General features: G+C 69.0%; 106 protein-coding genes, 1 tRNA gene and 1 pseudogene (1 of these 108 running past the window's edge). 57 read left to right on the forward strand and 51 right to left on the reverse strand.

Translation table 11 applies throughout. The annotated features are described in order from the left end of the window. Positions 1-245: 245 nt before the first annotated feature. The 4 genes from IT184_13170 to IT184_13185 all read left to right on the forward strand — a co-directional run bounded on the left by IT184_13170 (position 246) and on the right by IT184_13185 (position 3,749). Positions 246-617, forward strand: a complete 372-nt coding sequence (locus IT184_13170) for a hypothetical protein (protein ID MCC7009752.1) — start codon at positions 246-248, stop codon at positions 615-617. A gap of 123 nt (positions 618-740) precedes the next feature. Then, positions 741-1,040 (forward strand): YbaB/EbfC family nucleoid-associated protein, encoded by a 300-nt coding sequence (locus tag IT184_13175; protein MCC7009753.1) that lies wholly within the window; start codon positions 741-743, stop codon positions 1,038-1,040. After that, entirely contained in the window at positions 1,040-1,636 is a 597-nt protein-coding gene (gene recR, locus IT184_13180; GenBank protein ID MCC7009754.1) for a recombination protein RecR, read from the forward strand. Before IT184_13175 ends, recR begins: the two co-directional genes overlap by 1 nt. A gap of 244 nt (positions 1,637-1,880) precedes the next feature. Continuing rightward, a complete protein-coding gene (locus IT184_13185; GenBank protein ID MCC7009755.1) occupies positions 1,881-3,749 on the forward strand; it encodes an EAL domain-containing protein in 1,869 nt (622 codons plus the stop codon). A gap of 78 nt (positions 3,750-3,827) precedes the next feature. On the opposite strand, the gene IT184_13190 is transcribed toward IT184_13185, so the two are convergent. Then, positions 3,828-4,814 carry a flippase-like domain-containing protein gene (locus IT184_13190; GenBank protein ID MCC7009756.1) on the reverse strand — a complete coding sequence of 329 codons (987 nt, stop codon included), beginning with the start codon at positions 4,812-4,814 and terminating at the stop codon, positions 3,828-3,830. Positions 4,815-4,856: 42 nt separating this feature from the next. Here IT184_13190 and IT184_13195 point away from each other — a divergent pair, with 42 nt between their 5' ends. The 5 genes from IT184_13195 to IT184_13215 all read left to right on the forward strand — a co-directional run bounded on the left by IT184_13195 (position 4,857) and on the right by IT184_13215 (position 8,709). Next, the gene (locus IT184_13195) at positions 4,857-5,492 is read left to right on the forward strand and encodes a DUF4203 domain-containing protein (GenBank protein ID MCC7009757.1); all 636 of its coding nucleotides are present in this window, start codon (positions 4,857-4,859) and stop codon (positions 5,490-5,492) included. A gap of 33 nt (positions 5,493-5,525) precedes the next feature. Further along, on the forward strand, positions 5,526-5,969 hold the full coding sequence (locus IT184_13200) for an OsmC family peroxiredoxin (GenBank protein MCC7009758.1): 444 nt from the start codon (positions 5,526-5,528) through the stop codon (positions 5,967-5,969). A gap of 435 nt (positions 5,970-6,404) precedes the next feature. Further along, positions 6,405-6,803: a hypothetical protein gene (locus IT184_13205; GenBank protein MCC7009759.1), complete on the forward strand. Its 399-nt coding sequence runs from the start codon at positions 6,405-6,407 to the stop codon at positions 6,801-6,803. 315 nt (positions 6,804-7,118) lie between these two features. After that, positions 7,119-8,387: a DEAD/DEAH box helicase gene (locus tag IT184_13210; protein MCC7009760.1), complete on the forward strand. Its 1,269-nt coding sequence runs from the start codon at positions 7,119-7,121 to the stop codon at positions 8,385-8,387. Between the two features lie 247 nt (positions 8,388-8,634). Continuing rightward, positions 8,635-8,709: transfer RNA gene (locus IT184_13215), tRNA-Asn, on the forward strand. 38 nt (positions 8,710-8,747) lie between these two features. Here IT184_13215 and IT184_13220 read toward each other — a convergent pair. The 3 genes and pseudogenes from IT184_13220 to IT184_13230 all read right to left on the reverse strand — a co-directional run bounded on the left by IT184_13220 (position 8,748) and on the right by IT184_13230 (position 10,675). Continuing rightward, a pseudogene (locus IT184_13220) lies at positions 8,748-9,936 on the reverse strand (IS481 family transposase). 92 nt (positions 9,937-10,028) lie between these two features. Beyond that, positions 10,029-10,430, reverse strand: a complete 402-nt coding sequence (locus tag IT184_13225) for a PIN domain-containing protein (GenBank protein ID MCC7009761.1) — start codon at positions 10,428-10,430, stop codon at positions 10,029-10,031. Then, on the reverse strand, positions 10,427-10,675 hold the full coding sequence (locus IT184_13230) for a ribbon-helix-helix protein, CopG family (GenBank protein MCC7009762.1): 249 nt from the start codon (positions 10,673-10,675) through the stop codon (positions 10,427-10,429). The genes IT184_13225 and IT184_13230 overlap by 4 nt, the downstream gene beginning before the upstream one ends. A gap of 167 nt (positions 10,676-10,842) precedes the next feature. Between IT184_13230 and cas7u the strand changes: the two genes are divergently transcribed. The 5 genes from cas7u to IT184_13255 all read left to right on the forward strand — a co-directional run bounded on the left by cas7u (position 10,843) and on the right by IT184_13255 (position 17,995). Then, positions 10,843-12,156, forward strand: a complete 1,314-nt coding sequence (gene cas7u, locus IT184_13235; protein MCC7009763.1) for a type I-U CRISPR-associated protein Cas7 — start codon at positions 10,843-10,845, stop codon at positions 12,154-12,156. Continuing rightward, positions 12,153-13,628, forward strand: a complete 1,476-nt coding sequence (cas5u6u, locus tag IT184_13240; GenBank protein ID MCC7009764.1) for a type I-U CRISPR-associated protein Cas5/Cas6 — start codon at positions 12,153-12,155, stop codon at positions 13,626-13,628. Before cas7u ends, cas5u6u begins: the two co-directional genes overlap by 4 nt. Next, positions 13,625-16,627: a type I-U CRISPR-associated helicase/endonuclease Cas3 gene (cas3u, locus tag IT184_13245; GenBank protein MCC7009765.1), complete on the forward strand. Its 3,003-nt coding sequence runs from the start codon at positions 13,625-13,627 to the stop codon at positions 16,625-16,627. The genes cas5u6u and cas3u overlap by 4 nt, the downstream gene beginning before the upstream one ends. Further along, positions 16,624-17,619: a hypothetical protein gene (locus IT184_13250; protein MCC7009766.1), complete on the forward strand. Its 996-nt coding sequence runs from the start codon at positions 16,624-16,626 to the stop codon at positions 17,617-17,619. The genes cas3u and IT184_13250 overlap by 4 nt, the downstream gene beginning before the upstream one ends. 193 nt (positions 17,620-17,812) lie before the next feature. Continuing rightward, complete coding sequence (locus tag IT184_13255; GenBank protein ID MCC7009767.1) at positions 17,813-17,995, forward strand: hypothetical protein; 183 nt, start codon at positions 17,813-17,815, stop codon at positions 17,993-17,995. A 146-nt stretch (positions 17,996-18,141) separates the two neighbouring features. Here the strand turns inward: IT184_13255 and IT184_13260 are convergent, their stop codons facing one another. Continuing rightward, on the reverse strand, positions 18,142-19,173 hold the full coding sequence (locus IT184_13260) for a serine hydrolase (protein ID MCC7009768.1): 1,032 nt from the start codon (positions 19,171-19,173) through the stop codon (positions 18,142-18,144). A 384-nt stretch (positions 19,174-19,557) separates the two neighbouring features. Here IT184_13260 and IT184_13265 point away from each other — a divergent pair, with 384 nt between their 5' ends. Continuing rightward, the gene (locus IT184_13265) at positions 19,558-21,063 is read left to right on the forward strand and encodes a hypothetical protein (protein ID MCC7009769.1); all 1,506 of its coding nucleotides are present in this window, start codon (positions 19,558-19,560) and stop codon (positions 21,061-21,063) included. 37 nt (positions 21,064-21,100) lie between these two features. Next, on the forward strand, positions 21,101-21,814 hold the full coding sequence (locus tag IT184_13270; GenBank protein ID MCC7009770.1) for an SDR family NAD(P)-dependent oxidoreductase: 714 nt from the start codon (positions 21,101-21,103) through the stop codon (positions 21,812-21,814). 48 nt (positions 21,815-21,862) lie between these two features. Here the strand turns inward: IT184_13270 and IT184_13275 are convergent, their stop codons facing one another. From IT184_13275 to IT184_13295, 5 genes are all read right to left on the reverse strand, one after another. Beyond that, positions 21,863-22,273, reverse strand: coding sequence for a cupin domain-containing protein (locus IT184_13275; protein MCC7009771.1), 411 nt, complete (start codon positions 22,271-22,273; stop codon positions 21,863-21,865). Positions 22,274-22,509: 236 nt separating this feature from the next. Beyond that, positions 22,510-22,698: a DUF2892 domain-containing protein gene (locus IT184_13280; protein MCC7009772.1), complete on the reverse strand. Its 189-nt coding sequence runs from the start codon at positions 22,696-22,698 to the stop codon at positions 22,510-22,512. Then, positions 22,695-25,868, reverse strand: coding sequence for an efflux RND transporter permease subunit (locus IT184_13285; protein MCC7009773.1), 3,174 nt, complete (start codon positions 25,866-25,868; stop codon positions 22,695-22,697). The genes IT184_13280 and IT184_13285 overlap by 4 nt, the downstream gene beginning before the upstream one ends. Beyond that, positions 25,865-27,034: an efflux RND transporter periplasmic adaptor subunit gene (locus IT184_13290; protein ID MCC7009774.1), complete on the reverse strand. Its 1,170-nt coding sequence runs from the start codon at positions 27,032-27,034 to the stop codon at positions 25,865-25,867. Before IT184_13290 ends, IT184_13285 begins: the two co-directional genes overlap by 4 nt. 11 nt (positions 27,035-27,045) lie before the next feature. Next, positions 27,046-28,380 carry a TolC family protein gene (locus IT184_13295; GenBank protein MCC7009775.1) on the reverse strand — a complete coding sequence of 445 codons (1,335 nt, stop codon included), beginning with the start codon at positions 28,378-28,380 and terminating at the stop codon, positions 27,046-27,048. A 165-nt stretch (positions 28,381-28,545) separates the two neighbouring features. Here IT184_13295 and IT184_13300 point away from each other — a divergent pair, with 165 nt between their 5' ends. The 3 genes from IT184_13300 to IT184_13310 are packed head-to-tail and all read left to right on the forward strand — an operon-like array spanning position 28,546 to position 29,829. Beyond that, positions 28,546-28,944, forward strand: coding sequence for an OsmC family protein (locus IT184_13300; GenBank protein ID MCC7009776.1), 399 nt, complete (start codon positions 28,546-28,548; stop codon positions 28,942-28,944). Beyond that, a complete protein-coding gene (locus IT184_13305; GenBank protein ID MCC7009777.1) occupies positions 28,928-29,545 on the forward strand; it encodes a sigma-70 family RNA polymerase sigma factor in 618 nt (205 codons plus the stop codon). The genes IT184_13300 and IT184_13305 overlap by 17 nt, the downstream gene beginning before the upstream one ends. Continuing rightward, a complete protein-coding gene (locus tag IT184_13310) occupies positions 29,542-29,829 on the forward strand; it encodes a zf-HC2 domain-containing protein (protein MCC7009778.1) in 288 nt (95 codons plus the stop codon). Before IT184_13305 ends, IT184_13310 begins: the two co-directional genes overlap by 4 nt. A 34-nt stretch (positions 29,830-29,863) precedes the next feature. On the opposite strand, the gene IT184_13315 is transcribed toward IT184_13310, so the two are convergent. Further along, positions 29,864-30,976 carry an alpha-hydroxy-acid oxidizing protein gene (locus IT184_13315; protein ID MCC7009779.1) on the reverse strand — a complete coding sequence of 371 codons (1,113 nt, stop codon included), beginning with the start codon at positions 30,974-30,976 and terminating at the stop codon, positions 29,864-29,866. Positions 30,977-31,159: 183 nt separating this feature from the next. Here IT184_13315 and IT184_13320 point away from each other — a divergent pair, with 183 nt between their 5' ends. The 6 genes from IT184_13320 to IT184_13345 all read left to right on the forward strand — a co-directional run bounded on the left by IT184_13320 (position 31,160) and on the right by IT184_13345 (position 36,602). Beyond that, entirely contained in the window at positions 31,160-31,798 is a 639-nt protein-coding gene (locus IT184_13320) for a hypothetical protein (protein MCC7009780.1), read from the forward strand. A gap of 138 nt (positions 31,799-31,936) precedes the next feature. Next, complete coding sequence (gene greB / locus IT184_13325; GenBank protein MCC7009781.1) at positions 31,937-32,539, forward strand: transcription elongation factor GreB; 603 nt, start codon at positions 31,937-31,939, stop codon at positions 32,537-32,539. A 165-nt stretch (positions 32,540-32,704) separates the two neighbouring features. Then, positions 32,705-33,643, forward strand: a complete 939-nt coding sequence (locus IT184_13330) for a hypothetical protein (GenBank protein ID MCC7009782.1) — start codon at positions 32,705-32,707, stop codon at positions 33,641-33,643. Further along, complete coding sequence (locus IT184_13335) at positions 33,640-34,878, forward strand: CDP-alcohol phosphatidyltransferase family protein (protein ID MCC7009783.1); 1,239 nt, start codon at positions 33,640-33,642, stop codon at positions 34,876-34,878. The genes IT184_13330 and IT184_13335 overlap by 4 nt, the downstream gene beginning before the upstream one ends. Before the next feature lie 22 nt (positions 34,879-34,900). Next, a complete protein-coding gene (locus IT184_13340) occupies positions 34,901-35,641 on the forward strand; it encodes a phosphocholine cytidylyltransferase family protein (GenBank protein ID MCC7009784.1) in 741 nt (246 codons plus the stop codon). 1 nt (position 35,642) lies between these two features. Beyond that, positions 35,643-36,602 carry a flippase-like domain-containing protein gene (locus tag IT184_13345; protein ID MCC7009785.1) on the forward strand — a complete coding sequence of 320 codons (960 nt, stop codon included), beginning with the start codon at positions 35,643-35,645 and terminating at the stop codon, positions 36,600-36,602. Between the two features lie 21 nt (positions 36,603-36,623). On the opposite strand, the gene IT184_13350 is transcribed toward IT184_13345, so the two are convergent. After that, entirely contained in the window at positions 36,624-37,607 is a 984-nt protein-coding gene (locus IT184_13350) for an endonuclease/exonuclease/phosphatase family protein (GenBank protein MCC7009786.1), read from the reverse strand. Positions 37,608-37,725: 118 nt separating this feature from the next. On the opposite strand from IT184_13350, the gene IT184_13355 reads away from it, so the two are divergent. After that, a complete protein-coding gene (locus tag IT184_13355) occupies positions 37,726-38,931 on the forward strand; it encodes a lactonase family protein (protein ID MCC7009787.1) in 1,206 nt (401 codons plus the stop codon). A 23-nt stretch (positions 38,932-38,954) separates the two neighbouring features. Here the strand turns inward: IT184_13355 and IT184_13360 are convergent, their stop codons facing one another. Beyond that, positions 38,955-40,346, reverse strand: a complete 1,392-nt coding sequence (locus IT184_13360; GenBank protein MCC7009788.1) for a glycosyltransferase family 2 protein — start codon at positions 40,344-40,346, stop codon at positions 38,955-38,957. A 508-nt stretch (positions 40,347-40,854) separates the two neighbouring features. On the opposite strand from IT184_13360, the gene katG reads away from it, so the two are divergent. Next, positions 40,855-43,098, forward strand: coding sequence for a catalase/peroxidase HPI (gene katG, locus IT184_13365; GenBank protein ID MCC7009789.1), 2,244 nt, complete (start codon positions 40,855-40,857; stop codon positions 43,096-43,098). A 140-nt stretch (positions 43,099-43,238) separates the two neighbouring features. Here katG and IT184_13370 read toward each other — a convergent pair whose 3' ends face one another. After that, entirely contained in the window at positions 43,239-43,469 is a 231-nt protein-coding gene (locus IT184_13370; GenBank protein ID MCC7009790.1) for a hypothetical protein, read from the reverse strand. A 47-nt stretch (positions 43,470-43,516) separates the two neighbouring features. Further along, positions 43,517-44,080, reverse strand: coding sequence for a DinB family protein (locus tag IT184_13375; GenBank protein ID MCC7009791.1), 564 nt, complete (start codon positions 44,078-44,080; stop codon positions 43,517-43,519). A gap of 51 nt (positions 44,081-44,131) precedes the next feature. Between IT184_13375 and IT184_13380 the strand changes: the two genes are divergently transcribed. From IT184_13380 to IT184_13390, 3 genes are read left to right on the forward strand one after another with little or no spacing between them, the layout of a single operon-like run. After that, positions 44,132-44,446, forward strand: a complete 315-nt coding sequence (locus tag IT184_13380) for a helix-turn-helix transcriptional regulator (GenBank protein MCC7009792.1) — start codon at positions 44,132-44,134, stop codon at positions 44,444-44,446. Beyond that, positions 44,443-45,072, forward strand: coding sequence for a hypothetical protein (locus IT184_13385; protein MCC7009793.1), 630 nt, complete (start codon positions 44,443-44,445; stop codon positions 45,070-45,072). Before IT184_13380 ends, IT184_13385 begins: the two co-directional genes overlap by 4 nt. A gap of 60 nt (positions 45,073-45,132) precedes the next feature. Next, the gene (locus IT184_13390) at positions 45,133-46,113 is read left to right on the forward strand and encodes a hypothetical protein (protein ID MCC7009794.1); all 981 of its coding nucleotides are present in this window, start codon (positions 45,133-45,135) and stop codon (positions 46,111-46,113) included. Between the two features lie 159 nt (positions 46,114-46,272). On the opposite strand, the gene IT184_13395 is transcribed toward IT184_13390, so the two are convergent. The 3 genes from IT184_13395 to IT184_13405 all read right to left on the reverse strand — a co-directional run bounded on the left by IT184_13395 (position 46,273) and on the right by IT184_13405 (position 48,366). Next, entirely contained in the window at positions 46,273-47,166 is an 894-nt protein-coding gene (locus IT184_13395) for a DUF1080 domain-containing protein (GenBank protein MCC7009795.1), read from the reverse strand. Between the two features lie 327 nt (positions 47,167-47,493). After that, positions 47,494-47,841, reverse strand: coding sequence for a cupredoxin family copper-binding protein (locus IT184_13400; GenBank protein ID MCC7009796.1), 348 nt, complete (start codon positions 47,839-47,841; stop codon positions 47,494-47,496). Beyond that, positions 47,842-48,366, reverse strand: a complete 525-nt coding sequence (locus IT184_13405; protein MCC7009797.1) for a DUF4142 domain-containing protein — start codon at positions 48,364-48,366, stop codon at positions 47,842-47,844. A 269-nt stretch (positions 48,367-48,635) separates the two neighbouring features. Between IT184_13405 and IT184_13410 the strand changes: the two genes are divergently transcribed. Continuing rightward, entirely contained in the window at positions 48,636-49,190 is a 555-nt protein-coding gene (locus IT184_13410; protein MCC7009798.1) for a RidA family protein, read from the forward strand. A 48-nt stretch (positions 49,191-49,238) separates the two neighbouring features. Here IT184_13410 and IT184_13415 read toward each other — a convergent pair whose 3' ends face one another. Continuing rightward, positions 49,239-50,102 (reverse strand): dienelactone hydrolase family protein, encoded by an 864-nt coding sequence (locus tag IT184_13415; GenBank protein MCC7009799.1) that lies wholly within the window; start codon positions 50,100-50,102, stop codon positions 49,239-49,241. 736 nt (positions 50,103-50,838) lie between these two features. Here IT184_13415 and IT184_13420 point away from each other — a divergent pair. Further along, positions 50,839-51,129, forward strand: a complete 291-nt coding sequence (locus tag IT184_13420; GenBank protein MCC7009800.1) for a hypothetical protein — start codon at positions 50,839-50,841, stop codon at positions 51,127-51,129. A gap of 85 nt (positions 51,130-51,214) precedes the next feature. After that, on the forward strand, positions 51,215-52,870 hold the full coding sequence (locus IT184_13425; GenBank protein MCC7009801.1) for a sigma 54-interacting transcriptional regulator: 1,656 nt from the start codon (positions 51,215-51,217) through the stop codon (positions 52,868-52,870). 163 nt (positions 52,871-53,033) lie between these two features. Here IT184_13425 and IT184_13430 read toward each other — a convergent pair whose 3' ends face one another. Continuing rightward, positions 53,034-53,243: a transposase gene (locus tag IT184_13430; protein MCC7009802.1), complete on the reverse strand. Its 210-nt coding sequence runs from the start codon at positions 53,241-53,243 to the stop codon at positions 53,034-53,036. Positions 53,244-53,377: 134 nt separating this feature from the next. Continuing rightward, positions 53,378-54,511 carry a hypothetical protein gene (locus IT184_13435; protein ID MCC7009803.1) on the reverse strand — a complete coding sequence of 378 codons (1,134 nt, stop codon included), beginning with the start codon at positions 54,509-54,511 and terminating at the stop codon, positions 53,378-53,380. Positions 54,512-55,062: 551 nt separating this feature from the next. Between IT184_13435 and IT184_13440 the strand changes: the two genes are divergently transcribed. Then, positions 55,063-55,941, forward strand: coding sequence for a DUF1080 domain-containing protein (locus IT184_13440; protein ID MCC7009804.1), 879 nt, complete (start codon positions 55,063-55,065; stop codon positions 55,939-55,941). Positions 55,942-55,972: 31 nt separating this feature from the next. Continuing rightward, positions 55,973-56,584: a hypothetical protein gene (locus tag IT184_13445; protein MCC7009805.1), complete on the forward strand. Its 612-nt coding sequence runs from the start codon at positions 55,973-55,975 to the stop codon at positions 56,582-56,584. A 31-nt stretch (positions 56,585-56,615) separates the two neighbouring features. On the opposite strand, the gene IT184_13450 is transcribed toward IT184_13445, so the two are convergent. Next, on the reverse strand, positions 56,616-57,020 hold the full coding sequence (locus tag IT184_13450; protein ID MCC7009806.1) for a hypothetical protein: 405 nt from the start codon (positions 57,018-57,020) through the stop codon (positions 56,616-56,618). A 189-nt stretch (positions 57,021-57,209) separates the two neighbouring features. On the opposite strand from IT184_13450, the gene IT184_13455 reads away from it, so the two are divergent. Beyond that, positions 57,210-57,359: a hypothetical protein gene (locus IT184_13455; protein ID MCC7009807.1), complete on the forward strand. Its 150-nt coding sequence runs from the start codon at positions 57,210-57,212 to the stop codon at positions 57,357-57,359. A gap of 17 nt (positions 57,360-57,376) precedes the next feature. Here the strand turns inward: IT184_13455 and IT184_13460 are convergent, their stop codons facing one another. Further along, positions 57,377-58,030: a hypothetical protein gene (locus IT184_13460; protein ID MCC7009808.1), complete on the reverse strand. Its 654-nt coding sequence runs from the start codon at positions 58,028-58,030 to the stop codon at positions 57,377-57,379. A gap of 270 nt (positions 58,031-58,300) precedes the next feature. On the opposite strand from IT184_13460, the gene IT184_13465 reads away from it, so the two are divergent. Beyond that, positions 58,301-59,095, forward strand: a complete 795-nt coding sequence (locus tag IT184_13465; protein MCC7009809.1) for a Dam family site-specific DNA-(adenine-N6)-methyltransferase — start codon at positions 58,301-58,303, stop codon at positions 59,093-59,095. Between the two features lie 75 nt (positions 59,096-59,170). Here IT184_13465 and ligD read toward each other — a convergent pair whose 3' ends face one another. Together ligD and IT184_13475 are read right to left on the reverse strand one after the other, a co-directional pair. Next, positions 59,171-60,043: a non-homologous end-joining DNA ligase gene (gene ligD / locus IT184_13470; GenBank protein MCC7009810.1), complete on the reverse strand. Its 873-nt coding sequence runs from the start codon at positions 60,041-60,043 to the stop codon at positions 59,171-59,173. Continuing rightward, complete coding sequence (locus tag IT184_13475) at positions 60,040-60,897, reverse strand: ATP-dependent DNA ligase (protein MCC7009811.1); 858 nt, start codon at positions 60,895-60,897, stop codon at positions 60,040-60,042. The genes ligD and IT184_13475 overlap by 4 nt, the downstream gene beginning before the upstream one ends. A 108-nt stretch (positions 60,898-61,005) precedes the next feature. Here IT184_13475 and IT184_13480 point away from each other — a divergent pair, with 108 nt between their 5' ends. After that, the gene (locus IT184_13480) at positions 61,006-62,154 is read left to right on the forward strand and encodes a hypothetical protein (protein MCC7009812.1); all 1,149 of its coding nucleotides are present in this window, start codon (positions 61,006-61,008) and stop codon (positions 62,152-62,154) included. A 42-nt stretch (positions 62,155-62,196) separates the two neighbouring features. On the opposite strand, the gene IT184_13485 is transcribed toward IT184_13480, so the two are convergent. Further along, entirely contained in the window at positions 62,197-65,016 is a 2,820-nt protein-coding gene (locus tag IT184_13485; protein ID MCC7009813.1) for a cation-translocating P-type ATPase, read from the reverse strand. Positions 65,017-65,216: 200 nt separating this feature from the next. Between IT184_13485 and ftsH the strand changes: the two genes are divergently transcribed. Further along, positions 65,217-67,202, forward strand: a complete 1,986-nt coding sequence (gene ftsH / locus IT184_13490) for an ATP-dependent zinc metalloprotease FtsH (GenBank protein MCC7009814.1) — start codon at positions 65,217-65,219, stop codon at positions 67,200-67,202. A gap of 11 nt (positions 67,203-67,213) precedes the next feature. After that, positions 67,214-67,897 (forward strand): hypothetical protein, encoded by a 684-nt coding sequence (locus IT184_13495; protein ID MCC7009815.1) that lies wholly within the window; start codon positions 67,214-67,216, stop codon positions 67,895-67,897. A gap of 12 nt (positions 67,898-67,909) precedes the next feature. Here IT184_13495 and IT184_13500 read toward each other — a convergent pair whose 3' ends face one another. The 9 genes from IT184_13500 to IT184_13540 form a co-directional block, all read right to left on the reverse strand. Beyond that, positions 67,910-68,782, reverse strand: a complete 873-nt coding sequence (locus IT184_13500) for an ATP-binding cassette domain-containing protein (GenBank protein MCC7009816.1) — start codon at positions 68,780-68,782, stop codon at positions 67,910-67,912. Positions 68,783-68,828: 46 nt separating this feature from the next. Next, entirely contained in the window at positions 68,829-69,401 is a 573-nt protein-coding gene (locus tag IT184_13505; protein ID MCC7009817.1) for an NAD(P)H-dependent oxidoreductase, read from the reverse strand. A gap of 98 nt (positions 69,402-69,499) precedes the next feature. Continuing rightward, entirely contained in the window at positions 69,500-70,471 is a 972-nt protein-coding gene (locus IT184_13510; GenBank protein ID MCC7009818.1) for a DUF1684 domain-containing protein, read from the reverse strand. Positions 70,472-70,728: 257 nt separating this feature from the next. After that, positions 70,729-71,793 (reverse strand): glycosyltransferase, encoded by a 1,065-nt coding sequence (locus tag IT184_13515; protein MCC7009819.1) that lies wholly within the window; start codon positions 71,791-71,793, stop codon positions 70,729-70,731. Continuing rightward, entirely contained in the window at positions 71,790-72,728 is a 939-nt protein-coding gene (locus IT184_13520; protein MCC7009820.1) for a hypothetical protein, read from the reverse strand. Before IT184_13520 ends, IT184_13515 begins: the two co-directional genes overlap by 4 nt. 1 nt (position 72,729) lies before the next feature. Further along, on the reverse strand, positions 72,730-73,161 hold the full coding sequence (locus IT184_13525; GenBank protein MCC7009821.1) for a hypothetical protein: 432 nt from the start codon (positions 73,159-73,161) through the stop codon (positions 72,730-72,732). Positions 73,162-73,243: 82 nt separating this feature from the next. Further along, positions 73,244-73,660 (reverse strand): PqqD family protein, encoded by a 417-nt coding sequence (locus IT184_13530; protein MCC7009822.1) that lies wholly within the window; start codon positions 73,658-73,660, stop codon positions 73,244-73,246. Then, positions 73,657-74,952 (reverse strand): glycosyltransferase family 4 protein, encoded by a 1,296-nt coding sequence (locus IT184_13535; protein MCC7009823.1) that lies wholly within the window; start codon positions 74,950-74,952, stop codon positions 73,657-73,659. Before IT184_13535 ends, IT184_13530 begins: the two co-directional genes overlap by 4 nt. A 21-nt stretch (positions 74,953-74,973) precedes the next feature. Continuing rightward, positions 74,974-76,080: a nucleotidyltransferase family protein gene (locus tag IT184_13540; protein MCC7009824.1), complete on the reverse strand. Its 1,107-nt coding sequence runs from the start codon at positions 76,078-76,080 to the stop codon at positions 74,974-74,976. Between the two features lie 77 nt (positions 76,081-76,157). On the opposite strand from IT184_13540, the gene IT184_13545 reads away from it, so the two are divergent. The 3 genes from IT184_13545 (at position 76,158) to IT184_13555 (ending at position 79,353) form a co-directional block, all read left to right on the forward strand. After that, positions 76,158-76,934 (forward strand): hypothetical protein, encoded by a 777-nt coding sequence (locus IT184_13545; GenBank protein ID MCC7009825.1) that lies wholly within the window; start codon positions 76,158-76,160, stop codon positions 76,932-76,934. Positions 76,935-77,013: 79 nt separating this feature from the next. After that, positions 77,014-78,165 carry a sugar phosphate isomerase/epimerase gene (locus IT184_13550; protein ID MCC7009826.1) on the forward strand — a complete coding sequence of 384 codons (1,152 nt, stop codon included), beginning with the start codon at positions 77,014-77,016 and terminating at the stop codon, positions 78,163-78,165. A gap of 156 nt (positions 78,166-78,321) precedes the next feature. Further along, positions 78,322-79,353: an LLM class flavin-dependent oxidoreductase gene (locus IT184_13555; protein MCC7009827.1), complete on the forward strand. Its 1,032-nt coding sequence runs from the start codon at positions 78,322-78,324 to the stop codon at positions 79,351-79,353. Positions 79,354-79,358: 5 nt separating this feature from the next. Here IT184_13555 and IT184_13560 read toward each other — a convergent pair whose 3' ends face one another. Continuing rightward, positions 79,359-80,264, reverse strand: a complete 906-nt coding sequence (locus tag IT184_13560; protein ID MCC7009828.1) for a TIM barrel protein — start codon at positions 80,262-80,264, stop codon at positions 79,359-79,361. 126 nt (positions 80,265-80,390) lie between these two features. On the opposite strand from IT184_13560, the gene IT184_13565 reads away from it, so the two are divergent. Then, positions 80,391-81,059: an O-methyltransferase gene (locus IT184_13565; GenBank protein ID MCC7009829.1), complete on the forward strand. Its 669-nt coding sequence runs from the start codon at positions 80,391-80,393 to the stop codon at positions 81,057-81,059. A gap of 12 nt (positions 81,060-81,071) precedes the next feature. Here IT184_13565 and IT184_13570 read toward each other — a convergent pair whose 3' ends face one another. Continuing rightward, the gene (locus IT184_13570; protein MCC7009830.1) at positions 81,072-83,165 is read right to left on the reverse strand and encodes a PAS domain S-box protein; all 2,094 of its coding nucleotides are present in this window, start codon (positions 83,163-83,165) and stop codon (positions 81,072-81,074) included. Between the two features lie 146 nt (positions 83,166-83,311). Next, entirely contained in the window at positions 83,312-85,987 is a 2,676-nt protein-coding gene (locus IT184_13575; GenBank protein MCC7009831.1) for a carbohydrate binding family 9 domain-containing protein, read from the reverse strand. A 274-nt stretch (positions 85,988-86,261) separates the two neighbouring features. Between IT184_13575 and IT184_13580 the strand changes: the two genes are divergently transcribed. From IT184_13580 to IT184_13595, 4 genes are all read left to right on the forward strand, one after another. Beyond that, entirely contained in the window at positions 86,262-86,801 is a 540-nt protein-coding gene (locus IT184_13580) for a BON domain-containing protein (GenBank protein MCC7009832.1), read from the forward strand. A gap of 441 nt (positions 86,802-87,242) precedes the next feature. Next, on the forward strand, positions 87,243-88,346 hold the full coding sequence (locus tag IT184_13585; protein MCC7009833.1) for a SurA N-terminal domain-containing protein: 1,104 nt from the start codon (positions 87,243-87,245) through the stop codon (positions 88,344-88,346). Between the two features lie 14 nt (positions 88,347-88,360). After that, entirely contained in the window at positions 88,361-89,530 is a 1,170-nt protein-coding gene (locus IT184_13590) for a sulfotransferase (GenBank protein MCC7009834.1), read from the forward strand. Positions 89,531-89,618: 88 nt separating this feature from the next. Further along, positions 89,619-90,251 carry a hypothetical protein gene (locus IT184_13595; protein MCC7009835.1) on the forward strand — a complete coding sequence of 211 codons (633 nt, stop codon included), beginning with the start codon at positions 89,619-89,621 and terminating at the stop codon, positions 90,249-90,251. 196 nt (positions 90,252-90,447) lie between these two features. Here IT184_13595 and IT184_13600 read toward each other — a convergent pair whose 3' ends face one another. After that, positions 90,448-91,383 (reverse strand): DUF1080 domain-containing protein, encoded by a 936-nt coding sequence (locus tag IT184_13600; protein ID MCC7009836.1) that lies wholly within the window; start codon positions 91,381-91,383, stop codon positions 90,448-90,450. A 180-nt stretch (positions 91,384-91,563) separates the two neighbouring features. On the opposite strand from IT184_13600, the gene IT184_13605 reads away from it, so the two are divergent. Beyond that, positions 91,564-92,379, forward strand: a complete 816-nt coding sequence (locus IT184_13605; GenBank protein ID MCC7009837.1) for a DUF2236 domain-containing protein — start codon at positions 91,564-91,566, stop codon at positions 92,377-92,379. 104 nt (positions 92,380-92,483) lie between these two features. On the opposite strand, the gene IT184_13610 is transcribed toward IT184_13605, so the two are convergent. From IT184_13610 to IT184_13620, 3 genes are read right to left on the reverse strand one after another with little or no spacing between them, the layout of a single operon-like run. Further along, positions 92,484-93,257: a Nif3-like dinuclear metal center hexameric protein gene (locus IT184_13610; protein ID MCC7009838.1), complete on the reverse strand. Its 774-nt coding sequence runs from the start codon at positions 93,255-93,257 to the stop codon at positions 92,484-92,486. After that, positions 93,254-94,129, reverse strand: a complete 876-nt coding sequence (locus IT184_13615) for a Nif3-like dinuclear metal center hexameric protein (GenBank protein ID MCC7009839.1) — start codon at positions 94,127-94,129, stop codon at positions 93,254-93,256. Before IT184_13615 ends, IT184_13610 begins: the two co-directional genes overlap by 4 nt. Positions 94,130-94,138: 9 nt before the next feature. Then, the gene (locus IT184_13620) at positions 94,139-94,897 is read right to left on the reverse strand and encodes a 6-phosphogluconolactonase (GenBank protein ID MCC7009840.1); all 759 of its coding nucleotides are present in this window, start codon (positions 94,895-94,897) and stop codon (positions 94,139-94,141) included. A gap of 125 nt (positions 94,898-95,022) precedes the next feature. Between IT184_13620 and IT184_13625 the strand changes: the two genes are divergently transcribed. Continuing rightward, positions 95,023-95,682 carry a hypothetical protein gene (locus tag IT184_13625; protein MCC7009841.1) on the forward strand — a complete coding sequence of 220 codons (660 nt, stop codon included), beginning with the start codon at positions 95,023-95,025 and terminating at the stop codon, positions 95,680-95,682. On the opposite strand, the gene IT184_13630 is transcribed toward IT184_13625, so the two are convergent. Beyond that, positions 95,662-97,098 (reverse strand): NADH:flavin oxidoreductase, encoded by a 1,437-nt coding sequence (locus IT184_13630; protein MCC7009842.1) that lies wholly within the window; start codon positions 97,096-97,098, stop codon positions 95,662-95,664. The two genes, IT184_13625 and IT184_13630, sit on opposite strands and share 21 nt — an antisense overlap. A gap of 68 nt (positions 97,099-97,166) precedes the next feature. Here IT184_13630 and IT184_13635 point away from each other — a divergent pair, with 68 nt between their 5' ends. From IT184_13635 to IT184_13645, 3 genes are all read left to right on the forward strand, one after another. Beyond that, positions 97,167-98,549, forward strand: coding sequence for a glycoside hydrolase family 88 protein (locus IT184_13635; GenBank protein MCC7009843.1), 1,383 nt, complete (start codon positions 97,167-97,169; stop codon positions 98,547-98,549). Between the two features lie 4 nt (positions 98,550-98,553). Next, complete coding sequence (locus tag IT184_13640; protein ID MCC7009844.1) at positions 98,554-99,339, forward strand: 3-ketoacyl-ACP reductase; 786 nt, start codon at positions 98,554-98,556, stop codon at positions 99,337-99,339. Between the two features lie 63 nt (positions 99,340-99,402). After that, on the forward strand, positions 99,403-99,768 hold the full coding sequence (locus IT184_13645) for a polymer-forming cytoskeletal protein (GenBank protein MCC7009845.1): 366 nt from the start codon (positions 99,403-99,405) through the stop codon (positions 99,766-99,768). Between the two features lie 26 nt (positions 99,769-99,794). Here IT184_13645 and IT184_13650 read toward each other — a convergent pair whose 3' ends face one another. Further along, positions 99,795-100,850 carry an NAD(P)-dependent alcohol dehydrogenase gene (locus tag IT184_13650; GenBank protein ID MCC7009846.1) on the reverse strand — a complete coding sequence of 352 codons (1,056 nt, stop codon included), beginning with the start codon at positions 100,848-100,850 and terminating at the stop codon, positions 99,795-99,797. Positions 100,851-100,936: 86 nt separating this feature from the next. On the opposite strand from IT184_13650, the gene IT184_13655 reads away from it, so the two are divergent. Next, a complete protein-coding gene (locus IT184_13655) occupies positions 100,937-101,788 on the forward strand; it encodes a DUF4159 domain-containing protein (protein ID MCC7009847.1) in 852 nt (283 codons plus the stop codon). A 38-nt stretch (positions 101,789-101,826) separates the two neighbouring features. On the opposite strand, the gene IT184_13660 is transcribed toward IT184_13655, so the two are convergent. Continuing rightward, a complete protein-coding gene (locus IT184_13660; GenBank protein ID MCC7009848.1) occupies positions 101,827-102,384 on the reverse strand; it encodes a YbhB/YbcL family Raf kinase inhibitor-like protein in 558 nt (185 codons plus the stop codon). A 55-nt stretch (positions 102,385-102,439) separates the two neighbouring features. Between IT184_13660 and IT184_13665 the strand changes: the two genes are divergently transcribed. Then, complete coding sequence (locus IT184_13665) at positions 102,440-103,882, forward strand: Nramp family divalent metal transporter (GenBank protein ID MCC7009849.1); 1,443 nt, start codon at positions 102,440-102,442, stop codon at positions 103,880-103,882. Positions 103,883-103,937: 55 nt separating this feature from the next. Here the strand turns inward: IT184_13665 and IT184_13670 are convergent, their stop codons facing one another. After that, complete coding sequence (locus tag IT184_13670; protein MCC7009850.1) at positions 103,938-105,161, reverse strand: hypothetical protein; 1,224 nt, start codon at positions 105,159-105,161, stop codon at positions 103,938-103,940. 50 nt (positions 105,162-105,211) lie between these two features. Between IT184_13670 and IT184_13675 the strand changes: the two genes are divergently transcribed. Then, entirely contained in the window at positions 105,212-105,976 is a 765-nt protein-coding gene (locus IT184_13675; GenBank protein ID MCC7009851.1) for a DUF4159 domain-containing protein, read from the forward strand. 43 nt (positions 105,977-106,019) lie between these two features. On the opposite strand, the gene IT184_13680 is transcribed toward IT184_13675, so the two are convergent. After that, on the reverse strand, positions 106,020-106,448 hold the full coding sequence (locus IT184_13680; GenBank protein ID MCC7009852.1) for an ester cyclase: 429 nt from the start codon (positions 106,446-106,448) through the stop codon (positions 106,020-106,022). A 138-nt stretch (positions 106,449-106,586) separates the two neighbouring features. Continuing rightward, positions 106,587-107,846 (reverse strand): hypothetical protein, encoded by a 1,260-nt coding sequence (locus IT184_13685; protein MCC7009853.1) that lies wholly within the window; start codon positions 107,844-107,846, stop codon positions 106,587-106,589. A 1,768-nt stretch (positions 107,847-109,614) separates the two neighbouring features. Here IT184_13685 and IT184_13690 point away from each other — a divergent pair. Beyond that, a complete protein-coding gene (locus IT184_13690; protein MCC7009854.1) occupies positions 109,615-110,766 on the forward strand; it encodes a VWA domain-containing protein in 1,152 nt (383 codons plus the stop codon). Here the strand turns inward: IT184_13690 and IT184_13695 are convergent. The 3 genes in view from IT184_13695 to xylB are tightly spaced (at most 19 nt apart) and all read right to left on the reverse strand, a layout consistent with a single transcriptional unit that may run on beyond the window. Beyond that, complete coding sequence (locus IT184_13695) at positions 110,754-111,257, reverse strand: YajQ family cyclic di-GMP-binding protein (protein ID MCC7009855.1); 504 nt, start codon at positions 111,255-111,257, stop codon at positions 110,754-110,756. The two genes, IT184_13690 and IT184_13695, sit on opposite strands and share 13 nt — an antisense overlap. A gap of 6 nt (positions 111,258-111,263) precedes the next feature. After that, positions 111,264-112,430 carry a xylose isomerase gene (locus tag IT184_13700; GenBank protein MCC7009856.1) on the reverse strand — a complete coding sequence of 389 codons (1,167 nt, stop codon included), beginning with the start codon at positions 112,428-112,430 and terminating at the stop codon, positions 111,264-111,266. A 19-nt stretch (positions 112,431-112,449) separates the two neighbouring features. Beyond that, a protein-coding gene (xylB, locus tag IT184_13705; GenBank protein ID MCC7009857.1) for a xylulokinase crosses the window boundary here: on the reverse strand, positions 112,450-113,576 show its 3' portion. The gene runs 370 nt beyond the window's last position; the window shows 1,127 of its 1,497 coding nt (coding positions 371-1,497); the start codon falls outside the window, past its right edge; it ends in the stop codon at positions 112,450-112,452.

Raw genomic sequence — 113,576 nt, forward strand, 5'->3', positions numbered from 1 at the left:
GGACTGCCGGACCGGACCAGAGGACTGCCGGACCGGACCAGAGGACTGCCGGACCGGACCAGAGGACTGCCGGACCGGACCAGAGGACTGCCGGACCGGACCAGAGGACTGCCGGACCGGACCAAAGGACCGCGGGACCGGACCAAAGGACTGCCGGACCGGACCAAAGGACCGCGGGACCGGACCAAAGGACCGAAGCGCGCGAACCCGGAACCCGGGACCCAGGACCCGGGACCGCCGTCGATGTGAAGTCCGCTCTGCTGTCATCGATCCGTGAGCAGAACAAGACGTTCTACGGGATGGTCGTCGCGCAGGCGCAGAAGATCGAGGTCGAGCAGAACACCGTCGTGTTCACGTTCGCGCCAGTGCACCGATCGCTCCGGTCGCAGCTCGACGCGCGCAAAGCCTGGGTGGAGCAGCTGGCGCACGCGGTGAGCGGCCGCCGCATGACGGTTCAGTCGTGCGAGTCCGAGCCGGCAGCGTCGCAGGCGGGCGGCGGGGGCGACGCGGAGGCGCGCCACCAGGCCGAGCTGCGGTCGCGCGCGAAGGCCGAGCCAGCCGTGCAGGCCGTGCTCGACGTGTTCGGCGGCGACGTCGAGGACGTCGAGGAGATTTGACGCGCGCATTGACGGCTCGAAATCCTTCCGCTGATGATTGAATTGACTCGTCTCGAGTGACGGCGGACCGTCGCCGCCTGGCTCTGGCGCCAGACCCGCGACACAGGACCGAGGACCGATCCCATGAACATTCAGAAGATGATGCAACAGGCCCAGCAGATGCAGGAGCGGCTGCAGAAGCAGATGGGCGAGATGACGGTGGACGCGTCCACGGGCGGCGGCATGGTCACCGTCCGCGTCAACGGCCACAAGCACCTCGTCAGCGTGACGATCGATCCCGAGGTCGTGTCGAAGGACGACGTCGAGATGCTGCAGGACTTGATCGTCGCGGCGGTGAACGACGCGCATCGGAAGGTGGACGAGGCGCTCGCGCAGCAGATGCAGGGGATGATGGGCGGCCTGAGGATCCCCGGGCTCTCCTGATGGTGCGGGTCGATCCGCTGGCCGAGCTGATCACGGCGCTGCAGCGGCTGCCCGGCATCGGCGCGAGGAGCGCGCAGCGGCTCGCCTATCACCTGTTGAAGACGCCGCGCGAGGAGGTGGACGCGCTCTGTGCGGCGCTGCTCTCGGTCAAGGAGCGCGTCACCTACTGCTCGATCTGCAACAACATCACCGACGTCGATCCGTGCGCGTACTGCACCGCGGCCGATCGCGATCCAAAGGTCATCTGCGTGGTCGAGCAGCCCGAGAACGTCGCCGCGATCGAGAAGACGCGCGGGTTCCGCGGGCGGTACCACGTGCTGATGGGCGCGATCGCGCCGCTGCAGGGGATCGGGCCGGATGACCTCAAGCTCAAGGGCCTGCTCGCGCGCGTGGACCAAGGCGGCGTCGAGGAAGTGATCCTGGCCACGAATCCTACCGTCGAGGGGGAGGCGACCGCGCTCTACGTGGCGCGGCTGCTCAAGCCGCTCGGCCCGCGCGTGACGCGCATCGCGATGGGCGTGCCGGTCGGCAGCGACATCGACTACACCGATGAGTTCACGATGTCGAAGTCGATGGAAGGACGGCGCGAGATCTGAGCGGCGAGACCCGGTGTCGTTCCTCAAGAGATGCCCCAAGCGTTTCAAGACTCGGCGAGCGCGGGTCCTGTCGCCGTCTGGTGCCATGTGGTGCTCGGCACCACGCGCGTGATCACGGCGTCGCCTGCGCGCCACGCGGGAGCGGCCCCGTCCGGCGCCACCTCCGCCGCGGGAGTTGTGAAACGCACTAAAGAGTCCCTGCCACCTGCCGATGACTCGGGCAGCGGGTGCGGTACCCCCGTGCATGACGTCCCCCTCGACCTTTCCTTCAGTCTCTGACGGCGTCTCGGAACGGCAGGCGGCGTCGCTCGTCCGCGTGCCGCAGCCGGAGTACGACCGGCTGCGCGAGATCGCCGCGCGGAGCGCGCTCGTTGCGGCGGGCGCAATCGACGGCCTGTGGCACTGGGATCTGCGCACGCACGAGGTGTACTACTCCGCGCGGTGGAAAGCGATCGCGGGCCACGAGGAGTCCGAGATCGGCACCGCCTCGTCCGAGTGGCTGGATCGGGTGCATCCCGACGACCGGCCGCGCGTGCTGCGCGCCATCGACGCCTATCTCGCTGGCGGCCCGGAGGTCTTCGAGAGCGAACATCGACTCCGGCACAAGTCGGGCGGCTATCGGTGGGTGCGGGTGCGCGGCACGGCCGTGCGCGGCCGCGGCGGCGCCGCCACGCGCTTCGCCGGATCGATGAGCGACATCACCGATGGCAAGGTGGTGGATGCGCTCACCGGGCTGCCCAACCGGACCGTGCTCGGCAGCCGTTTGGAGGCGCAGCACACGCGCGCGAGGCCCGACAGCCTGTTCGCGCTGCTGTTCCTGGACCTCGACGACTTCAAGGACGTCAACGACACGCTCGGCCACCAGGCCGGCGACGAGCTGCTCAAGGACGTGGCGCACCGGATCGAGCACTGCCTGCGCGCCACCGACGTCGTGGATCGTGCCGGACAGCCGAGCGGCGCGGTGCGCGTCCCCGAGCACATGCTCGCGCGCATCGGTGGGGACGAGTTCGTGATCCTCTTGCAGGACATCCCCGGGCCGCTCGAAGCGACGCGCGTGGCCGAGCGCATCCAGCGCGCCCTGGCCGCGCCCGTCCGCGTGGGCGATCGCGACGTCGTGGCAACGGCGAGCATCGGGATCGCGGTGAACCGTGCGTCGCTCGTGAAGCCCGAGGACGCGGTGCGCGACGCCGACACCGCGATGTACCGCGCGAAGGCGCTCGGCAAGGGGCGATACGAGCTGTTCGATGCCGAGATGCGCGCCGACGTCGAAGAACGGCGCCGCCTCGATGCCGATCTGCGGTTCGGCATCGAGCGCCGCGAGTTCATGCCCTACTACCAGCCGATCGTCGATCTCGTTTCGGGCGGTCTCGTCGGTTTCGAGGCGCTGCTCAGGTGGCGGCATCCCGAGCGCGGCGTGGTGCTGCCGGCCGAGTTCGTGCCGCTCCTGGAGGCCACGGGCCTCGTGCTGCCGATTGGCCGCCGCTTCATCGAGGACGTCTGTGCGCAGTTGCAGGCCTGGCAGACGAAGCACGCCGGGCCGGCGCCGTTGTCGGTGACGATGAACTTCGCGACCCGCCAGATCCTCGAGGCCGGGCTCGTGCACCGGCTCATCGACGTGCTCGGCGGCTGCGCGCTCCAGCCCGAACAGGTCGTCGTCGAAGTGAACGAGTCGGCCGTCATCGCCAACCGTGACGCCGCGGCGGACGTCATCGGACGGCTGCGGTCCGCGGGCATCAGGGTGGTGCTCGACGACTTCGGCACGGGCTACTCGTCGCTGTCGTGCCTCCATGAGCTGCCGATTGCCGGCGTGAAGCTCGATCGCACGTTCATCGCGATCGAGCATTCGCATCCCGGCCTCGTCGGCGCCGTCGTCGCGTTGGCGAGCCAGCTCCGCCTCAGCGTCACGGCGGAAGGCATCGAGACCCAGGCACAGTGCGAGCAACTGCGATCGCTGGGCTGCCGCTATGGCCAAGGCTACCTCTTCTCGCATCCGCTCGACGCCGCGTCGGCCGAGGCGCTCATCCGGCGTGAGCCGCGCTGGAACACGGGACAGGGTGAGCCGACCACGACCGTGGCGTCTTCCACGTCGCTCCAGCCGCACCCGTTGCGCTAGCGGAGTGTTCGTCTTCGCGGATGCGCTGGCGAACGCGGGCCTGAAGAGGACCCGCACCTGAAGATCTGATCTCAGCCCTCAGACGCGAGGTCGATCGATTGTCCGGGTCGTCGCCCCGGCTCTCGTGGCCCACAGCACCAGGCCCACCGCCGCCCACGCCGTCATTCGCACCTTGCGCACGAGTGCGGCTTGCGTGCCGACGCCGCGCGCGAGGCCGATCGCCGCGGCGACCTGCTCCGAGCTGACCTCGTCCACGCCGACCCGCAGCGGCACGACCTTGAAGACGACGTTGATCACGCGGTTGACGCTGTCGAGCACGAACGCCTGGAGCGGCTGTGACTCGCCGGTGAGCAGCGAGAGGATCAGCCAGGCCTCGAGGAAGCTCACGAGATGGAAACCAAGCTCCGAGGCTGCCAGCAGGCCGAGCCGCGCGCCCTTGTGGCCGGGCGAGCCGTACGTGCGGGCTTCGAAGTCGCGTACGCGATCGACGACGCGGCGGAGGCGAGCGGAGGGAAGGCGGCTCACGATCGCGCTCGCGGCGGCGGGGCGCTGCCAGGCGATCCAGCAGGCGCCGACGAGCACGGCGCCCATGAGCCCGAGCACTGCGATTCCCGCCTGCTGCAGGCGGGCGGGCAGATCGAACGCGGCGATCATCGCGATCGCGCCGGCGATCACGTAGAGCGCCACCGACACGCTGTAGAAGAAGTTCTCCGCGAAGAGCGCCGCGAGCGCCTGCGTCGCATCCATGTGCGGCCGAAGGTAGACGGCTTTCGCGGGCTCGCTCGCCGCCAGGCCGAGCGGCGTGATGTTGCCGAGCGCGTCGCCGCTGATCGTGGCGGCGATGGCCGCGCGGAGCGGCACTTTGCGTTCGAAGAGCGCGACCCATGCGCACGTGCGCAGAGCGAAGCGCACGAATGCGAGCGCCATGATGAGCCCGAAGCCGGCGCCCACGCGGCCCAGCCCGTCGCGGACGGTCGCGAGGCCGCCGACGTCCCGCACCTGCCAGGCGAGCAGCACGATGCCGATCGCCGTGACGGCGCTGTTCGTGAGGGATCGGCGGCTCATCGGGAGGGCGCGGCTGCAGGCTGATGATGACATAATCGCCGGATGCTTCCGGCGTCGTACGCCGCGCCAGCAGCCGCGATCATCACGCTCGGCGGCGTGCTGGCCTGCTTCTTCGGCTACCGGCTGTTCCGGCTCGTGCTCGGCATCTACGGCTTCGTCGCCGGGGCGATGATTGCCACGCAGATGATGGGACCGTCGTCGAGCGTCTGGACGCTGTCGGTGGCGGCCGTGGTCGGCGGCGTGGTGGGCGGCGCGCTGATGATCGCGGCGTACTTCATCGGCGTCGGGCTCGTCGGCGCCGGGCTCGCAGCGCTCGCATTGAACCTCGGGTGGCGGCTGGTCGGCGGCGAGCCGCCGACCTGGCTGCTCGTCGTCGTCGCCGTGCTCGGCGCGCTCGGCGCCCTGTCGGTCGCTCGCTTGGTCGTGATTCTCGGCACCGCGACGGCGGGAGCGTGGACGATCATCGTCGGCGCGCTCGCGCTGATGGGTGATCGCGCGGCTACTCGCGCGGCGAGAACCGGCGACGTCTGGATCCTCTATCCGCTCGACCCGCTGCCGGAGCGGTGGTGGTACACGGTCGGGTGGGTCGCGCTCCTCGTGGTGGGCGCGATCGTGCAGTTGTCCACTTCAACGCGAGGGGGCAGGAGCAGGGCCAGGAAACGAAAGGCGGCCGCGTAGACTGCGGCCGCGCATCATCTCAAGGAGCAGGACATGGCACAGTTCTCACGGCACGTCTCGGTCGATTGGAACGGCACGCTCATGGACGGGAAGGGCGTGGCGAAGGCCGGTACCGGCGCGTTCACGCTGCCGGTCACGTTTCCGCAGCGCATCGGCGAATCGGGCGGCGCGACCAGTCCCGAAGAGTTGATCGCCGCCGCGCATGCCGCCTGCTACGCCATGGTCGTGGCCGGCACGATGGCGCGCAACAACATCACGGCGAAGGCGCACCACGTGACCTGCACCGTCACGGCCGACAAGACCGACGCCGGCATCACGATCACGACGTCGCATCTCGACGTCGTCGCCGAAGGGGTGCAGGGCGCCGATGCGGCGAAGTTCACGCAGCTCGTGACGGAGGCCGAGAAGGGTTGTCCTGTGTCGCGCGCGCTGCGCGGCGGGACGATGAACATCGAGGTGAAGGTCAGCGTGAGGTAGAACGCCAGCCGAGAGCGAGTCGGCGGCCGTTCCATCGTGAGCGGCTTCGTGACCGATGTAGGGATGGCCGCTCGATCGATGATCGCGTCGATGACGTCGATCGCTTGCGGGACGTCAGCGTCCGTTGGTACGGCCGGCACGGCGCGCGCTCATGCGAATGCGATCGGCTTCTTGCGGCGACCGAGCACAGGCGTCGCGGGGGCCGGTCGTCTTTTGCATCGGAGTCGTCGGCGAACAGTCCGAGGGATCGATCCAGGCGGTTGAGACCTCGCATACGGCGGGGATCGGCGGCCGTTGACTACGAACCAGACGTCTTGGCGTTGAGTTGCTTGGCCGGCCTGACGCGCCGCTTCGACGTCCGCCAGGCTCGCGCTGTTCGCCAGGCTGCAGGCCGGAGCGGCTGACCTGTGCCAGTCGAGTCGAGGGGAGGGCATCATGTCGGACACGTCGAACGAAGATCTCGAGCGCCGGAGGCCGCATGCGAAGCCTGCGGCAGGACCGTACCTGGAGCTGGACCTCGCGAGAGAGCTCGAGGCGCTCCACGGCGAATCCGCGTGGAAGAGCGGTCACAACGCGAAGACGCTCGTGAAGTTCGGCAACCTGCGCGTGGTCCTGATAGCGCTCGAGGCGCGGGCGCGCATCGCGCCGCATGACACCGAAGGACAGATCTCGATCCAGACCGTGCGTGGTCGCGTCCACGTGCGCGCAGAAGGCCGCACGTTCAACCTACCCGTGGGCAGCTTGCTCGCGCTGGATCATGGCGTGCGCCACGATGTCGAGGCGCTCGAAGACAGCGCGTTGCTCTTGACCATCGGGTGGCCGTCGGGAGCCTGAGAGGCAGACGCGCAGGGCGCGTGCTTCGCGGGTGGCCGCCCTAGAGCCGCGCAGCGTCACGCCTCGCTGAAAGACCGACGAGCGGCGAACAGCGCCGAAATCTCGTCGGCCGTTGCGCCGGCCGGCCGCGTGCTATGCTGGAGGCCGGATCTTTGCCACGCGCTCTGCCTCGTGTCGGCTGACCAGCCTTCCTGACTCGCGTTCGAGTCCTTAGCTTCGAGACGAAATCCGCCGGCGTCCACGCGACGTCCGGGAGCCGTGTCGCCATGCTGGCGCCGGCCATTTTCGTCCAGAAGAGACGACCAGGAAGCTCTCATGTCCATCGTTCCAGCCGCGCCGTCCACGTTCGCTGATCTCGGTCTGTCCCCCGTGCTCTGCCATGCGCTCGTTCGTCTCGGGTACGCGCAGCCGACGCCCGTGCAGGCTGCATCGATTCCCATCGTGCTCACGGGCCGTGACCTCTTTGCTCGCGCGCAGACCGGCACGGGGAAGACGGCCGCCTTCGCGTTGCCGATGATCGATCGGCTGCATGCCGCGACCGACCGGGCGGCGCGGCCGCGTGGTCCCCGCGGCCTCGTGCTCGTGCCCACTCGTGAGCTCGCCGTGCAGGTCGATCGTGCCGTCGCGCGCTACGGTGCGACGGCTCGCGTGCGCACCGCCGTCATCTTCGGCGGCGTGTCGATGGTCCACCAGTTGCGCGCCCTCGCGCAGCGGCCCGACATCGTCGTCGCGACGCCGGGGCGGCTGATCGATCACGTGCAGCGTCGATCGATCGACCTGTCGGCGGTCGAGATCCTGGTCGTCGACGAGGCCGATCGCATGATGGACGTCGGCTTCCTGCCGGCGATCCGCCGCTTGACGGCCGCGCTGCCGAAGGATCGCCAGACGCTCCTGTTCTCGGCGACGCTCCCGCGGGACGTCGTCGCGCTCGCCGCCGACATGACGCGATCGCCCGAGCACGTCGACGTGGGCGAGAAGATGGTGGCGCCCACGGTCACGCACCACGTGCATCCGGTGGCGGATCACCGGAAGCCGGACCTGCTCGCGCGCGTGCTGGCGCAGGCGCCGGTGGGACAGGCGCTGGTGTTCTGCCGGACGAAGCGCGGCTCGGATCGCGTCGGCCGGCACCTGGACGGTCTCGGGATCGCGACGTCGGTGATCCACGGCAACAAGAGCCAGTCGGCGCGCACGCGCGCGCTCGACGGGTTCCGCACTGGCCGCGTGCGCGTGCTCGTCGCGACCGACATCGCCGCGCGCGGTCTCGACATCGCGCAGTTGCCGCTCGTCGTCAACTACGACCTCCCGATGGTCGCGCAGGACTACGTGCACCGGATCGGCCGGACAGGACGCGCGGGCGTCACCGGGCGCGCGGTGTCGCTCGTGGGGCCGAACGATCGCGACATGCTGTCGGACATCGAGCGTCTCGTGCGGACTGGGATCGAACGCGTCTCGGTCGAGGGGTTCGAGGCTGGTGCCGAACAGGCGCGTCCCGCTCCGCCCACGGCATTCCGGCGCCATTCGTCACCGCGCGGGCCCGCCGGGCGGCGTCGGTTTGGCGCTCGGCCCGCTCGCCGGCACGCGTAGCGCCAGGACGCGCGCCAGGTCGTGCGGGCCGCGCCGCGGTTCGCCCTGACGATCCGTTGCGACGGCTGGGCGTCAGCGCCTCGTTCGGACGAGTTCGCCGGTGGCGGGTGACGCCGCGTGCTTCACCCGCGTCTGCGATTGCTGCGCGTGCGCGTGGGAGAAGTTGCGCCTGTTGACAGCGTTGGCCTAAAATCAATGGTCTTGCCCGAGGCGAAATCGCCTCGGCAGAGTGCGTCCTTCCCGCCGTTCCTCGGTAGCTCAACGGCAGAGCATCCGGCTGTTAACCGGAGGGTTGCTGGTTCGAATCCAGCCCGAGGAGCCAATTCATCAGGGGTCCATTCCGGACACATGGGTAACAGATCATTCTGGGGTCATAGGTGACACTGCCGAGCCGAACGGATTATTGATCGGCTCCAATCGGCAGCTTTCGTCATCGAAGTAGCCCAGGTCATAGGTCAGGAAGCTGACCAACCAGACGCGATCCTCCACTTGCCGGACCGCCACCGGCTGACCGGCGAAGACGTGGCTGAGATTGATCTTTCGCCCCTTGAAGCAGATTCGCCCGCAATGCGTGACGGTGAGGCTCAGGTCGTGGACGGGATAGGCGACATCCTCCACCCCGCAACACGGGCGCGCCGACGGCGCGTAGAAGTCGGCCGGCACTCCCATGTCCAGCGCCTGGTGCGGGCGCTCGGGGTTGAACCGATCGACGAAGGCATCGAAGCGTTCCTGCTGTTGCAGGATGTTGGCGGCCACCGGTCGGGTCGCTTCCTGTTTCAGCGTGAGATGCCTGCGTTCATGGCGACCGTTCTGTTCAGGATGCCCGGGCGTGAGGCGTTCGATGCGAATCCCGAGCCGCAGCCATCAGACGGAGAGTTTGCTGAGGCCATAAAGGGCCCAGGGCGATGAAAACGGCACGCCGTTGTCGGTGCGGATCGCGGTGGGGAGTCCAAAATCCTGGAACGCCCGCTCAAACACCGGTACGGCGGTGATCTCGCGCGTGGTCTCGAGGGCCTCGCAGCGCACCACGAAACGACTGGCGAAGTCCGAGATCGTGAGCGGATAGCAGTAGCGGCGATCCGCGAGCAGAAACTGTCCTTTGAAATCGGCGCACCACAGCGCATGGGGCGTCGTCACCCGCGTCAGCGGCGTGCCGGCGGCGCGCGGTCGTGGGCGACCGCGAGGCCCGAACGAGGTTGTGGCGATGCAACACGGCATGGACCGTGCTGATGGCCGGACACCGCACGGGCGCGCACAGCGGCCGTAACTTCTCCCGAATCTTGGGAGCGCCCCAACTCGGATACTTCCGCCTCAGTCGAACGATCTGCCCTTCGATCGAGACCGGAAGCTGATTGGCCTGGCGTTGGGGCCGACGACTCCGGTCGGCCAGGCCCTGCAGACCGTCCGCGCGGTACCGCTCATAGATCTTGTAGCCGGTCTTGCGCGAGATCCCGAACTCCTCGCACAGCGCCGTCATCGACTCGCCCTCCAGCAGGCGGGCGACAAACCGCAGCCGTTCGTCAATCACGTGACACTCCTTCCACGGCATGGCCCCTCCTGACGGAAGGGCCGAGTGTCACCTATGTCTCCGGAATCAGCCGTTACCTATGCGTCGGGAAGGACAAGTATCTCGCTTTGCCCTCAGTTGACCAGCGAGAACCCCTCCTGCTCGAAGTGTGGATCGAAGGCGAATGCGTCGTTCATGTCTCTCTGACGCATCGTGACGAAAGAAACGGCATCAACGAGGCTCAGCGTGCGCTTCTGTCGATCGAGCAACAGATCCAGCCCGCCGTTGTGGAGCGTGTCGTCGACCCACACGACCTCGAGCAACGGCGCAAAATCCGTCCGAAAACTTCGTACTGCGTTGAGGCCGAGGCGCCGCCCAACGAGCGCGTAGGTTTCCACGAGCACGAAGGACGTCGACACGAGCGGCGACTGACGGGTGCGGAGCGTCGCGAACGCACGCGCCGCGCGGCCGTGATTCTCGTCCTTTGCATTTAGCAAGGCGAAGAGTGCCGACGTATCCGCGAAGACCGCGTTCACTCGAACGCCTCGTCCAGGTAACGATCGTGTTCGGTCGAGACGTCATGAGCGCCATGTCGATCAGGGAATCGACCGACGACACGTGCTGCCCGGGCATATAGCGCGCCGCGATCGGATGTTCCTTCCGAGAGCCCTTTCTCGACATAGCGCCGGATCAATTCGGCAAGTGATACGCCCCGTTCTCGAGCTTCTGAGCGCAGACGCCGGGCTTGCTGATCGGTCAGCTGAATCTGAGTCCGAATCATGGATATATTGTAATCACATCAGGGCGTGACATCAAGTGTGTCTTGACCTCTTGAAATCGCCGCGAGCTGGGCTGTAGACTCCTCACGGTCCGAGAACCCTGACCCATCTTGAAGTCTCGTGGCGCTGGATCGCGGGAACGGATGGCGACGACTGCGAGGGAGCGACGATGAAAATCGACAGACTCAATCAGATGGTTGTCGAAGACGCCGCGCTGAGAAGAAGACAGACTCTTCAGCCAATGGGGGGCAAGGGCGACAAGATCTTCCCGCCGACCTATCCCGGAGAGGGACGCAATGCTCCGCCGCGTCACGTCTATGAGCGGCGTCGGGTGAATGGGCAGGACGTCTGGTGCGTCCTCGTCGATAGCGTGCAGTCACAGGCGAACCGGCTGGAAGAATCCTTGTTGGGTGCTGTTCGCGATGGCGTGTCTGTTCCGTACGTTGTCGTCGATTTCACTGGCACGGGACTGGAGGGCATCACCGCAGTCACGTCGCTCGATGCTCCGCATCGTGTCTACGATGCGATTCTGCGCGACAGCCTTCTGAACGACGAACCTTTCATGAACAGCGTCGCGGGTAAGCGTCTCGCGAAGGCGAAGCCGGAGGATGCATCTTCGTTGCTGGAGATCTCGCCGACGGCGCTGCTCTTCGGAGCGTGGCATTCCACCGGCGAGGGAGGCGGATTGGGCGCGAAATTCGCGCGCTGTCTTACCTCCGAAATCATGGCGATTGACGTGCCTGTCGAATTCCAAGACGCAGGCAGGGGCGGGCGATACCTGATACGGACGGCGGACCGATTGACGACGTTCGATCCGGTCACCGCTGCTTGGCGTCCGGGTAGCCGGATTGATCCGCTCGGCATTTCACGACAGGTCGAGATTTTTAGGAGCGCGAAGGATGCCTCCGATTGGACAGCGTTCGAAAAGAATGCTGCCAAGGAGAAGGACGGTACCGCAATTCTTTACACCCGAAAGAAGGGCGACAAAGCTGGAAAGCCGGCTGTCATCAATCACGGGAACATCAAACCGTCACTGCAGCCGCTTGGCATCACCTGCGACCGTCTTGAGCACAGTTTCGTCCTCAGCTTCGCCGCGCTCCGACGGCTGCGATTCGGCGATCCTGCGAGAGATGTCGCTGCGCGCAGTTTTCTAGCGGCGCTCGGCTTGGTCGCACTCGTCGAGCAGGACGCTCGGGGCTACGCGCTGCGTTCGCGCTGCGATCTGGTGTGTGATGGTCGACTGCCGCTCGAAGTAGTGCATCCCGACGGCGCAGTCGAATCGATCGCGCTGGACCGTGAAGCGGCCAGAAACCTGTACAAGAGCGCGCTTGAAGCCATGAAGAAGGTCGGGTTCGATTTGTCTGCTGAACCGCTTCGCCTCACGCCGCAGGACAAGCTCGTCGAGATTGTCCGCAAGAGTCAGGACCTGGCGCTGGCGGGAAAGGGAGAGGAGGCGGAGAAAGACGAGGCGGCTGAACGATGAACCTCGTCTTCGAGATCGAGTATCTGTCGGGCGTTTCGTTCGCCGCCATCGGGCCGGACAGCGATGTACCCGACTGGCCGCCGCAGCCTGACCGCGTCTTCTCCGCGCTCGTTGCCACGTGGGCCGCGCGCGGTCAACGCCGGCAGGAAGCCGATGCGCTCGAGTGGCTGGAGCAGTTGCCAGCACCCCGCATCGTCGCCTCGAGCGCAGAACCGCGGACGGGCGCAGCCGTCTTCGTTCCTCCCAACGATGCTCGAAGCGACAAACAGAAGCACGCACGGGAAGTGGTACCGGCACTCCGCAACCGGCAGCCGCGTCAGCATGGCTTTCCTGCCGTCCGTCCACACACTCCCGTCGTCCACCTCTCGTGGAATGGGGTCGACATCGACGAGGGGACTCGGATGGCGCTCGAGCGTCTTGCCCATGACACCTCCTACGTTGGTCACTCGGCAAGCCTGACGCGCTGCCGCTTTCTGATCGCAGACGCCCCGCTTGGTCACGACGACGGAAGGCTGCCGGCGCGCCGGGTCTACGCCGGCCGCTTGGCCGAGTTGCGCAGAGCATTCGATTCGGGGCGCCGGCCGCTTTCCGGCTCGCGCGTCGCTCCGGCCGTCGAGGTCGCTCTGCCGCCCACGACCGTCTTCGGGGATCGCTGGTTGCTTCTCGAACACATCGACGGCGAGATGCCGGACCTCCAGGCGTGCGCCCTGGTGGCCAAGACCCTTCGAGACGCGCTGCTCAGTGGTTATCGGCGCATCGGTCTTGAACGCGAGATTCCAGAGGTCATCAGCGGTCATGTCGCGGATGGTAATCCAGCGCGCACTCCCCATCTCGCGATCATTCCTCTGCCGTTCGCAGGTTTTCCATACGCAGACGGTCACGTGCTGGGATTCGCGCTGGTGCCTCCGCGTGACAGCGGCATCCTCGACGACCACACGTTCCGCAAGGCCCTGAGAGAGCTCGCACCGATCGACGAGGACAGTGCGCGCCGGTGCCTGACGCTGCGCACAAAGGAGGGAACGCCGCGTGATCGTGCGTTTTCGATCGTGCTCTCACCGACGACCGAGGCCTCCCGTCGTTCGCTCGAGCCCGCACAGTACACGGCGCCAGCGTGCACGTTTGCGACGGCCACACCGATTGCACTCGACCGGCACTTGAAGGAGGAAGACGGCGACAGACGGGAGGCGGAAATCTCGGCGCAGATTGCCGTGGCGTGTCGCAACATCGGCCTCCCTGCCCCCGTGACGATCGTCGCCGACAAGCATTCGGCCCTCGAGGGAGTTCCGTCCGCGTATCCGTCTGGAAATTCGCCAGACTGGACGCGCTGGCGCCTCCCGCCGTCCGTAATGCATCGGCAGCTCACCCATGCCGTCATCCGGTTCGGCGCTCCGGTGGCCGGCCCTGTCATCCTTGGCGCAGGACGATTCGTCGGACTCGGCCTGTGCCGTCCGCTCGACGAGGATCGCCAGTGAGTCTGTCGGCCGACGATTTTGCCGGGTTCTTCCAGGAGGTTCATGGCTTCACGCCGTTCCCGTGGCAGGACCGGCTAGCTCGCCGGCTTGCGCACGGCGATGTCTGGCCCGACCTGCTGGACCTACCGACGGGGTCGGGCAAGACTGCCGCGATCGACATCGCTGTATTTCACCTTGCGCTGGAGGCTGCGCGCGAAGCGCCGCGACACGCACCGGTGCGCATCGCCTTCATCGTAGATCGACGGCTGGTAGTCGATGATGCGTTCGCAAGCGCGAGCAAGCTCGTTCATGCGCTGCGCGAGCCCGCTGGGCCAGTCTCGTCGCGTGTCGCAGAACAGTTGAAACGGCTGTCAGGCGAAGGCCCGCCGCTCGTTGCGCGGCGCCTGCGCGGCGGCATTCCCCGCGAGGACGATTGGGCACGCACGCCGGCGCAGCCGACGGTGCTCTGCTCCACGGTCGATCAGGTCGGCTCCCGGCTGCTATTTCGAGGGTACGGGGTTTCCGATTCGATGAAGCCGGTTCATGCCGGGCTCATCGGATCCGATTGCTTGCTCCTGCTCGACGAGGTCCATCTCGCCGAGCCGTTTCGACAGACGCTTCGCTGGATACAAACCTACAACGGTGAGCGCTGGCGCGAGACCGAGATCATGACACCGTGGCGGGTCGCGTTACTCAGCGCGACGCCCGCCGAAGGTCGCCGCGACATGTTCGACGGCACCGAGCCTGTTCCTTTCGGTCTCGACGATGACGACTGGACGCACCCGGTGTTGGCGAGGCGGCTAAACGCGTCCAAGCCCGCTCGCCTCGTTGCGCCGGCGACGCCGAAGGGGAAGAGGCCGGATGAGGCCGGCACCGGCGACGAGATCGAGGCTGAAGACGAGGACATTGCTCGCCGGGCTGCGATTGTGGTGAAAGAGGCTCGCGCTGCCTTCGATCACTTTCAGCGCGCGGACAGCGGTGTTCCTCCGGCCATCTGCGTCGTGCTCAATCGAGTGGCTCGAGCGCGGGCGGTGTTCGAGCACGTGAGAAAGGAATTCGGACGCGAAATCGAGAGCGGTGTGGCGGCTGAGCCGATTCTCATGATAGGCCCTGCCCGCCCGTTGGATCGTGACGATCTTGTCGAGCGCATCGAGCCGATCCGCACGGTAGCCTGGAAGGACGACGACGTTCGCGTGCTTCACCAAGCGGTCCTCGTGATTGCAACCCAGTGCATAGAGGCGGGTGTGGACCTCGACTTCGATGCGCTGGTCACCGAAGCCGCTCCGATCGACGCCCTGCGCCAGCGTTTCGGTCGCCTCAATCGCGCCGGCAGGACGATCACGCCGTACGCGGCGGTTGTTGGGATGAAGTCCGATTTCTCAGCGCGCTACGACGACCCGGTCTACGGAATCGCCATCAAGCCGGCATGGGACTATCTCACCGGCCAGCCGGACGGTACGGTGGACGGTGTTGCGACTGCGGACTTCGGCATCAGTGCCTTCATGCGGCGGATGACGAGAACGCCGATTCCGTCGCAAGCGGTATCCGAGAAAGACGATGCTCCCGTTCTGCTCCCGGCGCATCTCGATCTCCTCAGCCAGACGTCGCCTATTCCCACTGCGGATCCAGACATCGCACTGTACCTGCACGGCACGACACGCCAACCGGACTCCATCACGGTGGTCTGGCGAGCAGATCTGAATCCCCTCGAGGCACAGGACGAAGACACCCGCAAGCTTCTGATGCTCGTTCCGCCTCGCCAGCGCGAGGCGATCCAATTGCCGATCTGGGCCGTACGCCGCTGGCTCGTGGCAGGGACGAAGCCGATGGGCGCGCTCGCGGATGTCGCCGTCTCCGAACCGGTCGATGACGATCGCGTCGAACTGGACGGCGGCGGCCGGAGAGTCTTCCGGTGGAAGGGTGATGACGAACGCTCCACCTGGGTGGATCCGTCAGACATTCGTCCCGGCGACACGATCATCGTGCCCTCTCGCTATGGCGGCTCAGACAAGTTCGGCTGGGATCCTCAGTCCAAGGAGCCTGTGACGGATCGCGCTCGAAGCGCTTCGCAGCCATTCGTTGGACGACGGTTCGCGGTCCGCGTCGCTCCGGGCCTGCTTGGATCGTCTGTATCGAATGACACTCTCGCCGATGCCCTGGCCCGGGCCGTCTCTCCGAACTGGAAAGACGTGCGCGCGGTGCTGTTCGAACTCGATCTGCCCGACGATGTCCGAGCCGACCTCGATGCGCTCCAGAACGCCGGAAAAGGAGGCCGCGCCATCGTTGCCTACCGCGACCTCTATGGGCGTGACGATCAAGGTCGCCCGCGTGGCGTCGTCTTCCACGCACCGTTTGGTATCCGCGCCGCGCCCCAGGGGGACGAGGATGGCCAGACGAATTCAAGTGAGGACGACACGGCTGGGTCCCTTGCCGGATTCAGCCTGCCACTTCGTGAGCACAACGGCGATGTCGCGGAGAAGGCGGCGCTGTTTGGTACGGCGATGGGCCTCCCGGCTTCTCGCGTCAACGACCTCATGGCTGCCGGACGTTTTCACGATTGCGGCAAGGCGGATCCGCGCTTTCAGGCATGGCTCCACTTCGGGGATCCGCTCGGGCCAGCCCCCGACCATCTGCTGGCCAAGTCTGGCCGCCGCCTGCCGCGGCAGGCGCGGGCTATGTCTGGACTGCCTGACCGGTGGCGGCATGAAGCGCTTTCAGTCCGGCGCGCGCGTGCCGAACACGCTCTTGCGGATGCCGACGATCCTGAACTGATCCTGTGGCTGATCGGCACGCACCATGGGTATGGGCGTCCGCTGTTTCCGCACGGCGATCCGACGGAGACGGCCCCTGATGTCGGCCCCCAATCGCTGGCGTTCGACTGGCAAGGGCTGGACTGGCCGATGCTCTTCGAGAGGCTGAAATCGCGTTACGGCGTGTGGGAGCTCGCCCGCATGGAGGCGGTGCTACGGCTCGCCGATCATCGCGCGTCCGAGGATCGCGCCGTGGAGGAGTCCAAGTGATCGTGGCATCCCATCGTCTCGAGGGGCTCGAGCCGGACAACCTGCTCGCGTTTCTAGCGCTGTTGGGGCTGCTCCGTGCTCTTGAAGCCGCAGACGAGACGGTCGGATCAGTTGAGAAGGTGCAGCCTCGCGTGTCGTGGGACATCGACATCCCTCCGTTGCGACCAAAGCTCTTTCTTTCACGCCGAATTGACACCGAGGAAGTCACGGATCACGCGGAGCGAGGCATCGTGGCACTCACTTCGAGCTATGACTTCGAGCAACGCAAGGACCTAAGTTGTTCGCGGAACGAGTGCCGCCTGATCCTTGAGTCCGAAGCGCAACGCGCACGTGCGGCTGGACGGGACCGTGCGGACCTGTTGGCGGCGCTCATGAGCGACGCCGCCATCAAGGACGACAAGAAAAATACGATCGACCCGACGCCACTGTGTCTCCTCTTCGGCCAGGGCCATCAGCACTTCCTCGATCGATTGGCCAGCGTGCCACGAGAGGTCGCACCGCCGCCTCGTGGAAGAGGCAAGCAGGCGGTCAGCCTCTCGGGTTCGCAGTGTCTGGGGGAGGCGCTGTTCGAGCCTTGGCATCGCTACGATCCGACATTCTCCTTTCGATGGGATCCCGAGGAAGACGTGCGGTACGCGTTGATGCCCGGGGATCCGACTGATACCGCCTACCAGGGCGGCACTCAGCACGGCGCCAACAGATTGGCCGCAATCGGCTTGAGCGAGCTCACGCTCGCGCCCCAGGTGTGGCGAGGCCGGGTGCGCGCGCGCATCATCGGTGGCACGTCAAACGCGAACGGCTTCGTGTTCGCCTGGCCCATTTGGCGTGCACCGGCGACGCTCGCCGCCATTCGTGCTCTGCTCGCCCACCCGGGGTTGACTGTCCCCGGTGCTCTCGCCTACCTCGGCGTCGATCATGTGCTGGTTGCGCGACGCATCTCGGTCGGGAAGTTCATGAATTTCTCCCGAGCTCGACCTTTGGTGGTGGGGTGAATTGGAGTTCGGGCGCATTTGGGGGATTGTGTGCGTGACGGTCAAGGGCGTATAGCTCCAAGTCGACGTCATGCCGAACGGATGAGCCAGTGTCGAAAATCGTCCAGTGCGGTGAGCCAATTTACTTAGCAAATTCGCGAAATTCTCGGTCGAGATCGTCCGACTGTGACACGACCTCGAGGCGGAACCTCGAATCTGGGACGGCGAGCACGGCTTCATCACGCGCGAACTGATCGCCAAGCACATCGGGGACGTCACGGCGGCCACCTACTACGTCGCAGGCCCTCCTGCGATGGTCCGTGCGATGGAGACGCTGCTCAGAAACGCCGGTGTGAACTCGGCGAGTGTGCATGCTGAGCAGTTCTCGGGCTACTGAAAGGCGATCCCTCTGGAGATGGGGTGCAGGGTGAGTGCTGGGCCGAGGCCGAGAGACCGCGCCTGCCGGCATCGTCGGGACCTGGACGCCATTGCCCGTCTAGAGGACTGCCGGTCCACGAAGACGATCGTGTCAGCTCGGGACGATCAACGCGCCGCGAACGCCTCCCCGATTCGCAACGCCAGCGCGGACGTGTTCGCGTGCGCCATGTTCGACGTGACAGCGATGGCGATGCCGCTGTCGCGCCGCGTGACCATCGACATCACCATCCCGCCGGCGAGCTCGCCGTTGACGTTGCCGGGATTCGCCGCCAGCGCGAACCGCACGAGATCCGACGGCGTGGAGTAGAACGCCATCCCGTTCGCGCAGCAGGCCAGGTCGCGCATGTACATCAGGCGTCGTCCGCGGCGCGGATTCTCATCGGATCTCGGGACATAGAACGTCGCGCGGTCGCCCGGCAACGGGTACTCCGCGGGCATGAGACCGAGCGGCTGCCAGATGACGTGGCGGAGCAGCGTGAGGGGCGGGAAGTCCTCTCCCTCCTCGCCGATCGCTTCAGGGCTCCATTCTTTCGCCGCTTCACTGCCGGTATTGGTCAGACCGAGCGGCGCGACGGCCGGGATGACAACGGACGCGGCCGTGCCTATGTTGAATCGCGTATTCGGCGTGACGGGCGTCCGACTGACGACGTCCCTCCATCCGAACCCTTCCGCCCAAACGATGGTGCCCTCCTTCGCCAAGGCTACGGAGGGCAAGTCGACGCCGACCGCTACGGACACCCCGGGCAGGTTCTGCTCCAAGACGGCTGCGCGCACGAGCTCCCGTGCGCGCTCGACGGCCGCCGCATATCGCTGCGACGGCGCCGAGCCGACGACCGATGGCACTGCCCGCGACGGCGGGAAGAGCGGTGCGGCCACGACGACCGCATGGGTCAGCAATGCGGCGAAGGCGGCGGCCGCGACGCCTACGGCGAGCGCCGTGCGGGCAGCCCAGGCCGGGAGCCGGTTGCGCGCGGCCTTCACGCCGAGCACGACGCCGGCCACCATCAGCAGCATGCCCATGCCGGCGGCGCCGGGCGCGTCGTCGGCATGGGCCACGTAGATTCCCATGGCCGCGATGGCCAGGCCGAGGGCGACAAAAGTGACTGCCTTCACGGGGTTCATCACAGTGGTCTTCATGGCCCCAAGTGTGACCGAGGCCGGGCCGCGGAGTCCTCACCAAACGGTGAGCGGCCGATGAGATGTGAGTGAATGCGGCGGGAATCCCACCTTACCGCAGGCATCGACGGCCGTCGTACGAGCCTTCACATGTCGAGTCGCCGTGAGGGTCCGTCGTTCGCAATAACGTCGGCGATGCGCCGACCAGTGCGCCTCGCCGCCGCCAACCGCAGCGCTGGTGGTGATTGCCTCGCTGGCGCCCGTGCGCTAGTCTTCCCGTCGGCGTGTGCAGGACGCCTCCAGTCCGCGGGAAGGGCAGCGCCCACCTGTCGCCGGTTGCAGTTCGTCACGCGACCTTTCTTCAGCCCACGATGCGGACACGGGCGGTTGTGAAGGAGGTCGTCCGTGTCCACTCAGCATCCCATCAATCTCGAACAGCAGCGCAAGCTCGCCAAGGACTTGCTGCGCGATGCCAGGGCCGGCGATCACGCCGCCCTGGCCCGGCTGAAAGCCGTCCGCTCGGACGCCGGCGCCACGCAGCCTCTTCGACTCGCGGACGCGCAACTCGCCATTGCGCGAGAAGCCGGTTGCGATTCGTGGCCGAAGCTGGTCGAGCGCCTGCAGCAGCGCGACATCACGGCGTTCCGTGACGCCGTCTCTCGCGGCGACGTATCCGCCGCCAGGCGGCTTCTCGCGTTGCCGCACGTCAAGGAACAGGTCAACGCGCCGATGTTCGCGTTCGGTCAGCGTGCCGCACACATCGCCGCGAACCATGCGCCGATGCTGGAGCTGCTGATCGCGTCCGATGCGGATCTCAATCTCGAGAGCGAGTGGGACAACGGGCCGTTCACGGTGCTGGACAACGCCAGCGATGAAACGGCACGGCTTCTCCTTTCTCACGGTGTGAGATTGACACCGAACGTGGCCGCACGGCTCGGTTGGCTCGACGAACTGCGACGGATGCTGGCCGGGGATCCTGCGCTCGTTCACGCACGCGGCGGCGACGGGCGACAGCCCCTCCACGAGGCGGCCACGGTCGAGATCGCCGACGTGCTGCTGGATCACGGCGCCGGCGTGGACGTCCGCTGTATCGACCACGAGTCGACGCCCGCACAGTACGCGCTTGCCGAGCGGCCCGAGGTCTGCCGCCGGCTTCTCGAGCGCGGCGCGAGTGCCGACGTCTTCATGGCAGCGCGTCTCGGCGACGTCACGCTGGCTGCTCGGGTGCTGGATGCCGATCCGCAGGCGGTGGCCGCGCGGATCAACGAACCCGGCTACGCGCCGGTGCCGCCGCTCAGCATCTACTGCTGGACGCTCGGTTTCGGTTCGTCACCGCACGACGTGGCCCTGAAGTTCGGCCATCGCGACGTCCACGATCTGCTCGCATGCAGCAGCCCGCCGCACGTGCGTTTCGTCAACGCGGCGCTGGCCGGTGACGAAGCCGGCGCGCGGGCGCTCATCGACGACGATCCGTCGCTGCCAGCCTCGCTCACGCCTGCCGACCACTCACGCCTGGCGTACGCCGTGTTCCACGGCCGCCGTGAGGCAGCCCATCTCATGCTCCGTCTCGGTTTCGACGAAACCGCGGGTGGCGTCGATGGCGGCACCGCGCTTCACGCCGCCTGCTGGATCGGCGATGTCGAGCTGGTGGAGACGATCCTTCAGCGCGGACGCGTCGCGGTCGACAGCCGGGATCCGGTGCACCAGAGTACGCCGCTTGGCTGGGCAGCGTTCGGATCGGTCCATCGCAGGGCGCACGGTGGAGACTACCCCGCGGTGGTCGATCGTCTCGTCGCGGCGGGCGCCGATATCCATGCGCCAGGAAACGGTGAGCCCAGATCGCTCATCGCGATGGCGGACGGCAATCCGCAGGTCCAAGCGGCGTTGCGACGGCACGGAGTCAAGGAATGAGCTGGACCGTGAAGCGCTCGGCAACCGGGGTCGGCACATGAGCACTGCACAGCCGCGCGTCGCGCTCGTCACGGGCGCCAATCGAGGTCTCGGATTCGAGACGGCCCGCCAACTGCTGGCGAGAGGCCTCGTGGTCGTCCTGACCGGACGAGACATTCGCGCGCTCGAACGCGCCCGCCGTTCCCTGCCTGATGCCGATCAACACCGCGCCATCGTCGTGGCGATGGAGGTGACGAGCGTCGACAGCATTGCCGAGGCCAGGCAGGCGGTGACCGCACTTGCCGGTCGCATCGATATCGTGGTGAACATCGCCGCCATCCTCGTCGGCGAGCACGACGCCCCGTTGTCAATCGCCGCCCGCGATTATCGGGGCACCGTCGAGACGAACCTGTTCGGCGTGATCGAGGTGTGCCGCGCCTTCGTGCCTGCCATGGCGCACGCCGGCTACGGCCGTGTCGTCAACGTGTCATCTGGGGCAGGGCAGCTCGCGACGATGTCCGCGTACGCGCCGGCGTACTCGATCTCGAAGGCCGCGGTGAACGCGTTCACGCGGGTTCTCGCGGACAGCTATCGCGGTGATGGCGTGCTCGTCAACGCCGCCGATCCCGGCTGGGTCCGCACGGACATGGGAGGTCGCTCAGCCCCGCGCTCGGTGCAGGAAGGCGCGGACACCGTCGTGTGGCTGGCGACGCTGCCCGATGGGGGGCCGACGGGAGGCTTCTTCCGCGACCGGCGTGCGATCGACTGGTAGCGCAGCCAACCGCAGCCGTCCTCTCCCGCGGCGGATCGCGGGCGCGACCTAGGAAGCGGCCGCGCGGCCTTCGTACTGCTCGGCGGTGACGTGCTCCAGCCAGTCCACGGGCTTGCCGTCGAGCTTCTCCTGAACCGCGATGTGCGTCATGGCGGTGGTTGGCGCCGCGCCGTGCCAGTGCTTCTCGCCAGGTGCGAACCACGCGACATCGCCGGCCCGAATCTCCTCGATGGGGCCACCCCATCGCTGCGCACGGCCGACGCCGGACGTCACGATCAGCGTTTGACCGAGCGGGTGCGTGTGCCATGCCGTGCGGGCACCGGGCTCGAACGTCACGCTTGCTCCGCCAGCGCGAGCCGGCTCTGGGGCGTCGAACAGCCGATCGATGCGAACGGCGCCCGTGAACCAGTCGGCAGGGCCTTTGGCCGAGGGCTGTGAGCCGCTTCGTTTGACGTCCATGCGTTCCCCCGTGTCTGCAGTGCGCCGACGTGGGCCGCTCGCCGCAGCGCCACGCGACGCCGAGCAAACTCCACCGGCGGTTCGTGTCGTCGAGCCTCGCCCTTCGTCGGCTCCGCGCTGCATCAGGACGGCTCGCGAGAGGCCGCGTTGGCAAGCTACCGCATCCGGCCGGCGCGCACCTCCTCATCTCATGAGGTGGAGCCGGACCTGAGTGGGGAATGATGCCCCAAAGACACTCATCCCCGCACGCCCGCGCGCCTCAGGATCGACATCATCGGGCACCAGTTCGTGAATCCCGACTGGAACAGGTTCAGGCCGACGAATGCGGTCAGCCACAGGAAATGGAGATTCACATAGACGGCCAGCAGGAGGCTCGCGATGGAGATCCCTCCGGCGATCAGCCGCAGCCAGCGTTCAACGGTCATGGGGCGACTCCTTCGTTCAGGCGGCGATGCGTGAGGTAGTACATGATCGGCACGGTCATGCGAGACAGCAGCAGCGATGCGACTTCCCCCGCCATCAGGGAAATCGCGAGGCCCTGGAAGATCGGGTCGAACAGAATGACGCCGGCGCCGACGATGACCGCCGCGGCCGTCAGCGCCATCGGCCGGAAGCGCACGGCTCCGGCGTCGACGACAGCCTCGGCGAGCGGCATGCCTTCGCGCACGCGAAGCTCGATGAAGTCGACGAGGATGATCGAGTTGCGCACGACGATCCCCGCGCCCGCGATGAAGCCGATCATCGACGTCGCCGTGAAGAACGCGCCGAGTGCGGCGTGGGCCGGCAGGATGCCGACGAGCGAGAACGGAATCGCCAGCATGATCGTCAGCGGCGTCGTGAACGACTGGAACCAGCCGACGACGAGCAGGTAGATGAGGACGAGCACGGCGGCAAAGGCAAGGCCGAGGTCGCGGAAGACCTCGTACGTGATGTGCCATTCGCCATCCCACTTCATCGCGTACCGCGTGCTGTCGTCGGGCGGCGTCGCGGTGAAGACATCGAGCGCGTAGCCTTCCGGCAGCGCGATCCGTCCGAGCGCGCGGTTCATCGCGAGAATCGCGTACACGGGACTCTCGACGTCGCCTGCGACGTCTCCAGTCACGTAGGTCACGGGCCGCAGGTTCTTGTGGTAAACGCTCTGCTCCTCTTCGTCGCGAACGGTGCGTGTCATCTCGCCGACGGCCACGGCCGTCCCGTCCTGCGGCGTCAGCCGCAGGCTCTGCACGGCGTCGAGCGAGCCGCGCTGCGCGCGCGGCAGGCGCAGCACGATCGGCACGTCCTCTCGCGCCCGCGCGTCGTGCAGCAGCCCGGCCGGCGCACCTCGACCAGCGAGCGACACGAGCGATGCGACGTCGGCCGCCGTCGTGCCCGCCATCGCGGCCTTCTCCTCGTCCACCTCCAACCGGAGCCGCGGTTGCGCGGCTTCCACGTACCAGTCGATGTCGACGACGCCAGGCGTCTGCTCGAAGATCGCGCGCACTTGCTCGGCCAGCGCCAGCCGCCGGTTCGCGTCGGGTCCGTAGACTTCGGCGACGAGCGTCTGCAGCACGGGCGGGCCCGGCGGCAGCTCGACGACCTGGAGGCGCGCCCCGAGCCCAGACGCCAAGGGGGCAAGCCGTTCGCGCAGGCGAACCGCGATCGCGTGGCTTTGCTCGCTCCGCTCGTTCCGGGCGCGCAGCATCACCTGCAGGTCGGCGAGATTCGGATCCTGCCTGAGGAAGTAGTGCCGTACGAGCCCGTTGAACGTGTAGGGCGCCGCCGTGCCGGTGTAGCTCTGCACGCTCTCGACGGCCGGATCACGGAGCGCTTCGTCCGCGAGCGCGCCGGCGACGCCAGCCGTGGCTTCGAGCGGCGATTGCTCCGGCAGCCGGACGATGACCTGCAGCTCGCTCTTGTTGTCGAACGGCAGCATCTTCACGGAGACGAGGCCGGCCGGCACGAACGCCATGACCGCCACGAGCAGGCCCGCAACGAGACCGAGAAACGCCATGCGGCGTCGAGGGTTGGCGATGAGCGTCCCCATGACGCGCCGATAGAGCCGCGTGGCGCGATCCTCCGCGGCAGGCGCATCGCCATGCGGCCTGCCGAGGAGGCGCACCGCCGCCCACGGCGTGACGACGAACGCGACGAGGAGCGAGAACGCCATCGCGGCAGACGCACCGATCGGAATCGGCCGCATGTACGGTCCCATCAGGCCGCCGACGAACGCCATCGGGAGAATGGCGGCGACGACCGTGAGCGTGGCGAGAATCGTCGGATTGCCGACCTCGTTGACAGCGGCGAGGGCGACCGGTCCCAACGAGTCGCCGGGCTTCATCGCCCGCGCATGCCGCACGATGTTCTCGACGACGACGATCGCATCGTCCACGAGGATGCCGATCGAGAAGATCAGCGCGAAGAGCGTGATGCGATTGAGCGTGTAGCCGTAGAGCGAGAAGACGAAGAGCGTCAGCGCCAGCGTGACGGGAATGGCCGCCAGCACGACGATCGACTCGCGCCGCCCGAGCACGAGCCAGATGAGCACGGACACCGAGATGACGGCGAGCAGCATGTGCCACAGCAGCTCGTTCGACTTGTGCGCCGCGGTCTCACCGTAGTTGCGAGTGATCGACACGGTGAGATCGCGCGGCAGCAGGTGCCCTCGCAGTTCGTCGATCCGATGCTCGACGGCGCGCGTCAGCGTGATCGCGTTGGCCCCCTTGCGCTTGGCGATCGACAGCGTGACGGCCGGGAACGCCTCGCCCGGCCGCGGGTGCTGTATCACGTAGCTCGCAGGCTCGCCACCGCCGTCCTCGACGGATGCGACGTCCGACAGCCGCAGCAGGGATCCTGCGCGTGACCCGATCACGAGGTTCTGTACGTCGTCGATCGACTCGATCCATCGTCCGCTGTCGACCAGCCAGGCGCGATCGTTCGAGACGATCCGGCCGGCCGGGATGCGGACGTTGGCCGCTTCCAGCGCGCGCACGACCGTGAGCGGGCCGATGCCGCGCGACGCCAGCCGGGCGGGATCGAGAGCGACGGTGATCTGCCGCGGGCGGCCGCCGATGACGGCCATCTCCGAGACATCGGTCAGCTCTTTCAGAGATTCCTGGAGTTGTCGGCCGATAGCCCGGAGCTGCAGGTCGTCGTAGGAAGGACCCCACAGCGTCAGCGTCATCACCGGCACGTCATCGATCGATCGCGCCTGCACGTGCGGCGGCGAGGCGCCAGGCGGCAGCTCGTGGGCATGGGCGCCGAGCTTCTGATTCAGGCGGACGAGCGCCTGTTCTTGGTCCTGGCCGACGAGAAAGCGGACGATGACCATCCCGCGGCCGGCTTGCGACGTCGAGTAGACGTACTCGACCCCGGGCACTTCCCAGAGCCACTGCTCGACGGGCCTCGCCACACGCTGCTCGACTTCGGTCGGTGAAGCGCCGGGCAGCTCGACGCTCACGTCGATCATCGGCACGACGATCTGGGGCTCTTCCTCGCGCGGCAGCGCGACGACGGCGAACGTTCCCAGGCCGAGCGACGCGACGATCGCGAGCGGCGTCAGCTTGGAATGCATGAAGGCCGCCGCAATCCGTCCGGCCGGGCCTCGACCGGCAGTCATCGGCCGCCCTCACGAATCTGAACCCCTTCGGACAGCGAGGCTGGGGGCTGCGCCACGACCCTGAGCCCTTCGCTCAGGCCCGCCAGCACTTCGAGGCGATCGTCGACGCGTGCGCCTGGCGAGATCGGCTGCAGACGCACACGGTCGTCATCGTCCACGACGTAAGCGAACGTCAGTTGGCCGCGGCGGACGACGGCCGATGCTGGGACGACGAGTGCCTTGCGCGGAGGGCCTTCGAACCGCGCACGGCCGAACGTGCCCGACAGAGGCCGCACCGTCGCAGGCAAATCCAGCTTCACGACGAAGCTGTGCGACGCGGGATCGACGCGCGCGATCTCGGCCACGACCGCCTCGATCCACGGCTCGTCTCGTCCGTCACGGACTTGCTGCTCGACCCGAACCGAGACGCGGCTGGGGCGTGACGTCGACACCAAGGCCGCGCGCGCTTCGTCGAGCGTCAACTCCAGGCGGACGGCCTCTGCATCTTCGAGCGTGAGAAGCCGTAGGCCCGGCGCGGCCATGTCACCGGGATCAACGGCGCGGTCCGTGATGACCCCGTCGAACGGCGCGGTCAACGACGTGTAAGTCTGGGCCGACGCGGCCTGCTCGACAGCGGCGTCAGCGGCGGCGCGCGACGCCACGGCGGCCGCCAGATTCGCTCGCGCCGAGGCCATCTGTGCCTGCGCGCCGTCGAGTGCCGCCGTCGCCTGATCGAGCTCGTGCGCCGTCGCCGATCGCTTTTCGAACAACGTCCGCATTCGATCGTGTGTCGTGCGTGCCAGCGTCACCGCCGCGTCCGCCGCCTGCACGGATCCCTCCGCTGCGCGAACGGTCTCTTCGCTCGCGCTCAAGACGGCCCGGGCCCGTGCATGGGCGGCGGCCATCTCGCGCCCTTCGAGCGTGACGAGCGGTGCGCCGCGGCGCACTCGATCGCCGGGGCGCACGTGCACCGCGACGACTGGCGCCAGAAGACGGCTGGCGATGACGGCGGTGGTCCGCGCGCGCACGATGCCGCCTGCTTCAAACGTGGACGGCAGGTCAGCAGCCTGCACGCGCACCGTGGCGATCGGGCCGGATGTCGAGGCTGCCGGTGCTGCCGGCGTCCCACTGCCGCAGCCGGCCGAGAGGACGACGAGCCCGAGGAGAGAAGGGAGAATCGGCTTCACGGGACCTCGCGTCAAGGCTGTCGTCCGAGCGCCTGCGTCAACTTCGCCGCGCTGATCAGGGCGCCCACACCGGCAGCCGTGCGTTGTGCCTCGGCATCGAGCACCGCGGTCTGCGCCCGCAGCAAGTCCGTCACGCTCGCGAGCCCTGCATCGAACCGATCGCGGACGATGCGCTCGCTCTCGCGCGCCTGGGCAACGGCCGCGCGGCCCGCTTCCATGCGTGCGAATGCGGATCGCTGTTCGATGACCGCCGTGAGGATCTCGACGTGCGCCGCCGCCCTGGCATCGTCGGCTTCGGCGGCGACTCGCGTTCGTGCGTGCGATGTCGCGCGCAGGCGCGCGCGTTCGGCCCCGCCGAGCGAGAGGTTCCAGCTCATCTCGGCGCCAACGAGCCAGGACGAAGCACGGTCGTCGAAGCGGTTGCCGCTCATCTCGACGCCGCCCTGCGCGATCACGCGCGGCAGCAGGGCCGCCCGCGCGAGCCGGCCCTCGCTTCGCGCCAGTTGCTCCAGCACGGACGCGCGGCGCAGCGCAGGGCGAGCAGCCTCCGCCTCGGCGAGCAGCGCACGAACCTCGACGGGCTCGGGCGCCGGACCTGCCTCGGCCAGGTCGACAACGTGAGGAACGCGATCGATCGGCGCGCCTGTCAGCCGATTGAGCTCGGCCCGTGCGATGGCGGCCTCGCCATCGGCCTGAATCACGCGCTGGACGAGCGCCGCAACGTGTGCGTCGAGGGCGAGCACGTCGGCGTCGGTGGCCATGCCGGCATCGCGGCGGGCGGCGGCGCGTGCACGGTCAGCACGAGCGGCTTGCAGGCCCGCATCCGCGGCGCCCCGGGTGGCGTCCGCTGCTGCGACGCGGCCGTACGTTTCTGCGACGGCAACTGCCAGCGCCCCGCGGGCCTCGTCCAGGGTCAACTGCGCAACCTCACGCGCCAGACGGGCCTGCTCGACCTCCGCGCCCAGCCGGATGTCGAATATCGGCTGCTGAATCCCGAATGAGCCGCGGTGAAAGCCGATCGCATTCGGATGAGTGAGCGCGTCGATGGCGAAGTTCTCGGCGGCGAACCGGCGGGATGCCAGGAGCGAGCTGAAAACGAACACCGGTTGATCGCCGCGCTGCCAGGATTCCGCGACCGAAACGCGGGGGAACCAGCCGGCGCGTGCTTCGGAGGCGCGCGCGCCGCGCTCGTCGACCTCGGCCTGGGAGGCGCGCAACGCGGCGTTGCGGGCGAACGCCTGCTGAGTGGCCTGGGCCAGTGTCAGGACGTCCTGGGCCCGCGCGGGCGCGGCCAGCAGCACCAGCAGCAGGCCAGCAGAAACCAGACAGGCGGCGAATTTCCCCATGCCGGTGGAGAGATGCAGGATCCGGCACGAAGGTGACAACGGCCTGCGCGCGCTGTCACTTCCGGACCGAGTCCTGCATCTCTGAGATGGAGGTGATGTCCGATGCTGCCTTTACCCCACCGTTACGTCGTCACGGCCGTTCCCGACAGAGGTGGCGAGGTGCGATTGACGACGCCCGGCGCGGGCGCCTTGGCGACGGCCGCGCCCATCGAATTCGGCGGTCCCGGCGATTTGTGGTCACCGGAGACGTTGCTCGTGGGAGCCGCGGCCGACTGTTTCGCGATCACGTTCCGAGGCGTGGCTCGGGCGTCGCAACTGGCCTGGACCGAGATGATCTGCGAGGCATCCGGCACCCTGGACCGCGCCGACGGCGTGATGCGCTTCACGCGGATCGATCTGGACGTGCGCGTGGCAGTGCCGGAAGGTGTCAGTGACGCGCTGGTGCATCGCGTGCTCGACAAGGTGAAGCGCAACTGTCTGATTACGAGCTCGCTCAATGCCGACATCCACCTTCACGCCACCATCGACGCTCGTACAATCGATGCCGATGGCTGTGCAGTCTGAACCGGCCGCGGCCGCGACCGAGGCGCGCGATCGCGACCGCGCGGAGTACGCCGCGCTCGTACGCGAAGCGGCGGCCGGGAATCGCACGGCCATGGAGCGGCTCCTGATGCGCGCGCAGGAAGTGGCGTATCGGTTCAGCGTCCTCGTCTGCGGCCATCCCGAGGACGCCGAGGACGTGATGCAGGAGGCGCTGCTCAGGACGTTCCAATACGTCCGGCGCATCGACGATCCGTCCGCGTTCCGCACGTGGCTGTACTCGACGGTGCGCAATGCCTGTCTGATGAAGCGACGGCGGCGAGCCGGAGAGCCCGCGGCGCTCGTGCCGCTCGACGCGGGCGCCCGCGGTGAGGCGGCGCCGATGGACGTGGCCGATCGGACGGCGCCGATCGACGAGCAGATGGTGCGGGCGGCCGTCGACGCGCGCCTGCGCACGGCGCTCGAGACGCTGCCACCGGCTTACCGGATCATCGTCGTCCTGCGCGAGATGGAAGGCCTGTCGACGCGCGAGGTGGCGACGATCACCGGTTACTCGGAAGCCAACGTGAAGCAGCGGCTGCATCGCGCGCGCCTGATGCTGCGCCAGCACCTGGAGGACGCATGACCGCTCCGCACGTTCCCGCCTGTCAGGAGACACTCCGGAACATCTCGGCGTACCTCGACGGCGATCTCGACGCCTCGGCGTGCGACGCGATCGAGCAACACAGCCTCGAATGTCCGGGGTGCGCGGCTCTGCTCGACGGACTCCGGAAGACCGTGGGATTGTGCAGGCAAGCGGCGAACGTCGAGCTTCCCGAAGACGTGCGCGAACGGGCGAAGGCCGCGGTTCGTCAACTGCTCGACGAGCCGGCCGCGGCACCACGATCTCGCAGCCAATCGTCCACCTGATCGTTGAAACGGCGCACCCGACCGTCGAACGTGCTCATCGGTGGAGCGTCGCGCGCCGGATGTCGGCCAACGTGGCACATCCGCTCAGCGCCATGCAGATCTCCAGTTCCTCGCGTAGGAACGTGACGACGTGCGCGACGCCGAGCGCGCCGGCGACGGCGAGCGCGTACACCTGCAGGCGTCCGATCAGGACGGCATCCGCCCCGAGGGCCAGTGCCTTGAACACGTCCATGCCGGAGCGGATGCCGCTGTCGAAGAGCACCGGGTAGTCGTCGCCCACCGCGGCGCGAACTTCCGGCAGCATCGCCAAGCTCGCCGGTGCGCCGTCCAGCCCGCGCCCTCCATGATTGGACACGACGATGCCGGCGATGCCGGCGTCCCGAAGCGCGCGGGCATCGTCCACATGCAGGACGCCTTTCACCCACAGCGGCAGCGGCGTCTCTGCACGCAGCCACTCGAGATCGCGCCACGTCGCGGCGCGGCGCATGTAGCCGTGCAACACCCGGCTCTCGCCGCGCGCGAGATCGTGTGCGGGTACCGGGCCGTAGCCGGCCAGATTCGGCGTCGTGCAGGCGGCGGGCATTTGAAACCCTGCACGCTGCGCATCGAGGCTTGGAACCTGCACCGGTGCGTCGACGGTCAGCACGATCGCGCGGTAGCCTGCGGCTTGCGCGCGCCGGATCAAGTCGGCGGTCGCGGCGCGATCGGGCTGCGCGTAGAGTTGAAACCAGTGGCCCGTGCCGCCGGCACCGGCGATGTCTTCCAGCGTGTAGTTCGACAGGGTGCTGACCACCATGCAGGTGCGCGTCGCGGCGGCCGCCCGCGCGCTCTCGAGCTCACCTTGGGGGTGTGCCAGCTTCTGATGGGCCACCGGCGCAAGCAGGATCGGATGCAGGTGTTCGTCGCCACCGAGCATCAGCCGCGTGTGGCCGTGCGCGACTTCGGCGAGCACGCGCGGACACACCGTCCAGGCGCCGAGTTCGCGCCGGTTCGCCGCCGTCGTCACACCTTCAGCGCTGCCGCCGGCGATGTACTCGAAGAAGGGTGTGCGCAGGAATCGCGGTGCAAGGCGCTCGTAATCCTGCGCGCACTTGATGTCCGGCGGGATCGATGGTCCAGAGGCTTCCGCGGTGAGCGAGTCGGTCATGCCGGAAAACCCCGTGACAACGCCTGCCAGAGTAGGGCACGGCGGGCGCGGCAGGCAAGGTGTCGGCGCCGCCGCTCCGGCTGGCCTTGGGGCACAATGGCCGCAGCGCACGGCCGAGGCTGGCTCTCGTGGTGACACGGGCCACGCTCGACCGCGCTGCGGACGGCGAGATCCGTTGACGACATGAGGCCTCGGGCGGCGATCACCTGGCTGATGCTGTGCGCGATCGAAACGGCCGACACGGCGCACGCACAGGGCGCCGGCGACTGCCGGCTGCCGCAGCCGCCCAGCGTCGGCATCGCCGTGGGCAAGTCGTCTCCGTACCTCGAGTTGCCGGCCGATGTCGTGGAGGACGACGGCGGATCCGGCAGCGTGCACGCAGGAACCCACGTGGCTGGCCGTGCGGACCTGCCTCTCGTGGGGCCGCTGCGTCTGCGAATCGAAGGCGCGACGGCGCGGTGGGATGTCCGCCGCACGCGCTACGACCCCGGTGCGGGGTATCGCGTGACCGACGACCGGTCGATCGGTTCGATGTCGGCGCGCCATCTCGTGGCGCTCATCGGCATCCGGACCGGATGGCCGCCGGTGTGCGCGCGCGTGTCCGCGGGCGGCGGGCTGTACACGATCGCGTATCGGAACGCCGCGCTGCACCGTCCCGGCGTGAGCCTTTCTGCCGGCATCGAGGCGCCTGCCGGGCCGCACGGCGTAATCCAGGCGGACGCGGTCTTGCACGTGATCAGGACCGGCGACGGCTACCCGATCACGAGCTTCGCCGATGTTCCGACGCTGAGCCTGCTCGTCGGCTGGGCCTACCGTTTCTGACGGGTGCGCAATGCGCGCTGCCCGCAGTTCGTGATCGCTCAGTTGGCATTGCCGCTCAGGCGATTACCAGCGTTGCCTCGTGTACAAAGGAGATGTGGAACTGCCGGAGGGCGGCAGGTGTCGGGCAGGAGCGCTGCGATGCGAACGAAGAGACCGCTGAGAGAACCGGTGCGCGAGCCGCCGGGCCCGGCGCTGAAGAACTACATCACGCCGGCGGGGCTGCAGCGGCTGAAGGATGAACATCGCTTTCTCATGACCCGCGAACGGCCGGCCGTGACGGCGGTCGTGGCGTGGGCGGCCGGCAACGGCGACCGCAGCGAGAACGCCGACTACCAGTACGGCAAACGCCGTCTGCGCCAGATCGATTCGCGGATCCGGTTTCTGACGAAGCGGATCGACGCGGCCGAGGTCGTCGACCCGGCGGCGCCGCGACCGGCGTCGGCCGCCGCCCGCGTGTTCTTCGGCGCTACCGTCACCTACCGGGACGCCGGCGGCGTCGAGCACGTCGTCCGCATCGTCGGCATCGACGAAGTCGACGTGCACCGGCGGTACATCAGTTGGCGGTCGCCGTTGGCGCACGCGCTCATGAAGGCCAGTCCGGGCGACCGCGTCGTCCTGCGCGCGCCGACGAAGACCGAACACCTCGAGGTCCTCGACGTCGAGTACCTGCCGATTCCGATGGATCCCTTTCGCGAACCTCCGGGAGCCGAAGCGGCGCCAAGGTCGGCCGACGAGGCCTGAGAGGAGCGCCTGCCTTCCCGCGCTCGTTGGGAGCAGCACGCCCGGCTCCTCTTCGCGGTTATCCCGGTATCCCCGGAGAAGTCCGCGCCGTGGCGCCGTCATGCCCCTGGAACCTGACCGTCCTTTCTCGCCGCGCTGGGCTCGCGTCTTGCAATTCGGATGGGCATGGCGGCCTCGCCTCCGACCATCGTCGCGCTCCTTGGCGCAGTGCTCGCCGGCATGGCCGCGGCCAGCCATCCCGAAGCATCTCCTTCGGTCGTCGAGCAGCGCTATGTGCTGAACGCGAGCATCCGCCCGATGCTCCTCTTCTGGATCGGGCGTGATGCCGTCGGCGAAGCCAGAATCACCTGGCAGACTGCCGGCGCCGAGCAGACGATCGAGCTGCTCGTGGGTACCGATCCGGAGCGCGCGCCGCGACAGATCAACCGTTGGGGATACGTCAAGGAAACGGTTTCGAACGGCGAGGCGGAGGTCATCGGCTTGATGACGGCTTCGGACGAACAGAGCCTCGACGAGGCCAAGTCGGAAGTCGATCGGCGCCGATCGAGCGGCGGGACGACCTTCAAAGGCGTGCAGACCACGATGTCGTCCGATCATGCCGTCACGAGGTCGGCGACGCTCACGATGGACGCGCGGGTGTCGTACCGGCAGCTCGATGCGGTGTTGAGCGCGCTTCGAGAGCGCGCGGCGACGCCGCGACCCCTGGATCGGCCGGCGGGCGTCGCGCCGGGTTTTCTGTTCGCGATGACGTCGCTCATCGAGCGCAGCCTTGGACCGTGCCGGACGTCGTCCGGCTCGCGCGCGCGTGTCGAGCCCGTGGCCTACCTCTACAATCGGGCGCTCTACGACGCGTCGCTCCTGTCCTGTTCGTACCAGCCTGCATTCCGGACGAAGACCGGCACGTTTCGCGACGTCATCGATGGGCGCTTCGAGGTGCGGAATCGACGGACGGGCGACGACACGAAGTTCCGGATCGCGTATCTCGCGTCGGGACCGTCGAGCGGGCGTCCGGTTCGCGCGGTGTTTCGCCCGCGGTGGTGGCTCGAGGCGGAGCTGCTGCTCGAGTCGTCGTCGACCGGCGACGCGACGGAGGCCGCGCGATGACGGCCCCGCGAGCGCTCGTGATCGTCGGAGCCGCCGCGGCGCGGATTGGATCGCTGGCCGTCTGGGAGCGCGCCGTGCTCGTCGCGCACCGCGTGGGCCTCTCGCCCGTGACCGTCTGGTCGGCCGCACCCTCGTCGTCGAGCGCGCTCGCCAGGCGCGGCGTTCCGTTCACCGCGGATCACTCGGCCGCCGGCCCGTTCGGCGCGCTCGTGGCCGGGCCCGTCATCGTCATCGGACCCGACGTCGTGGTCGATGCTGCCTCGCTCATTGCGCTCTCGACCGACGCCGAACGCGGCGACCGCTCGCAGGCCATCGCCGTGAACGACTCCGGCGTTCCGGTTCTGCTGTGTCTCCCCACTGCAGCCGTCGCGGTCGTGCGGACGTGTGAGTCGCTGGCGGCCGCGGCCGAGCGGCTGGCCGCGACCGGGTCGCTCCGCCTGCTGCCGATCGACAGCTTCACCCGTCGTCTGTCGGACGGGACCGCCGCGCGGCTCGAGCGCGACCTCGTGCGACACCTCAACGGTGGCAGCCGCGAGAGCTTCTTCACGAAGATCATCCGGCGCTTCTCCGTGCCGCTCTCGATTCGGCTCGCGCGTCTCGACGTCCGGCCGTCACAGGTCACGCTGGCCGGGCTGGTGGTGGCGGTGCTCTCCGCCTGGTGCATCAGCCGGGGGCGCTACCTGCCCGGGCTCGCGGGCGCGCTGCTCTATTACGCGAGCATGGTGCTCGACTGCTCGGACGGCGAGGTCGCGCGGCTCTCGGTGCGCGACTCCGATTTCGGCGCGTGGTTCGAGACGGTCGTCGACTACGCCACGTACGTGCTGCTGCTCGCCGCGTTGGCGATCGCGGTCCGCACCGACACGGGCCGATCGGTCTTCGAGACCGCGGCGTTCGTCGCAGCCATCGGATCGCTGGTCGTGGCGGTCGTGACGCTCTATCTGCGCCATCGCGTCGCTGCGGCCGATCCCGGCCGGTTCGACGATTCGTCCGCCGCCGCGCTGACGTCGGCCGGGGCCGTTCAGCGGTTCGCCCGATGGGGACGGCAATGGATCAAACGGAGTACGATCGCGCACCTCGTGGTGGTGCTGGCGATCGTCAACCAGTTGAAGGCGCTGCTCGTCCTTTGGGCGTTCGGCGCGACGCTCGGCGGCGTCATCATCATCGCCGTGGCCCCGTTTCTCGTCCGGCGGGTCTCGGTGAGGCGCGAAACGGTGCGCGATGTCGGCGCGTCCTGAGGTGAGCGGGAACGGAGCAGCCGTGAGCGTGACGAAAGCCATCATCCTGGCCGCCGGCGTGGGCAGCCGGCTGCGGCCTCTCACGAACGATCGGCCCAAGTGCCTGCTCGAGGTGGGTGGCCGCACCCTGCTCGAACGTCAACTGGCGGCCCTCGAGTCGGCGGGCGTGAACGACGTCGTCGTGGTGGTGGGGTACCAGGCCGCCGCGATTCGTGAGTCGCTCGGGCCGCACGTGCGATACGTGGAGAACGATCGGTACGAAGCCACGAACAGCCTGTTCTCGCTCTGGCTCGCCAGGAAGGAGCTGGTTGGCGGCGCGGTGATCCTGAACTCCGACGTGCTCGCCGCGCCGCAGCTCTATCGCCAGTTGCTCGACACGCCGGACCCTGATGCCATCCTCGTCGAGGTCGGAACGACGTTCGAGGCCGAGGACATGAAGGTGGAGCTGCGAGGCCGTCAGATCGTCGATTTCAGCAAGGTCCTGCCGCCGGCGCGCGCGCACGCGCACAACGTGGGCATGGCGAAGTTCAGCGACGGCGCCGAGCGGCTCGTGGGATGTCTCGACAAGCTCGTGGCCGCCAACCACGAGAACGACTGGGCGCCGGCCGCGTACAAGGCGTTCGCCAGCCAATGGCCGCTGATTGCCGTCCCGACGAACGGGCTGCCATGGATCGAGATCGACTTCGTCGGGGATCTCCGCCGCGCGCGCATCGAGATCGAGCCGGCCATCGCGAGGCTCGAGCGCGACCTCGTTCGCCAGTGACGTGACCGCGTCCATTCCGCGCTGGGCCGTTCCGCTCGTCGCCGCAGGCGGCGCGGCTTTGCTGGCAGCGCTCGTCGTTCACCTCGGGCCGTCGGTGATTGCCCGCCAGCTCGCTGGCCTCGCCCCCATCCTGCCGATCGTGCTCGCGCTCGGCGCCATCAAGTACGGGCTGCAGACGATCGGGTGGAGGCTCGTGCTCCGCCCTGCCGAGCGTCCGCCGTGGTCCGACGCGATTTGCGCGACGATTGCCGGCGATGCCGTCGGCTACCTGACCTGGGCCGGACCGTTCTCCAGCGAGCCGACCCGGGCGGTGCTCACGCGGCATCTCGTGCCCGTCGGCGCCAGCGTGGCCGCCGGCGCCGCGGAACGCTTCATGTACAGCCTGACGTCCGCGCTGCTGATCGTGGCGGTGCCGGCCGTGCTCGCTCTGCGCCGTCATCCCACGTGGCAGCCGGTGGCCTGGACGGCATCGTGCCTGCTGGTTCTGTCGGGATGGTGGCTGTGGACTCGCCGCCACGAACGGCCGCCGCGCGCTTCCCGATCGTGGGGCCGGCCGCTCGACGCCGTCCGGACGTTCTGGCGCGAGCATCACGGCGTCGCACCCGTGCTCGGGGTGCTCTGTCTCGGACAACACGCCACGCTCGTGCTCGAAGCGTACGTGATGCTCAACGCGCTCGGTGCTCTCCCGACCATCGGCGCGGCCCTCGTCTTCGAGGTCGTCAGCAAGCTCGTGAACACCGCCGGCAGCGCCGTGCCGGGGCGGATCGGCATCTCGGAAGGGGGCTCGGCGCTTCTGGCCCGCGCGCTCGGCTACGAAGCCAGCCTGGGGTTGAGCCTGGCGCTCATGCGCCGAGTCCGGGCCGCGATCTGGACGGCGGTCGGCCTGCTCATGCTCGTCGTGCAGGAACGGCGCGCGCGCCGTACGTCTGATGGGGAGCCGACGAGCCGTCGTGCGTCATGAGTCGCGACGTACGACGCCGACCTACCGAAGGGACGCCACCACGGTCGACGTCGCGAACTCCGCCACGAGCGGCAAGTGATCGGACGCGCGGCCGCCGTCGATCACGCGTCCGCCGAGCGCGGTGATGTTCCGCGAGAAGATCCAGTCGAGCGGCACCCGATGGTGGATCGATGTCCGGCGGGGAGCGTCGATCGTCCCGAGCGCGTCGACGAACCCTTCCTTCGTCAGGCAGCGCACGATCGGGGAGTCGTGGGGCATCGAGAGCGTGTTGAAGTCGCCGGCGAAAACCACCGGAACCTCGAGCGCGACGGCCGTCGACCGATCCGCCAGCATCTCGTCGATCTGCTTGTGCCGGAACCTGTCGTCCTTCGCGCTCTCGATGTGCGCGTTGTAGAAGACGATGCCGGCCGTGGCGACGCGGAGCGCGATGCGCCCGCCCCGGCGCGGCTGGAACGGGTCGAGCTTCCATCGGAGATCCGCCTGGTTCTTGAAGCGGAGCGCGACGGCGTCGTCGATCGGATACCGGCTGAGCACGGCCTGGCCGGTCAGCGCCGGCACGTTGCCCTTCGATTCGCCGATCTCCTGGAACTCGCCCGCGAACACCCAGTTCATGCCCAGGTCCGCGGCGAGGTCGGCCGCGACGTTCCTGTACTTCGACCGCCGGACACCGTGGTCGGCTTCCTGCAGCAGGTAGACGTCGGCGTCAGCCGCGACGAGCACGTCGCGGATCTCTTCGTACCGCGTGCCCCTCGCGATGTTCCAGGAGACGACGGTCAGCGGCCGCTCGTGGGCCGGCCCGTGCACCACGCGCGACGGTTCGCCGACGACCGCGTGCAGGCGCTCGCCGTCGAGTAATGGGTCAGTAGCGAATCCGGCCAGCCGGACGAGCCCGAACAGCGTGAGGAGCGTACGCAGAAGTCCCTGCCTCGACAGCCTCGAACGCTGCAGACGAACCGGACCGAGCCGCTGAGCTGTCGGGATCGAGTGTACGGCCTCGTCGCGCACTCGGCAACGTCCACCCGTCCGAGCGTCCCAGGGAGCGCGGGGCCACAAGAGAGCGTCGAGGCGGCGCGATGCACGGCATCCGCATTCGCACGTAGAATCCCCCCGAGGGAGCCAGTCCATGAAGACGACGCGACGGACGTTTCTGGTGACGGCGGCGTGGGCCCCGGCGATAATGCGCGCGGCGCAGGCCTCGGCGCAGGGGGGCGAACGGCTGGTCTACGTCGGCACCTACACGAACAACAACGCCGGCAGCAAAGGCATCTACGCCTTTCGATTCAACCCTTCGACCGGTCAGGCCACGGCGCTGGGCGTCGCGGCCGAGACCGACAGCCCGAGCTGGTTGGCGCTCCACCCGAACGGGCGATTCCTGTATGCGGCCAACGAGCTGCCGCCGCCGGAGGCGGGCGGTCCCGACGGCGCGATTACGGCGTTCTCGATCAACGCCACGTCGGGCGCGCTGACTCAGATCAGCCGATCGAAAACGAACGGCCGCGCGCCGGCGCACATGCTGGTCGATCGCTCGGGCAAGTGGGCGATCGCGGGCAACTACGGCGACGGCCCAGGTGCGATCGGCACGTCCATCGTCGTCTTTCCGATCGGATCGGACGGAAGGCTGCCGGATGCGCCGGCCCAGCTCGTGCCGCACACGCCGAGACCGAAGAAGGTCGATCCCAATGCCGCTCCCGGCGCCGCCAATCCGCCCACCTCGCATCCGCACTGCGTGCTGATGTCGCCCGACAACAAGTTCCTGGTCGTGGCAGAGAAGGGGTGGGATCAGATCGTCGTCTACACGTTCGATGCGGCCAGCGGAATGCTCACGCCGAACACGCCGCCGGCCGTGGATGCGACGAAGCTCAGGGCCGCGCCGCGGCATCTGGCGTTCCACCCGAACGGGAAGTACCTGTACGTGTGCTATGAAGCGGGCCGCGCCGTCTCGACGTTCGCGTGGGATGCGGCCAGCGGCTCGCTGACGGCGCTCGACACGCACGACACGCTGCCGCCCGATGCGCCGCGGACGGGGTCGTGCGGCGAGATCGAGGTTCATCCCGACGGGAAGCATCTCTACGTCTCCAACCGCGGGCACAACAGCCTGGCGCTCTTCGCCATCGATCAGGCCAACGGAACGCTCGCGCCGCAGGGCCACTTTCCGGCCGGCGGCACGCCTCGGAACTTCAAGATCGATCCGACCGGCGACTGGGTCATCACCGAAGGCCAGAACGTGCACAAGTCGTTCGTCCAGAGGATCGACCGCGCGAGCGGGAAGCTGACGATGACCGACGTCACGCTGGACGCGCCGGCGCCGGTCTGCATCGTGTTCGTGTAGCGGCCGGTCGGGCTCAATCAGGTCTACGGGTCAACGGCGGGAACGTCGAGACCCGAGATGGGGCGGGCGTCGCGCACGGCCAGGGTGGCGTCTGCCTCACGCGGCGCGCGGCCGTCCGCCGGCTGGGTGTCGTCGGCCTCGGCTTCGCGTGTCGCGTCCGATTCCGTCGTCCAACCGACGCGGATCAGCGGAAGCCCGAGCGTGCGAGCGTCGCCGGGAGCGGGAAAGGGATCGCAGATCCAGACGATCGCCGAACGGCCGCTTCGTGGCACCGTCACGGGCATGCGGAACGACCAGCCGTCGAGCGTCACCTGGTCGGCCGGGATGCGTTCGCCATTGTGAAAGAAGCGGACCGCGGCGCTCTCGCCGAGCCTGCGGATGGGCGCACATTCGATCGTCGCGACGTAGCGGCCCGGCCGCAGTGTGCCGCATGCGACCGCGACCGCTTCGGACCAGCGAAACGTCACGCCCGCCCACACCTCCGGCTGATGCGCGCCGGCGACCGCCACGGTGCCGGGATCCCCCGGCGTCCAGCGCAGGCGATCGGCGACTCGAGCCATGCGCCGCCGTGAGGCGTTGCGCTCGGCGGCGTGTCGAAGGCGGCGGCCGCGGATGAGCGCCGTCGTGTACGTCTGAAACGCCCCGCGCGTCTGTTCGAGGGTGCCGAAGCGGTTCGCCCACGCGACCACGGCTCTTGCCCGCCATCGTTCGATCGCCGCGGCGGCGCGGTCGAAGCCGGTGCCGACGAGCGCGGCGGGAAGCCACTGCACGATGCGAGGCGCGCGTTGGTGGCGCTCTTCGCGCCGCTCGGCGTTCGGTCCGTGAGCGTCGCGCAGCGCCGACGCGACGATCGCGCGGGCGATGTGCCGATCCCAGTTGGCGTGAGCCTCCCATTCCGGGGGCGTTTCGATCAGCTCGTCGCCGGGCCGATTCCGCGGCCGCCCGAGGAAGGCCGCCTCACCGTCGATGAAGTCGCACGTGAACTCGCGCAACACGCCGATGTGTCCGCTGTACTGATGGCGGAGCCGAATCTCCGGCACATGGCCGATCGTGAAGCCGCGGGCGTGATAGCGTGCGGCGAGGACCCACTCGGCGAAGTGGCCGTACTCGGCGGGGAATCCACCGGTCTCGACATAGGCCGTCCGCCGCGTGACGAAGCACTGATCGAGGATCTTGCGCCAGGGGTGCTCGGTCATCCCGTACGCGATATCGGCCTCGTACATGTCGGCCTCGACGACCGACAGGCGGTTCGACGTGACCCGCTCCGACGTGCAGGAGAACGCGCTCCACTCCGGGTGGGCGGCGAGCACGTCTCGGCACTTCGCGAGGACGTCGGGCGTCGGCCAGACGTGCGACTCCGTGAAGAAGAGCACCTCGCCTCGCGCGGCGGAAGCGCCTTCGGCCGAGAGCGCCATGTCATGAGCCGCCGTCGAACGCAGCACCTGGTCGTGCAGAGCGAGGCGGGCGCGAAGCGCGACGAGATGCCGCCGCCGAAAGCCGGGCGGGACGACGAGGATGAGCTCGTAGGTGGTGCGGTCGATTCGTTGGTCCGACCACGCCGCGATGCAGTCCTCCGCCCTGCCGCGATGGAACTCGAGCGGGATGATGACCGAGAAGAGGATCGGCGGAGCGTCAGTCAGCAGACACGCCCTTTCAGGCAGCCGTCGCGTGGGAGCCGCCTCAACGGCGAGCCGTTGACCAAGACGTCGTGAGACGTGATCGCGCGCACTCCTGTGGCCCCTGCTCGACTCCTGAGGGACGATGTCACCGTCGCCGCCAGGTTGGCAAGCACGTCGTGGCGGCCCATCTCCACGTCTCTGCGCGGAGGGATGACACGGGCATCTCGCGTGGCCGATCCGATTGGGATTGGGAAGACGGCCGCGATCGATCTAGATTGCTGGAGAACACGAAGGAGAGGACTGCATGTCTGGTCAAGACGGATTCGACGAGAAGAACACCACGGCGAGTGTCAGTGAGAGCGAGAACCCGGCCATCCCGTCGCCCACCCCCAAGCGCGGACGGCCCAGGACGAACAAGGACTGGTGGCCGAACCAACTGGATCTGTCGATCCTGCACCAGCACTCGTCGCTGTCGAACCCGATGGGCGAAGGCTTCGACTACGCCGAGGCGTTCAAGAGCCTCGACGTCGAAGCGCTGAAACGCGATCTCGTCCAGTTGATGACGACCTCGCAGGACTGGTGGCCCGCCGACTACGGGCACTACGGCCCGCTGTTCATCCGCATGACGTGGCATTCGGCCGGTACCTACCGGATCGCCGACGGCCGGGGCGGCGGCGGCGCGGGCGCGCAGCGCTTCGCTCCACTCAACAGTTGGCCAGACAACGCGAACCTCGACAAGGCGCGCCGGCTGCTCTGGCCCATCAAGCAGAAGTACGGCCGCGCGCTCTCCTGGGCCGATCTGCTCATGTTCGCCGGCAACGTTGCGCTGGAATCGATGGGCTTCGAGACGTTCGGCTTCGCCTTCGGGCGCCGCGACATCTGGGAGCCGGAGGAGATCTTCTGGGGGCCTGAAGACACGTGGCTCGGCGACGAACGTCATGCCGACGATGGGCAGATCCACGGTCCGTTCGGCGCGGACCACATGGGCCTGATCTACGTGAACCCGGAAGGACCCGGCGGCAAGCCGGACCCGCAGCTCGCCGCGCGCTACATCCGCGAGACGTTCCGCCGCATGGCGATGAACGACGAGGAAACCGTCGCGCTCATCGTCGGCGGGCACACGTTCGGCAAGACGCACGGCGCGGCGGTCGCGGTCGATTACGTCGGCCCCGAACCCGAAGCCGCGTCTCTCGAGGAGCAAGGCCTCGGCTGGAAGAACCGATTCGGCCACGGCTGTGGCGCGGACACGGTTACGAGCGGTCTCGAGGGCGCCTGGACCGACGAGCCGACGAAGTGGGACAACGGGTTTCTCGACAACCTGTACAAGTACGAGTGGGAGCTGACGACGAGCCCGGGCGGCGCGAAGCAGTGGGCGCCGCGCAATCCGGAGGCGCGGGGAACGGTGCCGGACGCGCACGATCCGTCGAGGCGGCACGCTCCGATGATGCTGACGACGGACCTGGCGCTGAGGGTGGATCCGAGCTACGGACGGATCACGAAGCGGTTTCACGAGCACCCGGACGAGCTGGCCGACGCCTTCGCCCGGGCATGGTTCAAGCTGCTGCATCGCGACATGGGCCCGCGCGCGCGGTATCTCGGTCCCTGGGTGCCCGAGCCGCAGGTGTGGCAGGATTCGATGCCCGCTGCCGACGGCGAGCCGATCGGAAGCGAGGACGTCGCCGGCCTGAAGCAGCGGATCCTCGCGTCGGGCCTGTCGATCTCGCGGCTGGTGTCGACGGCGTGGGCGGCGGCGGCGAGCTTCCGCGGCACCGACAAGCGCGGCGGCGCCAACGGCGGGCGAATCCGCCTCGCGCCGCAGAAGGACTGGGAGGTGAACGAGCCCGCCGAGCTGGCGAAGGTCCTCGCGGTCCTCGAGCGAATCCAGCAGGACTTCAACCGCAGCCGACACGGAGGCAGGTCTGTTTCGCTGGCCGACCTGGTCGTGCTGGGCGGGTGCGCGGCGGTCGAGCAGGCGGCGAAGCAGGGTGGAGTCGATATCGCCGTGCCGTTCACTCCAGGCCGCACCGACGCCTCGCAGGAGCAAACGGACGTGGAGTCGTTCGGCGTCCTCGAGCCGAGGTACGACGGCTTCCGCAACTACGTCAAGGCCGGCGAAGAGCTGCCGCCAGAGACGTTGATGCTCGAGCGCGCCTACATGCTGACGCTCACCGCGCCCGAGATGACGGCGCTCGCCGGCGGGCTGCGTGCGCTCGACGTCAACGTCGGAAAGTCGCGTCACGGCGTGTTCACCGATCGGCCGGGGACGCTGACGAACGACTTCTTCGTGAACCTGCTCGACATGCGCACCGCATGGGCGCCGTCGGGCAAGGGCGCGCACCTCTACGAAGGCCGGGACCGCGCCACCGGTGCCCTCAAGTGGACGGCCACGTCGGTCGACCTCGTCTTCGGGGCGAACTCACAGCTTCGCGCCGTCGCGGAGGTCTACGCCTGCGCCGATGCGAAGGAGAAGTTCGTTCGCGACTTCGTGGCGGCGTGGAACAAGGTGATGAACCTGGATCGCTTCGACCTCGCACCGGCGGCGCGATGAGGTGACGCGTTGGGCGCTCGTGGCGTCGCGCGAGCGTGCGCGGCGCCGCGAGGCCAACGCCGCGCGTCTATCGTCGTCCTCCACGCCGGGGATCTCATCGATGACGCTCGGAGCCCTACATGGCTGCCGATCCGAGCCGATCATTCCGTCAGGAACGTGGACTCGATTCCAGCGCGATGCGCGCGCTGACGGTGGCCGTCCGGAGCAGGCAAGATGCTCGGGCAGGTCGGGCCGTTCGTGCTCCGGTGGTCGTCGTCGTACGCTGCGGCCAACCATAACGCCGCGGTGTGTCCGAGTCCAAGAAGCACGTCACGCGCCGGCTGCGACAGGACCAGCGAGACGCCGGAGATGACGGCGATCGCGGTGCCCATCGGGACGTAGGCGCGAACTCGCCAGATTCCTGCGTTGTCCGCTCCGTCTATCGGCCTGCTGCCGGACGTGCGCTCGGAGGAAGGAGGCCGTTCAGCCGCAGATAGCCGGCCGCGGTCGAGTAGTGATCCGCCCAATCGGTCGCGATCGTGACGAGCACGCCGCCTCGCGACATGCCGGTCGGCCGGCCGAACAGCGCAGCCTCCTCCCCAAGCGAGGCATCCTTCAACTCGCCGAGCGCCGACTTGCAGTAGTCGAACGATTGCCGCAGCAATGGCGTGAGCGGCTCCTTCGTCAGGATCTGGTTCAGCGTCCCGAGCCGCTCGGGCCCCATCGGCGCCGGCAGGGACGTGAGCGCCGAGCACAAGGCCACGTTGGTCTGCGCCACGTGCGCCATCAGTTGACCGAACGTCATCTGCGCGGGCGTCGGGCGGTACTCGTATCGGTCGGCCGGCATGAGAGCGGCGGAGTCGATCAGGTTCTTCGAGTCGCGTTCGAGAACGGCGCGCACCGCGTCGACGACGGGGTTCGACGAGGGCGCGAACACCTGGGCGCCCGTGCCTTCGCCCGCCATCAGCGCGCCGGCGAGGACAACTGTCGTGAGAGCCTTCATGAGACCTCCCTGGCTGTGTTGTATCGATATATGATATATCTTGTTTCGGACATGCCGCGCAAGTCGAAACACGGTCCGGCGAACGATCCCGAGCTGCTGATCCTGGCCAGCCTGGCATCAGGTCCGAAGCACGGCTACGCCGTGATGGCCGACATCGAGCAGTTCGCGAACGTGCGCGTGGGGCCGGGCACGCTCTACACGGCGATCACGCGGCTGGTCGAACGCCGGCTGATTGCCCCCGCCGGGGAAATCGGACGCCAGCGGCCCTACAAGCTCACCGCCGCGGGCGCGACGTTCCTGAAAGCGCAGCTCGACGACATGCGTCGCGTCGCATCGATCGGGCTCGGGCGGCTGAGGCTGGCATGAAGGTCCCCCGCTCGTTCCTCGCCATTCTGCTGCGGCTCTACCCGAAGGCCTGGCGTCAGCAGTACGGAGACGAGTTGCTGGAGCTGCTCGAGCGGCGGCCGCTTAGCCTGTCGGCGATCCTGGACGTTCTGCGGGCGGCGCTCTGGCAGCGGATGCGTGCCGTGGCGCCGTCGACGTTGCTGGGCGTCGCGTGCCTGCTGCTGATCGGCGCCGGAGTGATCGTGACGCCGACCGCCTACGGACAGACGTCGTGGGGATTGGTGCGGGCGTCGAACATGACGTTCCCGCCGATCAAGATCGTGTTCTTCGAGTCGGAGCTGTTCGCGCTGTTGCTGGTCGGCTGCGGATGCTGGACGCAGCTCGCGCGGGGCACAGGGCCCGCCAGGGCGGCGATGTGGATGACGATCGTCGCCGGGTTGCCGGTGCTCGTCGGCGGCGTGCTGATCGGCTTGGGCGTCCTCGACGCTGCGTTTCCGTTGTCGACCGGCCAGCTCGGCTCGCCGTCGCCGTGGGCCATGGTGCTCGCGCCGTTCGTGAGGGCGCCGGAATCCGCGATCTGGGGAGCGATCGGCGGCCGCCTGGGCCGCTGGATCGCACGAAGGCGAGGCTCGCCAGTCTCTGCGTGAACGTCGTCCTTCGGCCAAGGGGCCGGAAGCATATACTGCCTCCTCATGAGGAGAGCGTTCATGAATCGACGTCAGTTCCTGATGGGTGGGGCGGCGGCCGGCACGGCTGTCATCGCCACACGAGGGGCTTCGGCCGCGGCCCAGGCGCCGGCCGGCGGTGGTCAGGGGCAAGCGACCGGGCGCGGGCGTGGACGTGGTGCGAACGTTCCGGCCGAGAAGCTCGCACGCGTCTCCCTGATGACGCTCAACTTCAACGCGATGCTCAAGCTGCCGTGGGCGGCCAACGCGCGTCCGACGCAGACCCTCGATCTGCTGGATCTGCCGCAGTACTACATGGATCAGTACCGCGTGCCGAACATGGAGTTTCAGACCGATCACCTCGCGCAGGATCCCGAGCGGGCGCTGCCCGACGCGGAGTTCTTCAAGCAGATGCGCGCGAAGCTGGACGCCGCCAAGGTCTCCGCCTCGCAGATCAATCTCGAGATCGGCGGGATGGGCAACCTCGAGGGCGAGGCGCGCGAGGCCTGGCTGACGCGGGCCCGCAAGTGGACGGACCTTTCGCCGATTCTCGGCGTCACGCGACTGATGGTGATCCAGGACGGGTTGGCCGAGGACACCAAGGCCAACTGCATCGCCGCCTGGAAATCGCTCGCCGACTACGCTCGCCCGAAGGGCATTAGGATCTCCGCCGAGACGCGCGGCGGCGGAGGCGGCGGGCGGCGGGGCGGTGCGGCGCCCGCGGCTCCACCGGCGCGACCGGCGTGGATGCTGCTCGAAGAAGTGATCGAAGCCTCTGGCGGCTACTCGAACGTCGACCTCGGCGGCGTCGGCGCGGCCAACCAGCAGGAGCTCCACGAGTGCATCAAGGCGATGTTCCCCAGGTCGTCGGGCAACATGCACATCAAGTCGAGCCCCTACTGGGACATCGGAACGGCGATCCGTTTCACCGAGTCGCTCGGCTACAAGGGCCTGTACTCGATCGAAGTCAATCCCGAACCCGCCATCGGTATCGTCTACAACACGGTTCTCGCGAACCTGTGACGACCGGCTGGCGCTCGTGCCGCACGAACCGCCGCGGTGCCGGGCCGCAAGTCGAAGTGCCGGCCACGGCCGTCTCGCTCAGCCAGCAGTCTCTCGGCATGGACGTGGACTTCGCGTCGAGGCCGCCGCACCACGTCGAGCGACGCGGACGCAGCGCCGCTATGACGGGGATCGCTCGACGAGTCCGGCCGGGATCGCGGTGATCGGCGTCACCTCGATGTTGCGGTAGAAGACTTCCGAGCCCTCCGACTGAATCTGGATCTTCCCGCTCATCAGCGGTCTCGTCGCGCCGTTCTCGTAGAGCCTGGTGTTGTAGACGGCCAGCACGACCTGACCGTTGACGAGGTGCACGGCCGTCTGCCCGACGGTGTAGATCTCGAGCGTGATCCAGTCCGTCTCGGGATTCTTGAAGCTCGGCAGCCGCGCCACGCGGCCGCCCGAATTCGGCACCGCCTTCTCGCGGCTGAACGTTCGCCTCTGTCCCTTCGGATCGTAGACGAAGACCTTGCCGTCGGCGGACGGAGACGACGGGACGTCGGCCACGCAGCCGAGGATGGTGATGAGATCGGCGGTCAGACCGGGCATCACCTGGTACTCGAACGAGCGCATCCAGAAGTCGCCATCCAGGCCGTGCTCGCCGCCGGCATGGTAGAGCACGCCGCTGTCGGCCACTGCCCGGTTCCAGGGATTGCCCGTTCCCCATTTCATCTGCAGCCTGAGGTGGTAGTTCTCGTACGAGTTCACCGTCGAGACGCCGCCGCCGATCACGCCGGAGATGCGGATGACCGGTCCGCCGTCCACCTGCGCCACGCTGAACACGTGGTCGGGATCCTTGTTGAGGCCGGTCGCGGTTCCGGGCATCTTCTGCCCCTTCGCATCCATCTTCGGCCCGAGGTACACGTCCCAGCCGGTGAGGTCCTTGCCGTTGAAGAGCGGCGTCCACTGGCCGGCTTTGAGCGTCGTGACGGCCTGCCGCGCCGTGAGCGGCGCATGGCTCAGCGACAGACCTGACAGGACCAGCGCAGCGATGACGGGTTTCAGCGACAGCCGCATGGCAAACCATCCCTTCCGGAAGAACCGTCCCCGGCCGAGGCCGGGAGGCCAGACTGACGAACAGCGGATGACAGAGCATAAACGATCCGGCGCCAAGTGCCTTCGATGGCACCACCGTCGCGGTCTCGGAGGTCGCGCTCGATGGCGCAAACCAGCTCGCCAATCCGCGCGTCTTCAGTTGGCCGACGCTCGTGACGCTCGAGTCCGCGGCGCTCGTCTTCGGCTCTTGCCCGGCCCATCGTGCCTCGCGGCTCGATCCCATCGGGGCGATCCGCGTCGAGCCGTAGAAGCGCAGCTGACCGCGCGCGTTCGGGCCCGGCCGTCGGCTCACTCGACGATGACGGTGCCGGTCATGACCGGGTGCAGCGAACAGACGTAGGGAAAGGCGCCGGCGCGCGACGCTCGAAAGGTCCACGATTGGCCGGCGCCGATCGATCCGGAGTCGAACCCGTCGCCCACCGTCGTCACCGTGTGGGCGAACGGATCACGGTTCGTCCACGTGATCCGATCGCCTGTCTTGACGCGCACGTCGGCTGGCGAGAATGCCACCGCCTCGATCGTCACGGCCCGTGCGGCCGGGGCCTCGTCGGCCGGCCGCGCGGCGCATCCGATCGCTGCGGCGGCGAGGGCAGCGACAGTCACGAGCGCGGCGGCATTCGCGTGGACCGGCGACATCTAGTGCGCCGCGCCGAGCGACGACTGCAGCATCTTCGCGTGCTCGAGGTGCGCGGCGATCGCCGGCCGTACCTTCACGAGCAGCGCCTTCAGCTCGCCATTCGTCGCGCTGGGAATGAGCGTCCGGTCGATCGCGTCGAGCACCTGCTGGTGATACGCCACCTCGTGATCGATGTACGCCTTGTCGAACGCGGCGCCGTGCAGCGTTCTGAGCCGCGCGACGTTCTTCTCGCCGTCCGACTCGAGCGCGGCGGCCGTGGGATGGTCTTGCGGCGTGACCTTCAAGCGCGTCACCAGGTCCGTCGCCTGCCGGTTGACGCCGGTGTGATCGTCCACCATCAACTGGCCGAACTTCTTCACCTGTCCGTTGGCCGATTGCGCGACCGCGACCTTGCCGGCGTCGATGTCCACCTGGTTCGCGGTGACGACGATCGACGCGATCTGTGCGTCGGTGACGGTCTGGGCCGACACGCTGGAAACTGCGGCGGCGAAGCCTGCCGCCACCGCGAATGCCGAGAGCTTCATGATGCGATCTCCTTGGTGTCCGTGACGAGATTCCTGGCGCCGCGCGCCCCTCGCACGGCATCACTCGAATAGAGTCGGCAGTCCGGAAAACGTGACCGGCCGCGGAATCCGCCGCCTCATCCGCCCACCGGTCCGATGCGGCGTGGCGATGCCTCGCCGGGCGATTCGGTCGCGGCACGTGTTCGACGTGTTGCCTGCGGAACGCACGTATCATGCGTACGGTCGAGCTGCGTCAGCTCGCTTCCACACCTCGACCAAGGAGCAGATCGATGGATGCCAGGAGCCGGCGCCGATTCGTGAACAGCATGATGGCGGCCACCGCCGCGGCCATGAGCGGGACGATGGTCTTCGGCGCGGACGGCGCGCAGCAGGCGAACGTGCCGGCCGGTGGCCGCGGCAGGGCCGGCGGCCCTGCCCGTCCTCCGCGGCCGCGACCCGCCGGCATCGCGTGGATCTCGGGACAGGGCATCGGACAGACGCCCGGACCCAACACCTGGGATCTGAAGGATCACACCCGCCGGACGATGGACAACGTCAAAGCCGCCGTCGAGCGCCTGGGCGGGACGATGGACGATTTCTTGTACATGCAGGTGTTCTATTGCCTGCACCTCGACGATGGGACGCCCATGCCGGCCGGCAGCGCAGCGTTCGCCGCGTACCAGAAGGGGTACGAGGATCTCAACAGCGTCTACAACACCTACTGGCAGGACACGAAGTACGGCGCGCCGCCGCGCTCGTGCTTCGCGCTGACGTGGATTCCGGGCAACTCGCTCATCGAGATCGTCGGCGCCGCGTGTATTCCGTCGACCGCGACGCCGGCGTGATGTGAGGTGCGCCGGGGATCGCCGATTGACGCGATCCCGGCCTCGTCGTCAGGCGAGCGCCTTGCCGTAGAGCGCGAGCAGCCGGCTCCAGGCTTTCTCGGCCTGTGGCTCGTTGTACACGCCGGAGTCGGGTGGGCACCAGCCGTGGGCGGCGCCTTCGTACACCTCGATCTCGGCCGTCACCTTCGCGCTCGCGAAGGTGTCGCGCAGCGCCGTCTTCTCGTTCGGCGCGCGCTCGTCGTCGTTGGCGGCGATGCAGACCAGGAACTGGGCCGTCGTCTTCGCTGCCTGCAGGTGCGGGCTGCTCGCACCTGCGGTGACGAGCCCACCGCCGTGGAACGACGCGGCCGCGCCGACGCGCTCGGGTACGGCCGCCGCCGTGCGGAACGCGATCGGGCCGCTCATGCAGTAGCCCTGCGTGCCAATCTTTCGATTCTTCGCGACCGATGGCTGCCGATCGAGCCACGCGATGAACGCTTTGGCATCCGTCACGTGCGTCGTCTCGTTCAGGCCCTGCGCGAAGCTCCGCACGTCGGCAATCGGCGTCGCGGCGCCGGCCGGCGCCGTGGGCGCCTTCTGCACGCGATAGAACGGGTTGACGACGAGGACCGCGTAACCGGACTCGGCGAGACGCTTGCCCATCTGCCGAAAGGCGGGCCGCAGGCCGAAGATGTCGGGCCACATCAGCACGCCGGCCGCCGCGCCGTCCGTCGGATGCACGTAGTAGGCGTCGGCCGTGCCATCCGGCGTCGGCACGCTGACGTCCGCCTCGGTGACCGGCGCCGCATTGGCGACCGCGGGAAGCACCATCGAGACGCCGGCCGCGACGATCGCGCCGAACTGCCGGCGCGTGACGAGCCCCAGCGCTTCGAACTGGCGCCGGTCGTCGTCGAAATGATCTTGATCGCACATGTGGTCCCTTCTTTCGGCAATCCCGCAGCCCAGCGCAGCCTCGACGCGCCGCCGAGCTGAATCAGCGCTGCCGGTCGTCGCAGGGAGCGGCCGCGTGCGGCCTCGCCCGGACGCGCCGCGCACGTCGCCCTACGACAGCTCCGCGCGGCGTCTGGCGAGGTTGGCGAGCCGGCGGCGCCGGCAGAACATCCCCCAGTTGTAGAGCGCGATCCACGCCGCCAGAAACAGCAGTTCGTCCCGCATCCCAGCTCCCTCGTGTGATGGACCTGGGAACGATAGCGCAGATCTGCACGGCAGTGCACGCCGTGTCGCCCCAGGATGCGTGTGGGGAGCGGACGGTGGCCCGCCGCGACAGGAACCCGTCTGACGAGCCTTCGATTTCAGAACGAAATGGTTCCATTGCGACCTGAAACGTCGCGGTGCGTCCGGACGAAGGAAACCAGCACGTTTTCGTGGCCCCGAAATTGCTCAGTGGAAGGGCAGCGAGCGATTACGGACGCCATGCTGCGGCTTCACTTCCCCCCCTCGTCCCGTACGGATGCCCGAGGCGCGATTCGTGCCGCCAGCCTTCGCCTGGCGCCACGAGTCGCGCCGGTCATCGGCTCGTCCGCCGCTCCGATTCCAGCGCCCTGAACCGACTGGTGGCCGCGTGCTCGAGCGACCGCATCGTCGCTCGAGCACGCATTGCCCGACAACGTTCAACCCACCCTTTTTCCGGGTGACAGGAGACAGCACCATGAACCTTTATGCACGGCTCGGCTCTCAGTTCAACACGACGGAAGCGGCGTCGCTCAGCACCCGCCTCGCGGAGTGGCACGACGCGATGGTGGCGCACGAGCGCCGGCTTCGCACGCTCGGCGCCGATCTCTGCGATGACGAGTGTCCGCATGCCGAGGCGCGGGCGCTCTGGTCCGAGGCGCTGTCGGCGTTCGGCGCGCACGCGCTGGAGCTCGTCTTCCTGCGGTCGCGCGCGCACGATCTGCCGCACGGGTCGGTCGATCTCGCGCAGGCGGCCGTCCCTCCGTAGCGGCCGCGACCCGTCCTGGTCCGGGCCGAGCCCATAGAATGGCGGGGTGAAGTCCGCCGATCGTTCCGACCCCGCGCATCGGGTGCTGCACCTCGCCGAGCTCCTGGACTTTCGGCCCGACCAGGGCGTCATCCGCCTGCACGAGCAGCGGGTCGTCATCCTCAGCGCCGCCGCGATGGGGTTGCTGCGCAAGGAGCTCGTGGACACGTTCGGTGCCGACACCGCGCGGCGTCTGCTGCTGCGGTTCGGGTTCGCGGACGGGTACCACGACGCGGTCAACCTGCGCGGCCGGTCGCACTGGACGAGCCCGATCGACGGGTTGCACGCCGGCGCGACGCTTCACACGCTCGAGGGCATCGTTCGCGTCGACGTGCGCCGGATCGATCACGATCCGGCGACGGGCCGCTTCGAGGAGGAGGTCGTCTGGCACGACTCCTACGAGGCCGAACAGCACCTTCATCACTACGGCAGCAGTGCCGGACCGGTCTGCTGGTCGCTCGCCGGGTACTCCAGCGGGTTCGCCAGCGCATGTCTCGGCCGCGAGATCTACTTCCGCGAGACGACGTGTGCCGGCCAGGGCGCCGGGCGATGCGCGGCAATCGGACGTGACGCCGACAGTTGGGGCGCGGACTTGCCGGCGATTCGCGCCGAGTTCCAGGCGGCGGACCTTGGCCAGGAGATCGAGCGCCTGCGCGACGCCGTCAGCAAGCGGCTGCGAGAGCTGGATCGGCGCGAGCGCGCTCTCGAGCGCCGGGAACGCGAGCTCGACGCGTTGCGTGCGCGCGTGCGGCGGGAAGCGACGGCGAAGCACTTCGTCGCCGGAAGCCGGCCGATGCAGGACGTGCTCGAGCTGGCCGCGCGCGTGGCGCCGCTCGACACGACCGTGCTCGTCTGCGGCGAGAGCGGTACCGGGAAGGAATTCATCGTTCGCCTGATCCACGACCAGAGTCCGCGGGCGGGCGCGCCGTTCGTGAGCGTCAACTGCGCCGCGCTGACCGAGACGCTGCTCGAGTCCGAGCTGTTCGGCCACGTGCGGGGTGCGTTCACCGGCGCGGTGCGTGACAAGGCCGGCTTGTTCGAGGTCGCCGGGCACGGCACGCTGTTCCTCGACGAGATCGGCGAGATCGCGCCGACGGTGCAGGCGAAGCTGCTGCGGGCGCTCCAGGAACGCGAGATCCGCCGCGTCGGCGCCGAGCGCACGATCAAGGTACATGCGCGGGTCGTCGCGGCGACCAATCGCGACCTGCGCGCGGCGGTCGACGCCGGAGCGTTCCGCGAGGATCTCTACTACCGGCTCGGGGCGTTCATCATCAGCCTGCCGCCGCTGCGCGCGCGCCGCGAGGACATCCCACCGCTCGTCCACCAGTTCATGGCTCGGACCGCGGCGAAGATGAAGAAAGACGTGCGGGCCGTGTCGGCCGACGCGATGTCGGCGCTCATGGCCTACCGCTGGCCCGGCAACGTGCGCGAGCTGGAGCACGCGATCGAGCGCGCGGTGATCCTGGCGAACCGCCCGAGCCTCGGCGTGCGCGACTTGCCGCCCGAGATCACGCAGGCGCCCCGCACGCGCGCCGGCGACGAGACGCTCGCACTCGACGAGCAGGAACGGCGCGCGATCGCGCGCGCCCTGGAGCGGTTCGGCGGCAACCGCCGCAAGGCCGCCGAGGCGCTGAAGATCAGCACGGTCACGCTCTGGCGAAGGATGAAGCAGTACGGCATCGCCTCGAGCCCAGAACGGTGAGCCACACTCGAGAGCTTTCGGTCCAAACGGATTCTCAATCGGCTCCAGCCGCCACGTCTCATCGTCACATACCCCAAATCGTGCTTCATGACGGTGACGAGCCAGGTGCGCTCAGCGACCTGCGTCACACCGACGCGCTGGCCAGCAAAGACGTGACTGAGGTTCACCTTCCGCCCGTGGAAGAGGTGCGGCCGCAGCCGATCACGAGGATCGTTTGATCGTGAAAGGGGTTCGTCAGCTCCTCGAGGCCGCGATAGACGCGGAGGGAGCGGGCGTCGAGGTCCGCCGGCACTTTCATCCCGAGCGCTTCGTGCGGCCGGTCCGTATTGTAACGGGTGACGAAGTCGTCGAAGCGGGCCTGCTGCTGGAGCACGTTGGCCGCCGCGGGTGTGATCGATTCGCGCTTCAGTTGGGCATCGCCCGGTCAGAGACCGCCGGCCTGCCGATCAGGGTCTGCACGTCGTGGAACTTCGACCTTGGATCCCTGAAGCCGTAGGACAGACTCCTTCAGTTCACCATCTTCATGATGGCCGCCCAGTCGAGCTGTTCGTAGGCCTGCTTCTGCTGCGGCCGGTGCTCTTCGAAAGCGTTTGGCATGTGGACAATGATGGCGCGCGGCTCGAGCGGGGAAGCGCCGGCACGATAGAACGCCGGGTTCTTTCGCGTGATCGCCTGCGCATTGGGCGTGCCCGCGGGTACCAGGTCGTCGCCCGCCAGGAACGCAGCCGATGCGCGTTCCTGGGGAGTCATCCGGGCAATCTGCGCGCGGTAACTATCGCCGAGTGCGGTGAGCCCCGCCAGGTTCTTGCCGATTTGCGCGCGTTCGTACGCATCCGTTCTCTTCAGTTTTTCCGTTTCGGCCAGTTCGGCCTTTTCCATGTCGCTGCGCATCTTCGCCGCTCGAGCCGGACTGCTCTGCGCGACGATAGCCCAGAGTTCCTCGTTGTTCTTCTTTCTCGTGGGTGCTTCCTCCATCCATCGCTCGTACGGTGTCTTGGCGACGACTGCCGCCGTGGCCTTGACCTTCTCCTGGTTCGTTCCTTCGAGCGTGAAGATCATGGCGCGCAGGTACTCCTCGCGCGTCACGGGCAGGGTCGGCGACGCGCCACCGCGGGTGAACAACACGGAGAGGCCCGTGGTGTTTTCCTCCTGAAGGCGCCCATACGTCGCGGCGGAGCCGAACAGCGCCGGTGTGCGGACCCGCTCCAAATAAAGACCGTCGCCCTTTTCGTCGAGCAACGGCCTGTCACTTTCGCTCCAGGCCATAGGGCTTGGATTGAAAGTGAGCAGGAGCGGGGTACCCCCCTCGCTGTTCTTGCTGCACCTTTGCATCGCGCGGAGGACGAATTCGTACGAGTAGAGCTGCGTGGGATCGGTGATCTCGTGGTACGAAAACACTGGCAGGACGGCAAATCCACGGGGGCGCGCCCACGTCGTCGCGCGCATGAGCGCTTCCACCGCGGTGAGTCGTGTTTCGATCGTCTTCCGATCGGCGGCGCTCAGGCGCTCGGCACCCTCAGTCAAGTCGGCGCGTGGCCACCAGGGGGTGACCTCGTTGGGCCCGCATTCCTGCGCGTCGACTCGTGCGGCGCTGAGGAGAGATAGCGAAAGGACCGCGAGGAGCAGGCGCGCGCGGGGCATGGAGACTCCACGGTTCGCGAGGTGACCGGCCGGCTGGCGGATTGTACCATCGCAGGGAACCTCGCCCACGCCACAACGGGCCTTCCCGAAATCGTTGCGCGCTCCCAATGCAATGGCGGCCAAGCCGTGGCGAGTCCGTCCCCGCGTTCCGGCCCTGTTCCTACCCATCAACCGCGCCAGGCCGTGACCAGCGCCGCGGTCGCGATGGTCTCGTTTCAACTTCAGCGATCTGAGACGGGTCCAAACGGGACCCGCCCTACGCTCGTCGGACCCGGCGATCCGTCGCGGTTCACGCCGCTTCTCCGATCAACCAGTTGGGGAAATCGTCCAGTGCGGCAAGCCGGTGCTCCTGCCGGCCTGGCGAACGGCCGTGCGATGGCGGCCACGGGCGAGCCTGCCCGGCATCCGGCGCCGTCCGGAGGTGGCGTCACCGCCGCCGGCGCTCGGCGGAACGGCGTCGTCCTCGCGCGGACGGTCCTGCCGCGCCGCGCCGGCGCAGCGGGTGTAACATGCCGAGCCGCATCTCTTCTTCGAGTCTTCGAGGGGCTCTCATGAAACGTCTACTGTTCGCATGCATCATCTCGGCGATCGCGACGCCGCTCGCCGCCCAGGGCGCCTGGACGACGCTGTTCAACGGCAAGGATTTCACGGGCTGGACGATTGGCGGCGGCCAGGCCAACGGGTTCGGCAGCACGGCACGCGCAGCCGGCGCGGGTAATCGCGCGGGCGGGGCGGCACCGGCCGCCGCACCGGCAGCACCGCTGTCCACCAATCCCGCCGATCGCGGTTGGGCGATCGACAACGGCGTCATCACGAGCGCGCCGGTCACGGGCGGCGGCCGCGGCGGCACGCTCTCGACGGTGGGCAAGTTCCACGACTTCGAGCTTGAAGTGGACTACAAGCTCGACGAAGCGCCGAACGTCGAGTGCACCGCGCGGCTCGGCGAGAAGATCAACGCGCGATCCGGGCAGATGGCCACCGAGCAGAACCTCAGCAAGGACGCGGCGTGTCTCGCCAACAGCGGCATCTACTTCCGCAGCGGCTACCAGCTCAACCTCGGGCGCCGCGAAGCCGGCGAGTACATCGGCGTCGTCATGCACCGCGTGATTCCGAACGAGTCGATCCGCGGCAACGTCGATTGGCTCTCGACCGGCGACTGCGGCGGCAAGAACCGCCAGTACCTTCAGGACTGCAGCCAGTTCCCCGAGATCCGCCACAAGAACGACTGGAATCACCTGCGGATCGTGTTCAAGGGCGACCGCCTCCAGATCTGGCTCAACGACAAGCAGATCACCGACGTGACCGACAAGCCCATGCAGGGCGAGGAGAGCTGGGCGCAGCCGGCGCCCATTTCGTTCCAGCCGTTCGGCGAGAGCGGCGGGTTCAGCGGGAAGGTCCAGTACCGGAACGTCCGGATCCGCACGCTGTAGCCCGCGCGCGCGCAGTCCGATGAAGCGGCTCATCTTCGCGCTCGCTGTGCTGATCGGCCCCGCCACTGCCGGCTGCGGAGAGAGCGACGCCGATCGCGCCGCGGCTGACGCGGCACGCGCGAAGGCCGCGGCCGAAGACGCCGCCAAAGCCAAGGCGCGCGCGGAGGCGGCGGCCGCGATGGAGGCCGAGCGCCTCGAGGACCTGTGGACCTACACCGACACGCGCGTCGGTCGGGCCAGGCAGCTCGCCGCGCAGATCAGATCGACCAACGACGTGGACGCGGACGGGCAGGGCGGGCGCTCCGTCCTGCTCGTCTTCCGCGATCACGCCGACTGGGGCCGGAGCAGCTACCTCGTGCTCACGGCGGGCGACTTCAACTGTTCGCCGGCGTGCGCAGTGTCGGTCGCTGCCAACGGTGCGCCGGCGACGTCCATGAAGGCGCATCGGCCGACGACCGATCAGGCCATCGCGCTCTTCATCGACGACTGGCGTGTTCTCTGGCGCACGGTGACGCACGCCAAACAACTGAGCGTCGAGTTTCCGGTGCGCGCCGGCGGCACGCGGACGGCGACGTTCGACGTCGGCGGTCTGGATCCGGCGAGGATGCCGGCTTGGCCCGCCGCATCAGCGGCGCCTCGATGAGGCGACCCGCGGAAACGAGAGCACGCCGCGGCTACTTCGTCTCGCCCTCGCACTCCGGGCAGCGCCGTTCGGCCCAGTCCAGCCAATCGAGCAGCTCCTGCGTGGCAGGCCAGCGGCGCGTGTCGGTCGGGTGGTCCACGTAGAGAATCTCGCCCCACCGGTCGGCGACGAGCACCGCGGGTGCCGGTAATCCGGGCACCGGCTCGCGCGTGACGACGACCTCGGCCTGCAATTGTACGAAGTCGGCGCGGCGGCGATCGAGCTCCGCGAGAGAGGACGCCTCGTCCTCAGCACGGCCAAACGCGGCAGGCAGCACCACGAGCACGAGATTGCGGTGCTGCCAGACGTCCGAGTAGGTGAACGTCCGGCCCGTGACCGTCTGCACACGGATGTGGGGCACCGACTGCCCGCGATGAAGGCTGGCGTTGGCGCTCATCTTCTGAGAATACTCGCGAGAATACTCGAACGTGCGTTGCGGCTCCCCGCCGCGGGCGTAAAGTAGGACTCATACGACCCAGACAGGCCGCCACTCGAGGTGAGGTGGCGACGCGCCGGACGTCGAACGATGGCCGCGCGCGATCGCCCCACGTCATCGAGAGCATGCGGTGAGGCGGAGGACAGGATCATGGCGGAGCTGACCAAGTGCGCGCATCCGGCGTGTGAGTGCAAGGTGCCGAAGAACGGTCCGTTCGGCAAGTACTGCTCCGAGGACTGTCGCGAGAAGGGGGCGATGATGGAGCTGCACTGTCGCTGCGGTCATCCCGACTGCAAGTAGCCCTTGCGGGCCGCCGTTCACGACAGCGGCGTGAGTTTCGGCGGCCGTGCGCCGCGCGGCCGAAGGCCTGCCCGTATGGGTTCGTACGTCAACTCGACGCCCGACGACGCGCTGCGCAGGAGCAGACCGCCGCGGCTCATGTCGCCACGCCCGATGAACGCCGACGGAAAGCAGAGGCGATCGCCGAAGCAGGGCGCGAGCAGGTCGACGTACTTGCCGGTCGCGACGCTGCCGAGCAGCACGATCGCCGCGCCGGGCCCGACGCGCGCAGCGAGCGCGGCCGCGTCGTGCTCGAGGGCCGTGCGGTAGGCGGCGTTGTCGACCGCGACGTCGCCCGCCGCGAACTCGCGGATCATCGTCTCGTCCGCGGTCTGATCGGGATCCAGCAGCCCGCGCGACGGCGTGATGACGAACGCCGCGCCGGGCCCGCGCGTGCTGCGGCCGTACCGGCGCGCGTACGCGAGCTTGCCGCGGAAGTAGAGCCCGCTCAGGAAGCTGAACGCCTCGCCCAGCGTGAGTGTGCCGGCGCGCAGCCGCTGCGCCATGACCCCCTGCGATCGCTCGCCGAGCAATGCCGCCGATCGCCTGCCGCCGCAGAATGCCGGCGACAGCAGGAACAGGCGTTCCCCTTCGTCACGAGCCCGCGCAAGGTCGCCGCTGTCTGAGACCACTGGTCGTCCTTCCCAGAGATCTTTTCACCCGCGTCAAGCCGGGCTGGCCGAAGGCGAGCAGCCCATCGATCCGTGCCGACCGTGACGCGGCGATCCCGCGATCGTGATGCCGGCGCGCAGCAGCCCAAGACCGTATTGGGCCGACGCAGACGTCTCGCCCCAAGAGCCCACCACATACCAGCCATTCCGGCACATCGCAGTTCTCACTCCGCGAAGACCCAGGCACGTCGTGACGACGCCGGGGACGCGCGCTCGGATACACTCGCTGCGATGGCCGCAGTCGTGCCCGTGCGGGAACGGCCGCCGCTGAAGTGGGCCGGCGGCAAGCGGTGGCAACTGCCGCACCTTCGGCCTCTCTGGGAGCCGCACGCGCGGCGCCGCCTGGTCGAGCCGTTCTGCGGCGGGCTCGCGGTCGCGCTCGGGTTGGCGCCGGAGCGCGCCCTCCTGAACGATGCGAACCCGAACCTGATCAACTTCTATCGCTGGTTGCAGCGCGGGCTGGTCGTCGACGTTCCGCTGGAGAACGACGCGAGCGTGTACTACCGTCACCGCGCGCGGTTCAACGCGCTGCTCGCGACCGGTGGCGCCGAGACGGCCGAAGCGGCGGCCCTGTTCTACTACCTCAACCGGACCGGCTACAACGGCCTCTGCCGCTTCAACAGCCGCGGCGTGTTCAACGTCCCGTTCGGCCGCTACACCACCATCAGCTACGAGACGGACTTTCGGCCGTACCGGGACGCCGTCGGAGGCTGGACGTTCGTCTGCGGTGATCTGGAGGCCGTGCCGATCGAACGCGGCGACTTCGTGTATGCCGATCCGCCGTACGACGTCGAGTTCACGGCGTACGCGGCCGGCGGCTTCTCATGGGACGATCAACAACGGACCGCCGTGAGGCTGTCGCAGCATCGCGGCCCGGTCGTGCTCGTCAACCAGGCGACGGACCGCATCGAGCGGCTGTACCGGACGCTCGGCTTCGCGATCCGCTTTCTCGACGCGCCGCGCCGCATCAGTTGCCGCGGCGATCGCACGCCGGCCAGGGAAGTCATCGCCACGCGCAACCTGTAGCGTTCGCGCCGATGCGAGATGCCCGACCCGCCGGGCGATGTCGCGGCATCGGGCCGACGCCTCGTTGCCGGCTCCTCAGCGTCGCCATCGCTCGAGTCGCGCCATTGCACGCTGGAGCGAGCGCCGGCGCCGCCGCAGATCGTCCCACACGTCGCCCGCGTCGCGAATGCGCCCGGCCATCGTGCGGAGCGTGAACGTGCGCGGCATGACGCTGCCGCGCTCGACTTCGCGCCACGTGCAGGGTGCCGACACCGGCGCGCCCGGTCTCGCCCGCACCGTGTAGGCGGCCGCGAACGTCGCGCCGTACCCGTTGCGGCCGGTATCGACGTAGATCCGGCCGCGCCGGTCCGCCTTGCTGAACTCCTGCGTCAGCCGATCCGGCGCGAGCCGCACGAACAGCGCGCCCACGCCGTGTGCAAAGCGCTCGACCACGCCGATCGCCGCCTTGCCGTCGAGCGGCACGACGATGTGGAAGCCTTTGGAGCCGGACGTCTTGATCCACGACGGCAGCCCGAGCTCCGCCAGCAGATCCCGCAGCCCGATCGCCGCCGCCCGCACGTTGTCGACATCGTCGTCCGGCGGATCGAGGTCGAAGATGCAGAGGTCGGGCCGATCGAGGTGCGGTGTTCGCGACGCCCACACGTGCTGGGTGATGGTGTTCTGGTTCGTCAGCCAGAGCAGCGACCGCACGTCCGTGACGATTGGATGATGGACGACGCCGCCCTTCTTCGGAACCTCGACGCGCTCGAGCCACGGCGGGGCGCCCTTCGACACGTCCTTCTGCCAGAAGCCTTTCGCCCCGATGCCGGCCGGATACCGTTCCATCGTGACGGGCCGCCCGCGAAGGTGCGGCAGCATCACCGGCGCGATCGTCTCGTAGTACGCAGCCAGTTCTCCCTTCGTGATGCCATCGTCCGGGAAGAGCACTTTGTCGGGATGCGTGATCATGGCCGCTCCCTCACGACGTCGCCGGCCGGCTTGTCGCGACGCACGCCGACGAGCCGCGGATGCCGGAGCTTGCCGTGCGCGGTCCACTCGATGAAGGCGACCTGCACGACGACCTCCGGACGGGTCCAGTGGACCGCTTTCCGAGGCAAGCCTTTGCCTCGCGCGAACGGCGGCGACGGCAGCGCGATCGCATCGAGCTCGGCGCGCAGGTCGGTCAGCAGCTTGGTGTCGAACCCGGTGCCGATCTTGCCGGCGAACACGAGGTCCTGACCTTCGTGGTAGCCCACGAGGAGCGCCCCGAGGCCGACACGCGCGCCGCGGGGATTGGTGAACCCGCCGACGACGAATTCCTGGGACGCCTCGACCTTCATCTTCAGCCAGTGCGGCGATCGCCGGTGTTCGTACAGCGACCCGCGACGCTTGGCGATCACGCCTTCCCACCCCTCACGCCGCGCGAGCTCCCAGGGTTGCGGATGGTCGATCGCGGCGACGTGTCGCATGGGCGGACCGAAGCGGAGCGTCCCGAGCAGGGCGCGCCGCTCCTCCAGCGGTCGCCCGGTCAGGAGCTCGCCGTCGAGCCAGAGAACGTCGAACACGTCGTAGGCGCCGTGACCGTCCCACGTCACCTCGCCGTCGAGGATCACGTCACGCACGGGCAGGCGAGCGATCGCGCGCGCCACGGCCGGCAAATCCTGGAGCCGCCGGCTGCGCGAGTAGAGGCGCACGTCGGCGCCGCGCTTCCAGGCCAGCAGCCGGATGCCGTCGAACTTGCGCTCGAAGATCCAGTCCGGGCCGGCGAACCGTTCCTGCGTGAGCGTGGCGGCCATCGGTTCCAGCCACTCCGGCATCGGCATATCGAATGATGGCAGAATGCGCCGATGGCGGCGTCCTCGACGCTCGCGGCTCCGTCGCGGCCGCCCGACGGCCCACGGGACGCGCCGGCGCGGCGGCGCGTCGAATCGATCGACGTGCTCCGCGGGCTCGTCATGTTCCTCATGCTGGCCGAGGCGATGCGGCTGTGGACGCTCGGCGCCGCGTTTCCCGCCAGCCGGTTCTGGGCCGTCGTCGCCTACAACACCACGCACGTGCCGTGGCAGGGGTGCTCGGTCCACGATCTCATCCAGCCGGCGTTCTCCCTGCTCGTCGGGGCCGCGCTGCCGTTTTCGATCGCGAGCCGCCGTGCTGCGGGCCAGAGCGTCGTGCAGATGTTCCGCCACGCCCTCTGGCGCAGCGTCGTCCTGGTCTTGCTCGGCATCTTCCTGCGCTCCATCGGTCGGCCTCGGACGTACTGGACGTTCGAGGACACGCTCACGCAGATCGGCCTCGGCTACACGTTCCTGTTCCTGCTCGCATTCGCCAGGGTCCGCGTGCAGGCCGCGGTCTTCGCGGCGATTCTCGCGGGTTTCTGGACGGCCTTCGTGCTCTATCCGCTGCCGCCTGCCGGTTTCGACTACGCGTCGGTGGGCGTGCCGCCGGAATGGCCGCATCTCTACACGGGTTTTCTCGCGCACTTCAACAAGAACGCGAACCTCGCGTGGGCGTTCGACACCTGGTTTCTCAATCTGTTTCCTCGGGAGAGGCCCTTCGTCTTCAATCCCGGCGGCTGGTCCACGTTGAGCTTCGTGCCGACGCTCGCGACGATGCAGATCGGATTGTGGGCGGGCGAGTGGCTCCAGTCTGCGCGGCCGGACGTCACGAAACTGCGCGCTCTCGTCGCGACCGGCGTGGCGCTCGCGTTCGCCGGGCTGCTCTTGCAGTGGCTGCACCTCTGTCCGATCGTCAAGCGCATCTGGACGCCGGCCTACACGCTGTACAGCGGTGGTCTCGTCCTGCTGATGTTGGGGGGCCTGTTCTTCGCCGTGGAGATGAAGCGCTGGAGGCGCTGGGCATTTCCGCTGATCGTGATCGGCGCCAACTCGATCGCGGTCTACGTCATGAGCTGGACGATTGAGCACTTCGTGAGCGAGGCGCTGCTACGGCACCTGGGCCGCGCACCGTTCCTCGTGCTCGGCCCGCCGTTCGAACCCGTGCTGCGCGGCGCGGGCGTGCTGGCCGTCTTCTGGCTGATCCTGTTTTGGATGTACCGGCGCCGGCTGTTCGTCCGGATCTGAGCCGGTCCGCGCGAGCGCGGCCGCCGGCGCGCCGGCCACCGCTCATCTCGTCCGTGCGGCAATCCGGCTGACGAGCTTGCTCGCTTCCTCCAGCCACAGGACGGTGCTGGCGACGCCGAGACACGCGATCCAGTCGGCGCCGGTCAACGGGACCGTCCCGAAGGCGCGCTGGAGGAACGGCGCGTACACGACCAGGACCTGCAGCGCCACCGATCCGGCGATCGCGATCCAGAGCCATCGGTTGACGAAGAGGTGCACGAAGGCGCTGCGTTCGTCCGATCGGGCGTTGAGGACGTTGAAGATCTGGAACAGCATCAGCGTCGTGAACGCCATCGTCTGCGCGTACGCGACGGTGCCGTTGCCGGCGATGAGGCCGCCGGGCAGCGACGCATCCAGCACGAGCAGCGTGCCGACGGCCATGATGGCGCCGACGAACGCGATCCCTCGCCACATCCGGGATGTGATGACCGGCTCGCCAGCGGGCCGCGGCGCCTGATCCATCACGCCGTCGTCGGCCGGGTCGAGGCCGAGCGCCAGCGCCGGCGGCCCGTCGGTCACGAGGTTGATCCACAGGATCTGCGTCGCCAGCAGCGGCAGCACGAGCGCGTCGCCCTCGGCGTGGAGGCCGATGTGGCGCGCGAGCAGCACGCCGAAGAACATCGTCATCACTTCGCCGATGTTCGACGACAGCAGGTAGCGCAGGAACTTCCGGATGTTGGCGAAGATCGTGCGGCCTTCCTCGACGGCGGCGACGATCGATGCGAAGTTGTCGTCGGCGAGCACCATGTCGGCGGCTTCCCTGGACACGGACGTGCCGGTGATCCCCATCGCGATCCCGATGTCGGCCTTCTTCAAGGCCGGGGCGTCGTTCACGCCGTCGCCCGTCATCGCGACGATCGCGCCGGTGCGGCGCAGCGCGTCGATGATCCGCAGCTTGTGCTCGGGGTTCACCCGCGCGTACACGGAGACCTCGGCGACGGTGCGCGCCGCGTCCTCGGCAGAGAGCGCGTCCAGCTCCGCACCCGTGATGACGCGCCCGTCGGCCGCGATCCCCAGCTCCTGCGCGATGACCGCGGCGGTTCGCGGATGGTCGCCGGTGATCATGAGGGGCCGGATGCCGGCGCCCCGGGCGCGCGCCACGGCCGACCTGGCTTCCGGCCGCGGGGGATCCAGGATGCCGATCAGGCCGCGGAACACGAGGTCTCGTTCCATGCGATCGTCTGGCCGCGCGGCGTGCTCGGCGAGCGCGTTGCCGCTGATCCCGCGGCTGGCGACGGCGAGCGTCCGCAGCGCGTCGCCGGCCAGCGCGTCGTTGGCCGCAAGAATCGCGGCTCGGCGCTCGGGCGTGAGCGGCCGCCGATCGTCGCCCACGAGCTCGTGGCTGCAGCGCTCGAGCAGCACGTCCGGCGCGCCCTTCGTGAACACGACGCCGCGGTCGTCGTGCTCGGTGTCGCGGTGCAGCGTGCTCATCAGCTTGCGCGCCGACGAGAACGGCACCTCGCCGACGCGGGGCAGCCGCTCATCGAGCGCCGTGGCGTTCAACCCCGCCTTGCGCGCCGCCACGAGCAGCGCGCCTTCCGTCGGATCGCCCTGCACCGTCCAGCGCCCCTCGCGCTCCTGCAGGGTGGCGTTGTTCGCGCGGTTCGCCGCCGAGAGCGCGCGCTCCAGCTCGATCTTCAGCGGGCCGGCGATCGGGCTGCCGTTGTCGCGCCGCACCTCGCCGGATGGCGCGTAGCCGGACCCCTCGAACGTCACGCGCCCGCTGGCCGTGACGATGACTCTGACGGTCATCTCGTTCTTCGTCAGCGTGCCGGTCTTGTCCGACGCGATCACGCTGGCCGACCCGAGCGTCTCGACGGCCGCGAGGCGGCGGACGATGGCATGGCGGTGCGCCATTCGCTGGACGCCGAGCGACAGCACGGCCGTCACGACGGCGGGCAGCCCTTCCGGCACGGCCGCCACGGCGAGTGCGACGCCGAGGATCAGGACGTCGAACAGCGGACCGGCCGCACGCACGTCCTCGACGAGGACGATCGTCACGATCATCACGGCGGCGATGACCACGACGACCAGGCCGAGGAGCTTGCCGGTGCGATCGAGCTCGTGCTGCAGCGGCGTGGTGTCGCGCGTCGTGGTCTCGAGCAGGCCGGCGATACGGCCCATCTCGGTGCGCATGCCCGTGGCCGTCACGATCGCGCGGCCGTGGCCGTAGGTGGCCGCGGTGCCGGCGAAGAGCATGTTCTCGCGGTCGCCGATCGGAACCTCGTCGGCGATCGCCGCGGTCTGCTTCGTCACCGGCAGGCTCTCGCCGGTCAACGCGGCTTCCATCGTCTGAAGGACGGCGGACTCGATGAGCCTGGCATCGGCAGGGAGCGTGTCTCCCTCCTCGACGAGAATCAGGTCGCCGGCCACGATCTCCGCCGCCGGGATGGTGCGCCGTTCGCCGCCGCGCACGACCGTGGCGGTCGCCGCCGACATGGCCCGTAACGCCGCGACCGCGGCTTCCGCGCGGGTCTCCTGAACGTAGCTCATCGTGGCGTTGAGGATGACGACGGCCAGGATCGCCAGCGCCTCGTAGGGGAGGGCGGCATCGCGCTCGTAGACCCAGAGCACCGTCGACACCGCGGTCGCGGCGAGCAGCAGCACGACGAGGACATCCTGGAACTGGGCGAGGAAGCGGCGCCACGCGGGCGTGGGCCGCTCGGCGGCCAGCTCGTTGCGCCCGTCGCGATCGAGCCGCGCGCGCGCCTCTTCGTCGGAGAGCCCGCGGTCGCGATCCGTGCTCAGCGAGGCGACGACGTCATCGATCTGTTGGCGGTACGCAATACTCGAAGCTGGCGGCTCGCTCGCGGCGGTGGGCACGTGGTCGGCTCCTGGTTCCGCCTCGACGTGGCGTGGTCGATGCCACGAGTGCGCCCGTGTGACCTCGGGTCGGGCGCGTTGGTCTCACGCCCAGTCACGCGACGCTCCGTGGAGAGAGGCGGCACGCCATCTTCAGCGATGTTATCCCAGGCGTTCGCGGAGGCGTCGTCACGCGCGCGCGTCGCCACAGAGGAGGCACGATGGCCGGGCAAGCCCAACAGGCAGCGTCGAATCCCGGACGCGATCGTCCTCCCGTCGTCCCGCCGCCGCAGCCGGCCCAGCCGCCCGCCCCGCGGCCGTGGCGCACCGAAGGGCTGCCGAATCCCGCCGGGCCACCGTCACCTCAGCGGCCGCGCTGGATGCGGATCGCGGCGATCTGGATCGTCGGCTACGCGATCGTGTTCGGCGTCCTGACGATCCAGGATCGGCTGTCGGGTCCGACGCTCGTGCCGTACACCGAGTTCAAGGCGCAGGTCGTGGGCAAGAACGTTGCCGAGGTCTTCGCGCGCGGCGACTCGATCGAGGGCCAGTTGAAGAAGCCCGCGCCGATTCCGGGACAGACGGCGGGCACCTACCAGCAGTTCACCACGGAGCGTCCGACGTTTGCTGGCGACGACCTGCTGGCCGAGCTGTCGGACGGCACCGCGATCGTGCGCGCCACGCCGCTCGTGCAGCAGCGCGGCCTGCTCACCAACCTGCTCATCTCGCTCGCGCCGCTGCTCCTGCTGGTCGGTTTCTACGTCTGGATGTTCCGCCGGCAGCAGGGCGCGCTCGGCGGGATGATCGGCAGCGGCCGGCAGAAGCGCGTCGATCCCGAGAGCGTGCGCGTGACGTTCGCCGACGTCGCCGGGATCGACGAAGTCGAAGCCGAGATCAACGAGATCGTGGACTTCCTGAAGGATCCCGGCCGGTACGAGCGGCTCGGCGCGCGGGCGCCGAAGGGCGTGCTGCTCGCCGGCGCGCCCGGCACCGGCAAGACGCTGCTCGCACGCGCGACGGCGGGCGAGGCGAAAGTGCCGTTCTTCAGCGCGAGCGCGAGCGAGTTCATCGAGATGATCGTCGGCGTCGGGGCGAGCCGCGTGCGCGAGCTGTTCGCCGAGGCGCGCAAGGTCGCCCCCGCCATCGTCTTCATCGACGAGATCGACACGATCGGCCGCGCGCGCGGTGGCGCGCGGGCGTTCGGCGGCCATGACGAGCGCGAGCAGACGCTCAACCAGATCCTGACCGAGATGGACGGCTTCTCCGGCCATGAAGGCGTGGTCGTGCTCGCGGCGACGAACCGGCCGGACGTGCTCGATCCGGCGCTGCTCCGGCCCGGGCGATTCGACCGGCAGATCATCATCCATCCGCCCGACCACAAGGGGCGCGTCGAGATCCTGAAGGTGCACACGCGCCGGGTGCCGCTCGCGGCCGACGTCGACCTCGACCGGCTCGCGTCGGCGACGCCCGGCATGACCGGTGCCGACCTCGCGAACCTCGTGAACGAGGCCGCGCTGCTCGCGGCGCGCCGGCAGCTCGACGCGGTGCACCAGCGCGAGCTGATCGACGCGCTCGAGAAAGTGCAGCTCGGCACGGCGCGCAACGTCGTGATTCCCGAGGACCAGCGGCGCCGGACCGCGTACCACGAGGCTGGGCACGCGCTCCTCGGCATGCTGCAGCCCGGCGCCGATCCGGTGCGCAAGGTGTCGATCATCCCGCGCGGCCGCGCGCTCGGCGTGACGGTGTCGACGCCGGACGCCGATCGCTACGGGTTCGACGCGAACTACCTGCGCGGCAAGATCATCGGCGCGCTCGGCGGCATGGCGGCCGAGCAGGAGGTGTTCGACGTGGTGAGCACCGGCGCCGAGAACGACCTCGAGATGGTGACGCGCGTCGCGCGGGCGATGGTCGGGCGATGGGGCATGTCGCCGCGGATCGGCACGCTCTCCGTGCTGCCGGCCGACGGCGATCCGCGGATGGCGGGCGTGTCGGACGGCCTGCTCGACGTCGTGGACGACGAGGTGCGCCGCATCACCGACGAGTGCTACGGCGAGGCGCGGCGCCTGCTGCGCGAGCACCGCGGCAAGCTCGACGCCATCGTCGCCGAGCTGCTCGAGCACGAGAGCCTGGACGAAGCCGAGATCTATGCGGCAGCCGGTTTGCCGCGGCCGACGGCGCGGCCGGAGCCGGCGCCGCTGCCGGCGTGACGGAGCGAATCATGCCCGAGACGTCGGTGGCGGCCGGCGACGCGCTGCCGCCGGAGGCGAAGGTCATCGAGGTACGCGTCGGCGAGCTGCGGCAGCTCTTCAACGCGATCGATCCGTCGCCGTTCCGCGAGCGCGATCTCGACCCGCGCGCCGAGGAGTTCATCGTCGACTGGGCGCGAGACTACCCGCACGACGCCGCGCTGGCGCTTCGCGTGCACCTCGAGCGCGGCGCCGGGCTCGCCGACGAGGCCGCGCTGCTGCGCGACGCCGTCCACGAGTACTTCCATCAGCGCGCGATCGAGGCGCAACGCCGGCTCCGCGACCTGTTCCGTCGCGGCCGCATCAGCCTGGTCATCGCCCTGTGCTTCCTCGCGGCATCGACGGCGGCCGGCGACGTGCTGGCGGACTCGTTCGGCGAATCGCGGCTCGCCGACGTGCTCCGCGAAGGCTTCCTCATCGGCGGCTGGGTCGCGATGTGGCGGCCGCTCGAGGTGTTCCTGTACGACTGGTGGCCGATTCGCGCCGACGTCCGCCTGTTCAGGCGGCTGAGCCGCATGCCCGTCCGCCTCGACTACGCCGGCGCGCGCGCGACCGACGCATGGCGATCCGACTGGCCGGCCGTCCCGGCCGCCAGGAGCGCGGGCCCATCGCATCCCGGCGCGGAACCCGCGAGCGACGACGGGACGCTGCGCTGACGGCCGCGGCCGTCACCACGGCGGCAGCGTGTTGTACAGGAACTCCCTCACGTAGGGATCGTCCGACGCGAGGATCTCGGCGGCATGACCCTCGAAATGGATCCGCCCGTCGTTCAGCAGGATGAAGTCGGCGGTCTTCGGGTTGTCCACCTGGACGATCTCGATCGCATCGCCACGCCGTACGGCTTCGTGGGTGGCGATGTAGAACGCGTCGCGGATCTGATGGGTGGCGACGATCGCGGTCACGCGTTCGAGGTCGCGCAGCTTGACGATCTCGTTGTCCACCGTCGCGGCGGTGAGCGGGTCGAGCCCGGTCGTCGGATCGTCGAAGAGCAGCAGGCTCGGCTTCGTCGCCATGCCCCGCGCGAGTCCGACGCGGCGGCGCTGCCCGCCCGACAGCTCCGACGGCAGGCGCTCGATGTACTCGCCGAGTCCGACGAAGCCGAGCACCTCCTCGACCCGCGCGCGCGCCTCGGCGAGCGGCATGTCGGTCTCTTCGTACAGGCGGTAGCCGACGTTCTCGTTCACCGTCAGCGAGTCGAACAGCGCGTTCTCCTGGAAGACCATCCCGATGTCGCGCCGCACCGCGAGCAGCTCGCGCTCCGTCATCCGATCGATGCGGTGACCGTTGACCGTGATGGCGCCAGAGTCCGGCCGGTACAGGCCGAGCAGCAGCTTGAGCAGCACGGACTTGCCGCTGCCGCTCGGCCCGAGCAGGAACAGCATGCTGCCGCGCCGGACGGAGAAGCTCACGTCCTGCAGCACCCGGTGGTCGCCGAACGCGAACGAGACGTGCTCGACGATCACGCTGGCCTGGACAGCGTCGGCTGGCTCGAGCCCGCCGGCGTCCGGCCGCGCGGCATCAATCTGCGGTGCGCCGGTCACGACAGTCATCATATGCCGTGGCCTCGACGGCCCATCCGCACGGCGCTCACGTCGTCCGCGGCAGCGCCGTGTAGACCCGCGTGATGAAGCCCTGCAGCTCGGTCATGAAGGTGCGCAGGAACTCGCGCGTGCTCTCGTTCGTCACGTCGCCGTCGTCGGTGATCAGCCCGCGCTCGAACTGGATGTACGCCTCGAACGAGTTCATCAGCGGCGAGTTGCAGAAGGCGAGGATGCTGCGCAGGTGCTGCTGCGCCACGGCGGTGCCGATCCGGCCGGGCGAGGCGCCGATGATCGCCGACGGCTTCCTCGTGAACGAGTTCTGGCCGTACGGGCGGCTCGCCCAGTCGATCGCGTTCTTGAGCGCGCCCGGGATCGACCGGTTGTACTCGGGCGTGACGAACAGCACCGCGTCCACCGACGCGATCGCCGCCTTGAAGCGCCGGGCCGCAGGCGGGAAGTCGGCGTCGTAGTCGTAGCTGTAGAGCGGCAGATCGCCGAACGCGATCTCCGTCATGACGAGCGATTCGGGCGCCAGGCGCACGAGCGCGTGCGCGAGCTTGCGGTTGATCGAGCCGCGGGCCAGGCTGCCGACGAAATAGCCAACGGTATGCGACGTCATCTCGCCTCCAGGATCTCGGCTGGGGACGAGTCCCGATTATGATGCCTGACCCATGCCGCGCGGGCGGGACCGTGCGGTATCCGACGGTCCGGCGACCGCTACCGGCCGGTCTCCGGCAGCACGACTTTCGCCGGATACGCCTTCTCGCCGGCAAGAATCTTCACCGCCAGGCGGTTCTCCGCGAGCGGAATCGGACAGGTGGTGTACGGATTGAACGCGCAGGGCGGGTTGTACGCCATGTTGAAGTCCAGCGCGACCGATCCATCGTCGCCAAGGTCCGCGTACAGGAACCGCGCGGCCTCGTACGTCTCCTTGCCGCTCGACGCGTCACGGAACACGAAGTACAACCGCTTCGGCCGCGTCGTGAACGGCCGCAGGCGGACGGGTTGACCGTCCCACGTGAACTCGACGACGCCTTCGGTCGTGTACTCGTCGACGTCGCCATAGGTGTTCATGACCTTGAGCTTCCGAGGCTCGGCATCCGGGACGAACCGGCCGACGACCCTGAACGCCGGGTCGATGTCGAACCACGTGAAGCCGAGAAAGCCTTTGGCGAGCGGCCCATTGGGATCGCGCACACGGATGCCGCGCGATTCGCCGCTCACGTGCACGACGAGGCGGACGCTGCCCAGCACGAGCTCGTCCATGCCGGGCGTGCCGTCGTCTTTGAGGGCAACTGGCCCGGTGACTGGCTGTTCGCTCACCGGTGCATCGGGCCTCGTCGACTCGAGCGAGACCACCACGCCGGGTGCCGGTTCGAAGCGAACGGTCGTGCCGGCGAGCACGAACCGGCCGAGCCGCGCCGGCGCCGATGCCGGCAGCACGACGTCGTGACCCGCGGCACTGCCCGCCGTATTGATCCCGTTCTTCAGCGGATGCAGGCCGGCGATGCTGGCGTACTCGCGCGTGTAGTCCGCTTCGTGTTTCTCGCGCCATGCGCGAACGGCATCCGCGGACCATGCCGGCACCGCCGCCGGCGGGACGCGGGGCTCGTTGCCGCCGTCCAGGTTGCATCCCATTGCCGAGATCGCCATCGCGATGGTCAACGCACGAGTGGCCTGCAGCCGCATGGTCAGATGGTATCGAACCCGTGAGCCGTCGTCCCGAGGCTGCCCGCCGGGCGGCCATGCGCGGCAGGCCGGTCGTCGAGGCGATCCTCGCACCATGTGAGCCGATCAGTCGGTGAATCAGCCTCAGCGACGACGTCGAGAGTCGATCAGGCCGCTCTTGTGTCCCGACAGGGCGTGATCTCTGCGGACCCGACAACTCCGCTGGTGCGCGCGCACCGGACGTGGCCGGAGTCGGCGCCGGCATTCGGCGGCAGCAGTCAGCGAGTGAGCGCCTTGACGCGCGCGGCGATCGCCTCGGCCGACGCTTGCCAAGTCCAGGCGCGCGCGCGTTCAGCGGCGGCGCGTCCCATCGCCGCGCGCTCGGCCGGCGGCATCTCGAAGACGGCGCGCAGGGCGTCGGCCAGCCGATCCACCGGCGTTTCACAGAAGCGCACGCGCTCGACGTGCTCCTCGAAGCCGAGGCTGTTCGTGCGGATCGAACGGCCGAGCGGCAGGTTCACTTCGCGCGTGGCGACCAGCACGCCCGTCGTTGCGTCGCAGTAGTCGAGGCACGCGCCGAACGCCGGGATCACGACCGGCGTGCCGCAGGCCATCGCCTCGAGCACGGTGCAGGCGAACCCTTCGCCGCGATAGGGCAGCACGACGGCGTCGGCACGCCGGAACAGCGCGGCGAGATCCGCCGCCGGCATGTACGCGTCGATGTATCGAATGGGCGCGACACCAGGGGCGCGTGCCGCCGATCGGATGGCGTCCGCGTAGGACTGGTCCCGATAGAAGACGTCGCGCGTGTGATCCTTCACGACCAGCGCGACGGCGTCGCCCGGCCCGAACGCGCGCGTGTACGCGTCGAGCAGCAGATCGATGCCCTTGCGCCGGACGGCAGCCCCCACGAACGCGAAGACGAACGCGTCGCCCACGCCGAGGTCCGCCCGCGGGCCATCGGGCCGGACGACCTGCGGATCGATGCCGAGCGGTATGCGGCGCACGCGAGCGGGATCGACGCCCCCGGCCACCGCGTTCTCCATCGTCCAGGTCGACTGCACCCACAGCTCGTCGTACTGCGACGACAGCACGTCCACCCATCGCCGCGGATAAGGGCCGAAGTCCCACGGCCGGACGGCGATCCGATGGCGGCCCCGCGGCGTCTCGTCGCCGAACCGGACGGAGAAGTCGTGGTGGATGCCGACGTCCGCATCGCTTCCCTCGTCGAGCAGCTCGACGTCGCCACGTGCGCTCAGCGCCTGGTGCCATTGCCGGTTGATGGCGCTGAACGCCGACAACGCGTCGAGCGGCCCATGAAGGTGGATGGTCGGCGGCGTCACGACCGCACGAAGGCCACGAACTGATCGAGTTCGCCGAGATTCGGGCTCAACGCCACGTCGAAGCACTGCGCCGGAGCCACGAAAGCGGTCACCAACCGGAGCAGATCCCACCGGTCGGCGGGGCCGGCGAAGCTGTGCGCCGGGGCGATGGCATCGAGGATCCTGATCGCTGCCTCACGTCCGGTGACCGGCCGAGCGTCGAACCGCCGGCCAACGCGCGGGAAGTACACGCGATCGGCATGCCGGTCCTGGTAGGGGATCACCGGCACGAGCCCTTCGAGTGTGACCTCTTTCTTCAGCGTGCCGGCGAAGTCCTGGGGAGCCGCATCGAGCGGAGCCGGCAACAGGTGGCGTTCGCTCTCTTCGGTCAGCCGGATGTTGCTGTCGCAGCCGCTCACGACGATGCGGCCGGCGCGGCGACGCACGACGATCTGGTCGTCGGCGAGGACCGCGCCGCCGGCCTGTCCGAGCGCCAGGCTGGTCGTGGACTTGCCGGCGCCCTTGTCACCCAGCAGGACGTGTGTCCGTCCGTCGATGTCGACCGCGGCGCCGTGCAGGCGAACGACCTCGCAGAGTTGCAGCAGCTTGTGCACGAACATGGCGAAGCCGTGTTCGAGATCGGCATCCGACCACCCTGGCGCATGGAGCGTCAGCGTCGCCTGGATCGGCCGCTCCGCCAGGTCCGCATCGAGTGACATCAGGTCGCAGGTCACGTGCACGCACGTCCCGCGTCGCACGATCGCCAGCGCATCGCCGCGGCGCACGTCCGGCTGCGCGTCGGGACGGGTGTCGACGCGCAGGATCACGTCTGGCGCGACGCCGGGCCAGATGCGCGGCAGCGATCGGAAGCGGCGCAGCATCGCCCCTTCCCAGAACGGCCCCGTGTTCGCGAGCGCAAGAGCGAACGAGCCGAAACGGACGGCTGGCCAGGACACCTCAGAGATACCGGCGCGCGCGAATCCACAGCGCGCGCGGTGCCGCCAGCCACGCTGCCCGGCGGATGTGGTCGCGCCAGAGCACCCCGATCGTGTGCCACCGCCACGACCACGACGACGTCGCGAGCCACACATCATCGCGGCGACGGCCGACGACGCGCGCCAGCACGTCCTCGAACGGGACGAGATACTCGCGCCGGCCGGGGATGCTGTCGCCCATGATGACGAACCGGCCGCGGCGGCGATCGATGGCGACGACGCGCCGCGTCGGGAACTTGTCTTCGAAGCGGTAGGTCACGACGTCGCCGACGCGGACGTCACGCCACGCGACCGGCTCCAGCCGCACCTCGTCGCCTTCCCGGAGCACCGGCAGCATCGTCAGCCCATGGAAGTACGCGAGGTGACGATTCGCGTGCGCGAGCTGCAGCTCCATGGCGGCGAGGCGTCTGGCGACGCGGTCGTCCAGGGGACGGCCATCGGAGCGGGCGGATGGAGTCGCCGCGACCATGATGTGTTCACTCCCCGCTGAGCATCAGTTGATCCAGCTTGCCGTGTTTCTCCATGTGCGGCGAGACGTAGGGACCGTCGATGGCGATCGTCGCCGGCGCGGTCGCCGCGATCGTGGTGGTCTCGATCAGCCCTTCGGCGACGAGCGCGTCCAACAGGGCGGCGACGTCCGCGCTGACGGCGGTCGCCGGCGCGTCGAGCGCCGCGGCGAGGGCCGCGGCCAGCTCGTCGCGTTCACGCCCGCCGTCCTTGAGGAGCGCCCAGACCGCGGTCGCGGTCTGGTTCAGCCCGTAGTAGTGATACGTCTCGAAGTTGATGACGACGGCCTCGCCGTCGATGAGTTGTTCGGCCGTGTGATCGGCCCGCACGGCATAGCGCGACATCGCGTGCTGGGTCTCCTTCACGTGGCGCGGCGCTGGCGTCACGATCGCGCAAGCATCGCGCGATACGCATCGACCGTCAAGCCCACGGACCGAGCCCAGCGGAAGTGTCCGGCACGTTCCACGCCCCGCGCCGCGAGCGCGGCGTTTCGTCGCGCGGCCGTGATGGCGTCCACGAGGCCGTCCGCATCGGCTGGATCGACGAGCAGCGCGGCGTCGCCCGCGACTTCCGGCAACGCGCCGCCCGTCGTCGTCACGACCGGGACGCCGCACTGCATCGCCTCGAGCACGGGCAGTCCGAAGCCTTCGTAGTGGGAGGGATAGACGAAGACGTCGGCGCCCGCGTAGAGCGGCGCGAGATCGGCGTCGGCGACGAAGCCGGTGACGTGGAGGCGATCGCGGATCGCGGCCGAGGCCAGCGCGTCCATGATCGGCTGCGTCTTCCATCCCATCGCGCCGACGAGCACGAGCTGGAGGTCGGCGTGGCCCGGCTGTTCGACGAGCCGCGCGACACACCGGACGAGGTGCGCCAGGTTCTTCCGCGGTTCGATCGTGCCGAGGCTCAGCAGGTACGGCCGGTCGCCGAGCCCGTAGCGGCGGCGAACGTCGGCCAGACGTGTCGGATCGCGGACCGGGTGGAAGATCGCGGAATCGGCCGCCAGCGGAACCACGAACATGCGCGACGGATCGATGCCGGCGTGCTCGGCGGTGTCGAGCTGGACCTGCCGCGAGTAGCAGATGATCCAGTCGCGATCGCGGTCGAGGCTGGCGAGCGCCGCGCGCATCCACCCGCCGGCGCGCTCGTCGCACCACTCGGGGAACATGAGCGGGACGACGTCGTGCACGGTGAGCGCCCGCGCGCGGGCGCTCACGCGCGTCCTCGCGGCGAGCGGCGGGCGCAGCGAGTGATAGACGTCGTAGGTCGTCGTTCGATCGGCAGGGCGCGCGAGCCGGTTGGTGAGCGCCAGCTCGGCCATGAGCTTCGCGGCCGCAGGGGCGGCCTCGCCCAGGCCGGCGATGCGATCGACGAGCGACGTCGTGTCCTCCCGCTCGACGGTGGGATGCCGCCAGAACGAGACGCGCCGGCCCGCGAGCGCGCCGCCGTTGAGGCGATCGTATCGTCGCAGTTGGATCTCGGCGAGATAGGCCTCGAGCGCGCCGACGTCGATCTCGAGATCGGTGTGCCGCAGCGCTTCGAGCACGAAGCCCTCGGTCGCTCGAAAGATGCCGGCGCGCCCGATGCCCGGCGTGACGCCGAAGCCGAGCGGCGCGGCGTCGATCAGGACGCGGAGCCGAGCAGGTGGGGACTCCGGTGCGAGAGGGGCCGGCGGCTGCATGCTCGAGGCGATCGCGCGCGCCTACTGCAGCCGATGGCGGATGCGGTCGAGGATCATGGCCGGCACGCTGCGCGGGCTTTCGGCTTTCCAGAACGCGCTCAAGTACCGAAGGAACCGAAGCGGACCGGCGTGCGCGCCGCGGCCGCGTTCGTACGCGGTGTAGTCGAACCAGATGCGCAGCATGCCGGCGGTCACGCCCGGCTGCATCTGCGCCCAGAGCGCGGCGCGCTCGCGCCGGCCGGATGGTCGCGCCCCCAGGCGATCGAGCACGGCTGTCGGCACCGGCACCTGCGTGCGATCGGCGAGATAGCGCAGGCCGCGCTCCAGCGTCAGCAGGAGGCCGCGGCGCTGGCCTTCCGCGAGCAGCCGGTCCCAGTCGATCGCCGGCCCGCGCGCGCGGACGAGCAGGGTGGCATCGGCGATCCAGCGGATCGACGGCACGGGATTCCAGACGATGCCGTGCGCGATGACGTGGAGCAGTTGGTCGGTCGGGCAGAGCGCGAGCGTCCGCACGCCGCGCACCTCGAGCGCCTCGGCCGCCGCCCACAGCTCATCATCGGATGCGTAGCCGACGCGGAACACGCGCCAGTGCAGATCGAGCTGCCGCGCCTCGCGATCGACGAAGGTCCAGGCGTTGCGAGGCTCGGCCGGCCAGGCCGGCGGGTCGGTGGACGGCTGCCAGCCCGCCGCGCGGAGCACACGCAGCGCCGGTCCGGTATCGGTCGGCCTGACGAGCACGTCGACATCCGCCATCGGCCGGCAGGCTTCGTCCGGGTAGCACGTGAGCGCGAGCGGGACGCCCTTCAGCAGCACGGTCAGGATGCCGGCGCCATGGAGGGCCGATAGCACGCGCGCGACCTCCTCGAAGAGCACCTGGTTCTTGTACCAACTGCGGCGATGCACGCCCTTGAGCTCGGCCGTGAGCGGCGAGCTGACGCCGAGCCGCGTCAGGTTGCGATAGACGAGCGGCAGCAGCCGCACCGAGCCTTCGTCGATCTCGGGGAAGCCCGCCGTCCGTTCCCATGTTCGCCATGCCGCACGGGCGTCGTCGCCGTCGAGGAGCGCGGCGCGGAGCAGCGCGTCCTGCTCGGCGGTCGGCCAGCACGCGGATCGTGTCGTACGCGCCATTCAACGGGCCGTTCGCTTCGTCATCCAACCCCACAGCATAGAGCACCGGCCGCGCCGGTTTCTTCTATCATCTCTCCATGTCCTCGCTCGTCCTCCGAACGTCCGAGCTGGAGGCGGAGCGCGCGCGGCTGTCCGATCTCGAGGCGCGCCTCGCCGAGCGGGAGCGCGAGCTGGCCCGCCTCAAGATCGAGCTGCACCATCTGCAGACGCGCTATTTGAGCGAGATCGGCGTGCTGTACCGCGAGCTCAGCGAGCTCGAGGCGGCGGTGATCGCCGCCGAGGTCCGGGCCGGCCTTCGGCCCCCGCCCTCACCGCAGGAGGCCGACGGCGAGACCGCGGATCCGAGCGAGACCGCGTCGGCCGATTCGTGCGCGAACCCGGCGGCACCGTCCGTCGATCTGAAGCGCATGTTCCGCGACGTGGCGAAAGCAGTCCATCCCGACCTCGCGCTCGACGAGCTGGCGCGCTGCCGCCGCCACTCGCTGATGGCCGAGGCCAACCGGGCGTACGCCGAGCGCGACGAAGACCGTCTGCGGTTGATCCTCAGCACCTGGGTGAGCAGTCCGGAGGCGGTGACCGGGGACGGCCCGGAAGCCGACGTCCAGCGCATCGAGCGGCGTATCGCGGCGATCCACGATCGGCTGCAGGGGATTGACGCAGAGGTTCGCGAGCTGCGACGGTCGGCCATCTGGCGGCTCAAGGGCAAGATCGACCAAGCCCGGCGGCAGGGGTGGGACCTCTTCGCCGAGATGCTGCTGCAGGTCAAACGGGAGATCGTCAGGGCCCGGGCCAGGCTCGTCCGCCTCGCCGCATCCGGCGGATCGCCCGCGGATGGGACGATCCGCGGGGCCTGAATTCGTGTAACGTTCTGGCCTGCATCGGCGTTATACCTGGGTCATCCAATCGCACGCCGCGACGGCGGGAGGCTTGGTCATGAGTGTTACGCGACGAGAGTTCGGGAAACTGGCGCTGGCGAGCCTGCCGGCGGCCCTGATGGAACGGCGGCTCTTCGGCGAGGTGTTCGCGCAGACGAAGCCGAACTCCCGCTTCAGCGGCGTGCAGATCGGCGTCATCACCTACAGCTATCGCTCGATGGACGATCAGAGCCTCGAAGCGACGATCAGGTACATCCTCGGGAGCGGCATCAACGCCGTCGAGCTCATGGACGGGCCGATCGAGAACTTCCTCGGCCGTCCCGCGCCGAACCGCGGCGGTGGCGCGGGCCGGCCGGGCGGGCCAGGCGGACCGGGTGGCGCGCGGGGTGCCGCGGCGGCGCCGGCGGGCCCCACGCCGTACGAGCAGTTGATGGCCGGCACGATGCCGCAGTGCACGCCCAATCAGGGGCGCGAAGGTGGTGGCGGTGGCCGCGCCGGCGGCGGCGGACGGGCGATGCCCTCACCCGAGCAGATCGCCGCGCAGCAGGCCGCGGCCGACGAGCTCAGGAAATGGCGGTTGTCCGCGTCGATGGACAAGGTGAAGCAGGCGCGGAAGATGCTCAACGACGCCGGCATCACCGTCTACGCCTACAAGCCCGACGGCATCCAGAAGAACATGCAGACGACGGATGCCGAGTACGACTACATCTTCAGCATCGCCTCCACGCTCGGCGCTTCCCACCTCACGATGGAACTGCCGGCCGGACCCGATGCGGATGCGCTCCTCAAGCGAATCGCCGGCTTCGCGCAGAAGCACAAGGTCTACGCCGCGTACCACACGCACGGGCAGGGGACGATGACGGCGTTCGATCGGGCGATGCAGATCTCCGACTGGAACCGCATCAACGTGGATCTCGGCCACTACGTCGCCGCGGGCAACGTCGGCGGCAGCCCGATCCAGTTCCTGCAGAAGCACCACGCGAAGATCATGAGCTTCCACCTGAAGGATCGAACGCTGCCCGAGCACTGCTCGCTGACGGTGCCGTTCGGCCGGGGCGACGGGCAGATCAAGGAAATCCTCCAGACGCTCAAGCGGAACAAGTGGACGTTCCCCGCGACGATCGAGCTCGAGTACCCGGTCCCCGCCGGCTCCGACGCCGTCGCCGAAGTCCGCAACTGCGTCGAGTTCGCCAAAGCCGCACTGGCCTGACCGAAGCAGGGCAGAGGGCAGAGGGCAAAGGGCAGAGGGCAAAGGTGAAGGGACGAAGGGATAAGGGCCGGTAGAATTTCGCCCTTTTCTCCTTTGCCCTTCCTTTCCCCTTTCCCCTTTACCTCTGCCCTTTGCCCTCTGCCCTTTGCCCTGAAGATGTCTCTCGTCATCGGTGTCGATACCTTCGGCGACGTGACGGTCGACGCCGAGGGGCGGCGGCTGTCGCAGGCGCAGGTCCTGCGCAACGTCGTCGCGGAAGCCGTGCTGGCCGAACAGGTCGGGATCGAGGCCTTCGGTGTCGGCGAGCATCATCGCCCCGACTTCGCGGTGTCGGCGCCCGAGGTCGTGCTCGCCGCGATCGCGACGAAGACGTCCAGTATCCTGCTCGGCTCGGCCGTGACCGTGCTGAGCACCGACGATCCCGTGCGCGTCTTCGAGCGGTTCTCGACGCTCAACGCGCTGTCGAACGGACGGGCCGAGGTGATTCTCGGCCGCGGATCGTTCACCGAGTCCTATCCGCTGTTCGGCTACGACCTGTCGCACTACGAGCAACTGTTCGAGGAGAAGCTCGCGCTGTTCACGGCGCTGCTGCAGGGCACGCCGGTCACTTGGCGCGGGACGTCATGGACGACGACGCTCGAGAACCAGACGGTGTACGCGCCAATCGAGAGCGGGCGGCTTCGCGCGTGGGTGGGCGTCGGCGGCAGTCCCGACTCGGTCCTCCGCGCCGCGCGGCACGGTCTGCCGCTGACGCTCGCGATCATCGGGGGCGACCCGGAGCGCTTCCTGCCGTACGCGACGCTCTATCGGCAGGCGCTGGATCAGTTCGAGCAGCCCGACCTGCCGATCGCCGTACACTCGCCCGGCCACGTGGCCGACACCGACGAGGACGCGAAAGCGCAGATCTGGCCGCACTACGAGCAGATGATGTCGCGCATCGGTGCCGAGCGCGGCTGGGCGCCGGTGACGCGCGCGCACTTCGAGCGGGAGGCCGGGCCCAGCGGTGCGCTGTGCGTCGGATCGCCCGAGACGGTCGCACGCAAGATCGCCGGCACCGTGCGCGCTCTCGGGCTGTCGCGCTTCGACCTGAAGTACAGCAGCGGCACGCTGCCGCACGAACAGCTCCTCAGAAGCCTCGAGCTGTTCGGCACGAAGGTGGCGCCGAGGGTGAGGGAGCTCTCGAGCTGACGCGCTCACATGTGCTCGAGCACGACGCCTCTGACCTCGTCGATGCTCGCGTAGGGATCGGGGCCGGCCGGGATGCCCTGTTCGATCGAGTAGATGCCGGTGTACTTGAACTCCTCGCGCATCATCCGCAGGGCGATCGGCAGGTCGTAGCGCGCGGGCACGAGCCGCATGTGCGTGTTGCCGACCGTGAAGGGGAACATCGCGCGCATGCCCGCATGCTGCGCCGGCTGATCGCCGAAGTTGGCAAGGTCCACGTTGGCGTACGCGCCGGCGGCCTCGATCACGTCCGTGAGCAGGACGAACGGCGGGGGCGCGGCCGGTGTCCCGCCGCCAGCGCCGCGAGGTTCCAGCGAGACCTTCACGCCCTTGGCCTTGCCGTAGTCGCTCATCGACTTCAAGGTCGCGATCGCGATCGCCCGGTTCTGTTCGGTGAGCTGGCCCTGGTTGATCATGATGCGCGGGCATCCCAGCGTCACGCAGTGATCGATCCATCGCCGCGTCAGATCGACCGCCTGCCATCGTCCCACCTGCGTGTCGGCCGAGATCGTCATCGCGCCGCCCAGCTCGAGGTTGACGTTCGAGACGCGCGACTTCGTGCGCTCGAGCTTCGTGCGGAAGGCGGCGAGGTACGCGTCGTCGGTCGAGAGCAGATACGAGTGCTGGAGCTCGACGTTGTGGACGCCGAACCGGTCGGCGAACATCTCGCCGAGGTCCATGATGTCGAGCGTGCGTTTCGGATCGTCCGGTGCCGTCGGACTCTTCAGCACGGGGCCGAACGTGAGGCTCATGATCGCGAGCCGCGCGAGCTTCGCTGGATCGGCGGCGGCGCGCTGCGCGCCGGCACGCCGGGCGAACACGACTGGCGCCGCGGCTGCCGCCGTGGCGCTCGACAGGAATTCTCGACGCGTCATCGCTTCCTCCATCGGCCGGCCGGTGCGCTTCTCCCGAACCCTCGGTGAACGCACGCGCCTGACGCGCCGAGCATAGTCCAGAACCGGCGGGGGCGTGCCGCTGAGCGTCTCGAAGTACCATCGGTCATGCGCTTCGCCGCCTTGCCCTTCAGCGTGTGGCTGCTCGTCGTCTCCGGGTGCGCCGTCCAGGCGCCGGACTCCGGGGGCGGCGCCGCTCGGACGCCGGGCGTCCGCGGCACCCTGACGCCGGCCATCGAGGCCGTTCTGGCCGACATCAGAAGCGCCGACGAGGGTCAGCTCGCCGTGTCCGAGGAGGATGGCCGATTCCTGCGCATGCTCGTCGCGTCGTCCGATGCACGTTCGATTCTGGAGATCGGCGGCGCGAGCGGGTACAGCGCGATCTGGCTCGGGCTCGCCGCGCGTGAAACCGGCGGGCGCGTCGTCTCGATCGAATACGACCCGGTACGGGCGAAGGAGGGCGCCGCGAACGTCGCGCGCGCCGGGCTCGACGACGTCGTCCGCAACGTCCAGGGGGACGCGTTCGCGGAGATTCCGAAGCTGCCCGGCACGTTCGACTTCGTGTTCCTCGACGCCTGGAAGCCGGACTACGTCAAGTTCCTCGCGCTCGTGATGCCGCGCCTTGCGCCCGGCGGTCTGTTCGTGGCGCACAACGTCGTCAACAAGAAGAGCGAGATGGAGCCGTTTCTCGAGGCCATCCAGCACGACGCGCGTCTCTTCACGACGATTGTCTCGCCGTCGAGCGAAGGGATGTCCGTGTCGTACCGCGTGCGTTGATCGCGCGCGGCGTCAGACCAGCCGGTGCGGGCGATCGCGGACGATGTCGATCAAGACTGCCGGCGCCACCGGTTTGACGACGTGATGGTCGAAGCCGGCCAGCGCGCTGCGGCGCCGATCCTCGTCCTGGCCCCACCCGGTGAGCGCGACGATCGTCATGGTCGATCCGCCCGGTTGCCGCCGGATCCGCCGGCACACCTCGTAGCCGTCGAGGTCCGGCATGCCGATGTCGAGCAGCACGACTTCCGGACGAAACGCCTCGGCTTCGCGCACCGCGGCATGGCCGCCGAAGGCCAGCCGCACGGTGCAGCCCGCGCTTTCGAGCAGCAGCCCGACCATCTCGGCGGCGTCCGTGTTGTCGTCGGCCACGAGCACGCGGCGCGACAGGCGGGCGCCGTCCGGCTGGCCCGTGTCGGCGGTGCGGGGAGTCGAGCGCCCCGCGACGACCGGCAGGTGCACGACGAAGGTGCTGCCGCGGCCGATCCCCTCGCTCGTCGCGTGGATCGTGCCCGCGTGCATCTCGACCAGCCGGCGCGCCAGCGCCAGGCCGATGCCGAGGCCGCCTGCGCCTCGTCCTGGCGTGGACGCCTGCGTGAACAGCTCGAACACGCGATCGATCATCTCGGCCGGAATGCCGATGCCGTTGTCGCGCACTTCGATGCACGCCATGTCGCGGTCGCGTTCGGCCGTGACCTCCAGATGGCCGCCGGACTCGGTGTAGTTGGCGGCGTTGTTCAGGAGATTGCCGAAGACCTGCGTCAGCCGCGTGGCGTCGGCGTCGAGCAGGATCGGCTCCTCGGCGTATCGCACGGTGAGCGCGTGTCCGTGCTGCTGGATCAACGGTCGGCTCGTCTCGATCGCGGCGTCGAGCACGTCCTGGAGCAGCACCGGCCCGCGGCGCAGCATGAGCTTGCCGCGTGAGAGCCGGGAGACGTCGAGCAGGTCGTCGAGCAGCCGCGCCATCTGCGAAACCTGCCGGCCGATGACGTCGTGGCAGCGCCGGAGCGCTTCGTCGGCCGGCGTGTGGGACTGCAGGATCGCCAGGGCCGTGCGCAGCGGCGCCAGCGGGTTGCGGAGCTCGTGCGCGAGCATCGCCAGGAACTCGTCCTTGCGGCGGTCGGCTTCGCGCAGCTCTTCGTTGGCCGCGCGCAGGGCGTCTTCCGCCTGCTTGCGGTCGTGGATGTCCTGGATGATCGCCACGGCGAGCGGAGGCTTGCCGCCCACCGCGGGCAGCACCGTGCCGGTCACGAGGACCCAGCGCACCGTGCCGTCCTTGCGCATGTAGCGCTTCTCGTGCTGCCAGCCGGGCGCACGCTCTGCGAGCACGCGCTGGACGGCGTCGACGTCCCGCTGCCGGTCGTCGGGATGCGTGATGTCGGAGAACGTCTTCTGCAGCAGCTCGGCGTCCGTGTACCCGGTCATCTCGCACAGCTTCCGGTTCACGCGGATGAAACGACCGGTCTGCGGGTTCGTCTGGGCGGCGCCGGCGGCCGACAGCTCGAAGATGGAGCGGAACTCCGTCTCGCTGATGCGCAGCGCGCGTTCCGCCCGCGCGCGCTCCACGGCCGGATACAGGTGCCCCGCGACGTCGTGCAGCAGATGGATCTCGTCGCGGCGCCACTCCCGCGGCTGTGCCGAGCCCACCGCCAAGAGTACCGTCACGCCGTCGTCGGCCAGGAGCGGCTCGACGATGAACGCCGCGACGCCGAGCGCGTTCAGCCGTGCGACGCGCCCGGCCGTGCGGCGATCGCGCGAGACGTCCGAGACGACCGTGCTCTTCGCGCCGACGATCTCGTCCAGCCGATCGAAGACGAGCAGCTCGCTCGTCGGATACGAGCCGACGAGCCAGGGCGGCGCCTTCGGGCTCTGATGCTGAATCGTCACGGTGCGGCCGTCGGGCGTCATCGCACCGAACGCCGCGCGATCGACGAGCAGGTGCTCGCGGAGCGCGTTCAGCGCGTAGTCGAGCAGCCGGTCCTGATCGCGGAGGTGTACCAGCGCGGCCCGCAGGTCGTCGAGGAAGGCGGCGTGCCGCCGGGCGCCGGCTACCTCAGGGCTGGCGTGCGTGGCGCTGGTCGAGTCGCCGGATCGCTGGTCCACGCTCACGGGGCCTCACCCGCTGGCACGCGACCCGCAGCCCCGCGGGCGAGCGGTGCTGCCGCCGCGGCGGGAGGGGAAGGCACATCCTACCGCAGGTGCCGGCGGGAGGATCCGGCGCCGGCCGTGGCGCTCGAGATGGGTCTCGGGCGCGGCTACGGGTTCAGCCAGTAGCTCCACTTCAGCACGACGACGTTGTTCGCGCGTCCGTCGAAGAGGGAGCCGAAGCCGCGGCCGACCGAGAAGTCGGACATCGCGGCCTCGTTCAACCGATCCTGCTGCCACACGAGGTACAACGTGCTGCCTGGCCGGTACTCCCAGCGCAGCACGGCGTTGCCGCGGAGCGATCGGGTCGTGAACGTCCGGTCGGCCACGGTGAACGGCGCCGCGGGCCCGCCGGCGTCAGGGTCGACGACGTACCTGCCGCCGTCGCGGACGATCGTCCCGACGTCCTCGCCGTACGTCTTGAAGCTGTAGCCCGACGGCGACTGGAACTCCTTCGGCAGGCCGTAGTCGCCGTGCGAGACGAGGGGCTGGGCGTAGATCTCGAGCGTGAGGTTCGGCGTGAAGGTGTAGTTCAGGCGCGTGATGATGCTGAACTGCCGCTGGTCGAGGGGCGCGAAGATGTACCGCGTGCCGAACGTGGAGACCATCTCCGGGTCTCTGATGGCGGTGACGTACTGCGCGTGCTGCCGGTTCTGCACGAGCTCCGGCCCGAACGAGAGGTTCCAGCGCGGCGACGTGCGGACGTCGAGGCTCAGGCTGGTCGTCCGGTTGTCGCTGCCCGCGTAGTCGGCCACGAGCGCGAACGCCGCGGTGCCGGTGATCGCCTTGCGCGGGTCGGAGCGCAGCGACGCGTTGTAGCGCCACGTCGTCGGCCGCATCGCGAGCGGGCCGCCGCGGGTGAGCCGATCGTCGGTCCGCTTGGGCTCGTACCAGTAGCTCGTCGTGAGCTGCCAGTAGCTCAGGTGCGTGAGCGTCAGCGACGTCCAGTAGAAGTAGTCGATCACGTTGCCGTCGAAGTTCTTCGCGCGGTTCACGTAGGTCGTCGAGCGCCAGTCGCGCCAGATGCGGCCCGGCCGGCGCTCGCTGTACGTCACGCCCTGGCCGAACGCGCGGCGATCGGCACGCTGCTGGAAGCCGACGTCGTTGATCTCGTAGCCCGGCGACATCGTCTGGAGCCAACTGTCGGTCGTCCAGTGGAGGCCGGCGGTCTTGCGCATGTTCACCGACGCGGCCACGCCGTTGAGCGACGTCCGCGTGGCGTCGTACGTGAGACGCTTCGCGTCCGGCCGCTGCAGGTAGCGGGTGGAGGAGCGCTGGGTGGCGCCAATGGCGGCATCGCTGCCGCCGACGTGGCTGCCGACCAAGAAGCCGGAGACGACCCAGCTCCGGTTCGCCCACTCGTGGATGAAGTCGAGGCCGGCGGTGTACGCCTCGGCGCGCAGACCATCCGCCCGCGGATCGCCTGCGAGATCGCGGTTGGCGGCCGTGACGATGCCGCCGATGTTGCTCTGGCCGCGCCGAAGATCGCGGCTCGTGCGGCCGATGAAGTAGTTGGTGCGCGGTTCGACCATCGCGCGCTGCGACAGGCCGTTGCCGTCGCGGTACTCACCGAACTCGGATCCGGTGACCGCTTCGAGCAGGCCGACGTTCCAGCCGCTGGCCGTCTTGCCGGAGAGCTTGACGGCCCCGAGGATCGTGGCGGTGTCGGGCACGTCGGCTGCGTTGGCGAGCGGCAACTGCGGCGCGCGTCCAAGACGCCGCGAGTACAGCACGCCAGCGGCTTCGGCGCTCGGCCCGCCGACGGCGCCGCCGAACTTGAACGCGTTCGCACCCTCGACGAAGAACGGCCGGCGCTCCTGGTAGCGCGTCTCGAACGCCGAGAGGTTGATGACCGCCGGGTCCACTTCGACCTGTCCGAAGTCCGGGTTGGCCGTCGCCGTGAGCGTCAGGTTGGACGTGAGCCGGTAGCGCGAATCGAGGCCCGCGTTCATGGCCAGCTCGCGATCGCCGGCGAGCGCACCCGGCGCGCCGGCGCGGCGGCTGGTGCCGACGGCGTACGGCAGCAGCTCGAGGCGCCGCCCCGGCTCCACGCCGCGCAGACCCGTGAGATCGCCGTAGGCGGGCACGCCCGCCTGCCCCGACTTGGGCGTGAAGGCGAACCACGCTTCTTCCTGACGGCGGTTGATGATGCGCGCGAGCTGCAGACCCCACGTCTGCTCCTCGGCCGGCGCAAAGCCGAGCTGGCTGAACGGGACGCGAATCTCCGCCGTCCATCCGTTCTCGTCGATGCTCGTCGCCGCGTCCCACACCGCGTCCCACGCGAGATCGCCGGTGTCGCTGCGGCCGGCGATGATCGAGTCGCGCCGCACGCCCGACGGGTTGACCTCGAACACGAATGCGGTGCGCCGATCGTAGAAGCTGTCGATGCCGATGCTGAACCAGTCCGACGACGACGTCGCCATGTCGCGCCGGCCGAGCCTCGTGGTGATCGGACTGCGATCGAAGAAGCGGCCCGCGATGTACACCGCCTCCGCGTCGTACGCGATTCGCACTTCGGTCCGTTCGCTGACCGGCATCCCTTCCTGGGGATCGCGCTGCGTGAACGTGTCGATGGCCGGCGCGGCTGCCCACGCCGCATCGTCCAGCTTGCCGTCGATGACGGGAGGCGTGCCGGCGCGCACTGCGGCGGCGACGGCCGCGGCACCGGCGCGGTCGGCTGGCCGAGGCGCGGTCGAGGAGGACCCGGCGGCAGCCTGGGCCCAGGACGTCAGGGGGAGCAAAGCGGCGAGGGCTGCCGCGGGAAACGCACGTCCGAGCTGTTGCACGCCGACGATCCTACAACGCCGCCCGAACCGCCGGCCCAGGGTCTTGCCGGCGCCCCGATCCGGGCGTTGGCGGCCTCGACCTGCACATCATGGGCAGGCGGCGGGCCTGCTCTTGGCGCCCGGAAGGGCGTCGTCGGCGGCAAGACCGAGGTTGGACGGGCATGCTTCCTGCACAACAGCCCGGCAGCGCAGGCTGCGCGCCGGTCCACCGTCCGGTGGACCGGATTCCCGCGGCGATGTTGCCGCGCGTATTCGCACAGAGGTGGAGAGAGACATGAAGCTCGCATTGGCTACGTGCGTGATGGCCGTGTGTCTCGCCGGCTGCCAGGCGTCCAATGAAGCCGCTGGCACCAACGGGAGGAACGCGGATGTCGTGGACTCCGTCCGTCACTCGCTCGATCAGGCGCAGCTCGAGGACGTCTCTACCAATCAGGATCGCGACAAGGGTGTCGTGACGCTGAGCGGCAGCGTGCCGACCGAGGCCGACAAGCAGCGTGCCGAGACGATCGCGAAGACCGCGGCGCCGGGCCAGATCATCGCGAACGAAATCAAGGTGCTGCCGGCCGGCATGGAGAGCGAGGCGAAGTCGACGATCGCCGACATCGACAACGGCATCGAGAGCAACGCCTCGGCGGCGCTTCGCAACGCCGGGCTGCACGACGACGTGAGCGTGGACGCCACGGCCGGCGTCGTGACGCTGACGGGCGACGTTGCGACCGACGCCGCACGCCGCCAGGCCGAGAAGACCGTCGCCGGCGTGCCGAACGTCAAGCAGGTGATCAACAAGATCGAGATCGAGCCGCGCGGCCGTTAGCGGACGCCGGCTCGGATCGGCACAGCACGCGCGGTACTTCCCGTGCGTGCTGTGCCGTCGTGTCCCCGCCCACCGAACCTCACAGGAGCTAGAAACGACCGTCGTCCGGCATCCGCTGCCGTCGTCCACTCTTCGCGCGTCTGCGCTGGCTATCGGGCGGCCCGAATCGTTGAGGAGTCGCGACGCCCGCTCCGAAGGGAGCCGTGTCCATCGTGCCGGAAGAAGACGCCACCTCTCGCACCCGGGCCATCGTGAAGAGCGAGATGCCGAAGTGGCGCGGCTGCGACGGCCGGCGAGATGGAAGACGGCCGGCCGGCCGGGCGCGACGTCATCGAGGTGGCCGGCTGGTGAGCCGCCCGAGCCGCAGCGTCGGCTACACTGTGGAATCCGAACGGGACGCCATCGGGGTCGTCGGGTTCGTTCAGGGAGAGCGAGATGCCAATGATGAAGGGGCCGCGGTTCTGGGTCGCGGCGATGGTCATCGCCGGCGTGGCGATGTCCTCCGCGTGCCGGTCCTCGTCGCAGCCGTCGGGGACGCCGCCGGCCAACGTCTGGGCCACGGTGGACGGCCGCACGATCACGCGCGACGACGTGGAGAAGCTGTATCGAAGCACGACGCAACCGAACGCCGCGCCCCTCTCGGACGACGAGATGCTGGCGACGAAGCTGAGCGTGCTCGACGATCTCATCAGCCAGGACATCCTGCTGGCGAAGGCGCGAACGCTCGGCGTCGCCGCGACCGACAGCGAGATCGAGGCGGCGATCGCCGAGCAGAAGCGCGGCATGTCCGACGAGGACTTCCAGAAGCAGCTCGGCTCGCGCAGCCTGACCGTCGACGATTTCCGGAACGGCCTGCGGCGCGAGATGTCGGTCCAGAAGGTGTTGGATCGCGAGGTCACCGCCAAGGCCGTCATCACCGACGACCAGATTGCCGCGTTCTACAACCAGAACAAAGCGCAGTTCAACCTTCCCGAGGCTCAGTACCGCATCGCGCAGATCGTCGTCACGCCCGCGCGGGATCCGCAGCTCAGGAACCGATCGGGCAATGATGCCGGATCTGTCGACGAAGCGACGCGGAAGTTCGACATGCTGCTCGAGCGGCTGCGCGCGGGCGCGGATTTCGCGGCGCTGGCGATGGACTACTCGGAGGATCCCCAGTCGGTGGCCCAGGGCGGCGACATCGGCTTCGTGTCGCGATCGCAGCTCAACGACGCGCCGGCGGCGTTGCGCGACGTCGTGCTGAAGACGGCGCCCGGCTCCGTGAGCACGGTGGCCGGCGGCGGTTCGCTCACGATCATCAAGGTGCTCGCGCACGAGCCGGCCGGCCAGCGCGAGCTGGGCACGCCGGCCGTTCGTGACGGCGTCCGCGATCTGCTGCAGCAGCGCAAGGCCCAGTTGCTGCGCGTCGCGTACATCACGGCCGTACGCGACGAGGCGACGATCTTGAATCACCTGGCCCAGATGGTCCGCGATGCCAACGGCGTGCCGCCCGCGCTCGCGACGGCACCGGCGGGTCCGGCTCCGGCCGCGGCGTCGGGCAAGTAGCGCCGCGTCCTGCGATGTCCGGCATCGCCGGCCGCCTGATCCTGCTCGTTTCGCAGCCGCGAGCGGGGTCGACGCTGCTGCAGCGCATGCTCGGGCGTCACCCCGACGTGCACACCTGCTCGGAACGCTGGATTGCCCTGCATCCGTGCTTCGCCCTTCGCGAAGGCCTGTGGACGCCATACGGCCACGACCTCGCGCGAAGGGCGACGATGGACCTGCTGCGCGAGTTGCCGGAAGGCGAGGCGGCCTACTGGGAGGCGGTCAGGCGCCTGCTGGGCCACCTCTACGAACGCGAGCTCGCGGTGTCGGGCCGGCGGCGGCTGCTCGACAAGACGCCCCGCTACTACTTCATCCTGCCGGAGCTTCGACGCCTGTTTCCGGAAGCGCGCGTCCTGCTGTTGATCCGCCATCCGCTGGCCGTGCTCGCGTCGGTGCTCGACACATGGGTGGGGACGTCGGATGCGGCCGACATCGTGGGGTTCTGGCACGACCTGTTCTCGGCGCCGGTCCTGATGCGGAAGGCGATGGCCGAACGAGACGACCACACGTCCATCGTGCGGTACGAAGAGCTGGTTTCGCAGCCGGGCGACGTCATCGGCTCGGTGTCGCGCTGGCTGGATCTCGGCCAGGGTCCTGACCTCGTGGAGTACGGCGCCGACGGGTCGGCGCCGTGGCGGTTCGGCGACAGCGGCACGGCGTTTCAGCAGACGCGTCCCATGGCCGATCGCGCGCACCGGTGGCCCGAGGTGCTGCGGCGCCATCCGCTGTGGCACGCGCTCGGCGCCGTGTATCTCGATCGGCTTGGAGACGATGTGCTGCGCGCGCTCGGGTACGACGTCGGAGAGACGCGCGATCTGCTCGGCGCGGAGGCGGTCGAGGAGAGCGCACGTCGCGCGGCCGCCGCGCTGCTGACCGAGCCGCCGTCGCCAGACGTGATGCGTCGCGCCGCCGCCGCCGCGCACGAGCGCGCCTCACGGCTGGACCAGGCCGCCGCCGAGCGGCTCGCGATCATCGAGGAGCAGCGATCCGCCATCGCGGCGTTCGAGGCGGCGGTCGCCGGCCGGGACGCCGAGATCGCCAGGCTGCAGCACGCGCTCGACGAGGCCACGGCCATGCCGGCTGGCGATCGGGACAAGACCGCCGTGCCCCCGGTGTGGCGTTCTGTCGCTCGTCCCAAGCCGTGACGGCGGCATCGCCGGCTCTGCACCGGCGCCGTGCGGCGCTCGCGTGCCGGCACGAGACTTGATTGGCCTCATGGGCAGGAGACCGCCCGTGAGCACATCGCTCAAACAGCTTCTGTTCTGCGCACTGCTGATCAGCGTCATCATGCCGGCGAGGGCCTGGTCGCAGGCGGCTGCCGCGCACCTCCAGATACTCGGCGGCGTGACCGACGCGGCGGAGCGTGCGCCGATGTTCGGCGCGGCGCTCGGCCTGCGGCTGACGTTCATCGAAGTGGATGTCGAAGCCGGTCACTTCAACAACGTCCTGTCGAAGACCCTGCTCGACGCGCTGAACGACCTCCAGCGCGAGCGCGACCTGCCGGTTCAGGCCATCGCCGAGCTGCCGGCCAACTACGTGCTCGGCACGCTGCGGATCATCCCGGCAGCCGGGCCGATCCGGCCGTTCCTGAGCGTCGGCGGCGGCGTCGCGCGCCTCAAGCCGCGGCTCAAAATCGTGGTGGAGGGGATCTCGCTGGGCGACGTCTTCGGGCTCACCACGCTCGGATCGCAGGACGAGCCGATCGCGACGGTCGGCGCCGGGCTCCGGATCGATCCCGGCAAGATCCACCTCGAGGTCGGCTATCGGCTCGTGGCGGTGTTCACGAACTACCGCGGCTTCAACATCAGCGCCAACGGCGCGACCTACGTGAACAACATCTACGGCGCGTTGGGCGTCCGATTCTGACGCACGACGCGTCGCGCTTCAGACGCTGAGGCCGGCGCCGCCGGCCTCAGCATGCTTCTCAGGATTCTTCCTGCACACGCACGCCAGGTCGAACCCGCTGCACGAACGACGCCCTTCCCAACCTTTCTTAACCTTTTCCCTCTTTCCTTTGCCCTCTGCCCTTTGCCCTCTGCCCTTCTACTGGCTCTCTGCCCTTCTACTGCAGGTCGTACCCCTTCAGTCGGCGAATCCAGACGTTGCGGTACCGCACGGGATGGGCGTGGTCCTGCAGCGTCAGCGGCAGCTCGGCGTCGTGTGGGACGTACTGATGGACAGTCTGCGTCGGTGAGGTCGGGCCCATGACGGCGCGCCGATTGTGCACGACGACCCCGTTCCAGACGACCGTGAGGTAGGCAGGTTTCGCGAGCGCCGTGCCGTTGAACCGCGGGGCTTCGAAGACGATGTCGTAGGTCTGCCACTCGCCGGGACGTCGCGCGGCGTTGACGAGCGGCGGATCCTGGCCGTAAATCGCGGCGGCCTGGCCGTCAGCGTACGTGAGGTTCTCGAACGAGTCGAGCACCTGGACCTCGTAGCGGCCCATGAAGATCACGCCGCTGTTTCCGCGATCCTGGCTCGCGCCGCGGCCCGGCGACGGCGTGGCGAACTCGAGGTGCAACTGCACGTCGCCGAAGCTTTCGCGGGTGCGCATCGAGCCGGATCCGGCGCCGGTCTCGAAGTAGCCGTCGTGAATCGGCCATTTCGTGTCCACGAGCTGGCCATTGACCGTCTGCGCCCACTTCGAGAGGTCCGTGCCGTCGAACAGCACGATCGCGTCCGACGGCGGAGCGCCCGGAGCCGCGCCTGGCGTGACGACGCGCGGCCGCGGCCGCGCGTTGTCATGGATGATCCAGGGAGTGCCCGGGATCTCCGCCAGCTTCGTGTACCCGACGATCGCGCCCCGTTCATCGCACACGCGCCCATCGTCGGGCGGCTGTCCGCCGCGGGGCGCCGGACACGGCGTCGGCGCCGTCTGCGGCACGGGAGCCTGCGACGGTCGCGCGTCGAGGACGCCGGCGATGGTGAAGGCCGCGACCGCGCTGAGCACGACGCGGGCAGTCGATCCGAAGGCCAGAACGGTCGGTCGGAGAGCCATCTCGCACCTCGATGTCTGAACGGGACGGCGATCATAGCATCGTGTTGTCCAGGCCCGGCGTGCCGAGGCGTGCGAGCGTCCCGCGAGCGACACAGGTGCCGGACGCGGTCCGCGAGCCCGGTTGCACGCTCCGCGCCGCGCAGCCGGCCCTTCCGATTCGACGGACAATGATCGAGACACGTGACTGAGGTGGCGATGACAGAGGGCCGGTTGGGACGCGTGTCCGACCGGATCAACGGCGAGCGCCTCGTGCTGCTCGGATGGCCCTGCGCCATCCTGATGCAGGTCGCGCACCCGCTCGTTGCCGCCGGCGTGGCTCGTCACAGCAGCTTCCGCGACAGTCCGACCGCGCCGATCAGGCGACTGCACCACACGGTGCGCGCGATGCTCGGCCTCACGTTCGGCGACGCCGACGAGCAGGCGCGCGTCATCGCGACGATCCGCGACATCCACACGCGCGTGCACGGCACGCTCGGCGAGCGCGTCGGCCGCTTCGCGGCCGACGCGCGGTATTCCGCCGAGGATCCCGCGCTCGTGCTCTGGGTCCATGTCACGCTCATCGCGACGACGGTGCGCGTGTACGACGCGCTGGTGGGCACGCTGACCCCCGGCGAGCGCGACCAGTACTGCCGCGAGAGCGCGCCGGTCGCCGTGGCGCTCGGTGCCGACGACCTGCGGGTGCCGCGAGACTGGCGCGCGGTGACGGATTCGGTGGACGCGATGCTCGCCTCCGGCGATCTCATCGTCGGGCGCGAAGCGCATGCGCTGGCTCGCGCGCTGCTCCACGCCGCGATCGTACGGGCGATCGGTCCGGCGGGATGGGCCCAGCGGGAGCTGACCGCGGCGTGGCTGCCGCCCGCGCTGCGCGCGCAGTACGGTCTGGCCTGGGACGAGCGGCGCGCGCGACGGTCCGACCGGATCATCAAACTCATCAGGGGCGTGCGACGAGGATTGCCGGGTCGCCTCGCGCGCTGGGCGCCCGCGCGGCACTCGTGAGACGACGTGAACGCGCCGACGGCTGAGGGACGGTCGTCGTCTCGACGGACCGCGCACGGCCGACGCGTCAGATCAGCGGCGTCCGCCGCAGTCTTCGGGGCGCATCACGCGAACGGCTCGCCGGCCGGCATCCACTCGATCGGCACGGCCGGCACGGCAGCCCGCAGCCATGCCGCGACTTCCTGCATGCCCCAGTCCTCCGACATCATGTGGCCGAGCAGGATCACGGCCTTCGGACGGCCGAGCGCCATCGCGTCGAGCGCGTACTCGGCGTTGCCGCCGGCTTCCGGCGTCTCGCCGCCGATCGCCACGTCGATGTCGGCCGTCAGGGCCGGCACGCCGTAGCCTGGTCCGAGCGCGATGCGCGTGACGGGCATCGCGGGATCGCCGCAGACGCGAAGCGCGCGCCCGCCAACGCGCGCCGCCATGTCGCGTGCGAGCGCGCGAAGCGACGTCCGCGGAACGACGTACACGCGCGGCTCGGTCGGCGACTCGCGGCCGGCGAGGCCGAGCACACGCGCCGAGCCGACCACGAGCGGGTCCGGCTCGATGAGGTGCGCGTGATCGTGGAAGCGGAACACGACCATCTGGTGATCGGCGATGAAGCGCTGCTTGGCCCGGTACACCCCGTTGGCTTCGAGCGCGGCGGTCTGATCGAGATGCGTGTAGAACGTCGGCTCGTGCGCGATCACGAAGTTCCTGCCGGCCGCCGCGGCGCGCTGGAGCAGCTCGAACGTCGCCATGCCGGTCGTCGCGATCCCGCGAACCTCGGTCGCCGGATCGCCGGCTTTGAACGTGTCCACCGTCTCGGCACGCCACGCGATGCCCTGCGCCGCGAGCTGCTGCCGGATGCGCGCGACGATGTCGGCGGCGGTCATGCGAGGGGATTCCAGTACGGATCGTCGAGCACGAACGGCGTGACCGGCACGTCAGGCACGATCGTCTTCAGCCACGCGGCGCAGGCGCGCACGCCCGGCGCTTCCGAGACGACGCGGCCAATGGCGATCATCCCCTTGGGCTCGCTTGCCGCCGCGGTGTCGAGAACGTACGGCACGGCCTCCCATTCGCGGGGTTCGCCGGCGAGGATCGCGTCGGCGCGACCAAGGTTCGCGAGCGTGCCGGGCAGGTCGGTGGCGCCGGCGCTGACGAACACCGTGCGAACGGGTAGGGTCGCGCGGCCGACCCGCCGCACGCCTCCGCGGAGGGCCAGCCGGCGGCGCACGATCTCTTCGAGGCCGCCCAGCGTGGTGTCGGCAATCCGGTAAACCTGTTCGGTGCCGGGCACCGGGCTCCCGCGCCAGCCGAGCAGATCGGCCAGCGCCGTCGACGCCTCGCTCGGGCGCCGCGCGCTCCAGTGATCGCTGACGCGCCAGATCACCAGCCTCGCGCGATCGATCGTCTCGCGCTTGGCGAGGTACACCGCGTCCTGGGCCCGCGCACCGGGATTGTCGTTCGCGGCGTAGAACGTCGGGCCCAGCGCGACGATCATGTTGTGCCCTGCCGCGGCGGCGCGGCGGAGCACGTCGATCGTCGGCAGCACGGCGACGCCGATGCCCGTCACCGTCGTCGCCGGATCGCCAGCCTTGAGGCCGTCGGCGCTCGTTTCGCGCCACGGCATGCCGACCTGGCCGCGGACGCGATCGATCACGTCGGCGGCGGTGATGGTCCGGGCGGCCGAGGAACGCGTTCCGGCCGCGACCGTGCCGATTGCGGTCAGCACGAAGCGGCGCCGGGACAGCGGTGCGCTCATGACGCGATGCTACGAGGACACGCGGCGCGCCCGCGTCGCGGGCTCGAGCGCGCGAGCGGCCGCGTCGTCGAGATAGAGCGTCACGTTCGGGTGCGTGCGCAGGATCGACGCCGGCACATCGGGCGAGATCTCGCCTTCGAGCGTCGCCTTCACCGCGGCCGCCTTTCGCGCGTCCGGCACGACCACGAGGATCTCGTGGGCTCGCAGCATCTGCCGGATCGACATCGACACCGCCGTCGCCGGCACGTCGTCGATCGCCGCAAACCAGCCTTCGCTCACCTGCTGCCGGCGGCACGCCTCGTCGAGCGACACGACGATGTAGGGATCGGGGGTGGAGAAGTCGGCGGGCGGGTCGTTGAACGCGAGATGAGCGTTCTCGCCGATGCCGAGCCACGCGAGGTCCACGTCGGCCGCCGACAGCAGCGCATTGAGCTCCGCGCGCGAGTGCTCGGCGTCCATGCCATCGATCAGGTGAACGGTGGCGACGCCGGTGGGCCGCACCACGTTCCCGACGAGCAGTTGCCGGAACGCGGCGGGATGATCGTGCGGCAGACCGATGTACTCGTCGAGCTGGAAGATCTCCACGTGCCGCCACGGAACGTCGGGGAGGGCCGCCAGCGCACGCTGGAACTCGAGCTGGGACGCGGCGGTCGCCGCCACCACGGTGGCATGCCCGCGCGCGGCCACGATCCGCTGCAGCGCGGCCGCCGCGTGCTCGGCGGCCGCGCGGCTCATCGCGTCGCGAGTTGGGTAGATGCGAACGTCCATGACGTCATTGCTCCGGATGCGCAGGTGGCGCCGCCGCGCGCGGCCGCCGACAGTGTAACCGAGCACGCAGGGGACGCCGCCGGAGTAAGCTGTCGCCGTTCCCGCAGACGAAAGGACACGCTCAGATGATCCTGCCGGCTCGGCTCCTGCCGCTGACGTTCCTCGTCATGCTCGCCGCCGTCGTCGCAACGGCCGGCGTCGCGCAGCACGCGATGACCGCCAAGTTCGACGGGTCGTCGGAGTGGGACCTCGACGGAAACGGCACCTGGGCGATGAGGCCGGGAATGCTGGCGCTGGAGAAGGCCGGCGTGCCCGGCGGGCCGATCCGGCGTCCGGGCGCGATGGCCATCTTTCGAAGTCCGGTCGTGACGGATTTCATCGCCGACATCGAGCTGCGGTCGACGGCGCCCGTCGATCTGCTCGTGCGCGACGTGCTCCTGATCTTCGGCTACGAGTCGCCCATGCGCTTCTACTACGTGCATCTCGCAGCGAAGACCGACGGCGTGCACAACGGCATCTTCCTCGTGGACCATGCCGATCGGCGGCGGATCGACGCGCCCTCCAGCACGGCGCGCCTCACCGATCAGCGATGGCACCGCGTGCGGCTCGAACGGCGCGGATCGACCGGGGCCATCCGCGTGTTCTTCGACGACGATCCGATTCCGATGCTGTCGGCGATCGACGGAACGATCGCGTCCGGGCGCGTTGGCGTCGGGTCGTTCGACGAGACCGCGGAGTTCAGAGCGTTCACCCTGCGCGATCTCTCAGCCACGCCTCCCAGGTAGGCGCGACGACGCCTTCGCCTGCTCGAGGCGCCCGTGATCGGCGTGCGCCGTGTAGAACGGGTCGAGCGGATAGCAGCCGGACACGAGCCCGTTGCGCGGGCCCGACGTGCAGTCGCTGAAGGTGCGGCAGAGCGCGCCGCGGCGAAGCGGCCGGCCGGCGAGCACGTCGGCGGGGAAGTCGGGATACGAGAGCATCATCCGGCCGAGGCCCACGACGTCGACGCCGCCCTCGCGCAGCGCGCGCTGCGCGACGTGCGGCAGCCACTCCTGAAGATACGTGTAGCCGCTGCCGACGATCACGAACTGCGGAAAGGCCCTCTTCAGATGCCACGTCACGGCGACGTGCCGGGCGACGCCTGCCAGCGGATCTTCCGGCGGAAGATAGCCGTCGCTCGGCGGAAAGAGCGCCGGCCGGACCACGTGCGGGCAGTAGTACGGACTGCCGCCGGTCACGCAGAGGAGCCGGATGTCGAGCGCGTCGAGCGCGGACAGGACGTCGCGCGCGTCGGTGAGCATCGCGTCCGGGTCGTCGTCACGGACTCGCCCGAACGCGAAGTCGTCGGGCGTCTCGACGGTGGTGTCCGGCGCGCCGATTCCGTCGGCCCCGGCGCGAAACGGGGCTGTGTCGAACGCCGAGAGGCGGACGCCGATCGCGAGGCCGGGCGCAACCGTTCGGATACCTTCGGCGACGTTCCGGAGAAAGCGCAGGCGATGCGCGAGCGGGCCGCCGTAGCGCCCGTCGCGGGTCCGCGCCGTGAGCAGTTCGTGCCCGAGGTACCCGTGGCAGTGCTTGATGTCCACGAAGTCGAAGCCCAGCTCGCGCGCGAGGTACGCCCGATCGACGACGTCCTCGCACAACCGATCCAGCTCGTCGTCGCTGAGCACACGCAGATGCGGCGTGCGGCGATCCAGCCCGGGATGCCGGTACGCCGCGAGCGGTGCCGGCTCGCCGCCGGGATCCGGCCTGGAGAAGCGGCCGGAATGCGTCAACTGCAGGCCGACGCAGAGCCGATCGGCTGCGTCCCGCCCGTAGCGTGCCGCGTGCGCATCGCGCAGCGTCGCGGCAAGGGCGCCGATCGCGCCCGCGGTGTCGCGGGTGAGCATGAGCTGCCGCGGGTTGGCGCGTCCGTCATGGCGCACGGCCACGGCTTCGCCGCCCCAGACCATGCCGGCGCCGCTTTCGCCGAAATGCCGCCAGCGGCGGCGCGTCAGATCCGACGGGCGGCCGTCGGTCTCGCCGTCCCACCCTTCCATCGGCAGCACGGCGAGCCGGTTCGCCACGCGGCGGCCGGCGACGTCGATCGGCTGCGCGAAGGGCGACCGCTCCGGCGGAAGGAGCTGGGCATCGAGCGGCAGGGCGATACCCGACGACGTCAGGTGCGCGGCGAGCGCGTCGGGCGTCTTGAAGGACGCCATCCGGGGATAGCGCGGCGCAGACGGCACGGGCGATCGGTAGCGTAGCAGGTGCGGCTATGATGCCGCCGATGCGCATCCCCGACCAGCCCCACGCCCCCGCGGACCTGCTGCCCGCCATCGATCGGATGTTCGCGCTGTCGGCCCGGAAGATCCGGCTCGTCGAGGACAGTTGGCTCCCGTTGGAAGGCGCACCCGTCTTCACGATGGGCGGCTGCTACACGGCGCGCGGCTGGACCGAGTGGACGCAGGGCTTCCAGTTCGGATCCGCGCTCCTGCAGTTCGACGCCACCGGCGATCGCGAGTTCCTCGAGCTCGGGCGGGCGAGGACGCTGGAACGGATGACGCCGCACCTGACGGCCACGGGCGTGCACGACCACGGCTTCAACAACGTGAGCACGTTCGGCACGCTCTGGCGGCTGGCCGTCGAACAGCGCTTCGAGGTCGACGGGTACGAGCGCGACCTGTATGCCCTCGCGCTGAAGGTCAGCGGCGCCGTGCAGGCGTCACGGTGGACCGCCATTCCGGGATCGGGATTCATCTACTCGTTCAGCGGCCCGCACTCGCTGTTCATCGACACGATGCGCACGCTGCGGGCGCTGGCGCTGGCGCACCAACTCGGCCACGAGCTGTCGATCGAGCAGGACGCCAAGGTCAGCCTGCTGCAGCGGCTCGTCGAGCACGCGCGCACGACCGCCGAGTTCGCCGTCTACTACGGCCGCGGCCGCGACATCTACGACGTGCGGGGACGCGTGGCGCACGAGTCGGTGTTCAATCCGACGAACGGCAGTTACCGGGGTCCCGGCACGCAGCAGGGCTACTCGCCCTTCAGCACCTGGACGCGGGGGCTCGCCTGGGCCATGCTCGGGTTCGCCGAGCAGCTCGAGTTCATCGCCACCGTGCCGGACGATGCGCTGCACGGCTGCGGTGGCCGAGACGCGATCGAGGGCTGGATGACGGAGGCGGCCTGCGCCGCCTCCGACCACTATCTCGATCAGGCGACCGCGGCCGACGGCGTCCCTTACTGGGACACGGGCGCCCCCGGGCTGCTCCGGCTCGACGGGTGGCAGGACCGCCCTGCGGATCCGCTCAACGGCCTCGAGCCAGTGGACAGCTCGGCTGCTGCGATCGCGGCGCAGGCGCTCATCCGGCTCGGCCGCGTGCTCGATCGACGGGTCGGCCACGCCACGCGCTACGCGCGCGCCGGCCTCGCGATCCTGGCCACGCTGCTCGACGACACGGGACCGTATCTGAGCACCGGGAAGACGCATCAGGGCCTCTTGCTCCACGCGGTCTATCACCGGCCGAACGGGTGGGACGCGACACCGTCTGGCACCGCGGCGCCGCGCGGCGAATCGACCCAGTGGGGCGACTATCACCTGCGGGAGGCTGGCCTGCTCGTTCGGCGGCTGGCGACCCAGCAGCCGTACCTCACGTTCTTCGGCCCCGCGTAGTCGCATGGCGGGGCCCGTCGCGCTCGTCACCGGCGGCACGCGCGGCATCGGCCTCGGCGTGGCTCGTGCGCTCGCGGCGCGAGGCTGGGATCTCGCGATCTGCGGTCTGCGGCCGCCGGCGGCGGTGGCCGACGTGATCGCCGACCTCGAGCGCGGCGGCCGGCGCGTCCTCTACGTCAGCGCCGACGTCGCCGACGCGGCCGCGCGCACACGGCTCCTGTCCCGCGCGATCGACGCACTCGGCGGCGTCGACGTGCTCGTCAACAACGCCGGCCGCGCGCCGCGCGTCCGGGCGGATCTGCTCGAGGCGTCTCGAGACAGCTTCGACGAGATCATCGACGTCAATCTTCGCGGGCCGTACTTGCTGACGCAGCAGGTCGCGCGGCACCTGCTGGAGCGCCAGCGCGCGGCGGACGGCGCCGGCCGTTCGCTCAGGCAGGCCGTCGTCTTCGTGACGTCGATCTCGGCCGTCACCGTCTCGCTGAATCGAGGCGAGTACTGCGTGAGCAAGGCCGGGCTCTCGATGGCCGCGAAGCTCTATGCCGCGCGGCTCGCGCCGCACGGCATCCCCGTCTTCGAAGTCCGGCCCGGCATCATCGAGACCGACATGACGGCGGCCGCGCGCGAGGCCTACGACCGGCGCATCGCCGGCGGTCTCGTTCCGGCACGTCGCTGGGGCACGCCGGCCGACGTCGGCGACGCCGTCGCGGCGCTCGTCTCGGGCGAGCTCGGCTTCGCCACCGGCAGCATCATCGACGTGAGCGGCGGGCTGCACATCCCGACGCTCTAGGCCGGACCCGTTCGCGACTTTGCGATGTCGATCGCCTCGGCCGTCTGCGAGAATGTGCACATCATGGCGTTGATCGGCAAGACCCTGTTCGTGCGCGGTGAAGTGCAGACGCTCGACGACCTCACCATCGAGGGCAGAGTCGAGGGACAGATCTTCGGCGAGGGGCGCGCCATCGTCGTCGCGCCGGGCGCCGACATCACGGGCGACATCCTCGCGGACGACATCACCGTGTTCGGCCGGCTCGCCGGCCAGCTCGTGGCGACCGACGTCGTCGACGTCCGGGCCGAGGCGCACGTGACCGGTCAGGTCATCGCGAAGCGGTTCATCCTCGACGAGGCCGCGCGGTTCAAGGGCCGGGTCGAGCCGCAGCATCTCGAAGCCGCCCTGCGGGTGGCGAAGTTCCAGCAGCGCAAGCGGCACGCGAACTGACCCGCAGCCGTGGCGGCGGCTCCTCCTCAGAGCGTTCCGAGGTCGACCACGAACCGATAGCGGACGTCGCTCCTGAGCATGCGAGCGTACGCGTCGTTGATGGCGTGCATCGGGATCACCTCGACGTCGGCGGCGATGCGGCGCTCGGCGCAGAAGTCGAGCATCTCCTGCGTCTCGGCCACGCTCCCGATCATCGAGCCGGCGATCGATCGGCGCTTCGGGATGAGCGCTGCCGCGTCCAGGCCCGGATGCCGGACGTCGGGCAATCCCACCAGCACGAGGACGCCGTCGCGCTTGAGCAGGCCCGAGTAGGTGCTCAGGTCGTGGGCAGCCGACACCGTATCGATGATGAGATCGAACGACTCCTTGCGCGCGTCGAGCGCGACCGCGTCGGTCGAGAGCACCGCGTCGTCCGCCCCGAGACGTTTCCCGTCGTCGAGCTTGCCGCGGGAGGTCGTGAATAGCACGGTGTGGGCGCCGAGCGCGTGCGAGAACTTCACCCCCATGTGGCCCAGTCCGCCGAGGCCGACGATCCCGACGGTGGTGCCGGCGGTGGCGCCCCAGTGCTTCAAGGGCGAGTAGACCGTGATGCCGGCGCAGAGCAGCGGCGCGGCCGCCGCCGGATCGAGCACGTCGGACAGGCGGAAGCAGAAGTGCTCGTCCACCACGAGCGCGCGCGAATAGCCGCCGTACGTGTACTGTCCGGGCAGGTGCGCGTCCGGGCTGTTGTAGGTGAACGTCGGGTCGCCGGTGCAGTACTGCTCGAGGCGGTCCTGGCAGCTCCGGCACGTGCGGCACGAGTCGACCATGACGCCGACCGCGCACAGTTGTCCCGGCACGAAGCGCGTGACGCCGTTGCCGACGCGGCGCACACGTCCCACGATCTCGTGTCCGGGCACGCACGGATAGTGCGTGCCGGTCCATTCGCTGCGGACGGTGTGCAGGTCCGAATGACAGACGCCGCAGTAGAGCACGTCGAGCTCGACGTCGCGCGAGGTCGGGTCACGGCGTTCGATGGTGAGCGGAGCGAGCGGGGCGGACTTGTCGAGAGCGCCGTAGGCGCGGAAGTTCGTCGTAGACACCTGGACATTGTAAGAGGGCTCGAGGATTCCATCGGTCGGGGGCCAGGAATGGTGAGCCGTGGCGCCCCTTCGCACTACACTGAGGCATGGCCCGGTCTCGTCCGCAGCCACGCCGGATTCGCTCGCGCGTGCGGTTCGGGGCGATGCTCGCGCTGGCGCTGATGGTGGCGGCCGCGGCAGCCGTTGCACAGCGTGGCGGGTTCGGACGGCGAGGCGGATGGACGATCAGCACGCCCTGGGTGTACGACGGCGCGTTCGTGTTCTGCCGTCTCTCGTTCAGCCAGTCATGGGACGGCGACGGCGGCGGCTGGTCGGTGGACTATCCCAAGTCGGATCTCAACTTCCCGTTCAGGCTCGGCGAGCTGACCGAGACGCCGATCAGCCACGACAGCCGCGGCGAGCCCAACCACGTCATCGTGGCGCCGACCGATCCCAACCTCTTCAAGTGTCCGTTCGTGATGATGACGGAGCCGGGCGGCGCGTTCTTCAGCGACGAGGATGCCGCCGCGCTGCGCGAGTACCTCCAGAAGGGCGGCTTCCTCTGGGCAGACGATTTCTGGGGCGAGTACGCGTGGGCCGTGTTCGAACGGGAGATCCGCAAGGTGCTGCCCGCTTCGGAGTATCCGCTGCGCGATCTGCCGCCGGCGCATCCGCTGTTCAGCATCTCGTACGGCATCCGGAAGGCGCCGCAGATTCCTTCGATCAACTTCTGGTTCGGCAGCGGGTTCGAGACGTCGGAGCGCGGGTTCGACAGCCGGGACGTTCACGTGCGCGGGATCGAGAACTCACACGGTGACGTGATCGTGTTGATCACCCACAACACCGACTTCGGAGACGCGTTCGAACGGGAAGGCGAAGACCGCCGCTACTTCGACGCCTTCGCCGCCAGCGGCTATGCGTTCGGCGTCAACGCCTTCCTCTACGCGATGACGCACTAGGCGGAGCGGCCGGCCCTCGAGCAGGGCGCTGCACCGCACTACCGCCCGTACCGTGCCGTGAACGTGGCGCTGCCGAGCGAGTTCATGTGCACGTTGAAGCCCACCAGCGCGCCGCTGGCCTGCGCGTCCAGATCGAGCCTGTCCGCTTTCAGGGCATGGACGGTGAAGACGTAGCGGTGCGGCTTGTCGCCGGCCGGCGGACACGGTCCGCCGTAGCCTGGGGCGCCGAAATCCGTGCGTGTCTCGATCGCGCCGGCCGGCAGCTTGCCGCGGCTCGCGCCGGTGGGAAGCGACGTCACCGACGCGGGGATGTCGATCACGACCCAGTGCCAGAAGCCCGAGCCGGTGGGCGCGTCGGGATCGTAGACCGTCACGACGAAGCTGCGGGTGTCGCGCGGCGCCCCCGTCCACGACAACTGCGGCGACACGTTGCCGCCCGTGCAGCCGAAGCCGTTGTAGATCTGCGCCGGGGCGAACGCCCCGTTCTTCACGTCGGCGCTCGTCACGTGGAATCCGCCGGCTCGCGCCTGTGCGCCCGCTGCCGACGGCATCGTCGCCGCGGCGATCAGCGCCAACATCGCGAAGGCCTTCTTCATGACGTCCCTCCAGTCATTGACTCGTCAGGATAGCGCGCATAGGCTGGCGGCTGTCATGGCCACGAACACCGCTGCCGGGTCCTCGTCGCCGGCCGACGCGCGCGATGCGTGGCCGGAGCCGGTCGTGCGCGATCTGCCGCCGCTGCCGTCGAACAAGTGGCACGTGATCGGCCCCGGCATCGTTGCGGCGGGCGTCGGTCTCTCGTCGGGCGAGTTCATCCTGTGGCCCTACATCTCGGCGAACGTCGGCCTCGTCTTCCTCTGGGGCGCGATCGTCGGCGTCGTCACGCAGTTCTTCCTCAACATGGAGATCGAGCGGTACACGCTGGCGACCGGCGAGACCGCCATCACCGGCTTCACGCGCCTGTGGCGCCACTGGGGGCTGGTGCTGGCGATCATGGTGTACTTCGCCAACCTCTGGCCCGGCTGGGCGCTCAGCTCGGCCACGCTCGGCTCGTATCTGTTCGGCGGCAGCCCGCAGGTCATCGCGGTCGTCATGCTCGTCGTCATCGGCATATCGCTGACGTTCGCGCCCGTCGTGTACGTTGCGCTCGAGCGCATGATCTTCGTCAAGGTCGCGGCGGTCGTGACGCTGGCGTTGCTGGCCGCGGTCTTCGCGATCCAGCCGGAGTCCTGGCGTGAGCTGCCCGGCGGGCTGATCAACGTCGGCTACTTTCCGAGCGAGCTCGGGTTCCCGCTGCTCTTCGGCGCGATGGTGTTCGCGGGTGCCGGCGGCGGCCAGAACCTGTGCCAGAGCAACTGGATCCGCGACAAGGGCTTCGGCATGGGCCAGTACGCGCCGCGGCTGGTCAGCCCGGTGACCGGCGTGGAGCAGGCCGTCGAGGCGCGCGTGAGCTACCGGTTCGAGCCCACGGCGTCGAACATGGCGCGCTGGCGCGCGTGGTGGCGCTTCGCGAACGTCGAGCAGTGGTCGAGCTTCGTGCTCGTGACGGTGCTGACGATCGCGCTGACGTCGATGCTCGCGCACTCGACGCTGTTCGGCCACCCGGGCCTGCCGAACAGCGTCGCGTTCCTGCAGCTCGAACGCGACGCGCTGGCCGGAAGCGTCGGGTCCTGGTTCGGCGTGCTGTTTCTGGCCACCGGCGCGTTTTCGCTCTTCGGGTCCGCGATGGGGATCATCGACTACACGAGCCGCCTCGCGGCCGACGTCCTCAAGTCCACCTACCTGAGCGCGTCGCCGCTCTCGGAGAGCCGCCTGTACTTCGGCCTGGTCTGGGGACTCGTCGCGATCGGCGTGACGGTCCTCCTGTCGGGCATGACGCAGCCGCTGGTGCTCCTGATCATCTCGGCCTCGACCGGCGGGCTGATGATGTTCGTGTACTCAGGCCTGTTGATCGTGACCAACCGGCGGCGTCTGCCGGTGGAGATCCGTCCGCGTTCGTATCGGCTCGCATCGCTGGTGTGGGCCACGGCTCTCTTCGGTGCGATGGCCGCCGTCACGATCTGGCAGCAAATGTCGAGCGTCATCGGACGATAGGCGCGGAGGCGAGGGTGCCACGTCGCGACGATGCGACGTCGCGCTGAGCAGCGCCTCAGTCCGACGATGGAGTACGCACGTGCCGGCGCTCGGGCAGCCCCTTGCGGGCGTCCGGGACGAGCACGAGCGTGCCGATCGCGATGAGCACCACGGACAGCCATCCCATCGCGGTCATCGACCAGCGTGTCAGGAGCGCGAACCCCACCACGGGCGCGAGCAGGCCGCGCACACCGGTGAAGAACGTGTGCACCCCCATGTAGTCGGCGACGCGGCTCGGCGGCGCGATCTTCGTGACCCAGAGCGTCCAGGCGACGTCGCCGCCGGCCACCGACACGCCGTAGGTGATCGCGGCGATCACCAGGCCCGTCATCGAGTCGCTCGTGAAGAACGACACGATGCCGATCGCGAACCCGACGTTGAGCGTCATCCGGACGACGAAGAAGTTCGCGTGGTCGAAGAGCCAGCCCCACACAGGGCTCATCACGAGACGGGCGACGTTGGGCACGACGCTCGTGAGCAGCGCGATCACGTCCGCGCGCAGCCCGAGCCGGTACTGCGGATTCGCCAGGTACTCGATCCGCATCGGCAGCATCATCAGGTTTGCGAAGCCCATGAACATCCACGAGATCAGCGTGGTGCGGAACACGCGATCGTCGGCCAGATGACGGAACGCGCGCAGCGGATGCTGCTCGCCCGACAGGTGCAGCGGCTGCGACGGTACGCGCGCCAGGCACCAGCCGGCGCCGCCGAGCGCCGCCGCGTAGATGCCGAGGAGCGCGCGCGAGTACTCGATGTTCACGGTCAGCAGCCAGCCGGCGCCGAGCCCGAACACCACGGCCGTGACGATGCGCAGCATGATGGTGCGCGAGAACAGCCGGCCGCGCGCCGCCTCCGGGTAATTGTCCTGGTAGAGCTGCGTGAGCAGAGGGTGCACCGCGGCGGAGCAGGAGATCGCGACCATGCTCGCGATCACGAACACCCAGGTGAGGGGAAGCACCGCGGCCAGCGCGAACGCGGCGGCACCGGCGAACGAAAGGCGCGCGGCCGCCGCCGCCACCGGCGTCCGCGCCGCCTCGACGCGCGTCACCAGTGCTGGCGCGAGGACGTAGCCGAGCCCGGACGCCGCCGCGACACACGCCTTCGCAACCGGCCCGGCGGCGAACCAGCGCACCGCGATGAGCAGCAGGAAGGTGCCGCTCGCGGTTTCGACGATGCCGGCCGCGATGCTGCGAAGGCTCTCGTACCGGTAGGTCAGCCGCGTCCGTTCGTCGGCGAGCACGGGAGGATTCTACGGTGTTGCGCCGCCTCCGTTCTGTGAGACGCTAGGCCATGCTCCGCATCCGGGCCCGCGTCTGGCTCGCGGTCGCGCTGGCCGTGCTCGCGGCGGCGCCTGCCGTGCTGTACGCGCAGTGGGGACGCTTCGGCGGCGGCCGTGGGGCGATGATCCTGCCGAACGCGCCGTACGACGGCCGGTTCGCGTTCGTCCGCATCCGCTACCGATCGGGAGGAAGCTGGAGCGCCGACTATCCGGCCATGGAGCGCAACCTGTCGACGATGCTGAAGGCGCTCACGTCGATGGACCCGCACGTGGAGGCGACGAACGTGCACACGCTCGACGATCCCGAGCTGCACAAGTTCCCCGTCGCCTACCTCACCGAGCCGGGCTACTGGATTCCGAACGAGGAGGAGGTCATCGGCTTGCGGACCTACCTCGCGAAGGGCGGCTTCCTCATCGTGGACGACTTCCACTTCGAGCCGGAGTGGGCGACCTTCGAGCGAGCGATCCGGCGCGTGCTGCCGCAGGCGCGCATCGACGTGCTCGACGTCTCGCATCCGGTGTTCCACAGCTTCTTCGAGATCACGTCACTGCGCGTGCCGTATCCAGGCCGTCTCGGCGAAGCCGGCCTGTACGGCGAGTTCTACGGCATCCACGAGGACAACGATCCCGCCAAGCGGCTGAGCGTGGTCATCAACTACAACATGGACATCGGCGACTACATGGAGTGGTCCGCGACCGACGTCTACAACCCGATGCCGACGAACGAAGCCTACAAGTTCGGCATCAACTACGTGATCTACGGCTTGACGCATTGACCGCCGGCGGCGCGGTCGCCGCCGGTCACGCCGGGCGGCCGCGTCACACCGGCTTCGCCTTCAGCACGCCGATCTGCACGAGCAGGCCGGTGAAGTCGTAGACGCGGCGTTCGCGCACGATCAGGCCGTCGCGCACGTCGAGCAGGAACACGATCGGAAACCGGAACGTCTTGCCCGTCGGAGACAAGCCCATCAGCTCGCCCGTGTGCGTGCCATGGGCGGAGGCCACCACCACGACACGGCCGGTGTTCATGTCGACGATGGGCGGCTCGGGCGTGAAGACGCCGTCGGGGAACGCCGAGAAGAAGGCGTCGAACACGCGCGTCACGCCGGCCTTGCCGATGCGCGATCCCGCCATCGGGCTGTCGAGCCGCGCATCGTCGTCGTACAACGCGGCGTACGCGTGCGGATCGCGGCGGTCGAGCGTCTGCTGCCATCGGCCGATGAGATCGAGCACTTCGTCTCGCGTCATCCGTGCGACCCTCGGACCGCCATCCTTCCGCCTGTCGGCCGGCGATGCCGGCCGGCGGCATGCCGGCGAACGCAGTTCGGTTGGCGGATGCGGCGGACTATAGCAGAGGACGAGGCCAGCGGCCGATCGTTCCGCGGATTACGGACGCTGACCGGCCGCCACGAGAGGGCCGGCCGGCGCCGCGCCACCGGAACGGCCCATCATCAGCCGGAGCGTCCGGCCAGGATGCCGCAGGTCGTCCTGCACGGTCGCCCAGCCGATCCGATCGAGATAACCGAGGAGCCCGAAGGCGAGCACCACGAGCGCGACGGGCAGTGCCGCGTTGAAGCGTGCGATCGACGGCAGGAGAGCGGGCACGGCCAGACCCGCGGCGGCGGCGACGTTCCGGAGCGCCCGCTTGTCTGGCACGAGCAGCAGGACGAGCAGGTGCCGGGCGACGTTCATCTTGAGCCCGAGGAACATCGCGAACGGCACGAGCCCCCACCCGATGCGATCCTCGAGATCGAATCCTGCCCGGACGTCGACGTACGCGATCACCAGGCCGAACGTCGCGGCGACCACGAGCGCGCCGATCGCGTCGTTCCAGTCGCCCTTGAGCTCGCTCCCGTATCGATAGATGTAGAGGTAGTTCTCCCACACGAAATAGGGCGCCACCAGCCCGAGCAGGAGCACGCCGAGAAAGGCTGCCGCCGTCGCCCGGCGCATCGCTGGAAGGTTCTTCGCGTAGTACAGCGGCGACAGCTTGATCGCGATCGCCAAGGCCATCAGCACGTGGGCGGCATCGGGTGCGCGGCGCGCCGCGTAGAGCGCCATCATCACCACGGCCAGCATGATCAGGTACGTGTTGTCCTGGACGTAGACGAACCGCTCGCTGAAGTAGGAGAAGTTGAGGTAGAGCAGCGGGAAGAGGTACCAGCGCGTCTGCCAGAAGCGCCGCGCGGATGCGACGAGGAAGACGCACGCGAGGGCCAGGATGACGCCGTAGAAGCCGACGCCCAGACGCTCTCCGAGCGCGTAGGCGCCGGCCTCGGCGAGGAGCGCGGCGGGTGGATACGGTGCCGACGCCTCCTTGCTCCACGTCGCGGCTTCGAGCGGCGTTTGCTCGGTTCGCGCTTTCGTGTACATGTCGCTCGGGTCGTGGAGCACCGCGCGGGCGGTGAACCCGTCGCCGATCGTGTCGGGGCCGAAGCCGGGGCGCTGCTCGATGCCGCCGAGCCCGGGCCATCGGCCGAGGTCGAGCCACGCTTTCGGGACGTTCGGCAGCGAGACGCCAATCATCACCACGGCCGTGAGCGTGAATCCGAGCCGGCGCACCCACGAAGGTGCCGCCAGCAGACGGCGGTCCGCGGCTGCCGCGGCATCCCAGAGGCGCCGACAGAAGGCCAGGATCGCGGGCATCGGGGGATTGTACGGGTACGACGGGTGCGACTGGTACGACGGGTACGACAGGCGAGAGGAACGAGCTGACGCTGGTCAGCTTCGATCCTTCGTCGGGTACGACAGGTACGACTGGTACGGCGGGTACGACGGGCGAGAGGAACGGACTGACGCTGGTCAGCTTCGGTCAACTCACGTTCGTCGGGACGACGGGTGCGACTTGGGCGATGGGTGCGACAGGCGAGAGGAACGAGCTGGCGCTTGTCAGCTTCGTTCAACTTACGTTCGTCGGGTACGACGGGTGCGACTGGTACGTCGGGTACGACGGGCGAGAGGAACGAACTGACGCTGGTCAGCTTCGATCGTGGCTGAACGGCCGTGGGCAATGGGGAGGGCGTGCTGCGCGATGCGCGGGTGGGCGGCTTGCGCTCGTCCTCGCGCCATTGGTGACCACCAACTGAAGAAAGAGACCCGCGTGAGGAGTCATCTCACAGGCCAGCGAAGCAAGGTTCGGCGCAGGTGAGCTGAGCGATGTCTGCCGGCGGAAGAGCTGACAGTTTCGCCGATTGAAGATCTGATAGATCGACGACGGGACGAGCCTCAGTTCGTCGTGGCCTTCTGACGAGATCGATGGCGGCGGGGCTGGTGTTCATCTTGCGTGCCGGGCCGGCCGCGCCGACTCGTCAGGATGATCCCGATCCGCGTGGGTCGGCGTGGTGCTAAGCGGGTCGTATCCGCGATCGCCGGTCAGTCGCGACAGCAGGGCGCAATGAGACGGTGGCGGGACGAGGTCGGCTCATACGGTGACGTGCTGGCGTCGTGGACGGCGATCTCAGGACGAGCACGGTTCACAGTCACGATGATGTTGGAGCCCTGCCGCTCTGTGTCGGACGGACGAAGTCCCTCGGCCGAATCATGGCCGGGAAGCATTGCCACGCGTCGCCATTCGCCGAGGTGAAGGCCTCGATGAGATCGATTTGGCCGCGGGCGCCAAGGTCTTCGGCGAGGACCCACACGCGATTGACCCGGCCGGTCGGTGCCAGAGCTGAAAGCGCAACGGCAGCGCGTTTCGGCGAATACCGGCGCGACGAATCGCCCCGCACCGCCTCCGCAGCACGCATTGAGTACGCCACGCGGAGCAGCCTACGAGCGCCTGCCAGCGTCACGGCCGGAGGGTCGTCCCCGCCTGCGACGAACGAGCGCTGACCGAAGGTGAGCCGCGTCAACTCGTTCCTGTCGCCCGTCGTACCTGTCGGACCGACGAACGCCATCTGAGCAGAAGTTGACCCGCGTCAGTCCGCTCCTGTCGCCCGTCGTGCCGTCGTACCTGTCGTACCCGTCGGACCGAGAAACGCCATCCGAGCAAAGTCGACCCACGTCAGTTCGTTCCTGTCGCCTGTCGTGCCTGTCGTACCTGTCGTACCTGTCGTACCTGTCGTACCGGTCGCACCTGTCGAGCCCGTCGGACCGAGAAATGCCATCTGAGCAAAGGTTGACCGGCGTCAGTCCGTTCCTGTCGCCCGTCGTACCGGTCGTACCTGTCGTACCCGTCGTACCCGACGACGAAAGTTGATCGAAGTTGACCGGCGTCAGTCCGTTCCTGTCGCCTGTCGTACCTGTCGTACCTGTCGTACCCGTCGTACCTGTCGTCCCCGTCGACGTAAGTTGATCGAAGCTGACCAGCGCCAGCTCGTTCCAGTCGCCTGTCGTACCTATCGTACCCGTCGTACCCGTCGCCCCCGTCGAACCCATGCGACAATGGCGGAGCGCCTGCCAGCGCGAGGTCGTCATGTCACGTGCGTGGGGTGCCGTGCTCTGCCTGGCCGTTTCCGGCGTCGTGCTCACGGCTGCACGGCAGCAATACACGTTTCAAGGCGCCGCCAACTCGGTGCCGGTCTACACCACGGTCGTCGACGCGGGCGGGCGGCTCGTCACGGATCTCGTCGAGAGCGACTTCGAGGTCTTCGACAACGGCGCCCCGCAGGCGCTGACGCTCTTCGCCAACGAGATCCAGCCCATCACGATCGTCGTCATGCTCGACCGCAGCCAGAGCATGGAACGGAACAACGACCTCGTGCGGGACGCGGCCGGGCAGTTCATCGGCCACCTCGACGACACGGACCGCGCGAAAGTCGGCAGCTTCAGCAATCACATCCAGATCGATCCGCAGGAATTCACGAGCGACCGCGCCGTGCTGGCCGGCATCCTGCGGGATCGGCTGGTCGGCCCGGGCATGACGCCGCTCTGGAACGCGACGGCGCGGGCGATGGACGCCCTGTCGGGCGAAACGCGGCGCAAGGTCGTGCTCGTGTTCACCGACGGCTTCAACACGCCGCAATGGGGCGAAGGCAACGTGTCGTTCTCGACGGTCCAGCGGCGCGCGCAGGTCGAGGGCGTGATGATCTACGCCGTCGGTCTTGCGGACGTCTGCGGCGACAGCCTGATGGGCATGCCGGGTGTTCCGCGCTTCGAGGAACAGCGGCCGGGAGGACGGCTGCCACCCATGGGACCGGGCCGGCGGCCGGGCGGGCCGATCGGACGAGGCCCGCTTGGCCGGCCGCCCGTGCCGTTCCCTCCGCCGATCGGGCGGCCGCCCGGCGACGGCTTTCCGGGCCTCCCGGGCGATCCGCGCGACGATGAGGTGCGCCGCCCCAGGTGCGTGGCGACGAAGCCCGACCCCGGGCTCCGCGAGATCGCGGACATGAGCGGCGGCGGCTACTTCGAGCTCTCGAGTACCGACAACCTGGCGGCCACGTTCACGCGCGTCGCCGACGAGCTGCACCGGCAGTACCTGCTCGCGTATCAACCGCCGGCGTTCGACGGGACGCTGCACACGATCGACGTGCGGGTCCGGAAACCCGGCGTGATCGCAAGGGCGCGGCGGTCGTATCTGGCGCCGCTCGCGGCCACGTCAGCACGCGAGGCCGTTCAGCCGCGATAGTTGCCGAACTGCAGCTCGACGCCGAAGTCCTGCGCGCGCAACAGCCGCATGGCCTGCTGCAGCTCGTCCTTCGACGGCGAGGAGACGCGGAGCTGATCGCCCTGAATGGCGACCTGCACCTTCTTCAGCTTCTGATCCTTCAGGAACTTGACGATGTCGCGCGCGGCGTCGCTGGGGATACCCTGCTGCAGCGACACGGATCGCTTGACGAGGCCGCCGCCGATGGGGGCGATGTCAGACGGCTCGAGGTTCTTCACCGGCACGCCGCGCTTGATCATGCGCGAGAGCACGACCTCCCACAGGGCCTCCATCCGGAAGTTGTCGTCCGACACGAGCTCGAGGGCGTTCTCGGCCCGCTTGAAGTCGATCGACGACTTCGAGTCCTTGAAATCGTAGCGCTGGGCCACTTCCTTGCGGGCCTGGTTGACCGCATTGTCGACCTCCTGGAGATCGACCGCGGACGTGATGTCGAACGACGCGAGTGCGGCCATGCCCGTCTACCTTACGCCGAGCAGCACCTCCATCGTCAACTGATCGAGCCGCTCGTACTGCAGTGGTCGCGACGCCATGACGCGGCGGTCGAAGGCCAGGGCGAGCAGCGCGTCACGGTGCGGCCGAGAGTAGAGCAGCGCCGACGGTGCCTCCTGGCTGGCCGTCTCGGCGCCGGCCACGAGCGCCTGGATCTCGGGATCGGCGTTCCAGCGGCGCGCCTTCTCCTCGAGGATGAGATACGTGCGCATGCAGCCGCGCGCGAAGTCCTTCACGCCCTCGTGATCCTCGGTCCGATAGGCGTGCGCGTCGAAGTGGCGGGGCCCGTCGTAGCCCACGTCATGGAGGAACTTGACGAGGAAGAACGTGCTCTTGGGGTTGGCGGCGCCGAACCGGTAGTCCTGATCGTAGCGGCCGCTGACCTGATCGTTGAGATCGATGTGGAACAGCTTGCCCGCCTCCCATGCCTGCGCGACGGCATGGACGAAGTTCAGGCCGGCCATCGTCTCGTGGGCGACTTCAGGGTTCACGCCGACCATCTCGGGATGGGCGAGCGTCGCGATGAAGCCCAGGTAGTTGCCGGTCGTGGCCATGTAGACGTCGCCACGAGGCTCGTTCGGTTTCGCCTCCATCGCGAAGCGGTAGCCGTACCGCTGATCGCGGCTGTACTCGCACAGGTAGTTCACGGCGTCGCGCAGCCGTTTGACGGCCTCGTCCGGCCGCCGGCACGCGTCGGTTTCGACGCCTTCGCGTCCGCCCCACAGCACGAAGATCGTCGCGCCGAGCTCGGCGCCGAGATCCATGGCGCGCATCGTCTTCTGCACCGCGTAGGCGCGGACGGCCGGATCGTTGGCCGTGAACGCGCCGTCTCGGAAGACCGGATCGGTGAAGAGGTTGGCCGTGGCCATCGGCACGACGAGCCCGTACCGTTCGCACGCCCGGCGGAAGTCGCGAACGATCCGATCGCGATCCGCGGGCGTGGCGTCGATCGGCACGAGGTCGTTGTCGTGGAAGTTCACGCCCCAGGCGCCGACCTCGCCGAGCAGCGCGGCCGCACTCACCGGATCGAGTGGCGGACGAACGGCGTCGCCGAACGGATCGCGGCCGACGTTGCCGATCGTCCAGAGACCGAAGGTGAACCTGTGTTCGGGGCGGGGCGTGTAGGGGTCGGTCATCGCCAGTCCTTTCGCGTTGTCACTCGAGCCGCGTGATGCTGCGCAGCGCAGGATAGATCCGCCGGTACCGTTCGTACTGGCCCCGCATCGTGGCGACGGCATCGCCCAGCGGCGGCGTGGTGACCGACGTGTGGACGACGCGATCGCAGGCCTCGTCCACGGACGGCCAGGCGCCGGCGCCGACGCCGGCCAGCAGCGCCGCGCCGTAGGCCGCGCCTTCCTCGGCCGCGACGGTGACGACCGGACGGCCGTACACGGTCGCCTGGATGTCGCGCCAGAGCGCCGAGCGGGCGCCGCCACCACCGACGCGCACGGTCGTCACCGGCAGCCCAAGTTCCTCGAACACCGCGAAGCTGTCCTTCAGGCTGAACGCGACACCTTCGAGCACGGCGCGCGCGACATGACCGCGCGAGTGCGTGGCCGCCAACCCGACGAGGGCGGCGCGCACGTCGGGGTCACAGTGCGGCGTACGCTCGCCCATCAAGTACGGTGCCCAGAGAACGCCGTCGGATCCCGGCGGTACGCCGGCGGCTTCGGCGGTGATCCGATCGTACGCGGCCTCGCCGCTCGACGCATCGCCGAACCACTGATCACGCAGCCATCTCAGCGACAGCCCGGCGGCTTGGGTGACGCCCATCACGTGCCATCGATCAGGCACGGCGTGACAGAACGTATGAATGCGGCCGCGGCGGTCGAGCGCGGGCCGCTCCGTCGCCGCGAACACGACGCCCGACGTCCCGATCGTCACGCTCACGGCGCCCGGCCGCGTGATGCCCATCCCGACGGCGCCCGCCGCCTGATCGCCGGCGCCGGCGACGATCGGCGTCCCGGCCGCGAGGCCTGACACGCGCGCAGCGTCGGCCGAGACGGCGGCCGTGACGGCAGGCGATTCAAAGACGTCCGGCAGGAGCGCCCGGGAGAGCTCGACGGCGTCGAGCATCTCGGCGGACCACTGGCGGCCTGCCACGTCGAGCAGCAGGGTGCCGGAGGCGTCCGCGACATCGGTCGCGAACGCGCCGCTCAGCCGGTAGCGGACGTAGTCCTTCGGCAGGAGGACGTGCGCCACGCGCGCCCAGCGATCGGGCTCGTTGCGACGCACCCAGAGGAGCTTCGTCAGCGTGAAATTCGTGAGCGCGGGGTTGCTCG

It is taken from the genome of Acidobacteriota bacterium, assembly GCA_020853395.1.
Lineage (GTDB): Bacteria > Acidobacteriota > Vicinamibacteria > Vicinamibacterales > SCN-69-37 > JADYYY01.

Excerpts from the sequence above, each read along its gene's own strand:
- IT184_13175 (MCC7009753.1), top strand. The coding sequence starts at position 741 with ATGAACATTCAGAAGATGATGCAACAGGCCCAGCAGATGCAGGAGCGG.
- recR (MCC7009754.1), top strand. The coding sequence starts at position 1,040 with ATGGTGCGGGTCGATCCGCTGGCCGAGCTGATCACGGCGCTGCAGCGG.
- IT184_13185 (MCC7009755.1), top strand. The coding sequence starts at position 1,881 with ATGACGTCCCCCTCGACCTTTCCTTCAGTCTCTGACGGCGTCTCGGAA.
- IT184_13190 (MCC7009756.1), bottom strand. The coding sequence starts at position 4,814 with ATGAGCCGCCGATCCCTCACGAACAGCGCCGTCACGGCGATCGGCATC.
- IT184_13195 (MCC7009757.1), top strand. The coding sequence starts at position 4,857 with ATGCTTCCGGCGTCGTACGCCGCGCCAGCAGCCGCGATCATCACGCTC.
- IT184_13200 (MCC7009758.1), top strand. The coding sequence starts at position 5,526 with ATGGCACAGTTCTCACGGCACGTCTCGGTCGATTGGAACGGCACGCTC.
- IT184_13205 (MCC7009759.1), top strand. The coding sequence starts at position 6,405 with ATGTCGGACACGTCGAACGAAGATCTCGAGCGCCGGAGGCCGCATGCG.
- IT184_13210 (MCC7009760.1), top strand. The coding sequence starts at position 7,119 with ATGTCCATCGTTCCAGCCGCGCCGTCCACGTTCGCTGATCTCGGTCTG.
- IT184_13230 (MCC7009762.1), bottom strand. The coding sequence starts at position 10,675 with ATGATTCGGACTCAGATTCAGCTGACCGATCAGCAAGCCCGGCGTCTG.
- cas7u (MCC7009763.1), top strand. The coding sequence starts at position 10,843 with ATGAAAATCGACAGACTCAATCAGATGGTTGTCGAAGACGCCGCGCTG.
- cas5u6u (MCC7009764.1), top strand. The coding sequence starts at position 12,153 with ATGAACCTCGTCTTCGAGATCGAGTATCTGTCGGGCGTTTCGTTCGCC.
- IT184_13260 (MCC7009768.1), bottom strand. The coding sequence starts at position 19,173 with ATGAAGACCACTGTGATGAACCCCGTGAAGGCAGTCACTTTTGTCGCC.
- IT184_13270 (MCC7009770.1), top strand. The coding sequence starts at position 21,101 with ATGAGCACTGCACAGCCGCGCGTCGCGCTCGTCACGGGCGCCAATCGA.
- IT184_13275 (MCC7009771.1), bottom strand. The coding sequence starts at position 22,273 with ATGGACGTCAAACGAAGCGGCTCACAGCCCTCGGCCAAAGGCCCTGCC.
- IT184_13280 (MCC7009772.1), bottom strand. The coding sequence starts at position 22,698 with ATGACCGTTGAACGCTGGCTGCGGCTGATCGCCGGAGGGATCTCCATC.
- IT184_13285 (MCC7009773.1), bottom strand. The coding sequence starts at position 25,868 with ATGACTGCCGGTCGAGGCCCGGCCGGACGGATTGCGGCGGCCTTCATG.
- IT184_13295 (MCC7009775.1), bottom strand. The coding sequence starts at position 28,380 with ATGGGGAAATTCGCCGCCTGTCTGGTTTCTGCTGGCCTGCTGCTGGTG.
- IT184_13305 (MCC7009777.1), top strand. The coding sequence starts at position 28,928 with ATGGCTGTGCAGTCTGAACCGGCCGCGGCCGCGACCGAGGCGCGCGAT.
- IT184_13310 (MCC7009778.1), top strand. The coding sequence starts at position 29,542 with ATGACCGCTCCGCACGTTCCCGCCTGTCAGGAGACACTCCGGAACATC.
- IT184_13315 (MCC7009779.1), bottom strand. The coding sequence starts at position 30,976 with ATGACCGACTCGCTCACCGCGGAAGCCTCTGGACCATCGATCCCGCCG.
- IT184_13320 (MCC7009780.1), top strand. The coding sequence starts at position 31,160 with ATGAGGCCTCGGGCGGCGATCACCTGGCTGATGCTGTGCGCGATCGAA.
- greB (MCC7009781.1), top strand. The coding sequence starts at position 31,937 with ATGCGAACGAAGAGACCGCTGAGAGAACCGGTGCGCGAGCCGCCGGGC.
- IT184_13330 (MCC7009782.1), top strand. The coding sequence starts at position 32,705 with ATGGCGGCCTCGCCTCCGACCATCGTCGCGCTCCTTGGCGCAGTGCTC.
- IT184_13335 (MCC7009783.1), top strand. The coding sequence starts at position 33,640 with ATGACGGCCCCGCGAGCGCTCGTGATCGTCGGAGCCGCCGCGGCGCGG.
- IT184_13355 (MCC7009787.1), top strand. The coding sequence starts at position 37,726 with ATGAAGACGACGCGACGGACGTTTCTGGTGACGGCGGCGTGGGCCCCG.
- IT184_13360 (MCC7009788.1), bottom strand. The coding sequence starts at position 40,346 with ATGGCGCTCTCGGCCGAAGGCGCTTCCGCCGCGCGAGGCGAGGTGCTC.
- katG (MCC7009789.1), top strand. The coding sequence starts at position 40,855 with ATGTCTGGTCAAGACGGATTCGACGAGAAGAACACCACGGCGAGTGTC.
- IT184_13370 (MCC7009790.1), bottom strand. The coding sequence starts at position 43,469 with ATGGGCACCGCGATCGCCGTCATCTCCGGCGTCTCGCTGGTCCTGTCG.
- IT184_13375 (MCC7009791.1), bottom strand. The coding sequence starts at position 44,080 with ATGAAGGCTCTCACGACAGTTGTCCTCGCCGGCGCGCTGATGGCGGGC.
- IT184_13380 (MCC7009792.1), top strand. The coding sequence starts at position 44,132 with ATGCCGCGCAAGTCGAAACACGGTCCGGCGAACGATCCCGAGCTGCTG.
- IT184_13385 (MCC7009793.1), top strand. The coding sequence starts at position 44,443 with ATGAAGGTCCCCCGCTCGTTCCTCGCCATTCTGCTGCGGCTCTACCCG.
- IT184_13390 (MCC7009794.1), top strand. The coding sequence starts at position 45,133 with ATGAATCGACGTCAGTTCCTGATGGGTGGGGCGGCGGCCGGCACGGCT.
- IT184_13395 (MCC7009795.1), bottom strand. The coding sequence starts at position 47,166 with ATGCGGCTGTCGCTGAAACCCGTCATCGCTGCGCTGGTCCTGTCAGGT.
- IT184_13400 (MCC7009796.1), bottom strand. The coding sequence starts at position 47,841 with ATGTCGCCGGTCCACGCGAATGCCGCCGCGCTCGTGACTGTCGCTGCC.
- IT184_13405 (MCC7009797.1), bottom strand. The coding sequence starts at position 48,366 with ATGAAGCTCTCGGCATTCGCGGTGGCGGCAGGCTTCGCCGCCGCAGTT.
- IT184_13410 (MCC7009798.1), top strand. The coding sequence starts at position 48,636 with ATGGATGCCAGGAGCCGGCGCCGATTCGTGAACAGCATGATGGCGGCC.
- IT184_13415 (MCC7009799.1), bottom strand. The coding sequence starts at position 50,102 with ATGTGCGATCAAGATCATTTCGACGACGACCGGCGCCAGTTCGAAGCG.
- IT184_13420 (MCC7009800.1), top strand. The coding sequence starts at position 50,839 with ATGAACCTTTATGCACGGCTCGGCTCTCAGTTCAACACGACGGAAGCG.
- IT184_13435 (MCC7009803.1), bottom strand. The coding sequence starts at position 54,511 with ATGCCCCGCGCGCGCCTGCTCCTCGCGGTCCTTTCGCTATCTCTCCTC.
- IT184_13440 (MCC7009804.1), top strand. The coding sequence starts at position 55,063 with ATGAAACGTCTACTGTTCGCATGCATCATCTCGGCGATCGCGACGCCG.
- IT184_13450 (MCC7009806.1), bottom strand. The coding sequence starts at position 57,020 with ATGAGCGCCAACGCCAGCCTTCATCGCGGGCAGTCGGTGCCCCACATC.
- IT184_13455 (MCC7009807.1), top strand. The coding sequence starts at position 57,210 with ATGGCGGAGCTGACCAAGTGCGCGCATCCGGCGTGTGAGTGCAAGGTG.
- IT184_13465 (MCC7009809.1), top strand. The coding sequence starts at position 58,301 with ATGGCCGCAGTCGTGCCCGTGCGGGAACGGCCGCCGCTGAAGTGGGCC.
- ligD (MCC7009810.1), bottom strand. The coding sequence starts at position 60,043 with ATGATCACGCATCCCGACAAAGTGCTCTTCCCGGACGATGGCATCACG.
- IT184_13475 (MCC7009811.1), bottom strand. The coding sequence starts at position 60,897 with ATGCCGATGCCGGAGTGGCTGGAACCGATGGCCGCCACGCTCACGCAG.
- ftsH (MCC7009814.1), top strand. The coding sequence starts at position 65,217 with ATGGCCGGGCAAGCCCAACAGGCAGCGTCGAATCCCGGACGCGATCGT.
- IT184_13495 (MCC7009815.1), top strand. The coding sequence starts at position 67,214 with ATGCCCGAGACGTCGGTGGCGGCCGGCGACGCGCTGCCGCCGGAGGCG.
- IT184_13505 (MCC7009817.1), bottom strand. The coding sequence starts at position 69,401 with ATGACGTCGCATACCGTTGGCTATTTCGTCGGCAGCCTGGCCCGCGGC.
- IT184_13510 (MCC7009818.1), bottom strand. The coding sequence starts at position 70,471 with ATGCGGCTGCAGGCCACTCGTGCGTTGACCATCGCGATGGCGATCTCG.
- IT184_13525 (MCC7009821.1), bottom strand. The coding sequence starts at position 73,161 with ATGGAGCTGCAGCTCGCGCACGCGAATCGTCACCTCGCGTACTTCCAT.
- IT184_13535 (MCC7009823.1), bottom strand. The coding sequence starts at position 74,952 with ATGCAGCCGCCGGCCCCTCTCGCACCGGAGTCCCCACCTGCTCGGCTC.
- IT184_13540 (MCC7009824.1), bottom strand. The coding sequence starts at position 76,080 with ATGGCGCGTACGACACGATCCGCGTGCTGGCCGACCGCCGAGCAGGAC.
- IT184_13545 (MCC7009825.1), top strand. The coding sequence starts at position 76,158 with ATGTCCTCGCTCGTCCTCCGAACGTCCGAGCTGGAGGCGGAGCGCGCG.
- IT184_13550 (MCC7009826.1), top strand. The coding sequence starts at position 77,014 with ATGAGTGTTACGCGACGAGAGTTCGGGAAACTGGCGCTGGCGAGCCTG.
- IT184_13555 (MCC7009827.1), top strand. The coding sequence starts at position 78,322 with ATGTCTCTCGTCATCGGTGTCGATACCTTCGGCGACGTGACGGTCGAC.
- IT184_13560 (MCC7009828.1), bottom strand. The coding sequence starts at position 80,264 with ATGACGCGTCGAGAATTCCTGTCGAGCGCCACGGCGGCAGCCGCGGCG.
- IT184_13565 (MCC7009829.1), top strand. The coding sequence starts at position 80,391 with ATGCGCTTCGCCGCCTTGCCCTTCAGCGTGTGGCTGCTCGTCGTCTCC.
- IT184_13580 (MCC7009832.1), top strand. The coding sequence starts at position 86,262 with ATGAAGCTCGCATTGGCTACGTGCGTGATGGCCGTGTGTCTCGCCGGC.
- IT184_13585 (MCC7009833.1), top strand. The coding sequence starts at position 87,243 with ATGATGAAGGGGCCGCGGTTCTGGGTCGCGGCGATGGTCATCGCCGGC.
- IT184_13590 (MCC7009834.1), top strand. The coding sequence starts at position 88,361 with ATGTCCGGCATCGCCGGCCGCCTGATCCTGCTCGTTTCGCAGCCGCGA.
- IT184_13600 (MCC7009836.1), bottom strand. The coding sequence starts at position 91,383 with ATGGCTCTCCGACCGACCGTTCTGGCCTTCGGATCGACTGCCCGCGTC.
- IT184_13610 (MCC7009838.1), bottom strand. The coding sequence starts at position 93,257 with ATGACCGCCGCCGACATCGTCGCGCGCATCCGGCAGCAGCTCGCGGCG.
- IT184_13615 (MCC7009839.1), bottom strand. The coding sequence starts at position 94,129 with ATGAGCGCACCGCTGTCCCGGCGCCGCTTCGTGCTGACCGCAATCGGC.
- IT184_13620 (MCC7009840.1), bottom strand. The coding sequence starts at position 94,897 with ATGGACGTTCGCATCTACCCAACTCGCGACGCGATGAGCCGCGCGGCC.
- IT184_13625 (MCC7009841.1), top strand. The coding sequence starts at position 95,023 with ATGATCCTGCCGGCTCGGCTCCTGCCGCTGACGTTCCTCGTCATGCTC.
- IT184_13630 (MCC7009842.1), bottom strand. The coding sequence starts at position 97,098 with ATGGCGTCCTTCAAGACGCCCGACGCGCTCGCCGCGCACCTGACGTCG.
- IT184_13635 (MCC7009843.1), top strand. The coding sequence starts at position 97,167 with ATGCGCATCCCCGACCAGCCCCACGCCCCCGCGGACCTGCTGCCCGCC.
- IT184_13640 (MCC7009844.1), top strand. The coding sequence starts at position 98,554 with ATGGCGGGGCCCGTCGCGCTCGTCACCGGCGGCACGCGCGGCATCGGC.
- IT184_13645 (MCC7009845.1), top strand. The coding sequence starts at position 99,403 with ATGGCGTTGATCGGCAAGACCCTGTTCGTGCGCGGTGAAGTGCAGACG.
- IT184_13655 (MCC7009847.1), top strand. The coding sequence starts at position 100,937 with ATGGCCCGGTCTCGTCCGCAGCCACGCCGGATTCGCTCGCGCGTGCGG.
- IT184_13660 (MCC7009848.1), bottom strand. The coding sequence starts at position 102,384 with ATGAAGAAGGCCTTCGCGATGTTGGCGCTGATCGCCGCGGCGACGATG.
- IT184_13665 (MCC7009849.1), top strand. The coding sequence starts at position 102,440 with ATGGCCACGAACACCGCTGCCGGGTCCTCGTCGCCGGCCGACGCGCGC.
- IT184_13675 (MCC7009851.1), top strand. The coding sequence starts at position 105,212 with ATGCTCCGCATCCGGGCCCGCGTCTGGCTCGCGGTCGCGCTGGCCGTG.
- IT184_13680 (MCC7009852.1), bottom strand. The coding sequence starts at position 106,448 with ATGACGCGAGACGAAGTGCTCGATCTCATCGGCCGATGGCAGCAGACG.
- IT184_13685 (MCC7009853.1), bottom strand. The coding sequence starts at position 107,846 with ATGCCCGCGATCCTGGCCTTCTGTCGGCGCCTCTGGGATGCCGCGGCA.
- IT184_13690 (MCC7009854.1), top strand. The coding sequence starts at position 109,615 with ATGTCACGTGCGTGGGGTGCCGTGCTCTGCCTGGCCGTTTCCGGCGTC.
- IT184_13695 (MCC7009855.1), bottom strand. The coding sequence starts at position 111,257 with ATGGCCGCACTCGCGTCGTTCGACATCACGTCCGCGGTCGATCTCCAG.
- IT184_13700 (MCC7009856.1), bottom strand. The coding sequence starts at position 112,430 with ATGACCGACCCCTACACGCCCCGCCCCGAACACAGGTTCACCTTCGGT.